This window comes from Delftia sp. S65 (assembly GCF_016516495.1).
GTDB lineage: Bacteria > Pseudomonadota > Gammaproteobacteria > Burkholderiales > Burkholderiaceae_C > Comamonas > Comamonas acidovorans.
In genome coordinates, this window is the sequence record NZ_JACVUR010000020.1 from 1 (window position 1) to 100,661 (window position 100,661).

At 65.9% G+C, this 100,661-nt stretch carries 83 protein-coding genes, 2 pseudogenes and 1 riboswitch; of the genes and pseudogenes, 41 read left to right on the top strand and 44 right to left on the bottom strand.

The features are described 5' to 3' along the window. The 4 genes from IAE24_RS16770 to IAE24_RS16785 all read right to left on the bottom strand — a co-directional run. Positions 1 to 432: FHA domain-containing protein (locus tag IAE24_RS16770; protein WP_200016377.1), on the bottom strand; the 432-nt coding region annotated here is incomplete at its 3' end. Positions 433 to 474: 42 nt separating this feature from the next. Next, the gene (locus IAE24_RS16775) at positions 475 to 969 is read right to left on the bottom strand and encodes a TssQ family T6SS-associated lipoprotein (protein WP_012205665.1); all 495 of its coding nucleotides are present in this window, start codon (positions 967 to 969) and stop codon (positions 475 to 477) included. A gap of 2 nt (positions 970 to 971) precedes the next feature. Then, positions 972 to 1,760 (bottom strand): PEGA domain-containing protein, encoded by a 789-nt coding sequence (locus tag IAE24_RS16780; RefSeq protein WP_063326055.1) that lies wholly within the window; start codon positions 1,758 to 1,760, stop codon positions 972 to 974. Between the two features lie 9 nt (positions 1,761 to 1,769). Beyond that, complete coding sequence (locus IAE24_RS16785; RefSeq protein WP_199960661.1) at positions 1,770 to 3,860, bottom strand: serine/threonine protein kinase; 2,091 nt, start codon at positions 3,858 to 3,860, stop codon at positions 1,770 to 1,772. Between the two features lie 615 nt (positions 3,861 to 4,475). Here IAE24_RS16785 and IAE24_RS16790 point away from each other — a divergent pair. The 4 genes from IAE24_RS16790 (at position 4,476) to IAE24_RS16805 (ending at position 9,384) form a co-directional block, all read left to right on the top strand. Further along, a complete protein-coding gene (locus tag IAE24_RS16790) occupies positions 4,476 to 4,958 on the top strand; it encodes an Hcp family type VI secretion system effector (RefSeq protein WP_013802370.1) in 483 nt (160 codons plus the stop codon). An 814-nt stretch (positions 4,959 to 5,772) separates the two neighbouring features. Continuing rightward, positions 5,773 to 6,510 (top strand): GntR family transcriptional regulator, encoded by a 738-nt coding sequence (locus IAE24_RS16795; protein WP_013802371.1) that lies wholly within the window; start codon positions 5,773 to 5,775, stop codon positions 6,508 to 6,510. Positions 6,511 to 6,733: 223 nt separating this feature from the next. Continuing rightward, on the top strand, positions 6,734 to 7,561 hold the full coding sequence (gene fliD, locus IAE24_RS16800) for a flagellar filament capping protein FliD (RefSeq protein ID WP_099733585.1): 828 nt from the start codon (positions 6,734 to 6,736) through the stop codon (positions 7,559 to 7,561). Between the two features lie 41 nt (positions 7,562 to 7,602). After that, positions 7,603 to 9,384, top strand: coding sequence for a methyl-accepting chemotaxis protein (locus IAE24_RS16805; RefSeq protein WP_199960660.1), 1,782 nt, complete (start codon positions 7,603 to 7,605; stop codon positions 9,382 to 9,384). Between the two features lie 46 nt (positions 9,385 to 9,430). Here the strand turns inward: IAE24_RS16805 and IAE24_RS16810 are convergent, their stop codons facing one another. Continuing rightward, the gene (locus IAE24_RS16810) at positions 9,431 to 9,838 is read right to left on the bottom strand and encodes a hypothetical protein (protein WP_199960659.1); all 408 of its coding nucleotides are present in this window, start codon (positions 9,836 to 9,838) and stop codon (positions 9,431 to 9,433) included. Between the two features lie 106 nt (positions 9,839 to 9,944). Continuing rightward, the gene (locus IAE24_RS16815) at positions 9,945 to 10,334 is read right to left on the bottom strand and encodes a hypothetical protein (RefSeq protein ID WP_013802375.1); all 390 of its coding nucleotides are present in this window, start codon (positions 10,332 to 10,334) and stop codon (positions 9,945 to 9,947) included. Positions 10,335 to 10,551: 217 nt separating this feature from the next. Here IAE24_RS16815 and IAE24_RS16820 point away from each other — a divergent pair, with 217 nt between their 5' ends. The 4 genes from IAE24_RS16820 (at position 10,552) to IAE24_RS16835 (ending at position 16,820) form a co-directional block, all read left to right on the top strand. Further along, the gene (locus IAE24_RS16820) at positions 10,552 to 14,088 is read left to right on the top strand and encodes a response regulator (RefSeq protein WP_199960658.1); all 3,537 of its coding nucleotides are present in this window, start codon (positions 10,552 to 10,554) and stop codon (positions 14,086 to 14,088) included. Positions 14,089 to 14,196: 108 nt separating this feature from the next. Continuing rightward, positions 14,197 to 15,027, top strand: a complete 831-nt coding sequence (locus IAE24_RS16825; protein WP_096916350.1) for a CheR family methyltransferase — start codon at positions 14,197 to 14,199, stop codon at positions 15,025 to 15,027. Next, positions 15,027 to 15,641, top strand: coding sequence for a chemotaxis protein CheB (locus IAE24_RS16830; RefSeq protein ID WP_013802377.1), 615 nt, complete (start codon positions 15,027 to 15,029; stop codon positions 15,639 to 15,641). Before IAE24_RS16825 ends, IAE24_RS16830 begins: the two co-directional genes overlap by 1 nt. Positions 15,642 to 15,689: 48 nt before the next feature. After that, positions 15,690 to 16,820: a hybrid sensor histidine kinase/response regulator gene (locus tag IAE24_RS16835; RefSeq protein ID WP_034393830.1), complete on the top strand. Its 1,131-nt coding sequence runs from the start codon at positions 15,690 to 15,692 to the stop codon at positions 16,818 to 16,820. A gap of 44 nt (positions 16,821 to 16,864) precedes the next feature. On the opposite strand, the gene IAE24_RS16840 is transcribed toward IAE24_RS16835, so the two are convergent. The 4 genes from IAE24_RS16840 to IAE24_RS16855 form a co-directional block, all read right to left on the bottom strand. Beyond that, entirely contained in the window at positions 16,865 to 17,233 is a 369-nt protein-coding gene (locus IAE24_RS16840; protein ID WP_199960657.1) for a response regulator, read from the bottom strand. Between the two features lie 184 nt (positions 17,234 to 17,417). Beyond that, positions 17,418 to 18,233: a metallophosphoesterase family protein gene (locus IAE24_RS16845; RefSeq protein ID WP_200016378.1), complete on the bottom strand. Its 816-nt coding sequence runs from the start codon at positions 18,231 to 18,233 to the stop codon at positions 17,418 to 17,420. Positions 18,234 to 18,256: 23 nt separating this feature from the next. Beyond that, positions 18,257 to 19,264, bottom strand: coding sequence for a diacylglycerol/lipid kinase family protein (locus IAE24_RS16850; protein ID WP_099733591.1), 1,008 nt, complete (start codon positions 19,262 to 19,264; stop codon positions 18,257 to 18,259). 146 nt (positions 19,265 to 19,410) lie between these two features. Beyond that, positions 19,411 to 22,044, bottom strand: a complete 2,634-nt coding sequence (locus IAE24_RS16855; protein WP_199960655.1) for a bifunctional diguanylate cyclase/phosphodiesterase — start codon at positions 22,042 to 22,044, stop codon at positions 19,411 to 19,413. Positions 22,045 to 22,484: 440 nt separating this feature from the next. Between IAE24_RS16855 and IAE24_RS16860 the strand changes: the two genes are divergently transcribed. The 5 genes from IAE24_RS16860 to IAE24_RS16880 all read left to right on the top strand — a co-directional run bounded on the left by IAE24_RS16860 (position 22,485) and on the right by IAE24_RS16880 (position 32,364). Beyond that, positions 22,485 to 22,973, top strand: coding sequence for a YjfI family protein (locus IAE24_RS16860; protein WP_233626200.1), 489 nt, complete (start codon positions 22,485 to 22,487; stop codon positions 22,971 to 22,973). Between the two features lie 38 nt (positions 22,974 to 23,011). Beyond that, complete coding sequence (locus IAE24_RS16865; protein WP_012205647.1) at positions 23,012 to 23,722, top strand: PspA/IM30 family protein; 711 nt, start codon at positions 23,012 to 23,014, stop codon at positions 23,720 to 23,722. A gap of 74 nt (positions 23,723 to 23,796) precedes the next feature. Continuing rightward, positions 23,797 to 24,465 carry a hypothetical protein gene (locus IAE24_RS16870; protein WP_043822459.1) on the top strand — a complete coding sequence of 223 codons (669 nt, stop codon included), beginning with the start codon at positions 23,797 to 23,799 and terminating at the stop codon, positions 24,463 to 24,465. 98 nt (positions 24,466 to 24,563) lie between these two features. Beyond that, entirely contained in the window at positions 24,564 to 26,639 is a 2,076-nt protein-coding gene (locus IAE24_RS16875) for a hypothetical protein (RefSeq protein ID WP_012205645.1), read from the top strand. A 136-nt stretch (positions 26,640 to 26,775) separates the two neighbouring features. Further along, positions 26,776 to 32,364, top strand: a complete 5,589-nt coding sequence (locus IAE24_RS16880) for a DNA repair ATPase (protein ID WP_233626199.1) — start codon at positions 26,776 to 26,778, stop codon at positions 32,362 to 32,364. A 1-nt stretch (position 32,365) separates the two neighbouring features. Here IAE24_RS16880 and IAE24_RS16885 read toward each other — a convergent pair whose 3' ends face one another. The 3 genes from IAE24_RS16885 to IAE24_RS16895 all read right to left on the bottom strand — a co-directional run bounded on the left by IAE24_RS16885 (position 32,366) and on the right by IAE24_RS16895 (position 36,522). Further along, positions 32,366 to 34,888, bottom strand: coding sequence for a TonB-dependent siderophore receptor (locus IAE24_RS16885; RefSeq protein WP_233626198.1), 2,523 nt, complete (start codon positions 34,886 to 34,888; stop codon positions 32,366 to 32,368). A 114-nt stretch (positions 34,889 to 35,002) separates the two neighbouring features. After that, positions 35,003 to 36,004: a FecR domain-containing protein gene (locus tag IAE24_RS16890; protein WP_071955960.1), complete on the bottom strand. Its 1,002-nt coding sequence runs from the start codon at positions 36,002 to 36,004 to the stop codon at positions 35,003 to 35,005. Then, complete coding sequence (locus IAE24_RS16895; RefSeq protein WP_199960652.1) at positions 36,004 to 36,522, bottom strand: sigma-70 family RNA polymerase sigma factor; 519 nt, start codon at positions 36,520 to 36,522, stop codon at positions 36,004 to 36,006. The genes IAE24_RS16890 and IAE24_RS16895 overlap by 1 nt, the downstream gene beginning before the upstream one ends. A 271-nt stretch (positions 36,523 to 36,793) precedes the next feature. Between IAE24_RS16895 and paoA the strand changes: the two genes are divergently transcribed. The 7 genes from paoA to IAE24_RS16930 all read left to right on the top strand — a co-directional run bounded on the left by paoA (position 36,794) and on the right by IAE24_RS16930 (position 44,331). Further along, complete coding sequence (gene paoA, locus IAE24_RS16900; protein ID WP_013802387.1) at positions 36,794 to 37,438, top strand: aldehyde dehydrogenase iron-sulfur subunit PaoA; 645 nt, start codon at positions 36,794 to 36,796, stop codon at positions 37,436 to 37,438. Beyond that, on the top strand, positions 37,435 to 38,385 hold the full coding sequence (locus tag IAE24_RS16905) for an FAD binding domain-containing protein (protein ID WP_199960651.1): 951 nt from the start codon (positions 37,435 to 37,437) through the stop codon (positions 38,383 to 38,385). The genes paoA and IAE24_RS16905 overlap by 4 nt, the downstream gene beginning before the upstream one ends. Positions 38,386 to 38,389: 4 nt before the next feature. Next, positions 38,390 to 40,642: an aldehyde oxidoreductase molybdenum-binding subunit PaoC gene (gene paoC / locus IAE24_RS16910; protein ID WP_199960650.1), complete on the top strand. Its 2,253-nt coding sequence runs from the start codon at positions 38,390 to 38,392 to the stop codon at positions 40,640 to 40,642. A 292-nt stretch (positions 40,643 to 40,934) separates the two neighbouring features. Further along, entirely contained in the window at positions 40,935 to 42,275 is a 1,341-nt protein-coding gene (locus IAE24_RS16915; protein WP_199960649.1) for an MFS transporter, read from the top strand. A 60-nt stretch (positions 42,276 to 42,335) separates the two neighbouring features. Then, positions 42,336 to 42,743, top strand: coding sequence for a protocatechuate 4,5-dioxygenase subunit alpha (ligA, locus tag IAE24_RS16920; RefSeq protein WP_199960648.1), 408 nt, complete (start codon positions 42,336 to 42,338; stop codon positions 42,741 to 42,743). Then, positions 42,743 to 43,615, top strand: coding sequence for a class III extradiol dioxygenase subunit beta (locus tag IAE24_RS16925; protein ID WP_096916341.1), 873 nt, complete (start codon positions 42,743 to 42,745; stop codon positions 43,613 to 43,615). Before ligA ends, IAE24_RS16925 begins: the two co-directional genes overlap by 1 nt. Next, the gene (locus IAE24_RS16930; protein ID WP_199960647.1) at positions 43,612 to 44,331 is read left to right on the top strand and encodes an alpha/beta fold hydrolase; all 720 of its coding nucleotides are present in this window, start codon (positions 43,612 to 43,614) and stop codon (positions 44,329 to 44,331) included. Before IAE24_RS16925 ends, IAE24_RS16930 begins: the two co-directional genes overlap by 4 nt. An 18-nt stretch (positions 44,332 to 44,349) precedes the next feature. On the opposite strand, the gene IAE24_RS16935 is transcribed toward IAE24_RS16930, so the two are convergent. Further along, positions 44,350 to 45,630, bottom strand: a complete 1,281-nt coding sequence (locus IAE24_RS16935; protein WP_199960646.1) for a LysR family transcriptional regulator — start codon at positions 45,628 to 45,630, stop codon at positions 44,350 to 44,352. A 168-nt stretch (positions 45,631 to 45,798) separates the two neighbouring features. On the opposite strand from IAE24_RS16935, the gene IAE24_RS16940 reads away from it, so the two are divergent. Next, on the top strand, positions 45,799 to 46,251 hold the full coding sequence (locus IAE24_RS16940; RefSeq protein ID WP_199960645.1) for a nuclear transport factor 2 family protein: 453 nt from the start codon (positions 45,799 to 45,801) through the stop codon (positions 46,249 to 46,251). Between the two features lie 116 nt (positions 46,252 to 46,367). After that, positions 46,368 to 47,546 (top strand): porin, encoded by a 1,179-nt coding sequence (locus tag IAE24_RS16945; RefSeq protein ID WP_199960644.1) that lies wholly within the window; start codon positions 46,368 to 46,370, stop codon positions 47,544 to 47,546. 100 nt (positions 47,547 to 47,646) lie between these two features. On the opposite strand, the gene IAE24_RS16950 is transcribed toward IAE24_RS16945, so the two are convergent. From IAE24_RS16950 to IAE24_RS16965, 4 genes and pseudogenes are all read right to left on the bottom strand, one after another. After that, positions 47,647 to 48,393: an anti-sigma factor gene (locus IAE24_RS16950; RefSeq protein WP_192366869.1), complete on the bottom strand. Its 747-nt coding sequence runs from the start codon at positions 48,391 to 48,393 to the stop codon at positions 47,647 to 47,649. Continuing rightward, the gene (locus tag IAE24_RS16955; protein ID WP_088164730.1) at positions 48,390 to 48,968 is read right to left on the bottom strand and encodes a sigma-70 family RNA polymerase sigma factor; all 579 of its coding nucleotides are present in this window, start codon (positions 48,966 to 48,968) and stop codon (positions 48,390 to 48,392) included. Before IAE24_RS16955 ends, IAE24_RS16950 begins: the two co-directional genes overlap by 4 nt. Before the next feature lie 65 nt (positions 48,969 to 49,033). Then, entirely contained in the window at positions 49,034 to 49,606 is a 573-nt protein-coding gene (locus tag IAE24_RS16960; RefSeq protein WP_199960643.1) for a DUF3455 domain-containing protein, read from the bottom strand. A 403-nt stretch (positions 49,607 to 50,009) separates the two neighbouring features. Further along, positions 50,010 to 50,135: pseudogene (locus IAE24_RS16965) on the bottom strand (IS3-like element ISAav4 family transposase); the annotation flags it as partial. Positions 50,136 to 50,300: 165 nt separating this feature from the next. Here IAE24_RS16965 and IAE24_RS16970 point away from each other — a divergent pair. From IAE24_RS16970 to IAE24_RS16980, 3 genes are all read left to right on the top strand, one after another. Continuing rightward, on the top strand, positions 50,301 to 51,158 hold the full coding sequence (locus tag IAE24_RS16970; RefSeq protein WP_325100543.1) for an MFS transporter: 858 nt from the start codon (positions 50,301 to 50,303) through the stop codon (positions 51,156 to 51,158). 438 nt (positions 51,159 to 51,596) lie between these two features. Further along, a complete protein-coding gene (argJ, locus tag IAE24_RS16975) occupies positions 51,597 to 52,880 on the top strand; it encodes a bifunctional glutamate N-acetyltransferase/amino-acid acetyltransferase ArgJ (protein ID WP_199960642.1) in 1,284 nt (427 codons plus the stop codon). 1,277 nt (positions 52,881 to 54,157) lie between these two features. After that, on the top strand, positions 54,158 to 54,514 hold the full coding sequence (locus IAE24_RS16980; protein WP_199960641.1) for a hypothetical protein: 357 nt from the start codon (positions 54,158 to 54,160) through the stop codon (positions 54,512 to 54,514). A gap of 1 nt (position 54,515) precedes the next feature. On the opposite strand, the gene IAE24_RS16985 is transcribed toward IAE24_RS16980, so the two are convergent. From IAE24_RS16985 to IAE24_RS17020, 9 genes and pseudogenes are all read right to left on the bottom strand, one after another. Beyond that, complete coding sequence (locus IAE24_RS16985) at positions 54,516 to 54,926, bottom strand: hypothetical protein (protein ID WP_199960640.1); 411 nt, start codon at positions 54,924 to 54,926, stop codon at positions 54,516 to 54,518. Between the two features lie 1,079 nt (positions 54,927 to 56,005). Continuing rightward, on the bottom strand, positions 56,006 to 56,890 hold the full coding sequence (locus IAE24_RS16990) for a zonular occludens toxin domain-containing protein (protein ID WP_199960639.1): 885 nt from the start codon (positions 56,888 to 56,890) through the stop codon (positions 56,006 to 56,008). Positions 56,891 to 56,927: 37 nt separating this feature from the next. Beyond that, positions 56,928 to 57,224: pseudogene (locus IAE24_RS30720) on the bottom strand (DUF5455 family protein); the annotation flags it as partial. Between the two features lies 1 nt (position 57,225). Beyond that, complete coding sequence (locus IAE24_RS16995; RefSeq protein WP_199960688.1) at positions 57,226 to 58,617, bottom strand: hypothetical protein; 1,392 nt, start codon at positions 58,615 to 58,617, stop codon at positions 57,226 to 57,228. Between the two features lie 2 nt (positions 58,618 to 58,619). Beyond that, positions 58,620 to 58,847, bottom strand: coding sequence for a hypothetical protein (locus IAE24_RS17000; RefSeq protein ID WP_199960638.1), 228 nt, complete (start codon positions 58,845 to 58,847; stop codon positions 58,620 to 58,622). Positions 58,848 to 59,248: 401 nt separating this feature from the next. Further along, positions 59,249 to 59,419, bottom strand: a complete 171-nt coding sequence (locus IAE24_RS17005) for a hypothetical protein (protein ID WP_199960637.1) — start codon at positions 59,417 to 59,419, stop codon at positions 59,249 to 59,251. A 5-nt stretch (positions 59,420 to 59,424) separates the two neighbouring features. Next, the gene (locus IAE24_RS17010; protein ID WP_199960636.1) at positions 59,425 to 59,754 is read right to left on the bottom strand and encodes a single-stranded DNA-binding protein; all 330 of its coding nucleotides are present in this window, start codon (positions 59,752 to 59,754) and stop codon (positions 59,425 to 59,427) included. Further along, entirely contained in the window at positions 59,751 to 60,824 is a 1,074-nt protein-coding gene (locus tag IAE24_RS17015; RefSeq protein ID WP_199960635.1) for a replication initiation factor domain-containing protein, read from the bottom strand. The genes IAE24_RS17010 and IAE24_RS17015 overlap by 4 nt, the downstream gene beginning before the upstream one ends. Then, the gene (locus tag IAE24_RS17020) at positions 60,821 to 61,123 is read right to left on the bottom strand and encodes a hypothetical protein (protein ID WP_199960634.1); all 303 of its coding nucleotides are present in this window, start codon (positions 61,121 to 61,123) and stop codon (positions 60,821 to 60,823) included. The genes IAE24_RS17015 and IAE24_RS17020 overlap by 4 nt, the downstream gene beginning before the upstream one ends. Positions 61,124 to 61,158: 35 nt before the next feature. Between IAE24_RS17020 and IAE24_RS17025 the strand changes: the two genes are divergently transcribed. Together IAE24_RS17025 and IAE24_RS17030 are read left to right on the top strand one after the other, a co-directional pair. After that, positions 61,159 to 61,473: a hypothetical protein gene (locus tag IAE24_RS17025; protein ID WP_199960633.1), complete on the top strand. Its 315-nt coding sequence runs from the start codon at positions 61,159 to 61,161 to the stop codon at positions 61,471 to 61,473. Between the two features lie 223 nt (positions 61,474 to 61,696). Next, positions 61,697 to 62,011 carry a hypothetical protein gene (locus IAE24_RS17030; protein ID WP_199960632.1) on the top strand — a complete coding sequence of 105 codons (315 nt, stop codon included), beginning with the start codon at positions 61,697 to 61,699 and terminating at the stop codon, positions 62,009 to 62,011. Between the two features lie 69 nt (positions 62,012 to 62,080). Here the strand turns inward: IAE24_RS17030 and IAE24_RS17035 are convergent, their stop codons facing one another. The 3 genes from IAE24_RS17035 to IAE24_RS17045 form a co-directional block, all read right to left on the bottom strand. Then, a complete protein-coding gene (locus IAE24_RS17035; RefSeq protein ID WP_199960631.1) occupies positions 62,081 to 64,279 on the bottom strand; it encodes an AAA family ATPase in 2,199 nt (732 codons plus the stop codon). Continuing rightward, positions 64,276 to 65,493, bottom strand: coding sequence for a hypothetical protein (locus IAE24_RS17040; protein ID WP_230355429.1), 1,218 nt, complete (start codon positions 65,491 to 65,493; stop codon positions 64,276 to 64,278). Before IAE24_RS17040 ends, IAE24_RS17035 begins: the two co-directional genes overlap by 4 nt. 180 nt (positions 65,494 to 65,673) lie before the next feature. Then, positions 65,674 to 66,495: a hypothetical protein gene (locus IAE24_RS17045; RefSeq protein WP_199960630.1), complete on the bottom strand. Its 822-nt coding sequence runs from the start codon at positions 66,493 to 66,495 to the stop codon at positions 65,674 to 65,676. 205 nt (positions 66,496 to 66,700) lie between these two features. Here IAE24_RS17045 and IAE24_RS17050 point away from each other — a divergent pair, with 205 nt between their 5' ends. The 8 genes from IAE24_RS17050 to IAE24_RS17085 all read left to right on the top strand — a co-directional run bounded on the left by IAE24_RS17050 (position 66,701) and on the right by IAE24_RS17085 (position 75,075). Then, positions 66,701 to 67,432 (top strand): 2OG-Fe(II) oxygenase, encoded by a 732-nt coding sequence (locus IAE24_RS17050; protein WP_199960629.1) that lies wholly within the window; start codon positions 66,701 to 66,703, stop codon positions 67,430 to 67,432. A 12-nt stretch (positions 67,433 to 67,444) separates the two neighbouring features. Beyond that, positions 67,445 to 68,095, top strand: a complete 651-nt coding sequence (alkB, locus tag IAE24_RS17055) for a DNA oxidative demethylase AlkB (protein WP_097202355.1) — start codon at positions 67,445 to 67,447, stop codon at positions 68,093 to 68,095. A gap of 18 nt (positions 68,096 to 68,113) precedes the next feature. Further along, positions 68,114 to 68,797 (top strand): 2OG-Fe(II) oxygenase, encoded by a 684-nt coding sequence (locus IAE24_RS17060; RefSeq protein WP_199960628.1) that lies wholly within the window; start codon positions 68,114 to 68,116, stop codon positions 68,795 to 68,797. A gap of 12 nt (positions 68,798 to 68,809) precedes the next feature. After that, a riboswitch (cobalamin riboswitch) is annotated at positions 68,810 to 69,128 on the top strand. 121 nt (positions 69,129 to 69,249) lie between these two features. Continuing rightward, positions 69,250 to 71,406 (top strand): TonB-dependent receptor, encoded by a 2,157-nt coding sequence (locus IAE24_RS17065; protein WP_199960627.1) that lies wholly within the window; start codon positions 69,250 to 69,252, stop codon positions 71,404 to 71,406. After that, positions 71,406 to 72,449, top strand: a complete 1,044-nt coding sequence (locus IAE24_RS17070) for an ABC transporter substrate-binding protein (RefSeq protein WP_199960626.1) — start codon at positions 71,406 to 71,408, stop codon at positions 72,447 to 72,449. Before IAE24_RS17065 ends, IAE24_RS17070 begins: the two co-directional genes overlap by 1 nt. Then, a complete protein-coding gene (locus tag IAE24_RS17075) occupies positions 72,436 to 73,521 on the top strand; it encodes a FecCD family ABC transporter permease (protein ID WP_199960625.1) in 1,086 nt (361 codons plus the stop codon). The genes IAE24_RS17070 and IAE24_RS17075 overlap by 14 nt, the downstream gene beginning before the upstream one ends. Then, a complete protein-coding gene (locus IAE24_RS17080; RefSeq protein WP_065345815.1) occupies positions 73,518 to 74,306 on the top strand; it encodes an ABC transporter ATP-binding protein in 789 nt (262 codons plus the stop codon). Before IAE24_RS17075 ends, IAE24_RS17080 begins: the two co-directional genes overlap by 4 nt. After that, positions 74,254 to 75,075: a (2Fe-2S) ferredoxin domain-containing protein gene (locus IAE24_RS17085; protein WP_199960624.1), complete on the top strand. Its 822-nt coding sequence runs from the start codon at positions 74,254 to 74,256 to the stop codon at positions 75,073 to 75,075. Before IAE24_RS17080 ends, IAE24_RS17085 begins: the two co-directional genes overlap by 53 nt. A gap of 4 nt (positions 75,076 to 75,079) precedes the next feature. On the opposite strand, the gene IAE24_RS17090 is transcribed toward IAE24_RS17085, so the two are convergent. Next, positions 75,080 to 76,006 carry a LysR family transcriptional regulator gene (locus tag IAE24_RS17090; RefSeq protein WP_199960623.1) on the bottom strand — a complete coding sequence of 309 codons (927 nt, stop codon included), beginning with the start codon at positions 76,004 to 76,006 and terminating at the stop codon, positions 75,080 to 75,082. Positions 76,007 to 76,172: 166 nt separating this feature from the next. Between IAE24_RS17090 and IAE24_RS17095 the strand changes: the two genes are divergently transcribed. Further along, the gene (locus IAE24_RS17095) at positions 76,173 to 77,498 is read left to right on the top strand and encodes a serine hydrolase domain-containing protein (RefSeq protein ID WP_199960622.1); all 1,326 of its coding nucleotides are present in this window, start codon (positions 76,173 to 76,175) and stop codon (positions 77,496 to 77,498) included. A gap of 126 nt (positions 77,499 to 77,624) precedes the next feature. Continuing rightward, on the top strand, positions 77,625 to 79,457 hold the full coding sequence (locus tag IAE24_RS17100; protein WP_199960621.1) for a methyl-accepting chemotaxis protein: 1,833 nt from the start codon (positions 77,625 to 77,627) through the stop codon (positions 79,455 to 79,457). Positions 79,458 to 79,512: 55 nt separating this feature from the next. Here IAE24_RS17100 and IAE24_RS17105 read toward each other — a convergent pair whose 3' ends face one another. After that, on the bottom strand, positions 79,513 to 80,505 hold the full coding sequence (locus IAE24_RS17105; RefSeq protein ID WP_199960620.1) for a Bug family tripartite tricarboxylate transporter substrate binding protein: 993 nt from the start codon (positions 80,503 to 80,505) through the stop codon (positions 79,513 to 79,515). 268 nt (positions 80,506 to 80,773) lie between these two features. On the opposite strand from IAE24_RS17105, the gene IAE24_RS17110 reads away from it, so the two are divergent. Further along, positions 80,774 to 81,442: a GntR family transcriptional regulator gene (locus tag IAE24_RS17110; RefSeq protein WP_012205610.1), complete on the top strand. Its 669-nt coding sequence runs from the start codon at positions 80,774 to 80,776 to the stop codon at positions 81,440 to 81,442. 73 nt (positions 81,443 to 81,515) lie between these two features. On the opposite strand, the gene IAE24_RS17115 is transcribed toward IAE24_RS17110, so the two are convergent. Next, the gene (locus IAE24_RS17115) at positions 81,516 to 83,117 is read right to left on the bottom strand and encodes a gamma-glutamyltransferase family protein (protein WP_199960619.1); all 1,602 of its coding nucleotides are present in this window, start codon (positions 83,115 to 83,117) and stop codon (positions 81,516 to 81,518) included. Between the two features lie 284 nt (positions 83,118 to 83,401). On the opposite strand from IAE24_RS17115, the gene IAE24_RS17120 reads away from it, so the two are divergent. Then, positions 83,402 to 84,103 carry a GntR family transcriptional regulator gene (locus IAE24_RS17120; protein ID WP_096916250.1) on the top strand — a complete coding sequence of 234 codons (702 nt, stop codon included), beginning with the start codon at positions 83,402 to 83,404 and terminating at the stop codon, positions 84,101 to 84,103. Positions 84,104 to 84,124: 21 nt separating this feature from the next. Here the strand turns inward: IAE24_RS17120 and IAE24_RS17125 are convergent, their stop codons facing one another. Beyond that, a complete protein-coding gene (locus IAE24_RS17125) occupies positions 84,125 to 85,108 on the bottom strand; it encodes a DNA-binding protein (RefSeq protein ID WP_199138244.1) in 984 nt (327 codons plus the stop codon). A 261-nt stretch (positions 85,109 to 85,369) separates the two neighbouring features. Between IAE24_RS17125 and IAE24_RS17130 the strand changes: the two genes are divergently transcribed. Then, positions 85,370 to 86,521 (top strand): site-specific integrase, encoded by a 1,152-nt coding sequence (locus tag IAE24_RS17130; protein WP_199960618.1) that lies wholly within the window; start codon positions 85,370 to 85,372, stop codon positions 86,519 to 86,521. A gap of 36 nt (positions 86,522 to 86,557) precedes the next feature. Here IAE24_RS17130 and bioB read toward each other — a convergent pair whose 3' ends face one another. After that, positions 86,558 to 87,619, bottom strand: coding sequence for a biotin synthase BioB (gene bioB / locus IAE24_RS17135; protein ID WP_199960617.1), 1,062 nt, complete (start codon positions 87,617 to 87,619; stop codon positions 86,558 to 86,560). A gap of 403 nt (positions 87,620 to 88,022) precedes the next feature. Here bioB and IAE24_RS17140 point away from each other — a divergent pair, with 403 nt between their 5' ends. Then, a complete protein-coding gene (locus tag IAE24_RS17140) occupies positions 88,023 to 90,002 on the top strand; it encodes a UvrD-helicase domain-containing protein (protein WP_199960616.1) in 1,980 nt (659 codons plus the stop codon). A gap of 7 nt (positions 90,003 to 90,009) precedes the next feature. Here the strand turns inward: IAE24_RS17140 and IAE24_RS17145 are convergent, their stop codons facing one another. The 9 genes from IAE24_RS17145 to IAE24_RS17185 form a co-directional block, all read right to left on the bottom strand. Further along, positions 90,010 to 90,480: a VOC family protein gene (locus tag IAE24_RS17145; protein ID WP_026062485.1), complete on the bottom strand. Its 471-nt coding sequence runs from the start codon at positions 90,478 to 90,480 to the stop codon at positions 90,010 to 90,012. A gap of 77 nt (positions 90,481 to 90,557) precedes the next feature. Continuing rightward, the gene (locus IAE24_RS17150; protein ID WP_199960615.1) at positions 90,558 to 91,400 is read right to left on the bottom strand and encodes a YdcF family protein; all 843 of its coding nucleotides are present in this window, start codon (positions 91,398 to 91,400) and stop codon (positions 90,558 to 90,560) included. A gap of 9 nt (positions 91,401 to 91,409) precedes the next feature. Then, positions 91,410 to 92,237: a lectin gene (locus IAE24_RS17155; RefSeq protein WP_199960614.1), complete on the bottom strand. Its 828-nt coding sequence runs from the start codon at positions 92,235 to 92,237 to the stop codon at positions 91,410 to 91,412. Between the two features lie 156 nt (positions 92,238 to 92,393). Then, the gene (locus IAE24_RS17160) at positions 92,394 to 93,158 is read right to left on the bottom strand and encodes an enoyl-CoA hydratase (RefSeq protein WP_199960613.1); all 765 of its coding nucleotides are present in this window, start codon (positions 93,156 to 93,158) and stop codon (positions 92,394 to 92,396) included. After that, on the bottom strand, positions 93,155 to 94,342 hold the full coding sequence (locus IAE24_RS17165; protein WP_043821980.1) for a CaiB/BaiF CoA transferase family protein: 1,188 nt from the start codon (positions 94,340 to 94,342) through the stop codon (positions 93,155 to 93,157). The genes IAE24_RS17160 and IAE24_RS17165 overlap by 4 nt, the downstream gene beginning before the upstream one ends. A 9-nt stretch (positions 94,343 to 94,351) precedes the next feature. After that, positions 94,352 to 95,335, bottom strand: coding sequence for a Bug family tripartite tricarboxylate transporter substrate binding protein (locus IAE24_RS17170; protein WP_043821978.1), 984 nt, complete (start codon positions 95,333 to 95,335; stop codon positions 94,352 to 94,354). A gap of 108 nt (positions 95,336 to 95,443) precedes the next feature. Further along, positions 95,444 to 96,343, bottom strand: coding sequence for a LysR family transcriptional regulator (locus IAE24_RS17175; protein WP_199960612.1), 900 nt, complete (start codon positions 96,341 to 96,343; stop codon positions 95,444 to 95,446). Positions 96,344 to 96,413: 70 nt separating this feature from the next. After that, entirely contained in the window at positions 96,414 to 98,711 is a 2,298-nt protein-coding gene (locus tag IAE24_RS17180; protein WP_199960611.1) for a bifunctional diguanylate cyclase/phosphodiesterase, read from the bottom strand. Positions 98,712 to 98,821: 110 nt separating this feature from the next. Next, positions 98,822 to 100,558 (bottom strand): methyl-accepting chemotaxis protein, encoded by a 1,737-nt coding sequence (locus IAE24_RS17185; RefSeq protein WP_233626194.1) that lies wholly within the window; start codon positions 100,556 to 100,558, stop codon positions 98,822 to 98,824. Between the last annotated feature and the right edge of the window lie 103 nt (positions 100,559 to 100,661).

A 100,661-nucleotide genomic window follows, 5' to 3' on the forward strand; every position in this document is an offset into this window, starting at 1 on the left:
CTGGGGTTGCGGGGCGGCTGTGACGGGTGGGGCCGCTGCCTGCGTTGCTTGCGCGGCTTGTGTGGCTTGCGCGTTTTGCATTGCAGCCGAAGACGGTGCCTCGAAAGGTGTGCCCGGCGCCACGGCGGCCAGGGTGTAGGCGCCGATACGGATGCGCGCGCCCAGGGGCAGGCCCACTTCCTGACCCGAACGCACGGGCTGCTCTGCCACCCAGATGGGATCACGCTCGCTCAGGTTCGCAACAAAGGCTCCCTCGGAATCCAGCCTGACCATGGCGTGCACGCGCGCGACGGAAGCGTCCGGGTCCGAGATGATGAGCTTGTTCTGGCCACTGCGTCCGATCGTGCCACCGGCCATGCCGAATACGGCATGCCAGTGGCGATCGACCGGAACGCCATCGTGGTCCACGACCCTGAGTTCGATTTTGTCCATGGAGTCTTAGGCTAGGCAGTTTTCAGGAAGCGTCGGGATGCCTCAGGAGGCTTTGCGCGCGGGCGCAGGGCGCTTGTTGCGCAGCGCGGCACGGGCGTTGTTGAACTCCCGGCCCCAGATGGGGTGGCCCTTTTCGGCCTCGGTCAGCTGGAAGGTGGGGTCCAGGGCCAGGGCCATGTCGAAGTGCTGGCGGCAGGGCTTGCGGCGGCCTTCCACGCAGTGGCTAAAGGCGATGTACTTCAGCGCCTTGACCTGGCTGCTCATGGGCAGTTCCTGCGCGGTGGACAGGGGCGTCAGCGCCGTGATGGCGTCCTCATAGCGGCCGTCCACATAGAGCTGGATGGCTTCGACCAGCTCCTGCTCCTTGATCACCACGGGGTCCACGGGCTTGACGGGCTCCGGAGGCTGGACCACGGTCGGGGCCGGCTCGGGCTCCACGGGCTTTGGCGCGGTTTCACACGCGGCCAGGCCGAAGGCAACGGCCAGGGCAAGGGTCAGGCGCTGGATGGAGTGAGGAATATTCAGGGTCATGGACATGGTCAGCGGGCATCAAAGTCATGGGAAAGGGTCACCGACTGGCCGTCGGTGATGCGAATCACCTGCCGATAGCTCTCGAAGCCGGGATTGCGCAGCTCCACCGTGTGGGAGCCTGGCGCCAGCTTGAGCAGCACGACGGGAGGGGTGACGCCGGACGGCTTGCCGTTGATCAGCACATTCGCCCAGGGGCTGACCCTCAGGCGCAGGTTGTGATCTGTCCGTGGCGTCTCAGACCGTGCAGCCAGCGCGGCGGAGCGCGCTGGAGCAAGGCCGGGTGTCAGGGCGGTGATCGAGGTGATCACGCGGCTGTTCAGTGCAAAGCCACCGGCCGTGGGTGCCGCAGGCGCCGTGCGCAGCCGCTGCGCGGAAGGGCAGCGCTGGATCCAGCGGTCCTGGGCGCGGCTGTAGGCGTCCCGCCACGGTGTGCCCGTGGTTTCGTAGGCTTGCAGTGCAAAGCCCGGGTGTGCGGAGAACGCGGAGTCGAAGGCCGCCTCGCAGCGCGCCCATTCCTTGTGCGTGCAATAGGTGTAGGCCAGGTACTTGTGGGCGGAGGCCCGCTCCATGGGATCGGCCAGCCCGCCAAACAGCGCAGCCTGCAGCGCACGCTCGGCCTGGGCCAGGTCGCGCGCCTCGAACAGCGCAATGCCCTGCGCCAGCTGCGGGCGTCCTGCCGAGCCGGTTTGGGCCGGCGCTGCCTCTTCGCATGCCGCCTGGGAATGCGCCAGGCAGGGCAGGCCGAGCACTGCAGTGCACAGCATCCATCGCCAGCGGTGGTTCATCAGTCGAGCCATGGGCCGCGCTCATTCGAAAAGATGGTTCACGGTCACCGACTCGCCCTTGGTGACCGTGATGGTCTTGGTCACCGTGGAGGCCGCACCCGGGTTGCTGATGTCGATGCGGTACTCGCCCTCTGGAAGCTCCATCTGGGTCAGCGGCGGGCTGGTCCGTGCCGGGGCGCGGTTCACGGAGACATAGCCCCAGGGCACGACCCGGAACACCACCTTGCCCGTGGCCGCTGCGGGCTTGACGGGGCGGGCTTCGGTCTTGGGCGGCTCGGTGGGCAACGGCTCGGACCCGGTGGCCACCGTGACGGGGACGACGGGCGGGCTCTGCTCGGGCTGCGAGGGGGCAATCTCGGGCAACGCGGCCTGCTGCTCGGGCGCGGTCATCGGCTGCACCTGCTCCGTGGAGGCCAGCGAGGCCTCGTTGAGCAATTGCTTGAGCAGCGCCTGGGCCTCGGTGCGGTGCTGTCCTTCGGGGAAGCTGTCCAGGTAGTCCTGCAGGCGGGCCAGGCTGGACTGGCTTTGCGCCTGCTGCCAGGCCAGGCTGTCGCGTGCTGCCAGGGTCTTGGCGCGTGCCTGGTCCTGGGAATGGTCGTACCACAGCACGCCGCCGCCTGCGATGGCAGCCAGCACCAGGGCGCCGATGGCCAACGGTACCGCCATGCTGCTGCGCCTGGCCTTGGGCGCAGCCTGGGCCCCCGCAGCTGGAGGCCGGGCAGCCGGAGGCTTGCCTTGGACGGCCGGCGCTGCGGCGGGCTGCTCGGGAACCGGTGCCGGAGCTGAAGCCGGAGCCTGAACCGTAGCCTGAGGCGCCGGCATGCCTGGCAGTGCCTGGTCGATGTCGATGAACGGCCCGTTGCCCAGGCCCATCGGGTCGGCTGCAGAAGCCTGGGGCGCAGATGGGGGAGCCATCTGAGGCGTTGCCATGGCAGCAGGAGCGGGGACCGGCGATGCCGGGGCCGCGGGTGGAACCGTTGCAACAGGCGGCACGGGCAGCACAGGTGTCACAGGTGCCACAGGTGCAAACGGCATGACCGTCGCCACGGGCGCAACCTGTGGGGTGGGTGCGGGAACGTAGGTTTCCGTGATCGGCAGGAAACGGGGTGCCTGCGCGGATGCCGACTCATTGGCCATGGCGGCCTGAACGGCCGCAGGCGTCGTGATCGGGATGTAGATGGGGCTGGGGCTGGGCTCCACAGGCGCAGGCGCCGCCCGGTTTTCGGCAGACAAGCCCAGCAGGCTGCGCAGTTCGGCAATCGACTGGGGCCGGTCCTGCGGGCGCACGGCCAGGGCTTTTTGCATGCCCTGCAGGAAGGCGTCGGAGTAGCCGGGAACCTGCTCGGAAGTCAGCGGCTGCATGGGGTCCGTGACCATGCGCGCCACCGAGGTGGCAGGAGTGCGGCCCGTGGCGGCCTGGTGAATGAGGGCGCCGACCTGGTAGATGTCCGTCCACGCGCCCTGGGGCATGGCGCCGTCGTCCACGTATTGCTCGATGGGCGCAAAACCGGGCTTGAGCACCATGGTCAGCGCCTGGGTCATGTCACCGATGATGCGGCGCGCGGCACCGAAATCCAGCAGCACGGGGCTGCCATCGCGCTGCACGAAGATGTTGTCCGGCGCGATATCGCGGTGGAAGCAGTCCTGTGCATGCAGGACCTCGAGCACATCGAGCAGCGGGGCCAGCAGGGTGCTGAGCTGGGCCTGGTCGATGCGGCCCGACGATGCCTGCAGCACGCGGCCCAGCGTCTGGCCCTCGTAGTGGCGCATCACCATGTAGGCCGTGCCGCCGGCTTCGAAGAATCGGTAGACATGCACCAGGGTGGGGTGCGAGAAGCGTGCCAGCAGGCGGGCCTCGTTGATGAAGCTGCGCAGCCCGGCGTCGAACGCGCCACGGTGCTGCGAGCGCACATGCACCTGATGGGAGCTTTGCCGCCCGGCCAGGGCCGAAGGCATGTACTCCTTGATCGCGACCTCGCGGTCCAGCGAGAGGTCACGGGCCTTGTAGACGATGCCGAAACCGCCTTCGCCGATGACATCGAGCACGCGGTATTCGCCAATCTGGACACCTGCCGGAAGGCAGTTGGTCGAACATGCTGCTTCGCTATCCATGCAATCCCACCCAAGATGTTGTTTCACACCCTGGCGGGCGATGTCTGTCGCGCAGCCAGGGTGCCGAACCTGTTCGAGGCCATTGGACAAGGAGAAAGCCGGCATCACACCGGTAATCTGTCTCTGTAAACCGTTGGTTTTCCTCAATCAGCCTATTGTCTGAAGCCAGGGGCCAAAGACGAGCGTCATGGATTCGTCATGAATACAAGATCGTATTTCAATCGGACTCCGAATGCGGCGTGAGTGTAGCTTGAGTTCCGCAAAAAGCCATGACACGAATCGAATGGATATGAGGTGGATACATTTTTTTTCAGATGTATCCGCCGTAACAATTCAGTCTGCTCAATTGTTTGTATTTTGCCGGCCTTATCCACTATCATCGCGGCTCCAACAAAGGAGGGCGGTTCACGACAGTGAGGATTGCAGGCGATTGTCAATACATTCCTTGACCATCCAGGGTATGCGCCGCACTGATCTGAATCACGTGTTAAGTGAATCGGTTTCGTGCGCTCTACCCGAGAGTGGTTTCCCCTTTGTTCGCGTGTGAACTATCCGATGCAATCAGGCTATTGGGTTGCATGCGAACGTTTAATCCATTAGTTCGAGAGGTGTGCAATGTCCGTTGATATGTTCATGAAGGTCGAGGGCGCCAGTGGCGAGTCCCAGGATTCCAACCACAAGGGCTGGACCGACATCGACTCCTTCACCTGGGGTGCTACCCAGCCCAACACCATGTCCAGCGGCGGTGGTGCCGGCGCCGGCAAGGTGAGCTTCCATGACCTGAACGTCATCGCCAAGGTGGACAAGTGCTACCCCGCCGTGCTCAAGCACTGCGCCACGGGCAAGCACCTGGGCCAGGTCGACATCTCGCTGTGCAAGGCCGGCGGCTCGCAGATCGAGTTCACCAAGATCACCCTGACCGACGTCATGGTGACGAACGTGACTGTCAGCGGCGCCAACTCCTCTGACACCGTGACCGTGAACTACTCGTTCCAGGCTGCCAAGGTCAAGACCCAGTACTGGGAACAGACCAACCAGGGCGGCAAGGGCGCCGAGAGCCAGATGGGCTTCAACATCAAGGAAAACCGCGAAGCCTGAGCTTCCTCCCGCAGCTGTGCTGCTGCGGCAACCCGCGTCGGACTCGTCTGGCGCGGGTGTTGCCGTGGACGTGCGGGAATATGGCCTCCATCTATCGATGGAGGCTTTTCAGTATGGAAAGCCGAAATCGGGCTGTTGGGGGAATATCAGAGATACGCGCCTTGAGGCCGCGTGGGTAACCGCGTGCCTGGCTGGTTTTTGTGTCATTTTTTTGACGTGGGCCAGCTTTCCATTCCTGTCAAAAGCTGAATGTCGTTAGGCTTGTCAATCTTTGACAAACACAAAAACCCATGGCTGCAGGCATGGGGAATCGACTTGCTCGCTGCACTATCAATGTGCAGAAAATTTCTGATAAAAATGGATTGCCGTGGATATGCGCAGGATTACCGCGCGTGGGTTCCTGTGTCTATTGATCAGGCACATTGAATGCCTGGTGCCGGGGCCTGCGAACCGTTGTGGTGCGTTTGGCCCGTACTGCGGCGAGTGGCGGAGCATACACGAACATCGGACGTTGTCGAGAATATTTTTGCCGGTCCAATTATTAAAACGCAATTCGTTTCTTTAATAAATTCCACTGCCAACTTGTGTACAAGAGAGAGTACTAAATGCGTGAATGGACCATTGCCCATTGCCGGCGTGCAAATCCGTCAGAGAGATTGCAGCAGCAATCGGCGTATACCCTGTCACCGGCTGCAAATCTGCACGGTGCCGAAGGCATGGCTTCGCACTTTTCCACCGCCTTGAGCCGGGTCCTGGCTGGCCTTGGCTGTCGCCAACGGCAGGGGCGGTGTTCTCCAACCGGCATGGCAGTCGCATGAGCATCGCGGTTGCCTCCCCGCCCGTGTGCGAGACGCGCCAGGGGCCTGCAAGCAGCGCGCACTCGCTGGCCGCGCAGATCTACGCTTGCCTGAAGAACGACATCTTCGACTTCCGCCTGCTGCCCGGCGACCGCTTCAGCGAGGGCGAAATCGCCACGCGCATGCAGGTCAGCCGCACGCCTGTGCGCCAGGCGCTGTTCTGGTTGCAGCGCGATGGCTATGTCGATGTGCATTTCAAGAGCGGGTGGCAGATCAAGGCCTTCGACTTCAAGTACTTCGAGGATCTCTATGAGGTGCGAACCCTGATGGAGACCAGCGCCGTGGCCAGCCTGGTGGGCGAATCGCTGAAGTCATTGCAGCCGTTGCGCGAGGTCTGGTGCGTGCCCGAGGAGCAGCGCGAGACCGACCCCGCCGTGGTGGCCTCGCTGGACGAGGCCTTCCATACCGGCCTGGTGGCCGCGACCGGCAACCAGGAGATGGCGCGCATCCACCTGGACATCACCGAGCGCATCCGCATCATCCGGCGCCTGGATGTCATCAAGCTGCCGCGGGTCTCGGCAACCTATGACGACCATGCCGCCATCCTCGCGGCCATCGAGGCTGGCGATGCGGCGCGGGCCCAGTCCTGCCTGAGGGAGCACATCGCCGACAGCCGGGCCGAGGTCAAGCGCATCACGTTCTACATGCTGCAAACGGCGCGCGAGCGCTATGGCGCCCTGACGCAGATGGCCTGAGGGCCGCAATGTGTTGCTGGAGGGCCTCTTCGGAGGCCCTTTTTCATGGCCGGGCCGCCGCGGCAAGGCGGCGGACATCCGTTCCGGCGCAGCAAAGCCTGCAAGTCGTGGGCAAGGGGCCTGCTTTTCCCCGCATCGCTGCGTCGGCGTCCCGGTAGTCTTCCTGCCAAACCGTGGACGGGCCTCGCGCCCGCGCCATCTGCCAACTCACAGGGAAGAGAACATGAGCATCAGAACCGACAACCTGAACGTGCAAAGCCTGCTGGCCCGCGCCCAATCCAAGCTCAACAGCACGACGCAGGCGGCTTCGGATTCGGCCGGCAAGAAGAGCGCTGCGGAGACCAGCGCCACCAAGACGGACAGCACCAAGACGGAGACCACCGAAGCGGAGAAGGTGCGCAAGCTGGCACCGTCGCTGACCAAGGCGCACGAGCGCATTGCGGCCCAGGCCCAGGCGGGATCGACCTCGCTGTCGGCGTTGGGGCAGTTCAAGTCATCCCTGGTGGACTTGGCCTCGGCGGGCAAGGATGTGGCCGCGCTCTCGGCCACCAGCACCACCCAGTCGGTGCAAGGCGCGCTGGAAAAGCTGGTGGCGCGCTATAACTCCAGCGTTGCCAAGGGCAGCGTGAGCGCGGCGGCCGGTTCTTCCACCGATGTGGGTGCCACCCGCGCCCTGCGCGAGTTGCGCTCGGCCATCATGAGTGTCACGGGCAGCGCGACCGCGCCCAGCCTGGGCAAGCTCGGCATCGTCCAGCGCCAGGACGGCACGCTGGCGGTGGATGCCAAGGCCCTGGAAAAGTCCATGGCCGCCGATGCCGCAGGCGTGACCTCGGCCCTGGCCGGCATTGGCAAGGCGGTGGAGAGCAGCGCCAACTCTGCGCTGTCCACGGGCAGCCGCCTCAGCTCGTCCATGGCCAGTCTGGGCGACCGGGTCAAGACGCTGCAGCAGCAGCAAAGTGCGGTGGTTGCCACGGCCGAGAAGCTGGGCGATTCCCTGGTCGGTTCGGCCAACTGGAACCGCATGGTGCTGGACGCCTACCTCAAGAACTGATTTCAGCACCATCCCCGCCCTGCATCCTGCTCCCGGAAAACATGAAAAACCTGCGCATCGGCCTCCGTCTCGGAGGCGGCTTCACCATTCTTTTGCTGATCATGCTGTTGATCAGTGTCACCAGCATCGTCAGCATGGGGCACATGGCCCGCTCGACCACGGAAATCACCGAGGTGGCCCTGGCCAAGGAGCGGATGATCAGCGACTGGTTCCGCAACATCCACTCGGGCTCGCGCCGGACCACGGCCATCGCCAAGAGCAGCGATCCTTCGCTGGCCACCTTCTTTGCCGAAGACGCGGCCGAGTCCTCGCGCCAGTCGGGCAAGCTGCAGGACCGCATCGAGCCGCTGCTGCAGACGCAGGAAGAAAAGGACATCTGGGTCGAGATCAAGAAGGCGCGCGCCGGCTACCTGGCGGGCCGCGACGTGGTGACCAAGGCCAAGGCGGAAGGCCGTGCAGAAGATGCCGAGCGCCTGTTCACCCAGGAGTACCAGCCCGCCACGCAGCGCTATATAGAGATCGTGCAGCGCCTGCTGGACATGCAGCGCGCCGCCATAGACAGCTCCGCCGGTGAAGTGCAGGTGCGCTTTTCTGCCAGCCGCGCCACCATCATCGCCGTGGTGTCCCTGGCCGTGGTGCTGGGCGCGCTGGCCGCATGGTGGATCACGCGCGGCATCACCGTGCCGCTGGCCGAAGCCCTGCGCGTGGCGCGCACCGTGGCCAACAACGACCTGACCAGCCGCATCACCGTTGATTCGCGCGACGAAACCGGCCAGTTGCTGCAGGCGCTGCGCCAGATGAACGACAACCTGGCCCAGGTCGTGGGGCAGGTGCGCTCGGGTGCCGACAGCATCGCCACGGCTTCGGGCGAGATCGATGCGGGCAACCAGGACCTGTCCTCGCGCACCGAGCAGCAGGCCAGCTCGCTGGAGCAGACGGCTGCCGCCATGGAGGAGCTGACCAGCACGGTCAAGCAGAACGCCGAGAACGCGCGCCAGGCCAATCAGCTGGCCGCTTCGGCATCGCAGACTGCGGTGCAGGGTGGCAAGGTGGTGGCCGGCGTGGTGGACACCATGGGCGGCATCAGCGAGTCCAGCCGCAAGATTGCCGACATCATCGGCGTCATCGACTCCATTGCCTTCCAGACCAACATCCTGGCGCTGAACGCCGCTGTGGAAGCGGCACGTGCCGGTGAGCAGGGCCGTGGCTTTGCCGTGGTGGCGGGCGAGGTGCGTGCGCTGGCCCAGCGCAGCGCCTCGGCGGCCAAGGACATCAAGGACCTGATTGCAGACTCCGTGTCCAAGGTGGACGCGGGCACGCGCCAGGTGGCCGAGGCCGGCCGCACCATGGACGGCATCGTGCAAAGCGTGCAGCAGGTCAGCGACCTGGTGGCCGAGATCACGGCCGCCAGCCAGGAGCAAAGCAGCGGCATCAACCAGGTGCACCAGGCGATTTCGCAGATGGACACGGTGACCCAGCAGAATGCCGCGCTGGTCGAGGAGGCAGCAGCTGCGACCGGCTCGCTCAAATCCCAGGTGAATCAGCTGGCGGCGGCCGTGAGCGTGTTCCGCATCGACGGCGTGGCGCCGGCCCGTGCAGGAGCAGCTTCGTCTTCAGTACCTGCCGCGCGCGCGCCCTCTGCGGCAGCGCCCATGCGTCCTGCGGCCAGACCGCTGGCCGCGTCCGCCCCAGCTGCCGGCACTGCACCCGCTGCTGCCCCACGCAGCGCATCTGCTGCCCCAGCTCCCGCCGCAAAGCTGCCTGCCGCCAGGCAGACCGTGGCGGCCAAGGGCAATGACGACGGGGACTGGACTTCGTTCTGAGTCCGCCCGGCTCCGGTTGAGTTCTGCCGGGTTTGGCCGAGTTCAGCTACTTGGGGGCGCCCAGTTGGTACTTGGAGCCCTCGCCCTGGCCATCGGTGATGGCGGCGGCCTGGCCAGCGGCAGGGTTCACGCCGCCGGCATCTTCCTTGTTCGTGGCTCCTGCGCCGCTTGCGGGCTCCGATGCCTTGGCGGGCAGGGGAGTGGCTGGCGGCAGGGGCTCGTGCGGATCCCCCTTGGCATGGGGCATGACCTGCTCGGCCATGATCACGGGCTGGCCCAGCAGGGGCTTGTCCGGCGGGGGCTGGTTGAAGCGCGGCACTTCGGCCATGGGGAATCCCGCGCGCGTTGACGAGGTCTCGCCCGAGCAGGCGGCCAGCGTCAGCAAAGAGGTTGCAGCGACGCCCAGGGCCAGCCGTCTGGCGAGTGTCGTGGCCTGCACAAATTCATGGGGCATGGTTGTTCTCCGATGTCGATCTTCCGGCCGACATGCTCCCATGTGTCCAGGACTGGTGGCGTAGGTCCATGCCGGATTCCCGGTGACAGGCCATCGCAATCCTTGCTCAGGGCTGGCTGCCGCTGGCCTTCCACGATCCATCGGACTGCTTGCAGAACCAGAAACGCCAGTTTTCCGAGGTCTTTTTCAGGCGCACGTCGGCCGACAGCAGGCGGCAGCTTCCGGCCGAGCCGGTCTGCACGGTCTGCTGCGGCTGCAAGGCCATCGTCACGCGCTGGTTGGTACGGTTCGGGCGGCTGGTCCATTCGGTCACGGAGCCGTCGGCGGCCTCGTTGAGCACCTTGGCCACGGCGGCCTTTGCGTCGGGCAGGTCCCTGGCGGGAATGCGTGCGGCGATGGTGTCGTTGAGGAAGATCAACGCTGCGGCATTGGCGCTGGTGGACACCAGCGAGGCGGCGGCGGCCAGCGATGCGACGGTGAGGGCAAAGGTTTTCATGCAATGGTTCCTGGAGTGTGGGCCGACGACCGCAGCGGGATGTCGGAAGGAAGGTATCGGGCCATGTTAACGGCTGCCGTGGTGGCGCCGTGCGTCGCGCACCGCTGAAACCAGCGCGGACTGCGGCCGAGTGTGGTCGAGTGCTGCCGAGGGCCGCGCAAAACCGTTACAGTCCCTGGCGGATTCCTTCGTCCATTTCCGCCAGAAATTCCACTGCATGCCACGATCTTCCAGCCACCAGACCACCCAGCGCTTTGCCATTCCATGGACGCTTGTTGCAGGCTTTGGTGCAGCGGCCCTGGCCACCCTGGTCATCGCCTTCGTCAATTTCCGGGCGTCCGAGGCGCGGGGCCAGGCCGTGAATGCCATGGACCGCACGACGCTGGCCATGCGCCAGCTCAGCCAGCTCAACGCCTCGCTCAAGGATGCCGAAACCGGGCAGCGGGGCTTTCTGCTGACGGGTGACCAGGCCTATCTGCAGCCCTACCAGCAGGCGCGCGATGTGCTGCAAAAGCAGCTGGAGGCGCTCAAGGCGCGCACGTCCAGCGACTCCGTCCAGCACCGGCTGCTGGACCAGATCGAGGACATCTCGACCCAGAAGCTGCGCGAGCTGCAGGAAACCATAGACTTGCGCAAGGCCGGCGACCTGGACGCCGCCATGGCCCTGGTGCGCCTGGACGTGGGCAAGAACGCCATGGATCGGCTGCGCGAGCTGATCGATGATCTCTACACCCGCCAGACCCGTGAGCTGGAGCAGCGCCGCCAGCTGTGGGTGGAGGCCTCCACCACCTCGACGTACTACTCCTGGGGCGGCTCCCTCATCTTGCTGGGCCTGATCCTGGCATCGGCCGCGCTGACGGTGCGCGAGTACCGCGTCAAGGCGCGCCAGTCGTGGGTGACGTCCGGTCTGTCCGGCCTGGGCCAGCAGTTGCAGGGCGACCGCCGGCTGGAAGACCTGGGCCAGAAGGCACTGGAATACCTGGCCACCTACCTGCGCGCCGAGGTGGGCGCCGGCTATGTGGTGGACTGCGCCGACGGCGGTCTGCGCCTGTTCGGCGGCTATGCCTTGCCGCGCGAGCGCCTGCAGCACAAGCTGCTGCCCGGCGAGGGCCTGGCGGGCCAGGCGGTCACCTCGCGCAAGCTGCTGCATGTCAGGGACGTGCCCGCGCAGCACCTGCCGATTTCCTCGGGCACCGGCCAGTCCAGCCCGTTGCAGCTGATGGTGGCGCCCGCCATGGAGAACGGCGAAGTGTTCGCCGTCATCGAACTGGGCTTTCTGCGCGGGGTGAGCGAGGCAGAGCGCAGCCTGCTGGAGAGGGCGTCCGAAATGCTGGCCGTGGCCATCCGCTCGGGCCTGGACCGTTCACGCCTTGAGACCTTGCTGGAAGAAACGCGCCGCCAGTCGGAAGAGCTGCAGGCCCAGCAGGAAGAGCTGCGCGTGAGCAACGAGGAGCTGGAGCAGCAAAGCCGCATCCTGCAGGAGTCGCAGACGCAGATGGAGCACCAGCAAAGCGAGCTGGAGCAGACCAATGCCCATCTGGAGGAGCAGACCCAGCAGCTGGAGTACCAGCGCGAGCAACTGCTGCGCGCCCAGGGTGCGCTGACCGACAAGGCGCACGAGCTGGAGCTGGCCAGCCAGTACAAGAGCGAGTTCCTGGCCAACATGAGCCACGAGCTGCGCACGCCGCTGAACTCCACGCTGATCCTCGCCAAGCTGCTGGCCGACAACAAGCCCGGCAACCTGCAGGCCGATCAGGTCAAGTACGCACAGACCATTCATGCGGCGGGCAGCGACCTGCTGGCGCTGATCAACGATATCCTGGACCTGTCCAAGATCGAGGCTGGCCAGGTCAGCGTCCTGGTGGAGCCCATGACCATCGCCACCGCCTTGCAGGCGCTGATGGAGCCGCTGCGCCCCATCGCCCGCGAAAAAGGCCTGGAGCTGACATGGACGGTGGACCCCGGCGTGCCGGCCTCCATGCAGACCGACCCCATGCGGCTGGCCCAGGTGCTCAAGAACCTGCTGTCCAACGCGCTCAAGTTCACGGCCAAGGGCTCGGTCGAACTGCAGGTGTCCCGCGTGCCCGGGGGCATGCTGGCGTTTGCCGTGCGCGATACCGGCATCGGCATTGCCGAGCAGCAGCAGCAATTCATCTTCGATGCCTTCCGCCAGGCGGACGGCAGCACGCATCGCAAGTTCGGCGGAACGGGCCTGGGCCTGTCGATCTCACGTGACCTTGCCGGGCTGCTGGGCGGCACGCTGACCGTCTCCAGCACGCCGGGGCAGGGCAGCGTGTTCACGCTGACCGTGCCTGTGATCCTGGAGCTGGTGGAGCCTGGCCAGGCCTTGGCTGCCGCGCCGCTGCCCCGCCCGGCGCGGGAATCGCTGGCGAATGCGCAGACACAGACGCAGGTGCCGGTGTCATCGCCCGCGTCCGTGCCCGCCGTCGCCTCGGCCCATGTCGCGCCGGCTGCGCCCGCGTTCGCGCCGGCCATGTCGCCAGCCATGTCTGCGCCGATGTTGCCTACTTCGTCCGCGGCGAATGCCCTGCGAAAGAGCGGGCAGAGCGGGCGCCGCATCCTCGTCATCGAGGACGATCTGCGCTTTGCCGACATTCTTTCCGAGCTCGCGCGCGAGATGGATTTCGAATGCGATGTGGCCAACACCGCGTCCGACGGCCTGGCCATGGCGGCAAGCAACCAGCCCAACGCCATCGTGCTGGACATCAACCTGCCCGATTTCTCGGGCCTGGGCGTGCTGGATCAGCTCAAGCGCAACCCCGTCACGCGCCACATTCCCGTGCACGTGGTCTCGGTGGCCGACTATTCGCAGGAGGCCATGGGACGCGGCGCCGTGGGCTACGCGCTCAAGCCCGTCAAGCGCGAGGAACTGGTCCATGCCCTGAAGCGGCTGGAGGCCAAGTTCACCCAGGACCTGCGCCGCGTGCTGGTGGTGGAGGACGACGAGCGCCAGCGCGAGAGCGTGCGCCACCTGCTCAGCCGCAGCGATGTGGACATCGTCTGCGCGGGCACGGCGGCGGCGGCGCTGGAGCATCTGCGCGGCGCCACCTTCGACTGCATGGTGATGGACCTGAACCTGCCCGACATCAGCGGCTACGAGCTGCTGCAGCGCATGACGGACCAGGACGATGTTTCCTTCCCGCCTGTCATCGTCTATACGGGCCGCGCGCTCTCGCGCGATGAAGAGCAGCAGCTGCGGCGCTTTTCCAAGTCCATCATCATCAAGGACGCGCGCTCGCCCGAGCGCCTGCTCGACGAGGTCACGCTGTTCCTGCACCAGGTGGAGTCCGAGCTGTCGGCCGAGCACCGTCAGATGCTGCAGGTGGCGCGCAGCCGCGAGTCGGCGCTGGAAGGGCGCACGGTGCTGGTGGTGGAGGACGATGTGCGCAATGTGTTCGCGCTGTCCAGCATCCTGGAGCCCACGGGCATCCGCGTGGAGATCGCGCGCAACGGGCGCGAGGCGCTGGAAACCCTGGAAGCGCGGGGCACGGCGCAGGCCGGCATCGACCTGGTCCTGATGGACATCATGATGCCCGAGATGGACGGCTACACCGCCATGCGCGAGATCCGCAACCGCCCGCAATGGCGCCGCCTGCCCATCATCGCCCTGACCGCCAAGGCCATGAAGGACGATCAGGAGAAATGCCTGGCCGCCGGTGCCAACGACTACATCGCCAAGCCGCTGGACGTGGAGAAGCTGCTGTCGCTGGTGCGGGTGTGGATGCCCAAGTAGCAAGGAGGACGCGATGCCGCAGCTGAAAAATAGCCCCCACGCTCCCCTTGCTGCGCAAGGTCCGCTGCCCCCCAAGGGGGCCGCTTTTCATCTTGGGGCGGCCCGGCGATGAAAAAGGCCCGCACCGCCGACATCGAGCAGCGCCTGCTGATCGACGCCATCTACCACCGCTACCACTACGACTTCCGGGGCTACGCCCAGGCCTCGCTCAAGCGGCGCTTGCAGTCGGCCCTGGTGCAGTTCGACTGCAAGACGCTGTCGCAGCTGCAGGACCGTGTGCTGCACGATACAAGCGTGTTCCCGGCCCTGCTCGAGTACCTCACGGTCCAGGTCAGCGACATGTTCCGCGACCCGACCTACTTCCGCTCGCTGCGCACCGAGGTCGTGCCGCTGCTGCGCACCTATCCCTCGCTCAAGGTCTGGGTGGCCGGCTGCAGCGCGGGCGAAGAGGTGTATTCGCTGGCCATCCTGCTGCATGAAGAAGGCCTGCTGGACCGCACCCTGATCTACGCCACCGACATCAATCCCCATGCGCTGAAGGCGGCAGAGCAGGGCGTGTTCGACATGGCGCGCGTGGCGGCCTTCACCGACAACCATGCGCGCTCGGGCGGGCACAGCTCGCTGTCGCACTACTACACGGCGCGCTATGGCCGTGTGGTCTTCGACAAGGGGCTGCGCGAGCACATGGTGTTCTCCGACCACAGCCTGGCCACCGACAGCGTGTTCGCCGAGATGCACCTGGTGTCCTGCCGCAACGTGCTGATCTATTTCGAGCGCGAGCTGCAGGACCGGGCGCTGGGCCTGTTCCGCGATGCGCTGTGCCATCGCGGGTTCCTGGGGTTGGGCTCCAAGGAGTCGCTGCGGTTTTCAGGGCATTCGGAGGCCTTCGAGGACTTCGTGCTCGAAGACCGCATCTACCGCAAGAGGGCCGGGCTGTGATGCCCGCGACCACGAACACACCCGCCTCGGACGCCGCCACAGCCTACGAGGCCATCGTGATCGGCGGCTCGGCCGGCGCGCTTGATGCGCTGTCCGTGGTGCTGCCCACGCTGCCCGCCAGCCTGCGCGCTTCGGTGCTGGTGGTACTGCACCTGCCGCGCGACCGGCGCAGCCTGCTGGGCCAGCTTTTCGGGCCGCGCTGCGCCCTGCCGGTGCGCGAGGTGCAGGACCAGCAGTGGCTGGAGCCGGGCTGCCTGTACTTTGCGCCGGCCGACTACCACCTGCTGGTGGACAGCGGGCCCAGGCTGGCGCTGTCGCTGGATGCGCCCTGGCATTTTTCGCGGCCCTCGATCGATGTGCTGTTCGAGTCGGCTGCCGACTGCTATGGCGAGCGCCTGCTGGCCGTGCTGCTGTCCGGCGCCAACGAGGATGGCGCCCAGGGCATGGCCAGCGTGCACGCGGCCGGCGGCCTGGCGGTGGTGCAGTCGCCAGACAGTGCCGCAATGCAGACCATGCCGCGGGCGGCCCTGGCCCGCGTGCCACAGGCCCGGGTGCTGGCGCCGCAGGGCATTGCCGCGCTCATCGCATCGCTGCACGGCCAGGGGAGGCTTTGAATGTCCATTCAGCGCGCTCCCACCAGACAAAATACCGAGAGAGAATCCATGTCCCAAACAGATCGCGTCAAATGCCTGATCGTCGATGACATTGCCGAGAATCTGATCGCTATCGAAGCGCTGCTGCAGCGCGACGGCATCGAGTTCCTCAAGGCGCATTCCGGCCCCGAGGCGCTGGAGCTTTTGCTCGACCATGGCGATGTGGCGCTGGCCCTGCTGGACGTGCAGATGCCCGAGATGAACGGCTTCGAGCTGGCCGAGCTGATACGCGGCAGCGAGCGCACGCGCCACATCCCGCTCATCTTCATGACGGCCGGCTCGCGCGAGCACAACTGGCAATTCCGCGGCTATGAAAGCGGCGCCGTGGACTTTCTGTACAAGCCCATCGACCCGCACATGCTGACCACCAAGGCCAACGTGTTCTTCGAGCTGCACCAGCGCAAGCAGGCGCTGGCCCAGCAGCTGCAGGAGCGCACCGAGGCGCTGCGCATCAACGAGATGTTCATGGCCGTGCTCAGCCACGACCTGCGCACGCCGCTGCAGTCCATCAAGGCGGCGGCCACCGTGCTCACGCGCCAGCCCGATCCCGGCAAGGTGGCCAACATGGCCGAGCGCATGCTCAGCAGCAGCCAGCGCATGTCGCGCATGATCGAGGATCTGCTGGACGTGACCCGCATCCGCCAGGCAGAAGGCCTGCCGCTGTCGCCCCAGCCGGCCAGCCTGCAGACGCTGCTGCAGCGCACGCTGCAGGAGGTGGAGACGGGCTTCCCGGAGCGGCGCCTGGAAAGCGAGATGCTGGGCAATCTGGAAGGCATCTGGGATGGAGAACGCCTGTGCCAGGTGCTGACCAACCTGCTGGGCAATGCCATGCACCACGGAGATCCCGCGCAGCCGGTGCAGGTGACGGCCGATGGGCGCCAGGACGATCGCGTGTCCATCACGGTGCGCAACGGCGGCACCATTCCCGCGGAACTGCTGCCCACGCTGTTCAATCCGTTTCGCGGTGGTGAACGCCGGCCCGGCCAGCACCAGGGACTGGGTCTGGGGCTGTTCATTGCACACCAGATCGTGCGTTCGCACGGCGGGCGCATCGACGTGCGCTCCGCCGACGGAGTGACCAGCTTCAGGGTGGAGTTGCCGCGCGAGGCGGCAGTGGGAGGCTCCAAGGCCGTGCTGTGACGGCGGGAGCCGGGGGGCGCCGGGGGCGCGAAAGCGCGAACGCTTCAGTGGGTGGGGTTGCCGAGCGCTTCCTGGATGGAGTCCAGCAGCGTCTCCAGGTCCTCGATCTCGAAGGGCTTGAGCAGGGTCCGCACATGGGGACCCCAGGCCGTGGGGTAGGGGCCCAGGTCGTAGCCGGAGCACAGGATGATCCAGCGCTGGGCATCGGCCTCCAGCAGCTGCCGCGCCAGGTCGGTGCCTGACAGGCCGGGCAGGCTGACATCGGAAACCACCACGTCGAAAGGCTGGGCCGCATCCAGTTCCAGGGCCTGCTCGGCGGTGGCGCAACTGGTCACGAAGCGTGATTCGCTCTCCATCAGCAGGCCAATGGTTTCGCGCAGGTCGGCATTGTCTTCAACGTACAGGATTCGCATATCTCTTTGTTGCAGTGCATCATGCTGCTATCAAAAAGGCAGCATTGACGAGGGCTGATCATCCACACCCTCGGGCGGGCATCGCGTAGGACAGCATGCAAACTTTTCTGCCGCCGCCTGCGTGGAGCCGAGGTTGTGGATTGTGCAATACAACGAAGAACGCCAGAACACGGTTTGCGCGCGTTCAGCGGGTGGAGGCCTGCGGCGGGTCCAGAACATGCTTTTGCACGGGCAGGAATTCATCCGCCTGCCGTGAATAGTCCCAGCGCGTGAGCTCTCGGCGCCAGGCCGGGCCCTGTCCAGCCGAGTCCTCCTGCTGCTCCAGCGTGAACAGGCTGTTGGGCGCATGCGCGCGCAGCCGCAGCGATACCGCAGTGCCCGCCTGCGCCGCCCACAGTCCCGGCAGCGGCTGGACCAGGCCGGGGTCATGTCCATGGCCTGACAGCACCAACTGCGCTCCGGCGTCGCGCCAGGCCGCCAGGGCCGTTGCCGCGCGGTGCGGGCGGTGGCTGCGGTCCTGCGCATGTGCGGCTGCCAGCGGGTGGTGGCCGACCACAATGCGCCAGTCGCCAGGGCTGGCCTGCGCCAGCCTTTGGGCCACCTGCCGGATCTGGCTGGCCGACAGGCTGCCGCGCTGGTGGCGCCACCAGCGCGTGGTGTCCACGCCAATCACGCAAAAGCCCTGCTCTGCGCACCAGGGCTGCAGGTCGGCACTGATCCAGCGGGCGTAGCGATCATGGGCATGGCCACCCAGCCGCTCCCACCAGGCCAGCAACGGCAGATCGTGGTTGCCCGGCACGACCAGGCGGCGCGGTACGGGAAGCGCATCGAGAAACTCGCGCGCCTGGGCAAACTGTGCGGCCGTGGCACGCTGGGTCAAGTCGCCGGAGACCACCAGCAGTGCCACGGGCAGACGTGCGGCCAGTCTTGCCGCGGCGGCGCACACGGCCGGATCGTGGGCGCCGAAATGCAGGTCCGACATATGCATGAGCAAAGCCATGGGCGTTCCTTGTCCCTTGATGATCAGGAGGAGGGCCCGGCCTCGCCCGGCACGACCAGCCACAGCGGCTTCTCGCCCAGGCGAAAACGAATGGGCGGCGCCATCCATTCGCGCTCGCCATCAAAGGCCACCTTCAGGCGCCGCGGGCGCCGGCCTGCGGGCTCTGCCACCAGCTCGGTGCAGGCCAGGCTGGCCACCGCATCGTCCTGCGCCAGCCGCCCCAACACGGCATTCCAGACCACGCGCGCCGGGGCCTCGCTGGCCTGCGGCAGCAGCAGCACGGCGGCCAGGTGCTGGCCGTCGGCCACGGCGCGGGCTTCGGCAATGCCCACGCGCTCCAGCTGCATCGGGTTGTTGCCCACGAACAGTGTGCTGGCCAGGTGTTCCTGCTGCTGCAGCGGCGCCTGGCGGTCGGAGCGCAGGGCGATGCGCCAGCGGCGCGCGCTGCCACCGCGAAGAATGCTCCAGATGGAGGCCGCAATGGCCACCAGCCGCGTGCGGCCAAAGCGTGTGGACGCGCGCTCGCGTTCATCCAGCAGGCGCGGGTACAGGCCCAGGCTGGCGTTCACCAGGAACAGCCGTTCGTTGACCAGGCCCACGTTCACGGGCCGCATCTGGCCGGCCTGCAATGCCTGAAGAATGTCCTGCACGGCCTGGGCAGGCTCCAGCGACAGCGCCTGCTCGCGGGCGAAGTAGTTGAAGGTGCCCAGCGGAACCACGCCCATGGGCACGCCCCGCGCCCAGGCTGCGGCGGCCACCGCATTGATGGTGCCGTCACCGCCGGCGGCCACGACCAGGCCGCCATCCTGGCTGGCCCTGTCCACGGCGCGGGCGGCCAGGTGCACGATGTCGGCGCGTGCGCCAGGCACATGCCACTGAACGCTGCGCTGCTGCAGCGCGGGCACGCTGGTGAGGCGGGCGCGCAGCTGTTCCAGGTCGGCGCCTGGGCGCAGCGGCACGATCAGGTGGATGGGGCCGGCGGGGTCCAGACGGGGCGGGGGCGGCTGGCTCTCGGAATAGGTGGGCGTCATGGAAGGCGGGAGGCTGGAACAGGCGCCGATTGTTTCGTGGATTGCACCTGCATGTGCACCGGATCATGCAAGCGGCACACGTCAGCCAAAGCCGACAGGCAGGGCCCCACAAGGCAGCAGCGGCTCACCAGCGACTCCCTGGTGGCTCACTCGTGCCAGGGAGAGCGGTACTCCAGCATCTGCGCCAGCGGCACCGGCCGCTCGAACAGATAGCCCTGTGCATGCTCGCAGCCCAGGGCGTGCAGCAGCCTGGCCTGGGCCTGCTCCTCCACGCCTTCGGCCACGACCTTGACGCCAAAGCCCTGGGCGATGCGCAGCACGGCGGTCACGATGGACTTGTCGGATTCGGACTCCGGCAACTGGCCGACGAAGCTCTGGTCGATCTTGATGCAGTCAAAGCGCAGGCGGCTGAGATAGGCCAGGGAGGAGTAGCCGGTGCCGAAGTCGTCAATGGCGATCTTCACGCCCAGCGCGCGGATGGCGGCAATGCGCTGCAGCGTGGCGTCGCTGTCGTCCAGCAGCATGGACTCCGTCAGCTCCAGGGTCAGCAACCGGGCGGGCAGGCCGCTGGTGGCCAGTGCCTGCTCCAGCGTGGAGGCGAAGTCTGACTGGATGAGCTCGCGTGCCGACATGTTGACGTGCAGCTCGAAGTCGGCGGGCAGCCGGGGCAGGTGGGAGGCGATGTCGTGCGCCGCCGTGCGCAGCACCCATTCGCCCACGCTCAGGATCAGGTCCGACTCCTCGGCCACCGGAATGAAGACGCCGGGCGGCACCATGCCGCGCGTCGGGCTGCTCCAGCGCACCAGGGCCTCGGCGCCGACCATGCTGCCTGTGGCCAGGTCCACCACGGGCTGGTAGAACACGCGCAGCTCGTTGCGCTCCAGCGCCTGGCGCAGCTCCATGGCCAGCTGCGTGCGGCCCAGCATTTTCTGCGCCAGGCTGGGCTCGAACAGCAGGAAGGGGTGCGAGCCGCGCTGCGCCTCACCCAGCGCAATGCTGGCGTTGCGCAGCCACTCGGGCAGCGCGCCCGGCAGCAGCTCGCCGCTGACGGCGCCCGCGCAGGCGCGCAGCACGATGTCGTCCTTGCCCACGGAAAATGGCTGGTCGAAGATTTCCAGCAGATGGCGGCATTTGTCCTGCATCTGCTGCGGCGTGCAGTCATGCAGCCACAGCATGGCGAACTCGTTGCTGGCCGTGCGCGCCAGCAGGGCAGGAAACTGCAGATGGTAGTTGCGCAGCCGCTCGGCCACGGCCCGCAGCAACTGCTCGCCCGTGCCGTGGCCCACATCGTCGCGGACGCTGCGGAAATTCTGCAGCTCCAGCAGGCACAGCGCGGCAGGGCAGGGCGTGTTGGCGGCTGCCGCCGCATCGGCCTGCTCGATCAGGCCGGCGCGCGTGAGCAGCTGCGTCAGGCTGTCGTACTGCAGCAGGGTGCGCATGTGCTCGAACGATTCCTGCAGCCGCTGCGCCATGTTGTGGAAGGCCGAAACCAGGGACGATGTCTCGACCAGGGACGTATCCGGCAGCGCCCCTACCGCGCTCCAGTCGCCCTTGGCCAGGCGGTTGGCCGCATCGGCCGTCACCGCCAGGGGGCGCAGCGCCCGGCGCAGGCACCACACGCCCAGCCCCAGTCCCAGCAAGGCCAGGCCGAAAGCGAGGACCAGCGCATGGCGGCTGTCCGCCCGCATGCTGCTGACCAGATCGGATTCGGGCTGCAGCACCAGGATCCGCCAGTCGATGCCGCGTGCATCGTGGAATGCGGTGACCTGGCCGTGGTAGATCTGCCCCTGTTCCTTGAAGCTCAGGTTGATGGCGTTCTCGGGGGCCGCTGGCGCCGATGAATCCGCGCTCAGATGCGCAGGCAGCAGGGCGGCCAGGCTGCGCAGTGCAAGATCGGGGCTTTCGGACAGCCGCAGGCGCACGGGCGGGTCATAGGGGCCTTCGCGCCGTTTCAGCACCGACAGCTCGGACGAGTGAGCCACCATGTAGCCCTGTGCGTCGACCACGGCGATATGGCCGTTGCCACGCAAGGGCTCGTCGCGCAGAAAGCGGTTCATGCTGCTCAGCCGCACATCGGCGGCCACCACGCCGGCCAGCTGGCCGGACACCCGCACGGAAGTGGATGCGGAAATCGTGGCATCGCCCCGGTCGCCAGTCACCGTATAGATGGGCGACCAGTGCGGGCCGTCTTTGTGAATGGCAGGCTGGTACCAGGGGCGCACGCGGGGGTCGTAGCCGGCAAGGCTGGACATGGGTGGGCCGGGCTCCAGCCCCTCGAAGATCTGCAGGGCGCCCTGGGTGCTGCGGTCCTGAAGAATCAGGCGGTAGCGGCCATCGGGCTCCAGCCGCACGCCCGTGTATTCACCCTGTACGCCGCCAAAGCTCAACAGGCTGATCTGGTGGTGCTGGGCATACAGCTCGGTGAATGAGCGTGTCAGATAGCCATAGATGGGACGCAGGTCGCCGGGTGTGTAGAGCGCCTGCCGGGCCACGGTCTCGGCCAGGGCCTGCTGCACGCGCAGCGGGGTCTCCAGGTAATCGGCCAATTGGTGGCGCGTGGTGGTGGACAGGGAGTCGAGCAGCCGCAGGCTTTCGCGGTTGATGAGTTGGTCCACCTGGCGCTGCTGCCATGCCGCCAATAGCCCGGCCGTGACCACGAACACCGCTATGAAGGGGGCTGTGACTGCCGTGCGAAGTGAGAGCCTGAAGGCGGGCATGCAGAGGTTTCCGTAGCGTGCGCCGGGCAGCCAAGGGCCGGATCTGCCTGCGACAGCGGCCATTGTGCAGTGCCTTCGCAGCCCTGCGTCGCCGCCGCCGCAGTCCGCGCCTGGGCGCTCCTGTGGTTGATAGGAAAATTTGTTGATAAATGGTTTTCGGTAGAAAAAATGAATTCTTGATGGCGATTTGCCAGAACGCAAAGGCGGGCCGTGGCCTGCGCAAAGCCGGCCATTGCGCCACTCGGTTTACATATCCGTTTACAAATTGATCACCATTACATGTAGACATCACATGTAATGGCCGCTATGGTATCCGCATGGAACAAAAGACATCAGCCCATTACCAGCGCCTGCACCGGCAACGGCTGCGCGAACAGGGGCTGGTGAAAAAGGAGGTCTGGATTTTTCCAGAGTACGGCGCGGCATTGCAGCAATTGGAAAAGCAAATGCGCGTGCCGGGATTGCAACCGGAATCAATGGTTCTCATCCACAAGGAGGGCGGCATGGACAACAGCAGACAGGCATATCGGGATATTCACGCCTTGGCGGGCGATCTGCAGCAATCGGCACTGGTGCAGGGCGGCCGGCTCCATATCGAGGTGCTGGAAGGCGCAGACGCAAGTTTGCTGGTCAGCCTGCCCGAATTCGGCGATCTGCCCGTGCATGTGGCGCTTTCGGGCGACCAATTGGTGGTGGAGGCCTTTCTGTGGCCCGCCGACCAGGTGCACGACCGCGCCGGTCTCAACGAGCAAATGCTGCGCCTGCAAAAGCTGTTTCCCTTCACCACGATGGCGCTGGAACCCCAGGCCCACGGCGGCGAGGGCTATGTGATGTTCGCCGCCCTGCATGCCAGCAGCAGCGAGGGCGACATCATTGCCGAGATCCTGACCCTGGCCGACAGCGTCATCCAGGCCACCGAGGCACTGGCCCACTACCTGACGCCGGTGCCCGCAACCTCATCCGCATCCGCACCCGCATCCGCGCAGGCCTGACGCCCCGCTCGAAGACACTGAGCCCCTAGGAGATCATCATGACCATCTGGAACAAGCTGGTGACAGCGTTGCGCGGCGCCGCCCACGAGGCCGGCGAGGCGGTGACCGACAGCCAGGCCCTGCGCATCCTGGACCAGGAAATCCGCGATGCCGACAGCGACCTGAACAAGTCCAAGGAAGCGCTGGCCGACATCATGGCCAAGCAGAAGCTGGCGGCCGGCAAGCTCAAGCAGACCCAGGAACGCATTGCCGAGTACGAGGGCTATGCCGTCAAGGCGCTGGACACCAGCGACGAGGCGCTGGCGCTGGAAGTGGCCGGCAAGGTCTCCGTGCTGGAGACCCAGCGCGACGAGGAGCAATCCCAGCTGGACGCCTACACGCAAAGCGTGGAGCAGCTGCGCGTGGCCATACAGACGGCGCAAACGCATATCAAGCGCCTCAAGCAGCAGGCCGACACGGTCAAGGCCACGGAAAGCGTGCAGCGCGCCCAGGCCACGGTGGCCGGCCGCTACGCAGGCTCGCAGACGCGCGTGCAAAGCGCGCTGGATTCTCTGGAGCGCATCAAGCAAAAGCAGGCCGAGCGCGGTGCGCGCATGGAAAGCGCGGCCGAGCTGGCGCGCGACAGCAGCGAAGATGCGCTGGATGCCAAGCTGCGCGCTGCCGGCATCACGCCCCAGGCGGGCAATGCGCAGTCGGTGCTGGAACGCCTGAAGGCGCAGCGCGCCGCAACTGGCGGAAAAAACGCTTGATGCGCGGCCGTTGTCCAGGCAGGCACTGCCAGGCCTGCCGCCTCGGCTGCCGGATTTGAGGGGAGGGGAGAAACATGTCTGCGTTCCTGCAATACGCGTTTGGCTTTCCGACTTTCATCTTTGGCGCCTTGCTGCTGTTCATGCTGCTGTACTGGCTGATCGCCATGCTGGGCCTGCTGGAGGTGGACTCGCTGGACCACTGGGTGCTGTTCGACGGCAGCGACCATGCGCACGGCGTGGAGCATTCGGTCAGCGCGCTGGCCGGGCTGCTGCTCAAGGTGGGCCTGGGCGGCATTCCGCTCACGGTCATCCTCACCGCGCTGTTCCTGATGTCCTGGCTGGCCTCGTATGTGCTGTGCCATTTCGTGCCCATGCCCCAGGGCTGGACCCTGGTGAACCTGCTGACCGGCTCCCTGGTGGCTGCGGCAGCCATGGTGCTGGGCTTTGCCGCCACCGTGCTGCTGCTGCGCCCGCTGCGGGGCATCGTCAACAAGGTGGCGCCTGCAGAGGAGCCCAAGGTGCTGCTGGGCCGAGCCGGCCTGGTGCGCAGCGCCGTGGTGGACGGCACGCATGGCTACGGCAGTGTCGAGGACGGCGGCGCGGGCCTGAACGTGCAGATGCGCTCGCCCGAGCGCGCACTGGGCCGGGGCACCGAGATCGTGCTCATCGAGCACCTGCCCGAGCACAACGCCTGGCGCGTGGTCAGCAAGGCCGAGTTCGACGGTACCGAGCTGCCGCGCTAGTTCCGGGATTCCCACAAGGCCCGAGCGTCCGTTCGGCGGGCGCGGCCTTTCCGTTTTTTCAGCGTTTTCACAGATAGCAATTCACAGGGGAGATTCGCATGAACATGAGCAACATGGAGTGGTACATCGTCGCCGGGGTGGTGATCGGTTCCGTCTTCGTCGTCATCCTCGGGCTGTTCGCCCTGGTCAAGGCCTTCTACATCAAGGTTCCGCAGGGCACGGCGCTGATCATCAACGACACCACGTCGCAGCCCAAGGTCAAGTTCACGGGCGGCCTGGTGCTGCCGGTGATCCACAAGAAGGAGTTCATGCAGATCTCGCTGCTGACGCTGGAGATCGACCGGCGCGGCAAGGAAGGCCTGATCTGCCGCGACAACATGCGCGCCGACATCACCGTGGCCTTCTACCTGCGCGTCAATGAAACGGCAGAGGACGTGCTCAAGGTGGCCAAGGCCATCGGCGTGGACCGGGCCTCGGACAAGACGGCCGTCAACGAGCTGTTCAACGCCAAGTTCTCCGAGGCGCTCAAGACCGTGGGCAAGCAGATCGAGTTCGTCAAGCTGTTCGAGAACCGCCAGGATTTCCGCGACCAGATCATCCATGTCATCGGCAACGACCTCAACGGCTATGTGCTGGAGGACGTGGCCATCGACTACCTGGAGCAGACGCCCAAGTCCTCGCTGGACCCCAACAACATTCTGGATGCCGAGGGCATCCGCAAGATCACCGAGCTGACGGCCAACCAGAACATCGTCACCAACGAGCTCGAGCGCAACTCCGACCTGGCCATCACCAAGAAGAACGTGGAGACCAAGGAAGCCATGCTGGCGCTGGAGCGCCAGCAGGCCGATGCCGAGGCGCGCCAAAAGCGCGAGATCGCCACCATCCAGGCGCGCGAGCAGGCCGAAACCCAGAAGGTGCAGGAAGAAGAGCGCCTGAAGGCCGAGCAGGCGCGCATCCAGACCCAGGAGCAGCTCGACATCCGCGAGGAAAACCGCCAGCGCGAAGTGGCCGTGGCCCAGCAAAACCGTGAGCGTGCCGTGGTGATCGAGGTCGAGAAGGTCACGCGCGCCAAGGAGCTGGAGATCGTGGCCCGCCAGCGTGAGGTGGAGCTGCAGCGCATCGAGAAGGAAAAGGCCATCGAGGTCGAGAAGGCCAACATCGCCAACGTGGTGCGCGAGCGCGTGGTGGTGGAAAAGTCCGTGGCCCAGGAAGAGGAACGCATCAAGGAAGTGCGCGTGGTCTCCGAGGCCGAGCGCATGAAGCAGGTCACCGTGCTGACCGCCCAGGCCCAGGCCGAGGAAGACATGGTGCGCCAGGTCAAGAAGGCCGAGGCCGAAGAGGCTTCCTCGCGCCACAAGGCCGTGGAAGTCACGACCATGGCCCAGGCCGAGCTGGAAGCGGCCAGCAAGACCGCCGAAGCCAAGAAGAAGCTGGCCGAGGCCATCGAGGTCGAGCGCGCCGCGCCCGGCCTGGCCGATGCCAAGGTGCGCGAAGTCACCGCCGCCGCCCTGGAAAAGGAAGGCCTGGCCCAGGCCCGCGTGATTGCCGAGAAGCTGATGGCCGAAGCCAAGGGCCATCAGGAAAAGGGCCTGGCCGAGGCGCGCGTCATCGAGGCCACGGCCGATGCCAACGAAAAACAGGGCCTGGCCGATGCCAAGGTGCTGGAAGAGCGCCTGCTGGCCCAGGCGCGCGGCGAGGCCCAGGTGGGCGCCACCAAGGCCACGGTCACGCGCGACGTGGGCATGTCCGAGGCCGATGTGCTGCGCGACAAGCTCTTCGCCGAGGCCAAGGGCCTGACCGAGAAGTTCACCGCGCTGGCCTCGCTGTCCGACCAGGCGCGCTCGCATGAGGAGTTCCGCATGCAGCTGGAGAAGAACTTCGAGCAGGCGCTGGCCGCCATCGAAGCCAACAAGAGCGTGGCCAAGGACCAGTCCGAGGTGCTGTCGGCCGCGCTCAGCAAGGCCAACATCGACATCGTGGGCGGCGAGGGCGCCTTCTTCGACAACTTCGCCAAGGCGCTGTCCGTGGGCAAGGCCGTGGAAGGCGTGGCGGGCAAGAGCCCCATCGTGCAGGACCTGATCAGCAAGTTCCTCAGCGGCAAGGGCGGCGCATCGCTGCTGAACGCGCTGGGCGACGGCAAGGGCCTGCCGCCCACGCAGAGGGTCGACTGAACGGGGCGGCCGCCCGGCCGCTCCCTCCACCGGCTGCCCAGCCTCCCGCATCCGCCTTCCTCCGCCCGCCTGCCTGCCAGTCAGCTGGCCGGGGAGGGCGTGAATGGTCCCTGACACGCGAAAGCCCGTGACGCCCATGTCCCAACCGTCCCCATCGTCCCCACAGTCCCTGTCCCCCGACACCGCGGCCTCTGCCGTGGACCAGGCAGTCGCAAGCGGCGGCTCCTATGAAGTGCTGGCCAAGCGCCTTGACGGCCAGGGGCAGGCGCTGGAGACGCTGGCACGCCAGCTCAACGAGGAGCGGCTGGAGGAATTCGGCCGCAGCCAGATGGAAGTCATCGGGCGCATGCGCGTGCGCACCGAAAACAACTGCCTGGGCCGCGACATCGCCCAGGTCGGCGGCTACCTGCTGTTTGGCTACAACGTCTTCATGGGCCTGAAGCAGTCCACGCGCGTGGAAGACGTGTTCGTGCTGTACCGCCTGCACGAGGGAGAGCAGGGCTACGAGGTCACGCCGGTCGATCTCAAGGACAGCTTTCTGGGCATACAGAGCTTCGTGCAGGACTTCCAGGAGCTGTACGCCTACTACAAGAACACCCGGCTGATGCAGCTGGCCGTGCGCGACGGCAAGCTGCTGGCGAGCTTTCAGATTGGCGAGCGCCTGTCCGATGTGCGCGTATTCCGCTGGTCCGTGCCCGTCGATGGCCAGCCCATCCGCTACATAGACAACCGCGGCGAGCGCGACATCGAACTGCCTGCACCCCACGACTTCGAGTGGCAGCGCGCCGGGCGCGAGCAGCTGGTGCAGGGACGCCACCCGCACATCAACGTGCTGGACAAGGTCTTCGTCGAGACCCTGGGCGGCACGCTGACCATCAAGGTCGAGAACAACACCAACGACGGACTGGGCATCTACAGCGAGCCCGTGCAGGAGAAGAACCAGTCGCTGGACGACGCCGTGTTCGAGTACGCCGCCGTCGGCAGCCTGATCCTGCTGAAGATCCTGCCCTACCGCGAAGAGCAGTGGCGCTACCTGATCTTCAACACCCTGTCGCGCCAGGTTCTGCGCATGGACGCCATCGGCGCGGCCTGCATCCAGCTGCCGCAGGACCACGGCATCATCTTCCCCGGCGGCTACTACCTGCAAAGCGGCGAGAACCGCTCGTTCGAGCAGAACATGCAGGGCATGCGCTACCGGCGCAGCATCCGCTCGCCCAACGGCGAGGATGTGCTCTACGTGTTCTACGAGCCCGAGAGCGGGCGCATGGCGCTGTTCAAGTACAACCTGATCGAGCGCGCCCTGCAGCCGCCCATCATCGGCCACGGCTATGCGCGCATGGACGACGGGCGCGTCGTCATCTTCGCGGCCGAGAGCAACGAGGCCTCGCGCGTGCACCCCATGCAGGTCTGGCGCACGCCCTTTGCCTCGGACGACTATGCGGCACGCCAGCCGCAGCGCGACAGCTTCCTGGGCCGCATCGGCAATGCCGAGCTGGTCAGCGGCATCTCCGACCTGTACAGCGTGCGCAAGGAAATCGCGGCCACCGAGGTCTCGCTGCCGCGCTACGAGCGCCTGATCGACGCCGCGCGCCGCCTGTTCGAGCGCTACCACTGGCTGGGCGCGCCGCAGCTCAAGGGCGTGCACGAGACCCTGCTGGGCATTGTCGCCACGGGTGATGCGGTCATCGACGAGTACGAAAAGGTCGAGAGCATCCGCAACGCCTCGGCCAAGGCCATGGGCGAGGTTTCCAGCCGCCACGGCCAGCTGCTCAAGACACTGCGGCTGGCCGACTGGAAAAGCATTGGCGAGTACGTGGACGCGCTCACCCAACTGGGCCAGTTGCGCGGCCAGCTCATGGCCACGCGCGACCTGCGCTATGTGGACCAGGCCGCCATCGACACCATGGTGCAGGGCGTCAACGAGGCCCAGGCCGAAGTCTCCCAGCGCACGGCCGCCTTCATTGCCACCGACGAGGCCATGCAGCCCTATGCCGACCAGTTGCAGGCGCTGGACCAGGCCGCGCAGGCGGCAGCCACGGTGGCGCAGATCAACGAGCCGCTGGCGCGCATGGCCGACATGGCGGCCGCGCTGGACATGCTGTCCGAGCTCATGGGCAGCCTGTCCATCGACGACGCCACGCAGCGTACCCAGGTGGTGGATCGCATCTCGGCCGTCTATGCGCGCCTGAACCAGGTGCGTGCACGCGCCGAGCAGCGCCGGTCGGGCCTGGGCGGCGCCGAGAACGTGGCCCAGTTCGCCGCCCAGCTGGCGCTGTTCTCGCAAAGCATCGTCAGCGCCCTGGGCCTGGCGCAGACGCCCGAGAAATGCGACGAGCAGCTGGCGCGCCTACTGGTGCAACTGGAGGAAATCGAAAGCCGCTTCGGCGAGCACGAGCAGTTCCTCGGCGACATCATGGCCAAGCGCGAGGAGGTGCTGGAGAGCTTCGAGGCGCGCCGCCAGTCGCTGCAGGACGAGCGCCAGCGCAAGGCGCAAGGCGTGCTGGACGCGGCCCTGCGCATCGTGCAAAGCCTGCCCAAGCGCACCGAAAAACTCGCCAGCGCCGACGCCCTGCATGCCTTTTTTGCAGGCGATCCGCTGATCGGCAAGCTCAAGGAGCTGGCCCAGCGCCTGCGCGAGCAACTGCATGACCCGGTCAAGGCCGACGACATCGACGGCCGCGTCAAGAACCTGCGCGACCAGGCGTTTCGCGCGCTGCAGGACCGCACCGAGCTGTACGAAGGCGACGGCGCCATCATCCGCCTGGGCCGCCACCGCTTCAGCGTGGGCAACCAGGAGCTGGACCTGACCCTGCTGCCGCGCAACGGCGAACTGTTCCTGCACCTGGTCGGCACCGAGTATTTCGAGCCCATGGACAACCCGGAGCTGGCCGCCCTGCAGGCCTACTGGGATGCCTCCACGCCGGCCGAATCACCGCAGTTCTACCGGGGCGAATACCTGGCCCTGGAAGTGGTGCTGGCCGCGCGCCAGCGCCGTGACGGCTGGAGCGAGGCCCGGCTGGCCCAGTTGCTGCCCGACGAGGCGGCGCTGACCCAGGCCATCCGCGAGTTCTCCGCGCCGCGCTACCGCGAAGGCTATGAGCGCGGCATCCACGACCATGATGCGGCCCGCATCCTGCAGGTGCTGCTGCCCCTGCGCGATGCCGCCGGCGTGCTGCGCTTTGCGCCCGACGCCCGTGCGCTGGCCCTGCTGTTCTGGAGCGCACAGGCCCAGGTGCAGCAGCCGCAGCTGGCTGCCGCCATGGCGCAGTGGCCGCTGCGCGCCCAGCAGGCCCAGGCCATGCAGCAGATGTTCGGCAGCGAGGCCGAGCAGCTGAGCCTGCGCACCGACATCTCCGAGCGCCTGCGCGCCTATGCCGAAGAGCGGGGCCTGCTGCGCGACCTGCTGCCAGGACAGGCGGCGCCCGCAGACAGCGATATCGACAGCCTGATCCACGGCGCCGCCGACTACCTGCAGGCCGAGCTGGCGCAAAAGGCCGTGCGCTTTTCCTTCTCCAGCTACAGCCAGTCGGCCATTGCCGCGCTGCAGGCCGCCGTGCAGCAGCAGGCCCAGCCGCTGCAGCGCTGGGAAGAAATGCAGGCCTACTGGCAGGGCGAGGACCGGCGCGACAAGGCCGTGGCGCCGCTGGACCAGCGCTGGCGCAGCGCGCTGCACTGGCTGCAGACCGCCTGCCGCGCGCTGGACGACGGGCAAGGGCAGGCCTGGCTGGCCTATTGCGGCGAGGCCGCGGCATGGCTGTGCTGTGCCGGCCAGTTGCCCTGCAAGGTCAGCAGCGTGGACCTGCGCCACGAAGTGCCGGGCCTGCTGGGCCAGCATCCGCGCATTGCGGACGGCCGCATGTGGCTGCAGATCGACGACCTGGGCCAGCGCGCCGCGCGCCATTTCCGTACCTTTGTTCCCGAATTCGGCCGCTACCAGGCGCTGCGCCAGCAGCTGCTGCAGGAGTGGCGCTCGCGCGTGCGGGTGGAGGAATTCAAGGCCCGGCCGCTGTCGTCCTTTGTGCGCAACCGGCTCATCAACGAGATCTACCTGCCCGTGATCGGCGACAACCTGGCCAAGCAGATCGGCGTGGCCGGCGAGAACAAGCGCACCGACCAGATGGGCCTGCTGATGATGATCTCGCCACCCGGCTACGGCAAGACCACGCTGATGGAGTACGTGGCCAACCGGCTGGGCCTGATCTTCATGAAGATCAACGGCCCGGCGCTGGGCCACTCCGTGCGCTCGCTGGACCCGGCCCAGGCGCCGGACGCCACGGCGGCCAAGGAGCTGGAAAAGCTCAACCTGGCGCTGGAGATGGCCAACAACGTGATGCTGTACATCGACGACATACAGCACACGCACCCCGAGTTCCTGCAGAAATTCATCTCGCTGTCGGACGGCACGCGCCGCATCGAGGGCGTATGGAAGGGCCAGACCCGTACCCACGACATGCGCGGCAAGCGCTTTTGCGTGGTGATGTCGGGCAACCCGTACACCGAGTCGGGCGAGGTCTTCAAGATCCCCGACATGCTGGCCAACCGTGCCGACATCTACAACCTGGGCGACGTGCTGGGCGGAATGCAGGAGGTGTTCAAGCTCAGCTATATCGAAAACAGCATGACCTCGAACGCCGTGCTGGCGCCGATGGCCACGCGCAGCCTGCAGGACCTGTACCTGCTGCTGGACAAGGCGCAGGGCCGGGAGGTCTCGGGCAATGCGCTGTCGCACGACTATTCATCGGCCGAGCTGCGCGAGATCGAGGCCGTGCTGGCCCGCATGGTGCAGGTGCGCGAGCTGGTGTTCAAGGTCAACCAGCAGTACATCCAGAGCGCCGCGCAGGACGACGGCTACCGCACCGAGCCGGCCTTCCGGCTGCAGGGCAGCTACCGCAACATGAACAAGCTGGCCGAGAAGATCACGCCCGTGATGAACGACCAGGAAATGCAGCAGATGCTGGCCGACCACTACCAGGGCGAAGCGCAGATGCTGACCACGGGCGCCGAGGAGAACCTGCTCAAGCTCGCCGAGCTGCGCGGGCAGATGAGCGACGAGGACAGCGCCCGCTGGCAGCAGATACGCCAGCAGTTCCTGCGCCGCCAGGCCGCAGGCGGTGCCAATGCCGACGCTGCCACGCGCGTGACGGCGCAGTTGGTCGATCTGGTCGCCGCCACGCGCGAGGTGGCCCAGTCGGTGTCCCAGTCCCAGCAGCAGGCGGTGCAGGAAGACGCCGCCGGCCAGGCCCACGCATCGGCAGCGGCCGCGCAGGCCGCCGCCAGGGACGCTGACCAATCCCAGACGCTACAGGCGCTTCAGGCTCTGCTGGCGCGGCTGCTGCAAACCCAAAGCGCGGCAGGCGATTCGCTGCACGGCATACGCGAGCTGATGGCACAAAGGGCGGCCAGCGAGCCCGTCAGCACCCAGGCCAGCACCCCGTCGGAGGTACAGGCCGCCCGGGACCGTCAGGCCCTGGTCCACATGATGGGCCAACTGCTGACCCGCTCGCTGGCCCAGTCCCTGGAGCCCGTGGTCACGCACCTGGACCAGGCCCGCCGCCAGCAGCTGGGCCTGCACCGCGTGCTGATGCAGGTGGCCACGCGCATGCAGGAGCAGATCGACGCCCAGCGCGCGGGCCGTCCCGTGCCGGCTGCTGGCGCCATACGCTCCGAGGAAATCGACAAGGCCTTCGAGCGCATGCAGCGCGGCGACGTGCCGCCTGCGGCCTAGCTCAGAAACGCCCGCGCACCGTCAGCATCACATTGCGCGGCTCGCCGAAGTAGTTGGAACCGTAGGCGGCCCACACGCGCTGGTAGTACACCTTGTCGAACAGGTTGTTGATGGTGAGCGTGGCGTCCACATGGCGGTTGATGCGGTAGCCGAGCTGCAGCGTCGCCGTGGTGACCGGACCCTGCGAGAACTTCACATCGCCGTTGAGCCGGTACATGCGGCTGACGCTGCGCAGGCCGCCGCCCAGGCTGAAGCCCTCCAGCGCGCCGGTGCCGAACTGGTAGCGCGTCCACAGGTTGAAGCTGTGGCGCGGGGCGATGAAGGTGTACAGCTGGGCCTTCTGGTCGGGCGTGCCCTCCAGTGTCTTGGTCTGTGTGTAGGCGTAGCCGGCCGACACATTCCATCCGGGCGCAATGCGCCCGCCGATCTCGGCTTCCACGCCCTGGCTGCGCATCTTGCCGGATGCCACCGAGAACAGCGGATTGGCCGGATCGGTCATGGCGCGGTTGGTGTCCTCCATGCGGAAGATGGCGGTGCGCGCGTTGAGCTGGCCGTCCATCCACTCGCCCTTGAGTCCCGCCTCGTACTGCTGGCCCACGCGTGGGCGCAGGGTGTTGCCCGCGGCGTCGCTGGTGGTCTGCGGCGCAAAGATGCGCGTGTAGCTGGCATAGGCCGACACCTGGTCATTCAGGTCCAGCACCAGACCGGCATAGGGCGTGAACTTGCCGTTGATGCGGTTGTCGGTTTCCGAGAACTGGTTGAAGTAGGCATTGCGGTTGATGGCGTGGTTCTGCCACCAGGTCATGCGCCCGCCCACGCTGATGAGCAGGCGGTCCACGGGGCGCAGATTGGCGCGCCCATACAGGCCGAACTGCTCGGTGCGGTTGTCGTTGCCGTTGGAGAAGCTGTAATTGGTCGGCAACGGCACGTTGTTGTCGGGCTGGTAGATGTTGATGGGCGCGTTGTCGCCGCCGCCGTACTGGAAGTTCTTGCGGATCTTGCGGTAGTCGGCGCCCACGGCCAGCTCGTTGCGGGTGCTGCCGAAGGCGCTGAAGGGCAGGCTGGCGGAGGCGTCCAGGCCATGCGTCTTCCAGTGGCTGCGATAGGCCCAGCTGACCAGGCAGCTGTCGCCCGTGGCCGGGTCGGCGGCGCAGTCCGACCAGCCGAACATGCGCGAGGGCTCGTCCTGCTCGCGGTACATGGCGTTGAGCCTGATGCGCCCACCGTTGTCCAGTCGGTGTAGCAGCTCGGCAAAGTACTCCGTGTTCTTTTCCGTGATGTGGTTCCAGATGGGGTCCAGGTAGCTGGAGCGAGGAATGTCCAGCAACTGCCCATCGGGCAGGGCCGGCAGCCCGAAGGCCGGGCGGCCCTTGTACTGTTGGTAGCTGCCGCCGGCCGTGAGCGTGGTGGACGGGGCCAGGTCCACCTCGACCACGCCGTAGACCAGGGGCTTGCGCGAGTACACATGGTCCACGAAGGATTGCTGGTCCTGGTAGGCCGTGACCAGCCGGCCGCGTACGCGGCCGTCGCGGGACAGCGGGCCGGTCATGTCGGCCTCTGCGTAGTAGCGCTGCCACGAGCCTGCCGAGAACTGCGTGTTGAACTCGGCCTGCGCCTTGGGGCGCTTGCGCACCAGGTTGATGGAGCCGCCCGGATCGCCCGCGCCCTGGAACAGCCCGGCCGGGCCGCGCAGCAGCTCGATGCGGTCGTACATGGCCATGCCGAAGCCGGTGGACAGGTCATTGCCGGTGCTGGCCGGCATGTTCACGCCATCGGTCTGCACCGTATCCACGGCATAGCCGCGCAGATAGAAGTTGCCATGGTTGCCGCCCGTGCTGCCGGGCTCCACGGTGACGCCGGCCAGGGTGCGCATGGCATCGTCCAGGCTCTGGATGTTCTGGTCTTCCAGCATCTGGCGTGTGACCACGGACACGGATTGCGGAATCTCGCGCAGGCTTTGCACGCTCTTGCCCAGCGTTACCACCCTGGCCGTGTAGGCGCCGGTGTCCTCGGTGGCGGTGGAGTGCTCGGCCCAGGCGTTCACCCGCACCTCGCCCAGGGTGAAAGACGCCGCGGCGGCCGCAGGCGGCGTGACCACGGGATGGGCCGCGCTCTTGCGCAGCACGTAGACGCCCTGGCCGGCCTGCACCGCCTCCAGCCCCGTGCCGCGCAGCAGCTGCGCAAGCCCGCCCGTCAGCTCGAAGCGTCCCTTGAGGCCGGCGGACTGCAGGCCCTGCGTCAGGCGCGGGTCGGCCGACAGCGTCACGCCCGACTCGCCGGCCAGACGCGACAGTGCCTGGCTCAGCGAACCAGCGGGAATGTCGTACTCGCGTGCTGTCTGCGCGGCCGGGGCGCTTGGGATGGCCTGTGCGGCTGCCGCACCGGCGGCGCCCAGCATCAGCCCGAGCAGGGCAGCCTGAACGGGCCGGCGCACAAGTCGGTGCGAAAGGCGCTGGTGGACCGAGGCGGCAAGCGCCGAAAGAGGGAAGGGGGCCGTGGCGGCCAGGGAAATACGCTGCGCCATGAAGAACTGTCCTTTGGAAGACGAGGGAAGCGGTGCCCAGCCAGCCTGGGACGCGCCGTTGAAGCTGTCTTCCTGTATGACCGCCGATCCCGCAAAAGGGGACATGCCGCAGGCTCAGGGCGCGGCCAAGCCCGAAATCTGCACCCAGTAGCGCGTGCGCTGGTGGATGCGCACCGGCAGCGAAGCGGCCAGCGCCAGCAGGGCCTGGTCCGTGTCGCGCAGCTGGAAGGCGCCGCTCACGGGCAGACGGGCCACGGCCGGGTCGCAGCGCAGAATGCCGGGCCGGTAGCGCGACAGTTCGGCCACGAATTCGCCCAGCGGCGTTTTCTCGGCATAGAGCACGCCCTGCGTCCAGCCGTCCGAGGCCAGGCCAGCGGGCTGCACAGGCTCTGCCGCGCCGCTGCCCATGCGCGCCTGCTGGCCCGCCGACACGCGCACGGGCTCGCCGCCCCGTGCCGGGCGCAGCTGCACCGCACCTTCGCGCACGACGACCAGGGTGCTCTCATCGTCCAGAATGCGCGCCGCATAGCGTGTGCCCAGGGCCAGCGCCGTGCCCTGCGGCGTCTGCACAAGAAACGGGCGGCCGGCCGCATCGGCAGCGGTCTGTATCCACACGGCGCCCGCGCGCAGTACCAGGCGGCGCTCCATGGCGGTGAAGGCAATGTCCACGGCGCTGCCGGTATCCAGCTGCATGCGGCTGTCGTCTGGCAGCTGCAGTTCGCGGCGCTCGCCCGTGGCCGTGCGCACGTCGGCAGACCAGGCCGACCACGGTCCGGCGCGCCAGGCCAGATAGCCTGCAGGCCCGGCCACGATCAGCGCGGCCAGCAGCTGCGTGGTGGCGCGGCGCCGGGCGCTCCCTGCATCCCTCAGGGCCGCCGCCCCCAGCGGGCCCAGGGCCGCGCCGTTGCCGGATGGCGCTGTGGCCGTGCCCACGCGTCCCATCACCAGCTCGGCGCGTTGCCAGGCGGCTTCGTGCTGCGGATCGGCTGCGCGCCAGCGGGCCAGCGCCTGTGCCTGGCCCGCATCTTGCGGCTCGCATTGAACGCGCACCAGCCATTCGGCTGCTTCGCGCGCGGCGCGCGCATCGATGGCGCTGGAGGTGGACGAAGCGCCCATCAGCAGACCAGCACGATGCACTGCGCAAAGGCCTGGGCCATGAAGCGCTTGATGGTGCGTTCGGTCACCCCCAGGCGCTCCGCCGCCTGGGCGTAGGTCAGTCCGTCCAGTTGCGACAGCAGGAAGGCCTCGCGCACCTTGGGCGGCAGGCCGTCGAGCATGGCGTCGATCTGGTGCAGCGTCTGCAGGATCAGCAGCCGCTCCTCGGGCGAGGGCGCCATGGGCTCGGGCATTTGCGCCAGGGTGTCCAGCCAGGCTCGCTCCAGCGATTGGCGCTGCACGTGGTTGATCAGCAGGTTGCGCGCCACCGTGGTGAGGTAGGCGCGCGGCTCGCGCATCTGCAGATCGCCACGTGCTGTCTGGGTGGACAGCAGGCGAACGAAGGTGTCATGCGCCAGGTCGGACGCGTGGTCCGAGCCGCCCAGCTTGCGGCGCAGCCAGCCCAGAAGCCAGGGGTGATGCGCCCTGTAGATGGCTTCAACATCGCTGTGCGAGGTGGCGCAGTGTGGAGCAGGCACGGTCTGGAAACTCTGGAAGACAGCCCCGAAGGCCTGTGGAGATGAAGGTCGGAAATAAGAATCGGTCGCAATTATAGGGATGCGGTGGCCGGATTTTTCCTTGTCGATGGCTTGGCCGTTGCGGTCCTTGGCTGAGCCGACATCGCAAACCTCGATGTCCCGGACATGGGTCCCTCACCTACAGCCTGACCCAGCTCAGGCGCCGATGCTGAGGCAGCGTGTCCGCCACGGCGTGCACGTCCCACGAACAAGCCAACACGATGGACGCCCCATGGAACACAACACCCAGCTTTCCGTTTCGCGCAGGGACCTGCTGATCGCAGGTGCCTCCACGGCAGCGGCAACGGCCGTGCCTCGATCGGCCGGCGCGCAAGTGCAGCCTCCCTCCATCCCTGAAGGGGTCCAACTTCCGGTCACCCTGCAGGTGAACGGCAAGGAACACCGCCTGGACCTGGACACCCGCACCACGCTGCTCGACGCCCTGCGCGAGCATCTGCACCTGACCGGCACCAAGAAAGGCTGCGACCATGGCCAGTGCGGGGCCTGCACGGTGCTGGTGAATGGCCGGCGCGTGGTGTCCTGCCTGAGCCTGGCCGTGATGAACCAGGGAGCCGCCGTGACCACCATCGAAGGCCTGGGCACGCCGCAATCCCCGCACGCCATGCAGGCCGCCTTCGTGCGGCACGACGGTTTCCAGTGCGGCTACTGCACGCCGGGGCAGATCTGTTCTGCCGTGGGCGTGCTCGATGAAATCAAACGCGGCATGCCCAGCCATGCCAGCGAAGACATCGTGGCCCAGCCCCTGGTGTCGGCCCATGAACTGCGTGAACGCATGAGCGGCAATCTGTGCCGCTGCGGGGCGTATTCCAACATCGTCGATGCCATCACCGAAGTGGCGGGGGAGGGCAGGACATGATTGCCTTCACCTACGAACGCGCCCAATCCCCCGCGCAGGCTGCCGCCGCCGTGGCGGCCCGGCCGGGCGCCCGCTTCATCGCCGGGGGCACGAATCTGCTGGACCTGATGAAGCTGCAGATAGAAACCCCCGTGCATCTGGTCGATGTGAACGGCACCGGCATGGACACCGTGGAGCCCACTGCGCAGGGCGGCTTGCGCATAGGCGCGCTGGTGCGCAACAGCGACCTGGCCGCCCATGCGCGCGTGCGGCGCGACTACGGCGTGCTCACCCGCGCCCTGGTGGCCGGCGCCTCCGGCCAGTTGCGCAATATGGCGACCACAGGCGGCAATCTGCTGCAGCGCACCCGCTGCCCGTATTTCTACGACACCAATATGCCGTGCAACAAGCGCGTGCCGGGCAGCGGCTGTTCGGCCATTGCCGGCGTGAGCCGCCAGCATGCGGTGATCGGCGGCAGCGAGGCCTGCATTGCCACCCATCCCAGCGACATGGCCGTGGCATTGCGCGCGCTGGACGCCACGGTGGAAACCATCCAGGCCGACGGCAAGGCCCGCGTCATCCCCATTGCCGACTTCCACCGGCTGCCCGGCAGCACGCCGCATGTAGAGACGGCCTTGCAGGCCGGCGAACTGATCACATCCGTCACCCTGCCGCCCCCGCCGGGCGGCACGCACATCTATCACAAGGTGCGCGACCGGGCTTCCTATGCCTTTGCGCTGGTGTCGGTGGCCGCCATCGTGCAGCGCGACGGCAGCGGGCGCGTGGCCCTGGGCGGCGTGGCGCACAAGCCCTGGCGGCTGGAGGCGGCCGAAGCACAGATGCCGCAGGGAGCCAAGGCCGTCACCGACCGCCTGCTGGCAGGCGCCCGGCCCACGCAGGACAACGCCTTCAAACTCCCGCTGGCCGAGCGCACGCTTGCCGCCGTGCTGCATCAGGCAAGGAGCTGACCCCATGAAATTCGACACCCCCGCAACCCTCAACCCGATTGACCAGCTAAAGACTATCGGCCAGCCGATGAACCGCATCGACGGCCTGCTCAAGACCACCGGCACGGCGCCGTATGCCTATGAACGGCATGACGTGGTCCAGCACCCGGCCTATGGCTATGTGGTGGGCTCGGCCATCGCCAAGGGCCGCATACGCAGCATCGGGCTGGCGCAGGCAAGCCGCGCGCCCGGCGTGCTCACCATCGTCACCGCACAGACCGCTGGCAAGCTGGGCCAGGGCAAGATGAATACCGCGCCGTTGCTGGCCGGCCCCCAGGTGGCCCACTACCACCAGGCCGTGGCCCTGGTGGTGGCGGAGACCTTCGAGCAGGCGCGCGCTGCCGCGCAATTGGTCCGTGTGGACTACGAGCCCGTGGCTGGCGCCTATGACCTGGCAAAGGCCAAGGACTCCGCCGTGCCACCCGACAGCATCAATGGCGATGCGCCGGATACGGCCATTGGCGACTTCGACGGCGCGTTTGCCTCCGCCCCGGTGAAGGTGGACGCCACATACACCACGCCCGACCAGTCGCACGCCATGATGGAGCCGCATGCCACGCTGGCCGCATGGAAGGGCGACCAGCTCACGGTATGGACCTCGAACCAGATGATTGCCTGGGGCCAGGGCGAGCTGGCAAAGACGCTGGGCATTCCCAAGGACAAGGTGCGCTTGGTCTCGCCATTCATTGGCGGCGGTTTTGGCGGCAAGCTGTTCCTGCGGGCCGACGCACTGCTGGCCGCGCTGGGCGCCCGCGCGGCAGGCCGGCCCGTCAAGGTCGCACTGCAGCGCCCGCTGATGGCCAACAACACCACGCACCGCCCGGCCACCATCCAGCGTGTGCGCATCGCGGCAGGGCAGGACGGAAAAATCACCGCCATCGGCCACGAAAGCTGGTCGGGCGACCAGTCCGGAGGATCGGCGGACGGTGCCGTGGACCAGACCCGCCGCATGTATGCCGGCACCCATCGCATGACCGCCACGCGCCTGGCCGTGCTGGACCTGCCCGAGGCCAATGCCATGCGCGCCCCGGGCGAGGCCACGGGCCATATGGCACTGGAAGTTGCCATGGACGAGCTGGCGGAAAAGCTCGGCATCGATCCCGTGGAACTGCGCATCCGCAACGACACCCAGGTGGTGCCGGACAGCGGCAAGAAGCCGCAACCCAAGGCGAAGGAGGGCACCCCTGCCCAGGAGCACAAGCCGTTTTCCCGCCGTGAGTTCGTGCAGTGCCTGCGCACGGGCGCCGAGCGCTTCGGATGGAGCCAGCGCAATCCTCAGCCGGCCCAACGACGCGAAGGGCGCTGGCTGATCGGCCTGGGCATGGCCGGCGCCTACCGTGGCGCGCCTGTCATGAAGTCCGCCGCCCGCGTGCGCCTGGACAGGCAGGGCATGCTCACCGTGGAAACCGACATGACCGACATCGGCACGGGCAGCTACACCATCATTGCCCAGACGGCGGCCGAGATGCTGGGCCTGCCGCTGCAGCAGGTGCGCGTGCGGCTGGGCGATTCCGGCTTTCCCGTGTCGGCCGGTTCGGGCGGGCAATGGGGCGCGGCCAGTGCCACCTCCGGCGTCTATGCCGCCTGCGTGAAGCTGCGCGAGGCCGTGGCGCGCAAGCTGGGCATGGACCCGGCGACGGCCGAATTCTCGGATGGGCATGTGCAGGCGGGCGGCAAGCGCCGGGCCCTGGCCAGCGCTGCCGGCGACGCCGACCTGACGGCCGAGGATGCCATCGAATTCGGCGTGCTCGACAAGAAGATGCAGCAGTCCACCTTTGGCGCTCACTTCGTGGAGGTCGCCGTGGACGCCTTCACTGCCGAGGTCCGTGTGCGCCGCATGCTGGCCGTTTGCGCGGCCGGCCGCATCCTCAATCCCAAGACGGCCCGCAGCCAGGTCATCGGCGCCATGACCATGGGCGTGGGAGCGGCCCTGATGGAAGAGCTGGCCGTGGACACGCGACTGGGCTATTTCGTCAACCATGACCTGGCAGGCTACGAGGTGCCCGTGCATGCCGACATCCCGCACCAGGAAGTGATCTTTCTGGACGAGGTCGATCCCATGGCCTCGCCCATGAAAGCCAAGGGTGTGGGAGAGCTGGGTATCTGCGGCGTGAGCGCAGCCATTGCCAACGCCATCCACAACGCCACCGGCGTGCGGGTGCGCGACTACCCGATCACGCTGGACAAGCTGCTGGCAGGACTGGGGAGGCTGGCTTGAGAGGGGACTGCACCTGAGGCAGCCCGCTCAGGCCCTGGATTCTTGATGAACGAAGGCCGGTCACCTCTGGGTGGCCGGCCTTTTTGCACGCGGCCATCAATAGAACGCATAGCTTGCGCGTCCGTCGGCATTGGCCTGGAAAGGCTGGCGTGGAGATACTTTTTGCACTGGGGAATGTCGGCGCTGTGCGCTCCGAACGCAGGCTGTCCCCCAGTTTTCCCACAGAAGAACCTGGCCTGGGCGCAAAGCGCCTGCCAGGGCAAAGAGACAACCTGCTCCGACAAGGACTTGTATGAAAGATATCCGCAAGACGATGGACGAGGGCGCCATGGCGCCGTTCCAGTGGCTGGCCGTGGCCATCTGCACCCTGCTCATCATGCTGGACGGCTTCGATGTGCTGGTGATGGCCTTCACCGCCTCGGCCGTCGCTGCCGAATGGAAGCTCAACGGGGCGCAGCTGGGCGTGCTGTTCAGCGCCGGTCTGATCGGCATGGCCCTGGGCTCGCTGTTCCTGGCACCCGTGGCCGACCGCCGTGGCCGGCAACCTATCATCGTGCTGTGCCTGGTGCTGGTGTCCGTGGGCATGCTGCTGTCTGCGGCAGCGCGCAGCCATGTCGAGCTGGCAGCCCTGCGCGCCATGACGGGCGTGGGCATTGGCGGCATGCTGGCCAGCGTGGGGGTAATCACCTCTGAGTATTCATCGAACAAATGGCGCAGCACGGCGATTGCGCTGCAGGCCACGGGCTATCCGATTGGCGCCACGCTGGGCGGACTAATGGCCGCCTGGCTGCTGACACACCATGGTTGGCGCTCGGTCTTTGTGTTCGGCGGCCTGGCCACGGCGCTGATGGTGCCCATCGTGCTGTGGCGCCTGCCGGAGTCGGTGGATTTCCTGATGGGCCGTCGCCCGGCGCGTGCGCTGGAAAAGCTCAACCGCTTGATGGCACTCATGGGGCAACCCGCCATGCTGCAGCTGCCCGCGCAAGCCGGCAGTGACGTCCAGCAGGGCAATACCGTGGCCGCCTTGTTCAGGAACGGCCTGGCGCGCCCCACGCTCATGCTCTGGGCCGGCTTCTTCCTGCTGATGTTCAGCGTCTACTTTTCCCTGAGCTGGACGCCCAAGCTGCTGGTGCAGGCCGGCCTGTCGGCACAGCAGGGCGTGACGGGCGGCGTGCTGCTCAACCTGGGCGGCATTGCCGGCGGCAGCCTGTTCGGCCTGCTGGCGGTGAAGGCCAAGCTGCGGCATCTGGCCATGGGCAGCCTGCTGCTGAATGCCTTGTTCACCGCGCTGTTCGGCCTGGCCTCGGCCAGCCTGGGCTGGGCGTTCGCCGCAGCGGTGGGCGTGGGCGTGTTCCTGTTCGCCTCCATGGCCGGGCTGTATGGGTTGGTGCCGGCCACCTATCCGGCCCAGGTGCGCGCCACCGGCATGGGCTGGGCCATAGGCATTGGACGCATAGGCGCCATCGTGGCGCCCACCATGGCTGGCCTGCTGCTGGACGGCGGTTGGCAGCCTGCCTCGCTGTACTACGTCTTTGCCTTGCCGCTGATTGCCGCTGCGCTGGCCGTGTGGGCCACGGGCGCCGGCCGCGCCCTGGCGCCGGGGGGTGGCGCGCTGCGAGCGCCTGGTGCTTGATCCTTGAACCCCTATCCGTGAGCACGCGCCCAAGCGCTCAAGCGCAGGAGAAACACTTCCATGGCATTGGACAAACCCTATCTCGACGTACCGGGAACCACGGTCTTCGACGCCGAGCAATCCCGCAAGGGCTACTGGCTCAACCAGTTCTGCATGTCGCTGATGCAGGCCGAGAACCGCGAGCGCTTTCGGGCTGACGGGCGCGCCTATCTGGGCGAATGGGCCATGACGGCCGAGCAAAGACAGGCCGTGCTGGACCGCGACCTGAACCGCTGCATTGCGCTGGGCGGAAACATCTACTTCCTCGTGAAGATCGGCGCCACCGACGGCGTCAGCGTGCAGAACATGGTCTCGACCATGAGCGGCATGAACGAGGAGGACTACCGCCAGATGATGCTGGGCGGCGGACGCAGCATCAATGGAAACCGCTACCTGCATGAGCAGGCGCAGCAAGCAAAAGGCATCTGATGGCACGCATCACCGCATCCGTCTACACCTCGCATGTGCCCGCCATCGGCGCAGCCATGGACCTGGGCAAGGCGGGCGACCCCTATTGGCAGCCTTTGTTCAAGGGCTTCGAGCACTCGCGCCAATGGCTCAAGGACAACAAGCCCGACGTGATCTTCCTGGTCTACAACGACCACGCGACCGCGTTCAGCCTGGACTTCATCCCGACGTTTGCCATCGGCACAGCCGCTGAATACCAGCCCGCCGACGAAGGCTGGGGCCCGCGCCCCGTGCCCAAGGTCGTCGGCCATCCGGAGCTGGCCAGCCACATCGCGCAGTCGGTGATACAGCAGGACTTCGACCTCACCATCGTCAACAAAATGGACGTGGACCACGGCCTGACCGTGCCGCTGTCGCTGATGTGCGGCCAGCAGGACGCACGCACGGGCGCCTGGCCCTGCCCGGTGATTCCGTTTGCCGTCAACGTGGTGCAGTACCCTGTGCCGTCGGGCCAGCGCTGCTTCAACCTGGGCCGTGCCATCCGCCGCGCCGTGGAAAGCTTCGACGAAGACCTGAACGTGCAGATCTGGGGCACGGGCGGCATGAGCCACCAGCTGCAGGGCGCGCGTGCGGGCCTGATCAACAAGGAGTGGGACAACCGCTTCCTGGACCTGCTGATCGAGAACCCTGCCGGTTTGGCCAAGATGCCGCATATCGACTACGTGCGCGAGGCCGGCTCCGAAGGCATCGAGCTGGTGATGTGGCTGATCGCGCGCGGCGCCATGGCCGATGTGGATGGCCCCGCGCCGCTGCCCAAGGTCAACCACCGCTTCTACCATGTGCCCGCGTCGAACACGGCCGTCGGACACCTCATCCTGGAGAACGCAGCATGAGCCGGCCTTGCGTGGTACTTCTGCCGGGCCTGCTGTGCGACGAGACGGTCTGGCACGAGCAGCAGGCGGCCCTGTCCTTGGCCGGTGCTGCCGAGTGCATTGTTCCGTCCTATGGCGCGGCGGCCACCATCGAAGACATGGCGCGCCTTGTGCTGGACTGCGTGGCGGCCGAGCGGTTTTCGCTGGCGGGCCATTCCATGGGCGGGCGCGTGGCCCTGGCCATTGCCGGCATGGCTCCCCAGCGCGTGGAGCGGCTGGCCTTGCTGGACACCGGCATGGACCCCATCGCCCCGGGCGAGGCCGGCGAGAGCGAACGCGCCAAGCGCATGGCGCTCTTGCAGATCGCCCGGCACAGCGGCATGCGCGAGATGGGCCTGCAATGGGCGCGCGGCATGGTGCATCCCGACCGGCTTGATACGCCACTGTTTGGCGAGGTGCTCGACATGGTGGCGCGCTTCACGCCCGAGATGTTTGCTGCGCAGATCAATGCCTTGCTGAACCGCCCCGATGCGGGCGATGTGCTCCGGCAACTGCGCTGCCCGACCCTGCTGGCCTGCGGTCGCCAGGATGCCTGGAGCCCGCTGTCACGCCATGAGCGCATGCAGGCCCTTTGCCCGGGCGCCGAGCTGGTGGTGATCGAGGACAGCGGCCACATGAGCACCATGGAGCAGCCGCAGCAGGTGTCGCGGGCACTGCTCGAGTGGATGGGGCGCTGAGCAAGCGCTGCGCTCAGGCTAGGCCGGCAGATCGCCCACGGCCCGCCGGCAGGCCTGCATGAACAGCTCCAGGTCCTGCGATGCCGTGCTCAGCGCACGCGTGGCCAGCCCGATGCGCCTGCGTGTGGAAGGCAGGTCCACGGGCACGATGGACAACTGGCCGCCGTGGTCATCCTGCAGGGCCTGTCCGCGCGAGGCCAGGGCCAGCCGGCCCGTCTGCAGCACCAAGGCCAGCGTCATGGTCGGGCTGCTGGCGCGCAGGCTGGCGCGCGGCGGCTCCAGGCCCTGGCTGCGGAACAGCTGGACCATGGCGCGATCGGCCGGCGTGCCGGGCAGGGGCGACACCCAGGGCCATTGCCGCAAGTCCTCCAGAACCAGCTGGCAGCGGTCCAGGCAGGCATGGCCGGCCGGTGCCACCACGACCAGGTCATCGTCGAACAGGTGCAACTGGCGTACCTCATCGGAGGGCATGTCGGCGCGCAGGGCGCCGGCGATGGCGTCGATGTCGGCGCTCAGCAGGTGCTGCACCAGGCTCTCGTAGGTGCCGTCCACGATGCTGACCTCGATGTCCGGGTGGCTGGCGGCCAGGCTGTCGACCGCGCGCGGCAGGAAGATTCCCACCGACAGCGGCAGCACGCCGACCACCACGCGCCCCCGGATCTCGCCGCGCCAGGCGGAAATATCGCTGTCCATGCCGCGTACCTCGGCCAGGGCCAGCTTGACACGGCGCAGCAGCGCTTCGCCGGAAGGCGTCAGCCGCGTGCCGAAGGCCAGCTTGTAGAACAGCTGCATGCCCAGACTGGTTTCCAGCCCCTGCAGCGCCGCATGCACGGCGGGCTGCGTCAGGCCCAGCCACTGCGCGGCCAGGGATTCGCTGCCGCAGTCCGCAATGGCCATGAGGGCGCGCAGCTGGCCCGCAGGCACGGTCTCGGCAAAACGCTCGGGCAGGGGAGGGCGCCTGGCCGCCAGCGTGGCGGCGGCCTGGGCGTCGGCCGCGCCGCTGCCCAGATGTTGGAGCATGGCCTCGATGCGGCCGGCCAGCTGGCTGCCCAGCGGGGTCGGCATCATGCCGCGCGCCCCCCGCATGAACAGCGGCAGGCCACATGCCTCTTCCAGCTGCAGCACCGAGCGCGCCACGGCCGGCTGAGAAAGATGCATAGCCTGGGCGGCCCGCGTGGTGCTGCCGTGGCGCACCACGCCCAGCATGGCGCGCATGGCCCGCAAATGGCCTGCCAACTCGGGAAAACGCGAGGGATTGCTGGTGGCCGGGCCGGTCCAGGGGGCAAGGTAAAGGTTCATGGAAAGGCGCTGAACGGCACGTTGGAAAACCGTTTTTTGATTGTCCCATAAGAAAAACGCATTGATGGCCGGGGCTCCGGCATTGGCCGGATCGATGCCGGCGTGGAATGCTTGGGGCCTGATCAAGACAGCCCATCGCAGGCTGCGAATTCCGGGGAGACAAGAAACATGAACCATGAAATCGACCGGCTGCTGGCCCGCCAGGCCTGCCTGGACCTGGTGCTGCGCGCTGCTGCCTTTGCGGATGCTGGTGATGCCCAGGCCCTGGCGCAGCTGTTTGCCCAAGACGGCCAGCTGCAACGGCCCGGCGGCGAGGTACTGGGCGGGCGCACGGCCATCGCCGCCGCGTACTCCCGGCGTCCTGCGGGCCGCATGACCCGGCATCTAGTCACCAACACGCTGGTGGAACTGCAAGGCCCGGACCGCGCCAGCGCGCGCAGCCAGGTGCTGCTGTGGTCCTGCAACGAGGCCGATGCCATCACGCCGCACGGCCGACCGGCTCAGCCGCGCCAGCTCGTAGGCGAGTTCGATGACGCCTTTGGCCGCAGTCCCGAAGGCCATTGGCTGATCACGCGCCGCGTGGCGCGCTTCGTCATGTACCGGGACCTCCCGGTCACCTGAAGCGCAGGGCGCCCAGCCGCTTTTTCCCATTTCCCCGCGCCCACCACTCTCGCCTTTCCCAAGACGCAGCGTTGCGGCGTGCCGATTCCGCAACGACAACAACAGGAGACAAAAGCATGAAACGCACTCTCAAGAGCATTCCCCAACCCTCAGCCAAGCGCCCACTGCGGGCTTGTCTGGGCCGCCTCGCCCCGCTCGCCATGCTGGCAGCAGCAGGCGGCGCCCAGGCCCAGGCCGGCGCATCCGTGACGCTGTACGGCCATCTGGACACCGGGATCGAGCACCTGACGAATGTGCAAGGCGGCGGATCGCTGACGCGCATGCCCGGCCTCACGGGAACGGCACCGTCGCGCTGGGGGCTGCGCGGCAGCGAGGATCTGGGCGGCGGCCTGAGCGCCGTCTTTGCGCTGGAGTCAGGCTTCGGCCCGGATGCCGGCACCTTCAACCAGGGCGGGCGGGGTTTCGGGCGCCAGGCCTGGGTGGGACTGGCCGGCGGCTGGGGCAGCGTCTCGCTGGGGCGCAACTACACCATGCTGTACTGGGCGCTGTTCGACGCCGACCTGCTGGGTCCCAACGCCTTCGGTCTGAGCAGCCTGGACAGCTACATCCCCAACACGCGCACCGACAACTCCCTGGCCTACCGGGGGCGCTTCGGCGCCTGGAGCCTGGGTGCGGCCTACAGCCTGGGACGCGATGCCGTCAACGCCGGCCCCAGCCCGGCCGGCACCAACTGCGCCGGCGAATCGGCCACGGACAGGCAGGCCTGCCGCCAATGGTCCGCCATGCTGAAGTACGACACCGCGCCCTGGGGCTTTGCGCTGGCCGTGGACGACATGCGCGGCGGCGCCGGCGCATTTGCAGGGCTGACGCGCTCGGACCTGAAGGACCGCCGCATCATGCTCAACGGCTATGCCGCGCTGTCACCCACCATCAAGCTGGGCGCCGGTCTCATGCGCCGCGACAACGACGCGGCCCAGGTGGCCTCGGCCAGCAACGGCGCCACGCCGCGCAGCACCCTGGCATGGGGCGGCCTGTCCTGGTCCCCCAGCGCCGCCGTCGTGGTCGATGGTCAGCTGCAGCAACTGCGCTATGCCCAGGGCGGCGACCGCTCCACCCTGCTGGCCCTGCGCGCCACCTACAGGTTCTCCAAGCGCACGGCGGTCTATGCCCAGGCCGCGCGCATTGACAACGGACAGCGCCTGGCCATCTCGGTCAGCTCGGCCGCAGCCGGCGGCAGCCCGCTGGCGGGCGCATCGCAGACCGGCCTGATGCTGGGCCTGCGCCACTCGTTCTGAAACCGAAGGCCAGGCCGGCCGCGTCCAATGCGACGCCTGGAACGTGTGATCACCAGCGCGAAGAGCCAACGCGCGGGCACTTGAAAGTGCAAGCCACGCTCTAGATCTGTACAGCGCGGCCGATGAACTGAATGGGCCCTGTCGGGCGTCCGCTCGGGGAGCCGCCTTCTGGCTCCAGGGTGAGCTCGAAAAGCTGATTCGGCTGCAGAGGCGGCAACTGGTCTACCGGCACTTCGATGGCTTCGCCCGGTTTGACCAGGCCCAGTGACACCGGCGCTTTCCAGCCGTCGGCCTTGGTCCAGAACTGCAGGGATTTTTCCGCCGGAATGGCATCCTTGCCCAGTGGCAAAAGGCGCAGACGGCCTTCAGACTGGGCCTGGACCACCCACCCGGGGGCCTGATTCTGCGGCGCGGCCAGCACGACGAAGTAGCGCGGTGCAGCCGGCGGTGATGCCTCTCGCACCACCAGCACAGCCGCGAGCAGTGCTGCAGCTGCAAAGCCGCCACCCGCCAAGCCGCGCCAAAGGGCGAGGCTATCCCAGTGCCACCAGGCACCACGCTGTGCGCGGACCGCTGGCCTGGCCGGCTTGACGCTGGCCGCGATGCGCTGCCACAGCGTTGCGGAGGGCTCGATGGGGGGAGCCAGCTGAACCAGCGGCAGGAGCCGTTGCTCCCATGCCTGCACGGCCGTGCGCAACGCAGGCTCGTAGGGCAGACGGGATTCGATGGAGCGGCGCTGGGCTGCATTGAGGGTGCCCAACACGTACTCGCCAGCCTGCATCTGGAGATCGTCCGGGGAGCCGCCATCCGTCGACTCTGAGGGATTGGGGTGGGTGTCGCCGCTCATTGCATGCACTCTCTCAGGGCACGCAGTCCGCGTTGAACCCAGGCCTTGACCGTACCAAGCGGCGCCTGCACACGCGCCGCAATTTCGCTGTGGCTGCAGCCGTCCACGTAGGCGTGCAACAGGCAGGCGCGGCGCTCGGGCTCCAGCCGGTCGAGGCAATCGCCAAGACGACCCAGCGTCGCCTGCCGCTCCCATTCACTGCCGCCTTCCTTCCAGGCCGAAAGTGCGGCCTGGGCGTCATGCGCTTCATGGGCAGTTTCATCCAGCACGGTTTCGCGTGCGCCATCCCGTACACGGTTGAGGGCGGCGTGCCGCACCACGCTGTAGATCCACCCTCGACCACTTCCGCGATTGCCGTCGAAGGTGGATGAGCGGTTCCAGATGGAGACAAACGCATCGTGAAGCACGTCTTCCGCAGCGGCGCGATCGCGGACGATGCGCAGTGCCACGCCGAGGAGAAAGCGCGCCTCGGCCTCATAAATCCGCTGCAAAGCATCGCGTTCGCCGCGTGCACATGCATGCAATGCTGCGTCATGGTCGAAAGCTTCGTTGTTCTGGGAGACAGCGGGCGGCACGAAATGGAGCGAAGGGGGCGTTGCGGGAAATCCTTCGTCCAGTGTATCCGCGCCGCTGCCGGCTCTTACATGGGCTTCCAGAAGATGTAGTCGGCCTGGTACTTCACGGTGGTCTTCTGGCCCTTGTTGGCAGCCATGCAGGGCTTGTCAGCCGGCGCCACTCCGCCCTGGAGCGCCACGCGCTGGATGTAGCTCACACCCTCCAGCGCGCCGCTGCCCATGGCTGGGTTTGCCTTCACCAGCTGGTAAGGCAGATTGCCTGCGCCGGACGGCGCCACAGCCAGCTGGGTGGCGGTGAGTTTGGAGCCGTCGTTGGCCTCCCAGGTTGCAGGGGGACCGTAGTAGCGGCCCACTTGTGTGCCCATGCGGTCCTTCAGCACAGCATCGGGTCCCACAAAGACCCATTCCGTCTGGCCAGGCGCGTTGGCCTTGTCGCGGCACTCGTAGGTGATGTCACCGCTGCCGACGGTTTCCCACGCGACCTTGTTCCCTGCAGGAACCTGGATGGGTGCGGGCAGCGATGCCTGGGAGAAAGTGCTGGCCGGCTTGTGCATCGAGCCACAGGCAGCGAGCAGGGCCGCTGTGGCTACAGCGAAAGAAACGGCGGCGGTGCGGGATGCGGAACGAGAGGTCAACATTGCAATTCTCCAAACAGTTTTGTGAAGGGGACTGAAGCAGCGCCTTTTTTTGGGCTGCTGCTGGTACTACCCGCCATCGCATCGTTTGGATGCACCCCATGCAAAAAATATTTTCGAGAAATGCCAGCGCCAGACTCCATCAGACGTGCAGATTCATGCGGGCATAGACGCCGCGCCCATCGGCGGGCGAGTGGCTGGAGGAGCCGCTGTCATACCAGGCGTAGACGTGCTTGCTCAAGCTGTGGCCCGGACCTTGAACAACAGGCCGCATAAAACTCTGGGCTGGAAGACACCGGCTGAGATGCTGAATGACTACCTAAAATCCGTTCAACAACCCGGTGTTGCGACAACCGGTTGAATACGCCTTGGCTGCCCTGGTCACTATGGCGGCTTGACCGACCTAGTTGGTGATGGACTGCGCGGTGACGTTGAATTCGCGTGAGAGTTCGGCAGGCGTGCGTTCGGCACGTACCAACTCGACCATCTGCTGCCTGAACTGCACCGGATACGGCGGCCTGACTTTGGACATTTGCGGCGCCTTGAACACAACAAAGCCTGCAAACAATCAGTGCCTCCGCTCCCCACCGTGCGATGCTGGCTGTCCCTCTCGCACCGTTGAACATGAGTGCAAGAAACGGGAGGCGCGAGTCATCCATATTCGCGAAACTGCTCCCGTCAAGCAACGAGAGCACTTATGCAGCCACGATTCCCCCGCACATTTCCACCTTTGGCATGGTCCAATTTGGCTGCCCAATCGGCCGAACAATTGAGCCTCGCAGCAGCGCCGCTCGTGGCCGTGCTGGTCCTGGGGGCTGGTACAGCGGAGATCGGTCTACTGACCGCCGTGCAGACTTTGCCGTTTCTCTTGCTTGCGCTGCCGCTGGGTGTCCTGGCAGACCGAATGGTTTTAGGATTTCTCGGTGCAGTTGGCACAGTAGGGTTTGGTGTGGCGGTGCCCGGATTAGTCTCTTCGTTGGTTCCGCGAGCATCGCTGGCGAACACCAACGCCCGCCTGGAACTGGCTCGAAGCGCCGCCTTCGCTGCCGGCCCGGCGGTTGCCGGCGCGCTGGTTTCTTGGGCGGGCGCTTCGGCAGCATTTGTTCTGGCGGCCATGATGTCAGTGTTCGCCATCGGTTTACTGTCGCGCGTAACGCCCCCCCCTGCGGTAGCGCCGGTATCGCGCAGGCACCCGCTACGCGAGGTCGCCGAGGGCGCAGCCTTCGTCTGGCGCAACACGATACTGCGCCCGATCATAGTGACCGGGGTGATCTTCAATCTCTCGTGGTTCATCCTCCAAGCTGCGTATGTGCCCTATGCCATTCGCACGTTGGGGCTGAATGCTGTCGCCGTGGGAACCACAATGGCTCTGTACGGTGTGGGAATGATAGTGGGTGCGTTGACAACGATCCAGATTGTGAATCGGCTGCCGTTGGGACGAGCGATCCAGGTTGGGCCAGTCGCCGGCGTGCTGGCTGCCGCAAGCCTGGCTGCAACGCTAGTCGCGCCCAGCATTTTCCTGGCGGGCATGTGTTTCTTCCTGCTGGGGGCCTGACCGATCGTGTGGACGATCACTACGACCACGCTGCGCCAGAGCATGACGCCGGATGCCATGCTCGGGCGCGTGTCTGCTGTGTTCCTGACCGTCAATGCCGGAGCGCGCCCGGTGGGCGCCGCACTGGGCGGGTTGATCGGGGCACGTTGGAGTGAGGGGGCGTGCCTGCTGGCCGCCTTGGTAGGCTTCGCTTTGCAGGCGACAGTCGTACTTGGGTCCGCAGTTTCATCGTTACGACGACTGCCCGAGCTTAGTCCAATTGAAACGAAGCAAGCCGAGCGCCCCGTGCCATAACCACTCGACAGCATCACAACACGGAAATACAGGTCGTACTCGACTGGCTGTCACGCAACAGTCAAGACGAAACGCGCTTCAAAGGGACGGCGTCCAGACTGAAATCACATACCTGCCAAATCGAAATAATGAAAGGAATGGATCATGCAAATTTTTGAGCATGTAGTGGTAGAGCTGCCTGCAGACGGCGATCCTGATGCCACTATTTATCAGATCGCGTCGATCACAGAAGGAAAGTTGATAGCTGTTCAAAGTGACTTAGCGTGTCAACCAAGAGGCCTCCGAAGCGCGGCGGTCAAGGCTGGCATCAAATATCCCGATACCTACGATACCTGCTTGGTGGCGATGGACAAGCCGGGAGTCGGCGCAGGTATCTTCACTAAGAATCGCAGCGCGAGCCCTGCTGTACACATCGACCGCACACACTTGGCCGATGGACAGGCGCAGGCATTGATTGTGCTTAGTAAGAACGCCAACGCCTTCACGCCTACTGATCGGGCGGATGCAATGCGCATTTGTGACATCGTCGCAGGCGGTGTGGGCGCTACGACGCAAGATGTGCTCATCTCCTGCACCGGAGTGATCGGCGTTCAGCTACCCATGCCAGTTGTAGAAGCGGGAGTGGAAAAGGCCGTGGCCTCACTCCAACCTGGTTTGATACCGGAAACAGCGCAAGCTATCCTAACCACCGATAAACGGCCTAAGGTTTGCTCTCTATGCTTCAGTGGCGTGAATGTCGCAGCCATGGCGAAGGGTGCCGGCATGACTGAGCCGAATATGGCGACTATGCTGGTCTACTTTTTCACGGACCTTGCCATAGACGCGGACTTGCTGCGGGAGATGCTCGTGCGCGTGGGTGACCGCACCTTTAACAGCATCAGCGTAGATACAGACACCAGCACTAGCGACTCACTGATTGTGCTGTCTACAGCACTAGTGCCAGCGACGCCAGACCTGCTGCGCGACTTTGAAGCCGCCCTCGGCGCCATGATGCTCAAACTAAGTCGCGACATTGTCTATCAAGCCGAAGGCGCCACCAAAGTGATCGAGGCACAGGTGACGGGCGCATTGTCGGTCGAGAACGCTCGCCAAGTCGCCAAATTGATCGTCAACTCACCGCTGGTGAAGACCGCAGTGTTTGGGAGTGATCCGAACTGGGGACGCGTCGCCATGGCACTGGGAAAGCCTGGTCAGCAGCAAACCGGGCCCATAGATACCCGCTGCGTCGTGATTCGCATGAATGGGGCCACGCTGTTCTCGCGTGGTGAGGCTGTGCCACTGCGACTGCAGGAGTTGTCTGCAAACTTGCACGCAAGCAAGAAGATCGACATTGCTGTGGATCTCGGCGAAGGGAGCGAAAACTGGACGGCGTGGGGTTGCGATTTGAGTTACGACTACGTGAAGACCAACGCTGAATACACCAGCTAGAACCGCCTCTCCAGACAGCAAGGCCGCATTGCCAGGGTTGAGGCACGGATTCTTTGTGGGCTTTGTCAAGCTGCGCATACGCGTTGAAAGACGTCTGAAAGGAATATGGCGTCATCGACCTGAACCCGGCCACCGGGCAGGCAATCTGGCATGTGACAGTGCAGGGGGTGGGGTCCGAAGCTGCGGCAGATCGAGGAGGTTATGAGTACGATCTGACCATGCTGCGATTTCCGTTGGACAAGGTGTTTTCGCACGAGAGCAAGTATCCGGCACCCATGCAAGGCAGATTGGTCCTGCGGCAAAAACGCAAGGAGGAGGCCGGGGAGGGCGGGGCCTCACCGCAGGCCGTGCAGCTGCAGATTCCCGCGGCAGGTTCTGGTGGCAAGGAGGATGTGGCAGGCCATGCGCCCGAAGCTGCAGCAATATCAGCCAGTGCTCGCGCGCCTGCAGCCGCAGTTGCTCCCAAGGCGCCCAGCAAGCTGAAATTGAAGCTTGCGGCAGTCATGGGTGAAGCGGCATTCAGGGCACCACCTGCTGCGGCAAAGCGGCCTGCGGCGAAATCCGAACGCGGAACCGGCGATGCGACCAAAGAAAGCCCCACGGCCGCCGCAGCCGGCGCGGGCCAGGGAGGAGGGCGGTGCGATGCACGAGCAATCATCGGGAGCTGCCGCAGGCCTGGACGAGGCCTCGGCTTCGCCAGAGCCTCCAGCACCGCCTACCGCCCAGATCCTTTCATCCGAAACTGCCGCAATACACACTGAGGCGGCCATGACACGCACGCCTGTTTCCGCGGCAACGAAGCGCCATATGAGCGTAGCTGCGGAGTTTCGGAGCCTGAGCGACGAGCTCGACGACTTGCCCCCGGTCGTGGCGCATTCCAGGACGGAGCCGCAGGCTTCACTCGTGAGATCAAGTTCAACGAAACGGGGGCAGCCGTGCAACCAGACCAACATCGTCGTGTTCGTGATGTACTCGTGCGGCGATGTCAAAGGCCGTCTGTCGTGCGTGGTTCTGGTGGAGCCTGGTCTGGAGTGGTTAGCGCAATCCTCATCAGGTGTTCTGAAAGCGTAGCGCTGGAGTCAACGAAGAAACTTCTGAACATAACGTCCGCATAGTTGGTGAATGCTACCGATGTGAGTCTCTTTAAAGCTCACTTTTTTTAGCGATCAACTGATAGATACGATGTATATTATGTTTAATCGTATACACTCCTAGATCGAGAGCGCTTTTCCAAGGACCAGCAAACATCTAGCCGCATACCCTGCGGCTTTTTAACGATGTTCAGATCACCACGACCTGCTGGCCTGCCCCATCTGCATAGCCTGCTGGATAACATCCAGGCCAGCGAAAAAGAAATAGCCAAGCTCATCGACGTGTCTGTGCCGACGCTGCGCAGGTACAGAGCCCAGGGGCAAGCACCACGTTCAGTGATGCTTGCCCTTTTTTGGGAGTCAACATGGGGCCTGCGGACTGCTGACGTGACCGCCGCGAATCATGCCGCACAGTACTTTGCACTGGCGCAAAGCCTTAAGCGTGAAAATGATCGACTTGTCAAGCAATTGTTGAGAATGGGGCAGGAGCTTTCCAACTCGCAAACCGGTGCTGCCAACAGCCCCATTTTCAAAATCCGCTGAATCAGTCCCTGTACTGCAGCTCGAATCGCTTCTTTGCCGCCATGTATGCATTCACACATGGCATGGTTGCAGAGTCCACCTTGCAGGCCTCTGGAGGCTGGTAGAAGCGCTCCCAAGCAGCATTCTTGCGCTCTTGTCGAAGGCGCTCCTGCCTAGCCTGCTCAAGTGCTTGCCGCCTCTGCTCATCCTGCGCCTCTCGATCGCTCTGCCTTTGCTGCTCGGCAAGCTCCAGTGATCGCTTCATTTGTGCGGTCGCTCGCTGGGTCTGCGCCTGAACTTCTTTCAGGGCCTCATTCATGCGCCAGGCCAAGATTTGCTCGTATGCAAGGGCCGCCAATAGCCCGCCAATAAAAACGCCCAGCGCAATCTTGACCACATCAACGAAAAACGAGTTTTCATTGCTTTCGTTCATATACCTGGCCATACCGCCCTCCTCTTCTACCAACGAGTGTAGCCAGCAGCCCGTGGAACCTGAAAGGGCTCGCGTAACTCTGTGATTTACAGATGAATGCTTTGCATTCCTCCGCAAATCCCAGAGCAACGCTGCAAGCAGCAGGAGCGCTTCGCGCAACAGCCGTTGTCTTTTAGGGCGGCGGTTTGCGGCCCGCTGAGTCCAGGCGCTGCGCTTCGCGGACCTGAGCCGGCGCGACCGTGGAGGCAACGATGCGGCAGTGTTCGACCTGGTCGAAATCAGGAAGCTCGCGCAGGCGCGCTGGGGAGATCGTGAGCACATCGCCGGGTACGTCGCGCGGGACAAGGTGAACATCAGGGGCTTCGCCCCCGATACCCCCGTGCTATCCGTGCAGAGATAGTGCCCAGCTTCCGCGCTGCGGTTTCACAGTGAAGACTGTTCCAGTCTCCCCTGCGAAATCCTCTCGCTCCCGCAAAACCCTGTGATCCCGCCTCTCGGCAAAATATCCGTGCCCTGCTGCGCCCTGCGGTTTCAACGTGAAAAACTACGTTTTCCCCGTCGAAATCCTCGTTCAGCGACGGCCGACGATGGATCGAGCGACATCGAGCGCATAGCGCAATCCGTGCTGCGGCAGCGGCGCCGGGAACACAGGATCGGGTACGAGCTCGACCGGGCGCGGCTCGAAACGCGACAGATCTCCGCCCGCCAGTCGCTCAGCGCCGGTATCAGTGAGCTGGGCACACAGGCCGGGCGGTACAGCCACATGCTCACCCACTTGATCGAAGCAGCTACACAGCTTAGGCGAACTGATGCAGCCCACGGCCTGCGCGCCTGGCACCCGGAGCTCAGCAGCAGGGGCGCCCGGGACCACGGGCAGTGGGATTACCTCAGAGACGACTGGAGGCACAGCTACGGGAGGTGTCAACGACACCGGAGGCAGGCCCTGCGCGCGCACCAGACAGGCGCCGGACAGTAGGACGAAGCAGAGGGCATGTGCACGGATCATTGCCCGCTCCCATCGTCGTAGAGCTTGCCCGCGGCCCACAGGCACACAGCGACACACAGCAGCCAGAACCAGATCATGAGACCCCCTTGAGATAGCGGCGCGCGAGTGCCCATGCCTCATCCGGCGGCAGTTGAGAACAGAGGGCAATCGCAGGTAGTTGAGGCTTGCGCAAAGGCGCCGACTTGAGCTCAGGCGGGGACATGCGCAGCAGGCGCGCGAGCCAGGACCTGCGCTGGACTGGCTGATCGTGACGGCCCTTGACGTGCCAGGGGCTTAAGTAGCTGTAAGGGCCTGCATAGAGCTCAGCCGCAAAGCGGGCGTCTTTCGGATCGCGAGCCCAATCCCTGAACACCTGCAGCGTGTCGTAGCCGTCATGCAGGTCTTTGCCCTGAAACCACTCACGATCAATCGTGACGCCCGGAACGTCTGTCATGGACGTGTTTGCGATGTGGAACTTAGGCAGTCGGCCACGCTTGCCGAGAAAGGTCCCCACGATAGGGATTTTGATCTTGTCGGCGCGGATGCAGCGCACCTGATATTCGGCGAGACCCATGCGGACCTGCTTATCGATCATGTCCAAGTGTTGGACGATGAGGTAGACGTCCCAGCCGTGTTTTCGCGCGTGAATCAGCCAGTCCAACAGCTTGGCACGTTCAGGGTCCGCGAAGCTGCGCGCGTTGAGCCAGGAGCCGAGCTCGTCGAGCACAAGCACGCCGTTGAGCTCTTCATCGTGCCGGTGATCCGGGTTGCCGGGGCCGATATCGGCAAGGTCCTGAGCCGTAGGCTTGTCCGGCACGCGCGTGGCCGTGGTCCTGCTGCCAGCTGGCAGCAAATGCTCGAGGAAGAGATCGAAGTTTGTAGCAACACGACGCCCCTGTAGCATGGCCTCGCGCATTTTCAGCGCACAAAATTTCCCCTTCCCTGTGCCGAGCTTGCCCTGGACAACATAGACAGCCATGGCATCCCGCCTTTGCGAAGAGATGCAGCAAATCGCGCTGCCACGTGTAGACAGTGCACGCGGTCCAGATCGTGATGTACGTGGACAGGCAGCCCGGGGCAATGGGCGGGATGGCCATCTGCAGGCACATCATGAAGAGCTCAGGGGGACCCTCCCCCATTGCCGCCGTAAGCGACGACAGCGAAGCACGCATCGCAACAAAAAGCGCTGCTGTCAGGCCAGTCATCAGAGTGACCATCGCGATGCCAAAGGCAATCTTGCGAGAGACGTAAGTGACGAGCGCGGCGACAAGACCTGCGAACAAATTGACGAGCAGACCACCAAGCAATGGCATATCAATCCCCCTTTGTCGTCACGCGAAACACCATGCCCAGGACGGCGATGAATGTGCCCACGGCCCACAAAAAGTTAAGGACCAAATTTGTGTAGGGCACGATGTGGCAGATGTCGATGCGCATCTCCACACCAGTACCTATAGGCAGAGTGCCAAGGCTGATCGGGCGGCATTGCCCGTGCTGAAACCATGACCAGCTGGTGCCCCAGCTCGTGTCCTTATCACCCGTGCCGGTGATCTTGTCTGTGCCCGTTTTGCGCTGAGCATCGAGGCCGTCAAGCTTGCCGTTGAGCTCACCGTAAGCGGACTTGCCGTCGGGGGTGCCGGTCTCGTCGATGGCGCATTTGGGCTGCCCAGGCAGGCCGCAACCCTTTTTGTCTTTGTCGCCCTCGCCCTCGCCTTCTCCACCCGTGCCGCCACCACCGCCGACAGCACCTACAGGCCCGCCACCGTTGCCTCCATCGCCCGTCGACGGGGTGCGGCCAGAGCCGCCGTTGCCCGAGCCGTCGCCGCTGCCGGGTTTCTGACCGGCTTTGGGGTTGCCCTTTTCCTCGCCCTTGCCCGTCTTGTCTTTCACGCCGGGCTTTTCGGCGGGCGGGATGGGCTTGTCTGCGTTGCCCACACAGACCGTCTTGCCGTTGACCTCACCAACGTAGCCAGGACATTGCATGTTGGGCGTCTTGGGGTCAAACGGGGCATCTTCGGGGCCCGCCGTGCATGGGATGTTGCCCCCCACCATCGTGTAGTCGGACGAGATGCGGTAGAGGCCCTGCGTTGTCGGAGTCTGAGAGCGGTACGCATCGCCCGTCTGATTCTCCGCAAAGCTAGCGCGGCAGCCGTTGACGCAAGCCGCCTTCTGTGTGTCGGGGAATTTGAGGGCGCCGATGTAGTCGTCCTTATCGACCTCGGAGCCGCGCGCCCAGCCGAGCGTGTAATTGGCCGTAGTGAGCTTGCCGTCATTGGCCTCGCACTGGTCTGTGCTGCCACTGCCCGGATCCGTGCCTGCGTAGTTGCAAACATCTGCGCCCAGGGTCACAGCGCCAAATGCGATGGGCCCCGGAGTGCGATTCGGACGCTGACGATTGGGGATGTCTTCGCAGACGGAATTGACGCTTGCCGGAAAAGCCGAACCGATTTCAGTGAGGCAGACAGTCGTGTTGACAACGCGATCAGCAGTAACGCGCGGCTCGACGCCTGCGGGCCTGGTATAGCTGGGGTCGTACGCCAGGCACGCAGCTTGCGCAGTCGGGTACGGACTGCCATTGAAGTAGTAGGTAGCGGGCCGGCCAAAGTCGGCATGCGCAGAAAAAACAGGCACCGCAAGCAAGATGCCCGCGAGTGCCCGCAGCAGATGCGACCGCGCGACAAGCCACAGAGCGAGACGCGCGGCCATCATCAAGCCTTGCCGCCGATGCGCTTGATGAACTTGGCGCCGACAGTCCAGCCCACCGAGGCCAAAGCGACAGTGATGAAGCCCAGGCCAGCGACTGCGATGATCGCCAGGATTTTGTCCTGGGCGTCGCCGATAGCGGCTTCGGGAGTAGTGGACTGCGCGAACGCGGCAGGGGCCGACATGGCCAGGACAGCGAGGACTGCCAGGCGGTTTTTCAGAGCTTCTTTCATGCTCATTTCCTCTCTTCGAAAGCACCGGATAGCGCCGGTTCGCATCAGGCGGAATTGCCCAATTTGGTGATCCAGGAGACCAAGACGCCGAACTTGTATCCAGCGAAGTAGCAGGCACACAGGCCCGTGAGAAACAGCGCCATATCAGCCGCTCCTGCCCTGCCGGTAGCCCAGCACGAAGGCGAAAAACAGGCAGGCGGCAATCTGCAGATCGGGGTCCATGTCAGCCGCCACGGAGATCGCGTTGCATGGAATCTGCCCAGTCGGGCGCGGGCGCTTGATACATCGCCTCGGATGCAGTGCCTGCGGCCAGAAATACGAAAACAAGTGCGAAAAACATGTGTGTCCTCCTTGCGGCCGGGGCATCCGGCCCGCCCGCTGCGCAGGCAGACCGGAAGCCCCTACCGCTGCGGTTGATGATCTGCAGGAGCGTCGCGCCGTGCGAACCAGCGATCGCAGAGACTGCGGGCGAGTTCGTAGGCCATGGCGCCGACGACCCCACCGGCCAGGCCAAGCAGCAGCGAGACTTCGCTGAGCGCGCGCAGCAGGTCTTGCGCGTGTTGCTGGTCCATCAGGATCAGGCCTCGATCGCATCCAGCGTGAGGTCCACCGGCGTGACCATGACCGTCTCGCCAGTCTCTTGGTTCGTGCTGCGGAACGGCTTGCGCGTGAAGCCGCCCAGCTGGGCCACCACAGTGATTTCGTCACCCTGGGAACCCAGAGACTGCTTGCTGCGGATTTCGACCGTCTGAGGCCGGCTGTAGGGGTCTGGGGCGGGCGTCACGATCCGCGTGTAGCGGGTCTTGTCGTGCTTGCGCGATGCGTCGATGCGGCCGCGCACGACCACCTGCATGACGTTGAGTTTTCCCTGAGTTGGGGTTGCGGCTTGCGCTATCGGTGCATTCATGATTTCAATCGCTCCATCTGGGCCTGCAGCTCGGGCCATGCGAGTCCGGCAACAACGCCGGAAGGTTCAACCTTCTTGGGGATGCCCACCACGCGCACTTCCTCGACCAGCTCAGCGATGCTGCAACTGGTGGTTTCTATGGCCTGATGGATGTATTTGCCGTAGCAGCGCTGTAGGTGGTGCAGGCCATGGGCCAAGCTGCCCTTGACCTCTTCGCGCGCTGTCGGGATTTCCTCGGCCGCGGCTTCGAGCATGTGGGCCAGGGCTGGGTATGCGCCCGTGAAGTACTTGTCCGGGTTCGTGAGCACGTCCAGGGGGATCACGCGGTCGCGGTTGCCGAGGCGGACCTCGTAGCGGGTCCAGTCACTGTCCGGCATGTTGAGCTGCCGGCCCTTCTCGTAGACACACAGCGTCTTGCCGTTCTTGAGCTTGCCCACGTACATCGTGCGTCCCTTCGTGCCTGATTCGTGCCAAGCGCCCTGCGTGTCCAGCTCAGGGTTGCGCCCACGATTGATGAATGCGCCCTGATCCCAGAGCGTCAATGCGTCATCGACGGTGTATTCGCCGTCGAGGAAATCCACTGCCAGGTCAACGCGGCTGATCGTCGCGTTCAGGCCTTCGAGCAGCTCCTGCAGGCTGGCCCAATCCGTGACCAGGCCGCAGCCCTTGCCGTTGAGCTGCAGCAGCCAGCGGCCTTTTTGAGACTCGCCGCCCAAGGCGATGGAGCCAATCTCAACCTTGGCGCCATCGTCCAGGCGTGCGGTGACTCTGTGGCGTTCCGTGAAGCCGAACAATCCGCCGTCGAGCTCGGCGGTCAGTGGCCGGCCCATGAGCTGGCCGACGAAGCTGATTAGCCCGTGAACGCTGATAGCGGGCTGGTCGAACGTGGCGTTGAGCCAGTCGATCTTTGCGGCGCGCGAGCGCGAATCAGGGGATTCCGAAGTGGACGTGGTGGAAGAACTTTCCACCCGTGTTACAGCACGGGCGGAAGGCGCTACCGCGCCAACGGAGCGCAGACGCCAGCTTGCACCCCGTGCGGATGAGGGGGAGTCGATCAATGCGATGGTCATGCGCGAAGCTCCCCAGCTTGGGGAGAGGGACAGGCGTCGTCCTCAAGCTGAAACGAGGAGAGGAGGTCAAACTGGCGGCGCTGGAACGCCAGTTGCGACTCGTCCGCCTGACGCTGCAGCTTGTGGCTGTGGCAGATGCCGCCGCTGGTGACCTCCAGGCCATGCAGCGTGCATGCCGTGCGGGCGGCGATCACTGGCGAGTCATGGCGCGTGACTTCGAAGTGCGCGCAATTGCGGCAGCCAGGGCGCTGGCCCGGAGTCTGGTAGCCCACCTGAACGTGCTTGGCGACAAGCCTCATGCGACACTCCCCAAGATAGGGAAAGGAGAGTCGCAATGCTGCAAAGAACCGTGCTGGCCGTGCTCATATATGTCGGAGCCGGCGTATCCGCCCAAACTGTTTATCGATGCGGAAACGCGTACAGCGACGAGCCCTGTAAGGGCGGAGCAGTCGTTGATGTGCGGCCAACCGAGGGGGCCCATAGCATGAGTGGTCACAAACGCGTGGGCAATGAGGCCACGACGCGCCAAATGTGGCGCAACGTTGATAAGGCGTTGCAGCCGCTCACCGGCATCTCTGCTGAAGAGAGTGAGCGGCAGCGCGAAGAACGTCGCTACAAATCGATTCCCCGAATCAAGATTGATCCTTGACCTGGTGCCCACCCCCTGCCCGGCGGCTGGAGCCGGCAAGCAAGCAGCCGATGCCCTTTGTTCGGCAGGGGATGGACTTTCGATGTGCAAGGGGGGCATGCCGGCTCCTGTATGCGACTGCAACATGCAGTCATGAAGCTGGACTGTGCCTCTGACTGCACATTGCAGTCAATGGTCTTGGATAATGACTGCAATTTGTAGTCATCAAGCCACGGGAGAGCACATGCAAACGACGTTCGAATTGCTGGAAAAGGCCCTCAAGCAGCAACCCGCGCCCTACTGGACCCAGCGCCTCAAACTCGCACGAACCACGCTCGCCACGGCCAAAGTACGCGAGCACCTGAGCCCTGCGATAGCTGGGGCACTGGCCGAAGAGCTGGGGGAAGATGCTCAAAAATGGATGGTCATCGCGGCCCTGGAAGGAGAGCGCGAGAGTGCGTGCAAATCGCGCATGGTGCGCAGATTTCTGGTCGGCGGCGCCCTCACCCTTGGCGCCGTCGGGAGCGCTGCGGCCCGGGTGGTCTGTATATTATGTTAAATCACAAACGCAGATAACAGCCTGAAAACCAAGGCAAGGCACTCCTCCAGTGCCTTGCCTGCTTCGTTTTCAGCTGTTCAAGACGGTTTCCAGGCCTTCAAGCTCCTGCTTCAGCAAAAGCGCGGTTTCCTGTGGCTCGAACTGGCGCTGCAGCAGCGGAATGGTGAAGACGTAGCTTGCATCGTGCACGCCGTGGGTTTCATCGCGGCGCAGGACGTAGGCCAGTTGCAGGCGCGCCAGGGACCGGCGCAGGGCCTGGGCCTGGCCGGTGGCGCCGTGGGACTGGACCAGGGCGTCGAGTGCGGTCAGGCTGGTCTGTCCTTGCTGGGCTGTGTGATAGACGGCGATGCGGTCCAGGCGGCAGGCCTGTTCGTCGGTGCTCAAGCGGCCCCATCCCACCAGCGCGTCCTGCACGGGCTGGGATGCCATGGCCTGGCGCAGGTGGCGTTCTTCGATGACGCGTTCGTCGGGTCCCAGGGCTTCCAGGCATTCCTGGCAGAGGATGGCGACCAGGTTGGCGCGCCTGCCGCTGGCCTCTATCAGCCGCTCGGCCAGAGCGTCGTTGGCAAAGCCCAGGCGCAGCCTTCGCAGCGGTTCGGTGGCCAGGGCGTGGCATGCCGCTGGCTCCAATCCGCCAATGGCCAGGATTTCGCCGAAGTTGCGCAGCGGCGACTGGTAGTCGAGCAGCGCTGCCGCGTACAGATCCCAGAATCCCGCCAGCATGAACCAGCAACGGCCCTCCTCGCTCAGCGCACGCAAGGCGCTGAGCTGGGGGTAGCCATTGCGGGCTTCGTCGCGGAAGAACAGGTCGGCCTCGTCGATCAGCAGGTACAGCCGCCTGCCCTGCGACTGCTTTTGCAGGTGTTCAATGATGGCCTCCAGCGGTGTTTCCACGGGAAGGCCGAACTGCGTGGCCAGACGCGGCGTGAGGCGGTGGTCGCGCAGCGAGATGTAGTGGCAGGCGATGGCCGGATGCTCCTGCAGCCGCCGCTGCACGGCCTTGAGCAGGCTGCTTTTGCCGAGCTGGCGTCCTCCCACGACCAGGTAGTTGGCCGGTTCGCGGTTGAGCACGCGGGCCAGCAGGCGCTCGCGGCCAAAGAAAACGTCCTCGCGCGTCACGCCGCCGCGCGTCTGGTAGGGCGATATGCGCGTGACCTGCAACTGCGTGGCCAGCAGCCGCAGCAGCACCTGGTCTGGAGCGCCGCCCAGCAGCCATTCGGTCTGTCCCGGGCTGTCCAGCAGCACGTGCAGGTTGGCGCGGTCCTGGGCATGGCGCTGCAGCAGCGGCATGGGCGACTGGGGATGGTGCGGGCTCACGATGAGCACCACATCGCCGCCGGTTTGCAGCAGGCGCAGCTGGCGCACGAGCTCGCCCTCTTCCAGCTCCGCCGGGGGCGCATAGACCAGGCAGCGACCCAGGGCGATGGGCAGCTCGGGCGGCAGCGTCCACTCGAACATGTCGCCGGGCACGGGCCACTCGCCTTGCGCCGGTTTGCAGACGGCGGACAGGCGTTCGGCCAGGGCCCGCACGCGGGCGCCTGGGCTTGCGCCGGCAAGGCGCAGGGCCCGCTGCCAGTCCGGCGGGCGTATGCCTGCAGCGCGCAGGACGGCGGAACGGCGGCCGGTGAGCCGCAGCAGCCGGTCCAGCTGGGGCAGATGCTGGTAGGGCTTGCGGCGCAGGCGCTCGGGCTTGAGCTGTGCCGGGCCTATCAGCGGATGGCGCACCAGCCACAGCAGGGCCAGGCAGCCAAAGACCAGTGCGCTGGTCCAGATGACGCTGCGCAGCCATCCAAAGGGTTCATGCTCGGGCTGGCCCGGCGAGGGGCTGCAGTTCAGCGGCAGGTAGCGCGGCGGAGTCGGAGGCAGGCCGCCCTGGCAGCTCCAGTCCCAGCGTTGCCTGTCCAGTTGCAGCAGGACCTGGGTTCCGGCGAGCACGCCCATCTGGCTGTCGCGCGCCACGTCCGCCTGCAGCACGAATGGACTGGGCGAGCTCATGCGCACGCGCGGTTCGGCAATGTCCGGCGCCACGCTGGCCAGGTCCTGCGGCCAGCTTTCATGCTGGCGCACATAGTCCATCAGGGCCAGGCGCCACAGGATGATTTCGTTCCAGACCCGGCCCGAGCTTTCCGCGCCCTGCAGGCTGCTGCGGGTGACGGGGTTGTAGCGGGGCAGCAGGATGGCCGTGCCGATGAACAGCGTGACCAAGGCGAGCAGCGCGGCGCGCCACCAGGATCTGGGCAGTTGCACAAGCCGGCCCAGGCCGCTCATGCCTGCAGCACCGCCACGGCGGCTTCGCGGGCAATGTCGCAGCGCCAGTGCAGATGGGCGCCCTCACCTGCTCCGCGCACCTGCAGCAGATTGCCCCAGAACAGGCGCCGCAGCACGGCATCCTGCAGATAGGGGCGTGCACGGCCCAGCGATGCCGCATCCACCAGCCCGCGCAGTTGCTCGCGCGTGGCAGGTTCCTGCGCCAGGGGCAGCAAGGTCTGCCACAGGCGCGCGCTGGCCACCAGATGGGCGCGCAGCAGGGGCGAGTGCACGGAAGCGACGCCCACGCCCTGCTCCACCAGCCATTGCAGCGCTTCCTCGAAAAGCGCGGGATGACCGCCCGTCAGCGCCTGCAATGCCTCGATGACCTCGGCCGGCCAGGCCGTGCCGGGCCAGCGCTGGCGCGCCATCAGGGCCAGGTCTTCCAGCGTGGGATCGGGCCAGTGGGCCACCTGGCCGATGTTGAGCAGCGACAGGTCACCGCTGCGGTACTTGAGGTCGGCCAGGGCCTCGCTGCCGCACAGCAGCAGGTGCAGGCGGCCGCTGTGCATTTCGCTGAGGCTGCGCAGAATGCCGGCCAGTGTCTCGCGCAGCTGCGCCGTGCCCTGCTCGAAGCGGCTGACCAGGCAGAACAGCCGGCCGCCGGCCAGCAGGCGCTTTTCCAGCAGGGCCTCGAATTCGTAGTCCGAGCCCACTTCGCCCAGCCCGCATTGCCGACCCAGGGCCGCAAAGTAGTCGGCCGCAGCCGTGCTCACGCTGTAGGGCGGCTGGATGTGCAACACCGCCTCGGCGCCATACTGGGCGCGGGCGCGCAGCAGCAGTTCCTGGCGAAACGGGGGCTGCCCCCAGTGCGCGGGCGACAGCAGCATGGTGATGGCATAGGGCCGGGCCTGGGCCAACTGGGCGAAAAGCCGGTCCATGAAGCCTGCAAAAGGCTGGGCGCCGGCGGCGGCGGCCTGCAGCGGAAACTCCGTGGCAAAGCCAGCGGCGGAGAACAGGCGATTGGTCTCCGCCTCCGTCAGGCGCAGGTACTGGGCGCAGGCGGCCAGCCGGTCGCGCGAGCGCGGATTGGGCAGGGAAACCCCATTCCTCCAGTTGTTGACGGCTTCCCGGCTCAGCCCGATCTCGGTGGCCACGCCCGAGGCGCTGGCGCGGATGCGGCGCATGTACAGCCCCAGCAAATGGCCGAAATCCTCGTGAACGCCTGGTGCCACGGCAGCACCCTGTTCAATGGCGGTGGGCTGCATCAGCGACGGCTCCGCTCAGGAAAACAGCGCCTGCTGGCGCAGATCCACCCTGCCGGGGCCATGGTCCGTATCCTCATCCTGTTCACCCTCTCCTGGGATTCAGCTGGTGTTGTGCAATTTGTTTCATTTTGCCAAGCGCGGATTGTCTCAGGATGCGGCATCGCCGCCACCCTGCCCCGCAAACTCCCGTCGCGCGCCGGCCATGCGGTACAGAGGCAGCACCACCGCCAGCACCAATCCCAAAGCCAGCCAGAGCCACAGTCCCTTGCCTCTGAAGGCCAGGGCCGCAATCACGGTGAAGGCCACGGCCTCGCACAGCCCGCGAAAGCCGGCCCGCAGCATGAACAGCCCCACGATGCCCTGCACGGGCGACACGCCGCTCTTGCGCAGGCTGGCCATGGTGTCCAGCAGGGCCTGCACGGATTCCTGGGCCTGGCGGTCACGCTCCTGGTCCCGCTCGCGCAACCGGGTGATGGTCATGGGCTGGGCCGGATTGGTGAGGGCGGTGCCGTCGGCGCCCTCTTCCTGGCCGGGCTGCGGATAGACCTCGCCATCCGTATCGACCAGCACCTGGCGCTCCGGGTAACGGGACAGCCAGGCATGGTGGCTGACCCACTGGCCGGCATCGAAGTGGTAGCGCTCGCTCTCGCCCACCTGGTCGTAGAAGACATGCAGCACCGCCGCCTGCAGCCCGTGCTGGAACAGCGTCTCCAGCAATCGCCAGGGCATGCCGGCCGTGGTGCGGGTGTCAAAGCCCAGCTCCAGGTGCTGGGGATGGCCCAGGGCGCTGGCATTGGCCCAGTCGTCATCCCACAGCGCGGACCGGTCCAGGGCGGGGTCCAGCTCATGGATCCAGCGCTCGGCCTGCTCCCAGGACTGCCGGGCCAGGTACTGGTAGATCAGTTGCACGCGGCGCAGCTGCAGGGGCGTATCGAAGAAAAGATAGAGGTGATGGACGTTGCTGGACATGGCGGGCCTGAGGCGTTTGCAGGAATGCCGCGATTGTTCAATTGCAGCCGCCAGCCGGCCCTCCCAGGCCTGTCCAGCACGCGGCTGGCAGGCGCTTCCACCGGTTGACATTCTGTCCACTGCAAGAAGCGGGATGCAGGCGCTGCGGCGCCGCCCTAGACTGCGGCAATTGCCCGCAGCGCCCATACCGCCAACCCCGCCCGCCATGCACAACCTCGGTCTTTTCGACAACGAAGCTTGCGAATCCGCCCCGCCCTGCCACTGGACGCAGATGGAGCACCAGCTCGATGAGCAAGGCTGCGCGCGCCTGCCCGGCCTGCTGGATGCGCAGCAATGCCGCGACCTGGCCACTCTTTACGCAAGGGAAGACGGCTTTCGCTCCCGCATCGTCATGGCACGCCACGGTTTCGGGCGCGGCGAGTACCGATATTTCGACTACCCCTTGCCACCGCTGCTGCAGCGCCTGCGCGAGCAGCTGTATCTGCGCCTGGCGCCGGTGGCCAATCTCTGGAACCAGCGCATGGGGCTGGAGGTGCGCTATCCGGACCGGCTGCAGGACTTCCTGGCGCGCTGCCACGCGCAGGGCCAGTTGCGGCCCACGCCGCTCATCCTTCAATACGGTGCGGGCGACTACAACTGCCTGCACCAGGATGTCTATGGAGAGCATGTGTTTCCGCTGCAGGTGGTGCTGCTGCTGTCGCGGCCCGGGCGGGACTTCACGGGTGGCGAGTTCGTCATCACCCAGGCCGATGGCGACCGGCAGCGGGCCGATGTGATGGCACTGGACCAGGGCGATGCGCTGGTCCTGGCCGTGCGCCACCGGCCCGTGCCCGGGCGGCGCACCGGCTACCGCCGCGTGGCCATGCGCCATGGGGTCAGCCGCATCCACAGCGGCCATCGCCATACCGTGGGGCTGATCTTTCATGACGCACTTTGATGGATGGCCGGTATGAGCACGCTGGATCTTTTCGCCGATGAACAGCCTACCGGTGCCGAATCCATAGGCCCCCAATCCGTGGTGCTGCGCGGCCATGCCCTGCCCCATGCCGCGCAGTTGCTGGAGGCGGTCGAAGGCATTGCGGCGCGGGCGCCGCTGCGCCATCTGGTCACGCCGGGCGGCTTCACCATGTCGGTGGCCATGACCAACTGCGGCGCGCTGGGCTGGACCAGCGACAGGCGCGGCTACCGCTACAGCGCCATCGACCCACTCAGCGGCCAGCCCTGGCCGGCCATGCCGGCCGTGTTTGTACGGCTGGCGGGCGAGGCGGCCGCTGCGGCGGGGTTCGATGGCTTTGTGCCCGATGCCTGCCTCATCAACCAGTACCTGCCCGGCACCCGGCTTTCCCTGCACCAGGACCGCGACGAGCGCGACCTGGGCGCGCCCATTGTCTCGGTGTCCCTGGGCATGCCGGCCACTTTTCTGTTTGGAGGATTGGCGCGGGCGGACAGCACGGCCAGGGTGCCGCTGCAGCATGGCGACGTGGTGGTCTGGGGCGGCGTGGATCGGCTGCGCCACCACGGCGTGTTGCCGCTCAAGGACCAGCCTCACCCGCTGCTGGGCGGGCGGCGCATCAATCTCACTTTTCGCAAGGCGGGCTGAATGGTTGGACGGTCTGAAATGGATAGGCTCAACAGCCAGGATCGCTTCGCCCGCCTGGATTGGGCGCGGATTGCCGCTGAGCTCGATGCCGAAGGCCATGCACTGCTGCCGCAGCTGCTGACTGCGGATGAAAGCCGTGCCTTGGCCCGCGAGGCGGCCGCCGTGCCTGGCCTGCCGCACTCCATGCAGGCATGGCGCCCGGTGCTGTACGGGCATCTGCTGGCCCTGGCCAAACGCTGGCGCGAACACATGGGCATGCAGCCTGAGTTGCCAGGCTGCTTCGAGGATTTCATGCGTCAGGGCCGGCAAGCAGGCCAAACGCAGCCGCAGCCACATCTGCTGCGCGTGCCGCAAGCGGGCCATGCCCCGCTGCGTTCATACAGCGAAGGTGCGGCGGTGTTTCCGCTGCAGCTGGTGCTGCTGCTGTCCCGGCCGGGCCAGGATTTCGAGGGCGGCGAATTCGTGATGACCGAGCAGCGCCCGCGCATGCAATCGCGCCCCATGGTGCTGCCGCTGGGCCTGGGGGATGCGGCCATCATCGCCACGGGGCCGCGCCCGGTGCGCGGTGCGGCAGGCTTTTACCGTGTGCATCTGCGGCATGCCATCAGCCGCGTTCACCGTGGCGAGTGGCTGGGTCTGGAGTTGCTTTTGCACGACGTGCCCCAGGCGCCCAAGGCTCTGCAAACGGACCGCTGGCTATAATGCCGCGCCTGCAAAGGCATCCGTGCAACAGGTGTCCGCATGCCAGCCATGGGGATGAAACGGGAACAAGGTGACTGCCAGCAAATGCTTTTTGCGCTGCCGGCACAGGCCTTGGCTGCCCCCGCAACGGTAAACAAGTCAAGGCGCTCCATGCCTGTCCCGCCAGTCTCCGCAACCCTGCGGAGGGGCGATGACAGGCTGTCACTGGTTCATGGCGTGGTCTGCAACATGCAGCTTTTCGCGGGTGGATTGGGAAGACGGGGCGCTGGGCGCAAGGCATGTCCTTGCGCCGCTTGTGAGCCCGGAGACCGGCCTGCTGCGTTTCGCGCCTGCTGTGCAGGCGTTTTCTTGACTGTCTGCGGGGTGCGGATGGCAACGCCCTGCTCCCCTTCCTCCCACGCTGGCTGGAGAGGTGGCAGTGCCTTGCTTTCGCATCAGACGGTCGAAGACCGATGTTCGAAATGCATTCTTCCTTTTCCAGGGTTTCCAGCGCTCGCGCTGCCCAGTCCCTTTCCGTGCGGCTGAGCCCGCTGGCCCTGGCCTGCGCCTTCATCTGCGTGCCGGCGCAGGCTCAAACCCAAACCCCCACCCCAACGCCGCCATCAACCGCCCTGCCCGAGGTCCAGGTCACCGGCCAGGCCGAACGCATCGGCCAGCAACTGGCCCAGCCTGCGCGCTCTGCCAGCCATACCGGCGTCTCCAACCAGGAAGTGCCGGCCAGCGTGGATGGTGTTTCTGCCGAGCAGATGCAGGAGCGCGGCGACTACGCCCTGGTGGACGCCGTCACGCGCACCGTGGGCCTGACGGCCAGCAGCACGCCGGGCAATGGCGGCCTGTCCTTCAGCAGCCGCGGCTTTGCGGGCGTGAACTCCGTGGGCGTGGCCGAAGACGGCATGGTGCTGGGCGTGGCCGCCGGCACCACGGCCTATCCGGGTGACAGCTGGGGCTACGAGCGCATCGACGTGCTGCGCGGCCCGGCCTCGCTGATGTACGGCAGCGGCACCATGGGCGCCACGGTCAACGCCATCCGCAAGCAGCCCAGCCGCACCAGCTCGGCCGAGGTGCTGGTGGGCGCGGGCACGGACGACACGCTGCGCCTGGGCCTGGGCGTGACCGGCGCCCTGGGCGCCTATGCCAGCTACCGCATCGACAGCTACACCGCCCGCAGCGCGGGCGAGCGCGATCTGGACCAGTCGCGCAACGGCAAGTTCATGAGCACGCTGCGCTTGGAGCCCACGAGCGACCTGCAGATCGACCTGATCGCCGACCGCAGCGTGCAAAAGCCCAGCCGCTACTGGGGCACGCCGGGCCTGGACGGCAAGGTGGTGGAGTCGCTGCGCGACCGCAACTACAACGCCGAAGACAGCGTGCTGCGCTATGCCGACGAGCGCCTGCGCGCCAAGGTGCAATGGAAGGCCAATGACTGGCTGACGGTGCGCAACGAGCTGTACCACGTGCAGTCCGACCGCCACTGGCGCAACATCGAGGCCTACGCGCTCAACCCCGCCACCTGGACCGTGGGCCGCTCCGACTACCTGGAAATCCTGCACGACCTGGAGCAGACCGGCAACCGCCTGGGCCTGAACGTGGACCGGGGCTCGCACAAGATCGCCATGGGCTGGGAGGCCGCGCGCATCAACCTGCGGCTGTCCAACAACTCGCCCTATGGTGGCTCGTCTACGGTCTCGGCCTGGGACCCCGTGCATGGCAGCTGGGCCAGCCCCGATCTCACCGCCGCCAAGACAGAAACCGGCGTGACCCAGCATGCCCTGTACCTGGAAGATGCCTGGCGCATCAGCAACCGCTGGCTGGCCATGGCCGGCCTGCGCCGCGATGTCTACGACTTTGCCAGCCACTCGCTGGTGGGCGGCACGGATTTCAACAAGACGCTGGCCGCCACCTCCTGGCGCCTGGGCCTGACCTATGAGCTGGCCCGCAACACCCATGTCTATGGGCAGATCAGCTCGGGACACGATCCCGTCAACAGCCTGGTGTCGCTGAACCTGGCCAACACGGCTTACAAGCTGAGCAAGGGCCGCCAGGCCGAGATCGGCATCAAGCAGCAGGTGGCTGGCGGGCGCGGCGAATGGACGCTGGCCGTGTTCGACATCAAGAAGGACGACATCATCACGCGCGACCCCGACCGCCCGGCCATCTCCATCCAGGGCGGCAGCCAGTCCTCGCGCGGGGCGGAAGCCACCGCCACCTTCCAGGCCACGCCCGCCCTGCGCGTGGAGGGCAATCTGTCGTACGTGGACGCCCAGTTCGACAAGCTCATCGAGGCCGGCGGCAACCGCGCAGGCAACCGTCCGCAGAACGTGGCCAAGACCACGGCCAACCTTTGGGGCCACTACCGCGTGGGCGCCTGGCAGGCCTCGCTGGGCCTGCGCTACGTGGGTGACCGCTTTGGCAACAACGCCAATACCGTGAACCTGCCCGCCTACACCGTGGCCGACGCCGCGCTGAGCTGGCAGGTGGACCCGCGCACCACCCTGAGCCTGATCGGCCGCAACCTGGCCGACAGGGTCTATGTGGGATCGAGCTACGGCAGCCAGTTCCTGGTCGGGCAAGGCCGCCGCTTCGAGATCGCGGCCCATATCCGGTTCTGATGGCCATGGCGCGCTCCAAAAGCCTCCACGGCCTCTGCGCTGGCGCCCTGGCGGCCACCCTGCTGCTGGTCGGCTGCTCGCGCAGCGATTCCGGCACCACCAGTGAACTGCCGGCACCGGCTGCCGCACCGCAGGCGGCCGTGACCGTCAATGTCTGCGGCAGCCCCGTGACCTACGCCAACGCACCGCTGCGCGCCGTGACCCATGATGTGAACATCACCGAGATGTTTCTCTTCCTGGGCCTGGGCGACCGGCTGGTGGGCTACAGCGGTATCACGCAGGCCAAGCAGATCGACCCGGCCTTCCAGGCCCAGCTGGCCCGCGTGCCGCGGCTGGCCGAGCGCGAGATGAACCTGGAGGCCATCCTGGGCGCCTCGGCAGATTTCGTCTTCGGAGGCTGGAGCTACGGTTTTCGCCAGGGCCAGGTCACGCCCGAGGTGCTGCAGCGCCACGGCATTGCCTCATACGTGCTGTCCGAATCGTGCATCCGCGTGGGGCCGCGCAGCCAAGTGGCGCTGGAAGACGGCCTGACCGACCTGCGCAACCTGGGCCGCATCTTCCGCATCGACGCCCATGCCGAGCAACTGGCGCAGGGGCTGGAGCGCGACCTGAAGGACCTGCGCGAGCGCATGCAGGGCGTGCGGCAGCGGCCTTCGGTCTTCGTCTACGACAGCGGCCAGGACATCCCCGTGACCGTGGGCCGCTACGGCATGCCGCAGGCCATGATCGAGGAAGCGGGCGGGCGCAACATCTTCGACGATATTCCCAGCAACTGGCCTGCAGGCAACTGGGAGGACGTGGTGCAGCGCAATCCGCAGTGGATCGTCATCATCGACTACGGCCAGCCCCATGCCCAGGGCAAGATCGACTTCCTGCTGGCCAAGCCCGAGCTGGCCGGCGTCGATGCCATCCGCGAAAAGCGGTTCTTCGTCATGACCTATGCCGAGGCCACGCCCGGCCCGCGCAACATTGCGCGGACCCGCGCCCTGGCGCAGGCCCTGCACCCCGACCGCATGCCGGCGCCCAGCCATGCGGTCAACTGACTCCCGCTGGCCCTGGCGTCCTGGCGCCGCCCGCCTCTGGTGCCTGCTGCTGTTCGCGGCCCTGTTGCTGGTGATGACGCTGGCCATTACCTGGGGGCCCGTGGACATGCCCGCGGGCACGGTCTGGCGCATTGCCTGGAGCCGGCTGCTGCAGGTGCTGGGCATGCAATCGCCGCCGCTGGAGGGCATCACGCCGCAGCACCAGCAGATCGTCTGGCTGATCCGCATGCCGCGCGTGCTGCTGGCGGCCCTGGTGGGCGCGGGGCTTGCCGTGGTGGGCACCATCATGCAGGCCATGGTGCGCAATCCGCTGGCCGATCCCTATCTGCTGGGCGTGTCCTCGGGCGCGTCGGTGGGCGCGGTGGCCGTGCTGGCCTTCGGTGCGCTGGTCTCGGCCGGCATGTACGCCCTCACGGCCGGGGCCTTTGTGGGGGCGCTGGCGGCCACCGTCGCCGTCTACCTGCTGGCGCGCTCCCAGGGCCGCATCCATGCCACGCGGCTGATCCTGGGCGGCGTGGCCATCGGCTATGTGCTGGCAGGCGTGACCAGCCTGATCACCCTGTCCTCGGGCCAGCGCGACCTGGCCAATGCCCTGCTGACCTGGACGCTGGGCAGCCTGGCCGGCACGCAGTGGGAGGAACTGGGCATTCCCGCTGCCGTGCTGGCTGCGGGAATGCTCTGGCTGGGGCTGCAGACGCGCCCGCTCAACGCCCTGCTGGCCGGTGACGAGGCCGCCGCCACGCTGGGCGTGGACACGGCACGGCTGCGGCGCGCACTGTTCCTGGCGGTGTCGCTGCTGACGGGCACCATGGTGGCGGTCAGCGGCGCCATCGGCTTTGTGGGACTGATCGTGCCGCACGCCGCGCGCATGCTGGTGGGCACGGACCACCGGCGCGTGCTGCCCGTGGCCGCCCTGGCCGGCGCCCTGCTGCTGGTGCTGGTGGATCTTGTCGCGCGCACGGCCTTTGCGCCCATGGAACTGCCCGTGGGCGTGATCACCTCGCTGATCGGCGGACCCTTCTTCGTCTGGATGCTGGTGCGCCAGCCGGTGCAGGGAGGGCGCGGCCCATGAAGCTGCAAGCCCAGGACCTGTGCTGGAGTGCCGATGCCCGGCGTGCCGACGCCCGGCGCATCGTGGACCAGGCCAGCCTCGCCCTGCACAGCGGCGAATGCGTGGGGCTCATCGGCCCCAACGGCAGCGGCAAATCCACCCTGCTGCGCATGCTCTACCGAGTGTTGCGGCCCGACGCAGGCTGCGTGCTGCTGAACCAGCGCGACATCCGGGACATGACGGCGCGCGAGTTCGCGGCCCAGGTCTCGGTCCTGGCGCAGGAGGCGCCGCAGAGCTTTGACTTCACCGTGCGCGAAGCCGTGATGATGGGCCGCATCCCCCACCAGTCCCCCTGGGCGGGCGACAGCGCCGAGGACCTCGCCTGCATGCGGCAGGCGCTGGCCCAGGTGAATGCCTTGGCGCTGGAGGAGCGGCGTTTCTCCAGCCTGTCCGGCGGCGAGAAGCAGCGCGTGCTCGTGGCCCGCGCGCTGGCCCAGCAGCCTCGGCTGATGCTGCTGGACGAGCCCACCAACCACCTGGACATACGCCATCAGCTGGAGTTGATGTCATTGGTCCGGCGCCTGCAGATCAGCAGCATCGTCGCCCTGCACGACCTCAACATCGCCGCCCACTACTGCGACCGTCTCTATCTCATGGAACAAGGCCGCATCGTTGCCCATGGCACACCGGCCCAGGTACTGACCCCGGCCACCATCGGCCAGGTCTACGGCGTGGCTGCCGAGGTGGACATCCATGCCGCCACCGGCCGGCTGCGCATCAGCTTCATTCCCGATGAACTCCTCTGAAAAATCCATCCCGCCCGGGCCCGACGCCGTGATCGTGCTGGGCCGTGGCGGCACGGGCGCAGCCTCGCGTCAAAGCCTGATCGAACTGGCCGATGCCTTGCGCCAGACGCTGGAGCCGGCCTGCAAGGTCGTCACATCCTTCGTGGACAAGGCCGCACCCTCGCTGCCCGAGGCGCTGCAGCAATGCCTGCCGGCGCGCTCCATCGTCGTGCTGCCCCTGTTCGCGCCCGACGAGCCTGCCCTGCTGCGCTGGCTGCACAAGCTGGCCATGCGCTGGCGCTCGCAACTGCCGGACCAGACCGTGCAGGTGCGGTTTGCCGACCATCTGCTGGGCGCCCACGCCATGCCCGCGCTGCTGCTGCCGCAGATCAGGCAAGCCCTGCAGACCCCGGATGTGGCCGAATTCGCAGGCGACCAATGGCAGCACGATCCCCAGGCCTGGTCCCAGGTGCCGGACCACCAGCACCATGCCCTGGTCTGCACGGGGCCGCGCTGCACGGCACTGGGCGCCGTGGCCGTCTGGCTAAGCCTGGGCGAGGCCGTGCAGGCCAGCAGCGAACTGCGTGCCAGGCTGCGCCTGCTGCAGACCAGCTGCCAGTACCCCTGCAACCATGGCCCGCTGGCCATCGTCTATCCGGACGGCGTCTGGTACGGGCGGTTGACAGCCGGGAATGCGGCCCAGGTGGTGGAGGCCCATGTGCTCTCGCGGCAGGTTTGTGCGGAGCACCACGTGCACGGGCCAGTGGAGCTGGGGACGCAGGCTTCGTGATGTCTCAGGGCTGTGCCGCCTCCAGCTCGGCCAGCCTCACCGCCACAAAATCCCGCAACGCACGCACCAGCGGCGTGAACTGCCTGCGGCTGGGGGCGACCAGGAACAGCGGAACGCACTCGGTCGTCCAGTCGGTGCACAGCGCAAGAAGGCGGCCCCGGGCCAAGTCCTCGGCCACGTCGAAATACGACTTGTAGGCAATCCCCCGCCCGGCCACGGCCCAGCGCCGCACGGCATCTCCGTCATTGGCCACATTGCGGCCGCGCACCCGGACATGGACGGCCTCTGGTACGGCTGCCCCCTGCCCTGCCGGCCAGAAGCTCCAGCGGTCGTGCACTTCCTCGCCCAGCATGAAGCATAGGCAGTCATGACCGGCCAGGTCGTGGGGGGTGGCGGGTGCGCCACGCTGCTGCAGATAGGAAGGCGCGGCGCAGAGCACGCGGCGGTGCGTGTCCGACAGCGGCAAGGCCACCAGGCTGGAATCCTGCGGTCTGCCATAGCGAAAAGCAGCGTCCACAGGCTCGCTGTAGACATTGGCTGCGCGGTCGGACAGGTGCAGGCGCAGATCCACGCCTGCATGCTGGCTCTGGAATTCGTCCAGCCAGGGCATGAGCACGTTGCGGCCCAGGTCGGAGGGGGCGGCCAGTTGCAGCGTGCCGCGCAAAGCGGCCTGGCCGCCAGCCAACTGGTCGCGCACCTGGCGCAGGCCGGCCAGCGCGGGGCGGCAGTGCTCCAGAAACAGCTCGCCCTCCTGCGTGAGCCGCAGGCTGCGCGTGGAGCGCACGAACAGGGTCACGCCCAGCTCTGCCTCCAGCCGCTTGAGCGCTGCGCTGGCCGCAGCCGGGGTCAGGTCCAGGGCACGCGCCGTGGCCGACAGGCTGCCGCTGTCTGCTGTGCGCACGAAGATATCCAGGTCTTGCAGGCTTTTCATGGGCATTCGCCAGGCTTTGATTTTCAAAAACTATTTGAAGCTTAGTCCAACGAGAAGGCCATTTGTCGCGCTTGCGCCAACTGGGCGCACGGCCTGGGATGGAAGCCGGCTTCCATCCTTTGGCAGCGGATCTTGGCGCCGCGGCAACCGTAGTATGGTTGCCGCCATGCAGCTCAAACATTTCGCCGGTGCCCTGGCTGGCAGCCTTGTATTCGCCACAGCCACGGCAGGGGTCACCGCAGCCAAGACCCCCTCCTATCCCGATGCCGATGCCAGCGACCCCGCAAAGCTGGGCTGGATGGTGGGCTCGCCGCCGCCGCCGGACCGCATGCTGCGCTTCGAGGACGGCTCCTATTTCCAGTTTCCCGCCATGCGCTGGAGCGTCTCGCACTTTCGCCAGCTCATGCCCACGGTGAATGTGTCGCGCGGCCTGGCGCCTGCAGCGCCGCTGGCCCAGGCGCTGCGCGAAGACATTGACGAGTTGCGCTTCACGCCCCTGGGGGCAAGCCAGCCCATGACCTGGCGCGATTCGCTCAAGGCCAACTACACCGACGGCATCGTGGTGCTGCACAAGGGCCGCGTGGTCTATGAGCGCTACTTCGGCGTGCTCAAACCCGAAGGCCAGCACGGCGCCATGTCGGTGACCAAGTCCTTCGTCGGGACGCTGGCGGCCATGCTGGCTGCCGAGGGGCAGCTCGACCCCTCGCGCCGCGTGTCGGAGTACGTGCCCGAGCTGGCGGCCTCGGCCTTCGGCAACGCCACGGTGCGCCAACTCATGGACATGACCACGGGCATACGCTTCAGCGAAGACTATGCGGACCCCCAGGCCGAGGTCTGGGCGCATGCAGCGGCCGGCAACCCGCTGCCCAAGGCCAAGGACTACACCGGCCCGCGCAGCTACTACGAATTCCTGCAGACCGTGAAGCCCGAAGGCGTGCACGGCAAGGCCTTCGGCTACCGCACGGCCAACACCGATGCGCTGGGCTGGGTGCTGGCGCGCGTGAGCGGCCAATCGGTGGCCGATCTGCTGTCCGAGCGCATCTGGAGCCGCCTGGGCGCCGAGCAGGATGCCTACATGTCGGTGGACTCCACAGGCACGCCCTTTGCAGGCGGCGGCCTGAACCTGGGCCTGCGGGACCTGGCGCGCTTTGGCGAGATGCTGCGCAACCGGGGCCAGTTCAACGGCCAGCAGATCGTTCCCGCAGCGGCCGTGGACGATATCCGCCGGGGCGGCGATGCGGCGGCCTTTGCCAAGGCCGGCTACAAGCTGCTGCCGGGCTGGACCTACCGCAACATGTGGTGGGTCACGCACAACGCCCATGGCGCCTTCGCCGCACGCGGCGTGCATGGCCAGACCGTCTACATCGATCCCAAGGCACAGATGGTGATTGCGCGCTTCGCCTCCCACCCGGTGGCTGGCAATGCGGCCAATGATCCGACCTCGCTGCCGGCCTACGAGGCGCTGGGCAGGCTGCTGGCTGGGGAGCGCTGAAGCACTGAAGGGGCGGCAATTCCCCGCATAGGCTTCGGCGGCCAGGGGGCACCGCCTGCAAGGACGCGTATTGTCAAGAAAATTTGCTAACGTATGTAGCATCTTCTTGCAATAAGTAATTCTTCTATGTTCCAGTCCCTGCGTGCGCGACTCATCGCGCTCAGCGTGGCCATCGTCACCGTGGCCATGCTGGCCCTGGCCATTGCCAACTTTCTGACGGTGCAGCGCCATGTGCTGTCCACCCTCGACGACCAGAGCCGCCAGCTGGTAAACGCCCAGGCCCAGGTGCTGGGCGAATGGGTGGCGACCAAGCGCCTGCTGACCCATACCCTGGCGCAGGCGGTCGATACGCCGGACCCGCGTGCCGTGGTCCAGGCGCTGCGCGACGGCGGCGGCTTTTCGGATGCCTACTTCGGCTACACCGACAAGCGCATGTTCTTCCTCAACGAGATGGCTGCCGACTACGACGTGACGGCCCGCCCCTGGTTCAGGCAGGCGCTCAAGCAAGGCCGTCCCATCGTGACGGCGCCCTATCTGTTTGTCTCTCCACCCGAAGTGGGCGTGACCTTTGCCGAGCCCGTGGGCCCGGCCGGCAATCCCGTCGCCGTGGTCGGCACCGACGTGCTGCTGACCACGGTGGTACGCACCGTGGGCGCCATCCGGCCCACGCCGGGCAGCTTTGCCTTCTTGGTGGATGAGGCGGGCGCCATCGTCACCCACCCCGATCCGGCACTCACGCTCAAGCCCGTCTCCGCGCTCTCGCCCCAGTTGCGTGCCGACGCCATCCAGGCCCTGCCCAAGGCGGACTCCGGCATGCGCACGGCCGTCGGCGGCAAGGACTTCCTGCTCTACGGCCAGGGCGTGCCCGGCACGAACTGGCAACTGGTGGTGGCCGTGCAGCGCGACGAGGCGCTGTCCGCGCTGGGTTCGCTGCTCAAGGTGTCGGGCGCCATCGTTGCCATTTCGCTGATCCTGGCAATTGCGCTGTTGGGCGCCGTCATTGCCCGCGTCACGCGCCGGCTGGCCGTGGTGCGCGATGCGCTGGAAGACATCGCCTCGGGTGACGGCGATCTCACGCGCCGCCTGTCGGTGCAAGGCAATGACGAACTGACGCAGATCGCACGCGCGTTCAACCACTTCACCGACAAGATCGCCTCGGTGCTGGTGCGCATCCGGGAATCGTCCGAGACCGTGCGCCATGCCTCCACTGAAATCGCCAGCGGCAACCAGGACCTGTCGGCGCGCACCGAGCAGCAGGCCAGCTCGCTGGAGGAAACGGCTGCCGCCATGGAGCAGCTCACGGCCACCGTGCAGCACAACGCCGAGAATGCGCGCCAGGCGCGCCAACTGGCCAGCAGCGCCTCTGACATCGCCACGCATGGCGGCACCGTGGTGGACCAGGTGGTGCGCACCATGGGCGGCATCGAGCAGTCCTCGCACCGCATCGCCGACATCATCGGCGTGATCGACTCCATAGCCTTCCAGACCAACATCCTGGCGCTGAACGCCGCTGTGGAAGCGGCCCGCGCCGGTGAACAGGGCCGGGGCTTTGCCGTGGTGGCCTCCGAGGTGCGCACCCTGGCCCAGCGCAGCGCCACGGCTGCCAAGGAAATCAAGGCGCTGATCGATGACTCCGTGGGCCAGGTCGATGCCGGCAGCCGCCTGGTGCAGGACGCGGGCGCCACCATGGGCAAGGTGGTGGAAAGCGTGCAGCGCGTGACCGCCATCGTCACCGAGATCAGCAATGCCAGCCAGGAACAGAGCACGGGCATTGCCGAAATCGGCACGGCCGTCAGCCAGATGGACCAGTCCACCCAGCAGAACGCGGCCCTGGTCGAAGAGGCCACGGCCGCGGCGCAGTCGCTGCAGCAGCAGGCCGCGCAACTGGCGGACGTGGTGGCAGGCTTTCGGCTGGACAGCGAATCATCCCGGTCCAGGAGCATCGCCCTGCATAGATGAAATCGGCGCCGCACGGCAGGCAACCCACCGCCCTGCCCCGGCGGCGCCGGTCCGGTTACTGCAGCGCGATTGCGGCCTGCCGTACCAGCTTCTCCGTGCGGGGGACCTCGGTTTTGACGAAGGCCTCGAAGTCGGCAACGCTGCCGCCACGGGCTTCGGCGCCGGTGGCCACCAGGCGCTCGCGGAACTCAGGGGTGTTCAGCAGCTTGTTGATCTCGGTGTTGAGCCGGGAGACCACGGCCGGCGGCGTGCCGTGGCTGGCCACGATGCCGTACCACGGGGCGATGTCAAAGCCTGGATAGCCTTGTTCGGCAATCGTCGGGATGTCCGGGGCCATGGCGGCGCGGCTTGCAGTCGATACGCCCAGGGCGCGCAGCTTGCCGGCCTTCACCTGGGGCAAGGCGGTCATGATGGTGTCGAAGTACAGGGAGACCTGGCCCGATATCAAGGCCGGGATGGCCTCGGCCGCACCCTTGTAGGGCACATGCACTATGTCGATGCCGGCGGCCTGGCGCAGGAACTCGCCAGCCATGTGCGAGGTCGTGCCGGCCCCGAATGAGGCATAGGTCAGCTTGCCGGGGTTTGCCTTGGCATAGGCCACCATCTCAGCCAGCGTACTGAACGGCGGGGACGGGTTTGCCAGCAGCACATTGGGCGTGACCGCCACGATGGCCACCTTCTCGAAGGCGTCCGGGTTGTAGCTCAGCTTCTTGTACAGAAAACGATTGGTGACCATGGAGGCCGGCCCGCTCATCAGCAGGGTGTAGCCGTCGCCCGGGGCCCGGGCCGCGGTGTCGCTGCCGATCATGGCGGCGGCACCCGGCTTGTTTTCCACCAGCACGGGCTGCCCCAATGAAGTGCTCAGCCCGGCCCCCACTTGCCGGCTCAAAAGATCCGTGGCGGACCCGGCCTGAAAGGGGACGACGATGCGAATGGGCTTGCTGGGCCAGGCGCCGGCCCCCTGGGCAGAGGCTTGAGCGGATGCGACAAGGGCCAGGGCAGACAGCAGGGCCGTGGCCAGGGGAGTGCGGAGCGTTTGGAGAGGCATGGTCTTCATCAGGTTGGAGAGCAGGCATGGCGAAGGAACAGGTTCCGGCTGCCATGGGGAAAATGCATAGATATTTAGATATTTGTATCCAATCATGCAGAAGACTAGCAAGCAATAATCGAACCAGCTCTAGGGAAAACCGCCTCTTGCCATTACCTGCACAGGCATGGCTGCGTGGAAACCGGCACAAACGGGGTGCCGAGAGGCGCAGGCAGGTCCCCGTAGAATCGGCGGGCCCCTGCCCTGGGCGAAAGACACCGGATAAACCATGCTGACCGACCGACGCGCCTCGTTTGACACTGTCCATGCCACGGCACAGGAAGAGGCCTACCAACACATCAAGCGCGGCATACGCACGGGCGAACTGCGCCCGGGCATGCGGCTGGCACCGGATGACATCGCGGCCGAAATTGGAACCAGCCGCATGCCCGTGCGCGAGGCGCTGAACCGCCTTGCCACGGAAGGGCTGATCGTCAACCGCCCCAACCGTGGCTCGGTGGTCCGGGTGCTGACCGAAAAAGAGGTGCGCGAGGTGTTCGCCATGCGTTCGGTGCTGGAGGGCCTGGCGGCCACCCTGGCGGCCGAGAACGTGACCACCAATGACATCCACGATCTGGAGCAATTGCTGCAGCGCATGCACCGCAGCGGCCTGAATGCATCGGAATGGATCACGGCGCACCGCCAGTTCCACGAGCGCCTGTGCACCATTGCCGACGCCCCCCAGCTGATGCGGCAGATCGCGTCCCTGCACTCGGTCTCCGAGCCCCTGATGCGGGTGTGGCTGGAGGGCAAGCCATCGACGGACTACGTGCACGACAGGCACGAAGAACTCATAGGCGCATTGAAGGCCAGGGATGGCGCAAAGGTGGAAGCCCTGATGCGCGCCCACATCCTGCGCACGCTTCCAGGCATCCTCCAGGCGAACCAGGCCGACTGAAATCCGCACTGAAAGCCGCGCCGGCCCCTTCGCTGTCACGACAGCCTGGAGCCAGCGCGCAGGCTGCCGTCCGTCAGGAGCGGTTGGCGCCCATGGCGCAGCCGTCCTTGCGGTGGTCGGATGCGCCGTGCAGCACACCGTTGTCCCAATCCACCCGAATGGCCTGGGCGCCGCCGATGGCAGGATAGCCGGGCGCCACCAACCGGTAGCCCTGCTGCTCCAGCGCCTGCGCGACATGCTGCGGCAAGGTGCTTTCAACTTCGACCTTGTCGGTGCCGGGAATGGGGAACAGCCGTGGCAGATCGCTGGCGGCCTGGATATCGCAGCCGTAGTCGATCACCTTGGACAGAAAGTGCGCATGGCCCATGGCCTGGTAGTGGCCGCCCATCACGCCGAACACCAGCTCCACGCGGCCATCCTTCGTGGTCATGCCGGGGATGATGGTGTGCAGGGGCCGTTTGCCGGGTCCGATGCAATTGGGGTGGCCCTCAGCCAGTTCAAAGCTCTGGCCCCGGTTGTGCAGCAGCACGCCTGATTTGGGCGCCATCAGGCCGGAGCCGAAGGGGTGGAAGATCGAGTTGATGAAGCTGGCGCAGTTGCGATCCTTGTCCACCACCGAGATGTAGACCGTGTCCTTGTGCTCCGCTGCCGCATTGGTCGCCGGGGTCTTGAAATGCTCCGGGAACTCGCCGTTGCGCAGCTGGGCGGCCAGCTCCTGCGACAGCAGATAGTCGACCTCCACATCGGCAAAGCGTGGATCGGCCAGCAGCGCATCCCGCACCCGGTAGGCCATGCGCGTGGCATCGATCTCGGCTTTCAGCCGCTCGGGCGAGAGCGGGTCCGTGCCCGGCTCCAGGCCCTGCAGAATGTTCAGCAGCAGCAAGGCGATGATGCCTTGGCCCGGAGGCGGGCACTCGTGCACCACATGGTCTCGGAACCTGCTCTTGACCGGCTGCACGAACTCGCCACGATAGGTGGCGAAGTCCTCAAGCGTGTGCACGCCACCGAGGCTGCGCAGATAGGAGACGATGTCCTGCGCGGTCTCCCCCTCGTAGAAGCCGGCGCGGCCCTGCTCGGCGATTTTTCGCAAGGTGGCGCCCAACTGCGGCTGGCGGTGAACCGATCCGATGGCCGGGGCCTGGCCATCGACCAGCATAATGTCGCGCGCAGTGGTGGCGGCCAGCAGTTGCGTGTGCATGGCCCAGTCGGTGCCGGCGCGCGGCGCCACGGCATAGCCCTGCTCGGCGAAGCGGATGGCACCTTCCAGAAGGCGGCCCATGGGCAGCCGGCCGAACCGCTCCGTCAAGGCGACCCAGGCGTCCACGGCGCCAGGCACCGTGACCACGTAGGGCGACTGGCGGCGCAATTGCTTTTCCTCGCCCGAGGCAAGAACGGCCTTCAGGGAGGTGGCCTGGGGCGCCCAGCCGGCGCCGTTGTAGGCCGTAATCTGGTCGGAGCCCTTTTCGCTGTACAGCGCAAAGCAGTCTCCTCCAATGCCGGTGGAGCCAGGCTCCACCACGCACTGGACCGCACAGGCCGCGACGGCGGCATCCATGGCGGTGCCGCCGGCCTCCAGGATGCGAACAGCGGCCTGGGTGGCGGCCGGGTGCGAGGTTGCCGCCATGCCGTGCGTGGACATGACGACGGAACGGCCAGGATTCTGGAAATTACGCATAACGGTTCTTCTTCCTTGTGTTGCTGGGACTTGGATTTCGGGCAATGAATGGGGGGCCGGGGGGCTGCCAACGCTGCTTGCAGCGGACCGCCATCGACGCAGGGCGCGATGGCAGCCTCGAGATTACCGTATCCTGATATCTTTGTATCCAATTTTTCCAAAGATACCCAAGCAATCACCATGCCTGGATTGGCCGTACACAATGCACCATCAGAGTGCGCCCTGGACCCTGACAGCCAAACCTAGAATGACGACCGGGCTCCGCCCACCCCAGAACCATCACCATGCCGCCACTTGCCACCCCCTCGCCCGATGCGGCACAGACCAGCGCCCACGAAGAGGCCTATCAACACCTCTCTCATGGCATCCGCATGGGGCTGCTGAAGCCGGGCGACAGGCTGGTGGCCGATGACATCGCCAACTCCATCGGCATGAGCCGCATGCCGGTCCGCGAGGCCTTGCGCCGGCTGACTGCGGAAGGCCTGTTGGTCATGCCGCCGAACCGGGGCGCGATCGTGCGGGAGCTTTCCGAGAGCGAGGTCATCGAGGTTTTCGAGATGCGTGCCGTGCTCGAAGGCCTGGCCGCAGCCATGGCCGCCAGGCGCTGCACCCAGGCGGATGTGGACGATCTGCAGGACCTGCTCTCGAAAATGAAGCGTTGCGAGAGTGACCAGTCGGAATGGATCACGGTGCACCGGCGCTTTCACGAGCGCTTTTGCCGCATCAGCGCAGCCCCGCGCCTGTGCGAGCAGATCTCGGCCCTGCATTCGGTGGTCGAGCCGCTGATGCGGATCTGGCTGGAAAACAACGAGCCCTCGCCGAAGTTGCAGGAGCACCACCAGCAACTGGTGGCCAGCCTGCAGGCCGGTGACCCGGATCGCATGGAGCGCGAAGTGCGCGCGCATGTGCGTGGAACGGTAGACAGCATCACGCAGGCCATGCGCAGACATCGGCCGCCCCAAGGCAAATCGCGCGCCAAGGCCTGACCTTGGCCTGGGCGATACGCCCTAGCCTCTCCTGTCCTTGAGGCGCGTCATGGAGCGGCGCGCCGCGGACAGGCTTCCGCGCCGGCCCAGTGAAAGCCCCGTGCCGGCATCCGGCAAGGCACCGCCAGCGGCCAATCGCTGCTGCGCCTCCAGCAGGCTGCGCAGGTCCGCCGCACGCTCCTGCGCCAGGGCGGCCGCATTCTGGGCGGTCTGCAACTGGGAGTGCAGGCTCAACTGCTCCTCCTCACTCTTTTCATAGCGGCCTTGCAGCTCTGCAAGGCGGGTCGCTGCCTTGCGCTCCTGCTCGGTGGCTGTCTTGCGCGCAGCCGCCAGTTCCTGGCGTGCACGGTCCACTTCGTTGAGCATGTGGCGCTCATTGCCCGCGTATTGCTCGGCCATGCGCTGGCGTTCCAGCGCGGCGGACTGCATTTCCTCGCCATGCTTTTGCTGCAGCGCCTCGCGCTGGCGGGCCGCCTCGGCCAGCGCATCGCGCATTTCCTCCAGGCGCTCGTCTCGGTCCTGCAGCTGCTGCTGCATTTCATCCAGCCGGCGCGACAAGTCCTGCGACTGCGCCTGGGCCACTTGCAGGGCCTGGTCCATGGCCTCTTTCTGCGCCTGCATGGACGCCTCGCGCCGCGCCATTTGCTCTTGCTGCTCCTGCAGCTCGGCCTGCGTGGCCTGCGCCGCTTCCTCGCGCGATTGCAGCGCGGCGCGGGCGGCCTCCATGGCGGCTTCCTGGGCTGCATCCCAAAGCTGCTGGGCCAGGCGCTGAACGGGATCGGGCACGGACGAGGGCAGCAGCTCGCCCTGCCCTGCCGCCACGCCCAGGCGCTGGCCCAGGGTGGCAAACCAGGTCTCCAGCATCGGGCTGACGGTATTTGGCGAGCCTCGGCCGATTTGCTGGCGCACGCGCTCGATGGTCGGCCGCAGGCCCTGGGCGATCAAGGCGTCTGCCGCGGCCCAGACATCGGCTTCCTGCACGCCGCGGGTGGATGTTTTCTGCATATCGTGAACTATTTTCCAGATTACCAACGATAAGTGATTGTTATCGTGAGTTATTTTAATATTACGTAATACATCATATGTGCTATGTATTAAATATTACATATGAAATTTTCATACAGTATGGATACGCACATTACACGGCTTTGCCCAGGCAAAAGGCCGCTGCAGCCTCTGGAAAGCCTGGAAATTGAACTTTGCATGGCCTGCACGGCCACAGGCTCCGCGGCGGGCGGCCATGCTGTGCCGGGCGACAATCCACGGATGCGCAACGGCCACTTTTCGCTGATTCCCCAAGACCAGCCTCTGGAAGACACACAGCAAGGCAGCACCCTGCCCTCTGCGGGGCTGGAGCCTGCCGCCCAACAGGCCGTGCGCGAGTTGCTGCGCGAGGGCGAATCCACCAACACCAGAAACAGCTACCAGAGTGCGATGCGCTACTGGGCCGCCTGGCATGCGCTGCGTTTTGAGCAGCAGATGCAGCTGCCGCTGAATGTGCCCTGCGTGCTGCAATTCATCATCGACCACGCCCAGCGGCAGACCGGCGCGGGCCTGGCCAGTGAAATGCCGGCGCACATGGACCGCGCCCTGGTCGAGGCCGGATACAAGGCCCGCGAAGGCCCCCTGTCGCACAACACGCTGGTGCACCGCATGGCGGTGCTGTCCAAGGCCCATCAGGTGCACGGTTTGGCCAACCCCTGCCAGGACGGCGCGGTGCGCGAGCTGATGTCGCGCACGCGCAAGGCCTATGCGCGGCGCGGCGAGCAGCCCGCCAAAAAGGATGCGCTGACGCGCGACTTGCTGGAGCAATTGCTGCAGACCTGCGATGACAGCCTGCGCGGCCGCCGTGACCGCGCCCTGCTGCTGTTCGCCTGGTCCAGCGGCGGGCGCCGCCGCTCGGAGGTGGCCGGGGCCGACATGCGCCACCTGCGCGCCGTGGGGCCGCAGGAATTCATCTACACGCTAGCCCACTCCAAGACCAACCAGTCCGGGCGGGATGTGCCCGAGAACCACAAGCCCGTGACCGGGCGCGCGGCCCAGGCGCTGGCCGATTGGCTGCGTGCCGCCGCCATACAGGAAGGGCCGATCTTCCGGCGCATCCGCAAAGGCGGCCATGTGGGCGAGCCCCTGTCGCCAGCGGCCGTGCGCGACATCGTGAAGCAGCGCTGCGCGCTAGCGGGCGTGGAGGGGGATTTCTCGGCGCATTCCCTGCGCTCGGGCTTTGTGACCGAGGCCGGGCGCCAGAACGTGCCCCTGCCCGACACCATGGCGCTGACGGGGCACAGCAGCGTCAATACGGTGCTGGGCTATTTCCGTGCGGATTCCGCGTTGAGCAACCGTGCGGCCAGGCTGCTCGATGCCGGCGACGACGATGCGGCCGCCGCCGCGCAAGGCAGCGGCCGGCCGCAGTCCTGAGCCGCTGGCTCAAAAGAGCTCAAAAGCTCAAAAAGCTCACTCCTGTACCGAGGTCCGCGTGCCGCTCAGGCCCAGCTTGCGCAGCAGCGTGGTGTCGGCTTCCACATCGGGGTTGCCGGTGACCAGCAGCTTGTCGCCATAGAAGATGGAGTTGGCGCCGGCCATGAAGCACAGGGCCTGCACGGCGTCGCCCAGCTGCTGCCGGCCCGCCGACAGGCGCACGCGCGCCGTGGGCATGGTGATGCGCGCCACCGCAATCACGCGCACGAAGTCCAGCGGATCGACAGGCTCGCTGTCCGCCAGCGGCGTGCCTGGCACGCGCACCAGGCTGTTGATGGGCACGGATTCGGGATGGGGGTTGAGATTGGCCAGTTGGGCGATCAGGCCCGCGCGGTGCACAGGCGCCTCGCCCATGCCGATGATGCCGCCGCAGCACACGCTGATGCCCGCGCCGCGCACGGCCTTGAGCGTGTCCAGGCGATCCTGGTACTGGCGCGTGCTGACCACGTCCTGGTAGTACTCGGGCGCGGTGTCCAGGTTGTGGTTGTAGTAGTCCAGGCCCGCTTCGCGCAGCGACTGCGCCTGATGCGGCTGGAGCATGCCCAGCGTGGCGCAGGTCTGCATGCCCAGACCCTTCACGGCGCCGATCAGCTCGTTCATCTTCTCGATGTCGCGGTCCTTGGGCGCGCGCCAGGCTGCGCCCATGCAAAAGCGCGTGGCGCCCGCGTCCTTGGCGGCCTGGGCGGCCCGCGTGACTTCGTCCACGCTCATGAGCTTTTCCGCCTTGACGCCGGTATCGAACTCTGCCGCCTGCGGGCAGTAGCCGCAGTTCTCGGGGCATCCGCCCGTCTTGACCGACAGCAGCGTGGCCAGCTCGATGTCGCCCGCAGGCCAGTGCTCGCGGTGCACGCTCTGGGCCTGGAACATCAGTTCCATGAACGGCTTGTCCAGCAGTTCCTGGATGGCCTGCACGCTCCAGGCGCCTTCAAACGGCAGCGTGTCGCTTTTGGAGGGGCGTGCATGCCATTGCAATGGGCTGCCGGCCGCAGGTTGTGCGGGGCTGTCGGAATTCGTCGGGGTGGTGCTGCAGGCGGTCATCAAAAACTCCTCTGTGGGTCTGCTTTTTTCATTCTGATGAGCAAAAAAAGCATTGGGAATGAAAAAGCCGGCTCCTTGGCAAAAATAGTTGCCCCATTTTCATGGCCTGCAAAAAGAGCGAACTTCGCTTATTTTTGAGCGATGTTCGCTGCGTTTTGGCAGAAGGTTTTCTGCCTGCATGCTTCATGCTGCAAGCGCGCAGCCATTGGTGGCCAACATCGCTCAATTGTCCGATGCAGGCCGAAAAAGATGTGCAAGCGGGCGCGGGCCTTGATTCCCAATACCTGCCAGATGCCTCTCCAAAACGACCACAATGGGTGCCCGCCGTCGTCGCCACGGCGGTTTTCATTGCCACGGCCCGTGCTTCCACCCGCTTTCCACCACTTTCCCCCGATTCGCTCCGATGTCCCTGCGCTCCCTGGAATTTCCCACTGATCACGGCCAACCGCTGCTGCTGTCGCGCGAGCAGCAGGCCATCCTGGCGCATGAGGGACGTTCGGCCATCGTGGCGGCGCTGGCGGGCGTAGGCAAGACGACCACGCTGGCCTGCAAGGTGGTTCAGGCCTGCCGCAGCGGCCAGGCCCAGCGCATCCTGGTGCTGGCCTATTCGCGCTCCGGCGTGGCGGCCTTTCATCACCGGCTCAAGCAACTGGTGCGCGAAGTGCCGCCCCAGGTACAGATCACCACGGTGGAACGCTGGGCGGCCCAGCAGATCCGCCGCCGCGACCCTGCGGCCCGCTTTCTGGCCGACCGCGTGGCACTGCAGGCCCGCGTGCGCGAGGCACATGCCGCGCTGTGCGAGCGGCTGGCCTGGCAGCCCGACCCTTTGTTCGAGCAGCCCGGCGACCTGGATCTGGACGCCTTCTGGGACTTCAACCTCAGCGCCAAGAAGTCGTTGCTGCCCCAGCGCCTGGCCGAGGAGGGCATGGGACTGGCGAGTTTCTGCGAGGAGTATTTGCTCGACTACCGCATGGCCGGCCTGTTCTTCGAGTACGAGCGCCGCCGCATCGACCACTGCGGCGACCCGCTGTACTACGCCGAAGGCGACTGCAGCCATGCACTGGCCAGCGACGCCCTGCAGGGCCAGGCGCTGGACCTGCCGCGCTACGACCTGGTGGTGTTCGACGAGATGCATGACCTGGACCCGGCCTCGCTGCAACTGCTGCGCGCCCTGGTCGGAACCAGCGGCTGCGCCTTTCTGGGCGCAGGCGACTTCAACCAGCACATCGAGGCGCAGGCCTGGTCCGTGTTCCGCGACAAGCTCCACCAGCTCGATGACTTCCTGCCACAGGCCACGGCCACGCTGGCGCTGACCCAGTCGCGGCGCTTTGGCCCGCAGATCGCCAAGGCGGTCAATGCGCTGTTCAACGTTGGCCTGACTGCGGCGCCCACGCGCTTCAGCACCGTGCAGCAACTGCAGCACACCGATGACAGCCAGTGCATTGACCAGCTGCTGCAGATCCAGGCCGGTCTGGCGCGCGGCACGCCAACGGAGGCGCCGGGTGAGCCCCCGTCGCCCGGCGCGCGCAATCCCTCGCTGACCGTGATCCTGCGCCATGAGCAGGATGCCTGCGCGCTGGAATGGGCCATCCACCGCGCCGGCAAGTCCGCCAGCTTCTACGGCTTCAAGCGCTTTTACCTGCAGCGCGAGATTGCCCTGCTGCTGGGCCTTTGCTACGCACATGGCATGCAGGCGCTGTCATGGAAAGCCGAGGTCAGCGTGCTGGGCAGCGAGACCCTGGCGGCCTTTGTGGAAGGTGCGCTTTTCTACGGCAAGGGCAGCGTGGATGGTGCCGACATGGCCGATCCGTCAAGCCGCCACACGCTGGCCCAGCGCATGGCGGGCGAGATGCTGCACAACCCGCAGATCATCTGGCGATTCCTGGGCAACCAGTCCAGCCTGCAGGGCGGGCAACGCAACTTCCAGGCCTTTGGCAGCTTCTTGCAACTGCCCCTGGCGCTTCAGTCAGACGCGCGCAGCCTGCTGGAGCAGGCCGATGTCTGGGGCCTTTTTGCCGGCGTGGCCCTGTCGCAGGCCCAGACGGCGGCCTTGCGTCAGCGCGTGAAGGCCTTCATGGATTCGGTGGCGGGCATGGCCGTGCCCGACATGCTGGCCCAGGTGGCCGCCATGGCCACGCGCTTCGAACGAACCGTGCGGGCCGAGCGCGGCTTCGACTTTCATCTGAGCACCATCGAGGAAGCCAAGGGCAAGGAATACGAGCATGTCGCCCTGCCCTTCATGGAGCCCGGCCGCTTTCCGGCCTCGGCCCCGCACGCGCTGGCCTTTCTGGAGCGCAACCGCCTGTACGTGGCCATGACGCGCGCCCGAAAAAGGCTGTGGCTGCTGGAGCATGCCGAGCGGCGCGTCCAGCCTTTCGCCTGAAGACGTCTCAGCCCAGGGCGGCAATCACCTCGGCCGGCGCCTGTACCAGTTCGATCAGCACGCCCTCGCCAGCGATCGGAAACTCGTCATTGCTCTTGGGGTGCAGAAAGCAGATGTCGTAGCCGGCAGCGCCCTTGCGGATGCCGCCGGGCGCAAAGCGCACGCCCTGCTCCGTCAGCCACTGCACGGCCAGCGGCAGGTCGTCGATCCACAGGCCGATATGGTTCAGCGGCGTGGTGTGGACGGCGGGCTTCCTGTCGATGTCCAGCGGCTGCATGATGTCCACCTCGACCTTGTGCGCGCCCTGGCCCATGGCCAGGATGTCTTCGTCCACGTTCTCGCGCTCGCTCTGGAATGTGCCGGTCTGGGTCAGGCCCAGCATGTCCACCCACAGGCGCTTCATGCGCTGCTTGTCGGTGCCGCCGATGGCCACCTGCTGTATGCCCAGAACCCGGAAAGGACGCTGTTCGCTTGCCACTGTCTCACTCCTGTTGATTTATGAAGAATCACATTGTGGAGCCAATCCGCAAGGCCGCAGCCCATCGCACAGGCAGCTTAGAACTCCCCCAGCACCCATCCGCTGATCACCGCAAAGTACTCGCGCAGCCAGGCGTTGGCGCGGATCGTCAGGGGCGTGGGCGCACCCACGGTGAAGGCCTGGCCGTAGCCGCTGCGCTCGGCTATCCAGCCGGCGCGCAGAGTGTGGAAGTCGCTGGTGACGATGGCGATTGCCGCCTGCGGCTCCACCCCGCGCGCCTGCAGCAGGGGCAGGCTCCAGGCCAGGTTCAGCGCCGTGCTGGTGCTGCGCTCCTCCATCAGCAGGCGCTCGGGCGGCAGGCCGTGGCGCTGCTGCAGATAGCGCGCCATGATGGCGCCCTCGCTCTCGCTTTCCCCAAAGTCCACTCCGCCGCTGGTGAGCACCAGCGCCTTGGGCTGGCGGGCGGCCAGCTCGGCAGCGCGGTCCAGCCGCTGGGCCAGCGTGAGCGACGGCTGGCCGTCACGCGTGGCGCTGCCCAGCACCACGATGGCCTGCACCGGCTGTTCCGGTTGCAACCCGGACGAGGCGGACAGCAGGTGCGCCCAGAACACCAACAGGCTGACCAGCCACATCGCCAACGCCGCCCAGCCCAGCCTCCAGGCGCGCCGCAGCCATGCACTGGCGCGCAGCCTGCGCGCAATGGCCGGGCGCCAGAAGCTGCAGGCCATGAACAGCAGGCCCAGCACCGCTGGCAGCGTCACGCCCAGATTGAACATGCCGCGCGCCATCAGCACCACGGCATCGCCCAGCAGTACGGCGCCAGTGATCAGGCCCAGCCACTGCAAGGGCCCCAGCCGCTGGAAGCCCGCAACGGCGTTGCGTCCGGGCACTGGCCCGGGCGCGGGAGAGAGCTTGTGCAACAAGCGCCCTCAGTTCCAGCGCTGGTTGGGGCCGCCGGCGCAGGACCAGACAATCACGGGCTGGCCCGGCCGGGCATTGCCGCCTTCGATGTCCAGGCACTTGTTGGCAAAACGGCTGCGGATCTGGCCACGGCTCCAGTCCCATTTCTGGTTGGGCTGGTTGCGGCATTGCCAGGCAATCACCCGCGCACCATTGCGGGTGTTGCCATCGGCCACGTCCAGGCACAGGTCGCCCACGCGCATCTCGCCATCACGCGTCAACGTGAAACGCTGATTCTCACCGCCGCTGCAGTGGTAGACGATGAGCCCATTGCCTGGGCGAAGGCCTCCGGATATATCCAGGCACAGGCCGTTCTGGCCCCGCACCTCCCGCCCGCCCCACGAGGGATAGCCGGGCTGCTGGCCCGGATAGCGGTCATCGTTCCATTGCTCGTCGCGGTCACGTTCGCGGTCCTTGTCGCGCTTGTTCGCCAAAATGGCGGCGCCGGCAATGGCTGCCACGGCGGCACCGGCGATCCATGCGCCCGTGTTGTCGCTCCCGCCTTCCTGGCCCTGCGCGCCCTGGGGCAGGCCGCTCAGGATGCGGAAACGCCCGCCGCAGCCGCCCTTGACCCACATCTCCCGGCGGCCCAGGTCATAGCCCCAGTTCTGGTTGTAGCTGCAGTTGCCAGCCAAAGTCTCGACCAGTTGCACCTGCTGCGCGTCGTCGGGCAGGCTGTAGGTCTGGTAGCGGCCATTGGACATGAGTTGCACCGTCTCTTCGCCTGCAAGCGCAGGCACGGCCGGGGCAATGAAGCTGCTGGCCAGCAGGACGGAAATGCATTTCTTGATTTGCATGGGATTTCTCGGGCTGCGTTGATCTGAGGGGCGGCTACGCGCAGCAACCGGCCTTTTCTTTCAGGCCAAGAATGCAGCCACCGCCTCTTTCCAGGCTGTGGAGTTTAGCCAAGCAATTTGTAGGATTGCGCCAGATTCTGGCAAGGCTGGCTCAAATCATTGCCTGTTGAATCCCGCCACCCCCGCCCGAAACTCCCCACTCCCATACACCGCAGAAACCAGATCCTCATCATCCAGCCGCTGCTCCACGACGATGCGCCTCAGGCTTTCCTTGACTGCTGATTGGGTGGTTGCCGACAAGGCCATGAGCTGCTCGGCCAGCGCCTGTGCCTGGGCTTGCAATTGATCTGCCGGCACCACCGCATGCACGAACCCGCAGGCCTCGGCCTGCCCGGCTGACAGGTAGTCGGCCAGCAGCAGCATGCGCTTGACGCGTGGCACGCCCAGGCTGGCCACCAGGCGGGCGATGTTGCGTGACGACAGCGTGTTGGACAGCGTCTTGGCAATCGGCGCACCGAAGCGCGAGCCGGTGCTGCAGATGCGGAAATCGCATGCCGTGGCCAGGGCCAGGCCGCCGCCCACGGCCCAGCCGTCGATGACGGCGATGGTGGGCACGGCGATGCGCTCCAAGGCGTCGATCACGCGCTCCACGAAGGCTTCATAGGCAATGCCTTGCTGGCCGTCACGGAAGTCCTTGAAGTAGGCGATGTCGGTGCCCGAAATGAAGGATTTGCCGCCCGCGCCACGCAGCATCACGCAGCGGATGGCCGGGTCGGCCTGGCAGCGTTCCAAGGCCGTGAGCAATGCCTCGTACATGGGCATGCTCATGGCGTTGTGGCGTTCGGGGCGGTCGATGAGGATCTCGGCCGCGCCCCCGGCGTGAACGGTCAGTGCCACGGATTCATGCAGGGCCGGGCTCATGCGGCGGCCTTCAGTGCCTGGAGTTCGGCCATGATTTCTGCGTTGTGCTCGCCCAGCAGCGGCGGATGGCGGCGCACCTGCTGGGGCGTGCCGAGCATCTTGACGGGAAAGCCGATGTTCTTGACCTTGCCTTCGATGGGATGGTCGATCTCCATGCACATGCCGCGGTGCTGGCCGTGTTCCCCCTCGAAGGCCTGCGGATAGGTGAGCAGCGGGCCTGCGGGAATGCCTGCCTCCAGCATGCGGTCCACCCAGTCGGCGCTGTCGTGGTGGGCAAATTCCGCTTCCAGTGCCTCTATCAATGCCTCCCGGTGCTTGAGGCGCAGCGCCACGGTGGCGTAGTCCGGATGTTCGACCAGGTCCGCGCGCTCGATCAGCGCGCACAGCCTGGCCCAGAGCTTCTGGTTGGTGGCGCCCATGACGAAATAGCCGTCGCGCGCCTTCACGGCCTGGTAGGGGGCGCTCATCTTGTTGCTGGTGCCCAGCGGCGCGGGCGGCACGCCGGTGCCCCAGTATTCGGACATGTCCCAGATCGAGAAAGCCATGGCCGAGTCGAACAGCGAGGCGTCTATGTGCTGGCCCTGCCCTGTCTTCTGTGCGCCGATGTAGGCGGCCAGCAGTCCGTAGGTGGCGAACAGTGCGCAACCGATGTCGGCCACGGGCACGCCGGCCTTGACGGGTTTCTCTCCCTTGTAGCCGGTGACGCTCATCACGCCCGACATGGCCTGGGCCATGAGGTCGAACCCCGGCCGCTGGGCCCAGGGGCCGCTCTGGCCGAAGCCCGAGATGCTGACATAGACGATGCGCGGATTGATGCGGCGAATGCTTTCGTAGTCGATCTTCAGGCGCTGGACCACGCCTGGCCGGTAGTTCTCGACGATGACATCGGCTGTCGTGGCCAGCTGGTAGAAGGCCTCACGCCCCTCCTCGCTCTTGAGGTCCAGCGTCAGCGACCGCTTGTTGCGGTTCATGTTCAGAAAGCCCATGCTGTCCGGGCCCTTCATCTTGAAGCCCATGGCGCCCCGCGTCTGGTCGCCGGTGCCCGGAGGCTCGACCTTGATGACATCGGCGCCCAGGTCAGCCAGCAGCATGCAGGCAAATGGGCCGGCCATGACCTGGCTGACGTCGAGCACGCGGATGCCTTGCAGGGGCAGTTGCAGCGGGTTGGATTGGGGATTGCTCATGCCGGGTCCTCAGCTTTCTTCGGTCACTTTTGCGGCGCGAACGACGTCGCCCCACTTCTTGTATTCGGCAGCCATGAAGGCCGCGAACTTATCCACGGAGCCACCACCGTCCTCCACGCCGTATCCGTCGAAGCGGCTGACCACGTCGGGCATGGCCAGCACGCGGTTGATGTCGGCATTGATGCGCTGGGCCAACTCCCTGGACATGTCGCGCGGGCCGACGACGCCGTACCAGCTCGATGCGTCAAAGCCCTTGAAGCCTTGCTCGTCCATGGTGGGCATGGCCGGGAATCCCTTGGCACGGTTCACGCGGGTCTGGGCGATGCCCAGCATTTTTCCTGCGCGGACCTGGGCAGTGGCGGCCGTCATGGTGTCGAAGCTGAAGTCGATCTGACCGCCGATCAGGTCGGTCTGCATGGGGCCGGACCCTTTGTAGGGAACGTGGATGCTCTTGACACCTGCCGCCATGTTGAACATCTCGGCCGCAAGGTGCTGCACCGAACCTGTGCCCGAAGAGCCGAAGCTGACCTTGCCGGGACTTTTGCGGCACAGCTCCACCACTTCCTGCACCGAGGCATGGCCGTTCCTGCTGCTGGTCACCAGGATGTGGGGCGTTGCGCCGATCAGGGCGATGGGCGCGTAGTCCTTGAGCGGGTCATAGGTGATGGATTTGAAGATCTGCGGCGAGATGGCGTGCGTGTTCACATGGGCCATCAGCAGATTGATGCCTTCTGTGAAGCGGGCCTTGGCAAAGTATTCGGCCGCCAGCGAGCCCGTGGCGCCGGGCTTGTTCTCCACGATCACGGGCCGGCCCCAGACCTCGGACAGCTTCTGGCCAACGATGCGCGCGAACACGTCGGTGCCGCCGCCCGGCGCCCAGCCCACCAGGATCTTGGCGGGCCCCTTGGGCAGTTCGGAGGCCGGGGGCGCGGCCCCTGCCCAGGGTGCGGCCAGCGCGGTGGCGCCGGCCGCGATGAAGTCGCGGCGTTTCATGTCTGTCTCCTGCACATCGTTGTTGTGCAGTCACTGTCGCCGGGCGCCGATATCGCGGCAAGCCTGTGTGCCGCATGCCTGGTTTCGCAATCTGCGAAACCAGAAGGGTCAGATCGCGCGTTCGCCCTGCAGCAGGGCGGCGACGACGTTGCGCAGCGCCTGTTCCTGGGCCTGGCCTTCGATGAAGGACAGCACGTAGCTGCGCTCGTGCCAGTCGCCTTCCAGGGTGGCCCAACCCAGGTCGGGCTCAGGGTGGAAGCTGCGCAGCACACCGGGTGGCATCAGTCCCACACCCAATCCTTCGCGCACCAGGGCCAGCATGGTGTCGAAGCCGCTGACGGCGAAATCGTTGCGAAACACCCTGCCCCGGCTGCGGTGGGCGCGTCGCAAAGCGGCCAGGATGGCCGAGCCCCGGCCCAGGCTGACGATGGGGCAGTCCAGCAACTGGTCCAGTACCACTGGCTCGACGGCAAAGCTGAAATGCCTGCGGCTGTAGACCAGCACCAGGCTGTCCTTGCGGTAGTCGGAGCGTGGCAGATCCACGAAGCCGCTGGTCTTCTCGAAGATACCGATGTCGATGACCTTGTCGCGCAGCAGTTGCTGGACGATGCGGCTGTTCTCCTCCATCACCTGCAGCGTGATGTGGGGATAGCGCCGCTGGGTGATGGCGATGTCGGCGGCCAGGAACTGCAGGATGGCGGATTTGGGGGCGCCGATGATGATGCGGCCGTCGCGCCCGCGGCCCAGCGCCTGGGCGTCGGCCTCCAGACGCTCCACCAGGTTGCCTATCTGGCGGATATGGGCCAGCAGCTTGAGGCCAGGCTCGGTGGCGCGCACTCCATGGGGCTGCCGCTTGAACAGCTTGGCGCCCAGTTGCTGCTCCAGGTCACTGAGCCGCCGCGAGGCCGCCGCCACCGCCAGTTGCAGCCTGTCGGCCGCGCGCGAAATGCTGCCCTCCTCGGCAATCGCAAGCACAAGCTGCACGGTGGTGGAGTCGATCTTCATCATGGCGGCAAGGCCCTCTTGCGCAGGCGGCGTCTGCTGAGGGCGCGATTGTGCCCCAGTGCAGCAACCGTGCTCAGGCGTGCGCGGGACACTCCAGCACGTCGCTGAGCCTGAAGCTCTCCAGGAACGGCAGGACATGCTCCTCGTTCATCGGGCGGGCGATCAAGAACCCCTGGACGTACGTGCACCCGAGCTGCTGCAGGTGCAGAAACTGCTCCGTGGTTTCCACGCCTTCCGCGACGACTTCAAGGCCCAATCTGCGGCTCAGTGCCAGCGTGGCCTCGACAATCGCGGCAGCCCCGGCGTCCTTGTCCATGGCCTGTATGAAGCTGCGATCGATCTTGATCAGGTTGAAGGGAAAGCGGTGCAGGTAGGAAAGACTGGCATGGCCGGAGCCAAAGTCATCGATGGCGAGATTCACGCCCAGTGCCTTCACTTGCCGCATGACGGACAGCACCTGCTCATCATCTTGAAGCAGGGCCGATTCCGTCACCTCGATGTAGCAGCGCTCGGGGTTCAGGCCGGCGCGGTCCAGATGTTCCTTCAATTGCACCGCCATGCCTGGATCGAGAAATTCAAAGGCTGGGCAGTTGATGGACACCGAGATATCGGAAGGCCATCCGTTGGCAGCCAGCAGCGGGGAGCGCTCCACCATTTGGTCGATGGGAAGCAGCAGGCCGCGCCGCTCTGCCATCGGAATGAAGACGCCTGGCGGGACAGACCCTCTGGCCGGGCTGTTCCAGCGCATCAGCGACTCGAACCCGGAAATCTTTCCCGTGGCCACATGGCAGATCGGTTGGTACGCCATGAACAACTGGCTTGTTCCGATGGCGGATCGGAAATCCTGCTCCAGCAGCAGTTGCTCCTGCATGGGGCCATCGGCGGAAGGCTCGAATTTCACGAATCGCCCACCTCCCTGGGATCGCGCCCGCTCCATTGCCGCGCGGCCGTCGCGCAGCAGCTGATTCCAGTCCTCGGTGTTCTTGCGGACCGCCGTCCCTACGCAGACAGACAGCAAAATGCTGCGCTCACCCAACATGTAGCGCTTTTCACCCAGTCGGATGGAGAGCGTTTTCGCCATGGAATCGGGGTTCCCTTCATATTGGGCGACACAGAACTCCTCGATGGCAAGGCGGGCGGCGACGTCATTCTGGCCAATACAGGAGCGCAATTGTTTTGACAGTTGCGAGATCAGTGGGTTGTCCATTCCAGGAACCAGCGTATCTGCCAGCACTTGCAAATGCTCGATACCGATGACATGGATGGCAACAGGACGCCGCTGTGCTTGCGTTCTGCTCAGCAGTTGCTCAAATCCGGTTGAATTGAGCAATTCGGAAGCAGGGTCATGGAAAAGATGGTGCCTCAGCCGTGAATGCACCTGTACCAGATCCCTCGCCTCGAAATAGGATCTTCTGCGCTCGCGCATCCACAATTGCGCCAGTAATAAAAATGAAGCCAGGCTTATGGCCGCCCATGCCATGATGGTTTTGCCAAACCTCCACCATGGAGCCGCGAGTTTTGCCTTGGCTGCCAGCGTGGCATAGGCGAGATCCATGCCGCCTTGGCTGGAGTGGTGCATGGCGACGATCCAGCCGTGTCCAAAGCCATCGTCAGCGTCCAATATTCCCTCGCCTGCAGCCATCATTTTTGCAAGGCCGGAATCCATCCCGTCCAGAATGTGCGGATGCTCCGGGGGAATTCTGACCAGATCTTTGCCGTTTGGCAGGCTGACCATGACCTGATGGCCATCCAGCAGCAGTGAACCGAATGCCTGGCGAATGGAATCCACGGCAATGAAGGCCACCACAATGCCAGTCAGCGCCCCACTGGAGTCACGTAGCGGACGCCCCAGCACCAGGGACGGTATATCGAAGACCGGCGATTTGCTTGAATCCAGCAGGAAGAAGCCGCCAGGCTTTGTCTGCAGCGCTGCATTCCAGATGGGGCGCTCGGGGTTGTCGGGAGACAGCGGCAGCTTGCTGAAACGTGAGGAAATGGACCATTTCCCATGTCGATCAAGCACGCTCATGCTGATGACCCCGGGCAGCGCCGCCACCTCCTGGATCAAGGCATTGCGGATATCGGTGCTGGCATCAGGGTCTGCCGTGATTTCGCCTTGGCGGCCCGGTGCCAGCAAAAGTTGTTCTGTTCTCTCTACCGCCAAAGAGGTGGCAAGAATGATCTTGTTGGTTTCAGCGGCAGAGGCAGAGAGCGCATGCTGGAGATTCGATTTCTCTTCCTGGAGCGATGTCTCGTAGCTGGAGATCAGAGAAATGCCCGCAACGCCAATGATTACCAGGCATACGATGAAAATACAGGCATACCAGCGCCTGGGCTGCCAGCTTGGAGGTCTTCTCTCTGCATGCATCATTCAACGCTCATCTGGTCAAAATACGAGCGAACAGGCGCCGTTCTCCTGGCAGGCAAGCCTGCCAGGAGAAACGCTTCCCGTTGGCTGTGACGCACTGGTCTGAATTTCCGTCAGGACGCGGAAAGACTCAGCGGCCTCATGGGTGAGGGGATTTTCCTCAAGACAGGGGCCTCCTTTTCCGCGGGGTCCAGCTTGAAAATGGAAACTGCCGAAACCAGGGCCTGCGCCTGCTGGCTGAGACTTCCGGCCGCCGCTGCCGACTCTTCCACCAGAGCGGCATTTTGCTGGGTGACCTGGTCCAGCTGGATGATCGCATCATTGATCTGATCGATGCCCTGGCTTTGCTCCCTGGTGGCCCCACTGATCTCTTCGATCATGTTGGATACCTTCTGGACCTGGGTGACGATATCTTCAATGCTGCTGCCCGCAGCCTGGGCAAGCTGGTGGCCATTGCCGACCTTGGAAACACTGTCCTCGATGAGAGACTTGATCTCTTTTGCGGCCTCTGCACTTTTCACTGCAAGGCTGCGAACTTCGGCGGCAACCACCGCAAAACCACGGCCCTGCTCTCCGGCGCGGGCTGCTTCGACAGCAGCATTCAAAGCAAGAATATTGGTTTGAAAAGCGATTGAATCAATGACGTTGATGATGTCCTCGATTTTCTTGGAGGACGTGTTTATTTCATTCATCACGTCCACCATCTGCCGGGCCATGCCCCCGCCGTGCGCTGCGGCATCGCGCGCTGACTGGGCGAGCATGGTGGCGGTGATCGCCGCATCGGAATTGCTTTTCACCGTGCTGGCCAGTTCCTCCATGGAGGCGGCAGTCTCTTCAAGATTGCTGGCCTGCTCTTCCGTTCGGCTCGACAGGTTGGCATTGCCTGCATCAATCTGCGTGGCGCCTGTGGCAATGCTGTCGCTGCTGCTGCGCACGGTGCCCACGACGCGTTGCAGCGATACCTGCATTTCCTGCATGGCCGTGATCACACTGCCAGGGCGAGCCCTGGACAGGTCGATCCTGGAGGTCAGGTCCCCTCTTGAGATGTTTTCGGCAATGTGCGCCACATCTGCCGGCTCTCCGCCCAGCTGGCGTGTGATGGAAATTGTGATGATCACGCCAATGGCCACTCCCACAATCACGCCGGAGACGGTCAGGAGGGTGAGCATCAGCCGGATCTTTTCGTAGATCCTGTCGGTCTCGTCGTTGAGCCAGCTGGCATTCTTCTTCTTGATATTGACAACTTCCGTCATCAGGCTGTCGATCTTGTCGGACTCCACCCGGAATCTGTTGATCAGATCAATCGATTCCCTGGATTCCGAAAGATGCTCTGACTTGATTCTTTCAATCGTCTGCAGCAGACCCTTTTCATAGATGACGAGGGTTTCATCAATGGACTTGAGCTTTTCCTTGCCATCGCCCTCGGCAAAAAGCCTCTTGCTGTTGTTCAGTGCCTCTTTCAGCAGTTGCAGCCTTTGCAGCACGGCGTCCGTGTGCCGGTTTCTGCTTTCATCATCGTTTGCAAGCACGGCATTTCTGATGGCCCGGCCCGCTGCGATCAGCTGGACGTTGGCTTCGGATATTTGTGACAGGCCCAGCAGTTCCTTCTCGTACATCTGCGTTGCGAGATCATTGATTTGCCCTGCCTTCAGTATTCCATTGATACCGATGAATGCACCAATGCATGAGACCACAAGAAAGCCCATGGTCAGTTTGGTGATCACTTTTGATTTTTTGAAGCTCAACATCTTGATTGCCGAATGAATAATTTTCAACGATGAAATATTTGCCCTGACACCAGGATTATTCGGCCATAGAAAATCGGGAACTTGAAAAAAAACAATCCACATCTTCTGAAAAAGGCGTGGATTATTCTAGAAAATGATATATTGATGTTATAATTGCTCGATGCTCGATGCTCGATGCTCGATGCTCGATGCTCGATGCTCGATG

What these genes read in the sequence shown, in the direction of transcription:
- IAE24_RS16775 (WP_012205665.1), bottom strand. Translation starts at nt 969, where the DNA reads ATGTCCATGACCCTGAATATTCCTCACTCCATCCAGCGCCTGACCCTT.
- IAE24_RS16780 (WP_063326055.1), bottom strand. Translation starts at nt 1,760, where the DNA reads ATGGCTCGACTGATGAACCACCGCTGGCGATGGATGCTGTGCACTGCA.
- IAE24_RS16785 (WP_199960661.1), bottom strand. Translation starts at nt 3,860, where the DNA reads ATGGATAGCGAAGCAGCATGTTCGACCAACTGCCTTCCGGCAGGTGTC.
- IAE24_RS16790 (WP_013802370.1), top strand. Translation starts at nt 4,476, where the DNA reads ATGTCCGTTGATATGTTCATGAAGGTCGAGGGCGCCAGTGGCGAGTCC.
- IAE24_RS16795 (WP_013802371.1), top strand. Translation starts at nt 5,773, where the DNA reads ATGAGCATCGCGGTTGCCTCCCCGCCCGTGTGCGAGACGCGCCAGGGG.
- fliD (WP_099733585.1), top strand. Translation starts at nt 6,734, where the DNA reads ATGAGCATCAGAACCGACAACCTGAACGTGCAAAGCCTGCTGGCCCGC.
- IAE24_RS16805 (WP_199960660.1), top strand. Translation starts at nt 7,603, where the DNA reads ATGAAAAACCTGCGCATCGGCCTCCGTCTCGGAGGCGGCTTCACCATT.
- IAE24_RS16810 (WP_199960659.1), bottom strand. Translation starts at nt 9,838, where the DNA reads ATGCCCCATGAATTTGTGCAGGCCACGACACTCGCCAGACGGCTGGCC.
- IAE24_RS16815 (WP_013802375.1), bottom strand. Translation starts at nt 10,334, where the DNA reads ATGAAAACCTTTGCCCTCACCGTCGCATCGCTGGCCGCCGCCGCCTCG.
- IAE24_RS16820 (WP_199960658.1), top strand. Translation starts at nt 10,552, where the DNA reads ATGCCACGATCTTCCAGCCACCAGACCACCCAGCGCTTTGCCATTCCA.
- IAE24_RS16825 (WP_096916350.1), top strand. Translation starts at nt 14,197, where the DNA reads ATGAAAAAGGCCCGCACCGCCGACATCGAGCAGCGCCTGCTGATCGAC.
- IAE24_RS16830 (WP_013802377.1), top strand. Translation starts at nt 15,027, where the DNA reads ATGCCCGCGACCACGAACACACCCGCCTCGGACGCCGCCACAGCCTAC.
- IAE24_RS16835 (WP_034393830.1), top strand. Translation starts at nt 15,690, where the DNA reads ATGTCCCAAACAGATCGCGTCAAATGCCTGATCGTCGATGACATTGCC.
- IAE24_RS16840 (WP_199960657.1), bottom strand. Translation starts at nt 17,233, where the DNA reads ATGCGAATCCTGTACGTTGAAGACAATGCCGACCTGCGCGAAACCATT.
- IAE24_RS16845 (WP_200016378.1), bottom strand. Translation starts at nt 18,233, where the DNA reads ATGGCTTTGCTCATGCATATGTCGGACCTGCATTTCGGCGCCCACGAT.
- IAE24_RS16850 (WP_099733591.1), bottom strand. Translation starts at nt 19,264, where the DNA reads ATGACGCCCACCTATTCCGAGAGCCAGCCGCCCCCGCCCCGTCTGGAC.
- IAE24_RS16855 (WP_199960655.1), bottom strand. Translation starts at nt 22,044, where the DNA reads ATGGCCGCTGTCGCAGGCAGATCCGGCCCTTGGCTGCCCGGCGCACGC.
- IAE24_RS16860 (WP_233626200.1), top strand. Translation starts at nt 22,485, where the DNA reads ATGGACAACAGCAGACAGGCATATCGGGATATTCACGCCTTGGCGGGC.
- IAE24_RS16865 (WP_012205647.1), top strand. Translation starts at nt 23,012, where the DNA reads ATGACCATCTGGAACAAGCTGGTGACAGCGTTGCGCGGCGCCGCCCAC.
- IAE24_RS16870 (WP_043822459.1), top strand. Translation starts at nt 23,797, where the DNA reads ATGTCTGCGTTCCTGCAATACGCGTTTGGCTTTCCGACTTTCATCTTT.
- IAE24_RS16875 (WP_012205645.1), top strand. Translation starts at nt 24,564, where the DNA reads ATGAACATGAGCAACATGGAGTGGTACATCGTCGCCGGGGTGGTGATC.
- IAE24_RS16880 (WP_233626199.1), top strand. Translation starts at nt 26,776, where the DNA reads ATGTCCCAACCGTCCCCATCGTCCCCACAGTCCCTGTCCCCCGACACC.
- IAE24_RS16885 (WP_233626198.1), bottom strand. Translation starts at nt 34,888, where the DNA reads ATGGCGCAGCGTATTTCCCTGGCCGCCACGGCCCCCTTCCCTCTTTCG.
- IAE24_RS16890 (WP_071955960.1), bottom strand. Translation starts at nt 36,004, where the DNA reads ATGGGCGCTTCGTCCACCTCCAGCGCCATCGATGCGCGCGCCGCGCGC.
- paoA (WP_013802387.1), top strand. Translation starts at nt 36,794, where the DNA reads ATGGAACACAACACCCAGCTTTCCGTTTCGCGCAGGGACCTGCTGATC.
- IAE24_RS16905 (WP_199960651.1), top strand. Translation starts at nt 37,435, where the DNA reads ATGATTGCCTTCACCTACGAACGCGCCCAATCCCCCGCGCAGGCTGCC.
- paoC (WP_199960650.1), top strand. Translation starts at nt 38,390, where the DNA reads ATGAAATTCGACACCCCCGCAACCCTCAACCCGATTGACCAGCTAAAG.
- IAE24_RS16915 (WP_199960649.1), top strand. Translation starts at nt 40,935, where the DNA reads ATGAAAGATATCCGCAAGACGATGGACGAGGGCGCCATGGCGCCGTTC.
- ligA (WP_199960648.1), top strand. Translation starts at nt 42,336, where the DNA reads ATGGCATTGGACAAACCCTATCTCGACGTACCGGGAACCACGGTCTTC.
- IAE24_RS16925 (WP_096916341.1), top strand. Translation starts at nt 42,743, where the DNA reads ATGGCACGCATCACCGCATCCGTCTACACCTCGCATGTGCCCGCCATC.
- IAE24_RS16930 (WP_199960647.1), top strand. Translation starts at nt 43,612, where the DNA reads ATGAGCCGGCCTTGCGTGGTACTTCTGCCGGGCCTGCTGTGCGACGAG.
- IAE24_RS16935 (WP_199960646.1), bottom strand. Translation starts at nt 45,630, where the DNA reads ATGAACCTTTACCTTGCCCCCTGGACCGGCCCGGCCACCAGCAATCCC.
- IAE24_RS16940 (WP_199960645.1), top strand. Translation starts at nt 45,799, where the DNA reads ATGAACCATGAAATCGACCGGCTGCTGGCCCGCCAGGCCTGCCTGGAC.
- IAE24_RS16945 (WP_199960644.1), top strand. Translation starts at nt 46,368, where the DNA reads ATGAAACGCACTCTCAAGAGCATTCCCCAACCCTCAGCCAAGCGCCCA.
- IAE24_RS16950 (WP_192366869.1), bottom strand. Translation starts at nt 48,393, where the DNA reads ATGAGCGGCGACACCCACCCCAATCCCTCAGAGTCGACGGATGGCGGC.
- IAE24_RS16960 (WP_199960643.1), bottom strand. Translation starts at nt 49,606, where the DNA reads ATGTTGACCTCTCGTTCCGCATCCCGCACCGCCGCCGTTTCTTTCGCT.
- IAE24_RS16970 (WP_325100543.1), top strand. Translation starts at nt 50,301, where the DNA reads ATGCAGCCACGATTCCCCCGCACATTTCCACCTTTGGCATGGTCCAAT.
- argJ (WP_199960642.1), top strand. Translation starts at nt 51,597, where the DNA reads ATGCAAATTTTTGAGCATGTAGTGGTAGAGCTGCCTGCAGACGGCGAT.
- IAE24_RS16980 (WP_199960641.1), top strand. Translation starts at nt 54,158, where the DNA reads ATGTTCAGATCACCACGACCTGCTGGCCTGCCCCATCTGCATAGCCTG.
- IAE24_RS16985 (WP_199960640.1), bottom strand. Translation starts at nt 54,926, where the DNA reads ATGAACGAAAGCAATGAAAACTCGTTTTTCGTTGATGTGGTCAAGATT.
- IAE24_RS16990 (WP_199960639.1), bottom strand. Translation starts at nt 56,890, where the DNA reads ATGGCTGTCTATGTTGTCCAGGGCAAGCTCGGCACAGGGAAGGGGAAA.
- IAE24_RS16995 (WP_199960688.1), bottom strand. Translation starts at nt 58,617, where the DNA reads ATGGCCGCGCGTCTCGCTCTGTGGCTTGTCGCGCGGTCGCATCTGCTG.
- IAE24_RS17000 (WP_199960638.1), bottom strand. Translation starts at nt 58,847, where the DNA reads ATGAAAGAAGCTCTGAAAAACCGCCTGGCAGTCCTCGCTGTCCTGGCC.
- IAE24_RS17005 (WP_199960637.1), bottom strand. Translation starts at nt 59,419, where the DNA reads ATGGACCAGCAACACGCGCAAGACCTGCTGCGCGCGCTCAGCGAAGTC.
- IAE24_RS17010 (WP_199960636.1), bottom strand. Translation starts at nt 59,754, where the DNA reads ATGAATGCACCGATAGCGCAAGCCGCAACCCCAACTCAGGGAAAACTC.
- IAE24_RS17015 (WP_199960635.1), bottom strand. Translation starts at nt 60,824, where the DNA reads ATGACCATCGCATTGATCGACTCCCCCTCATCCGCACGGGGTGCAAGC.
- IAE24_RS17020 (WP_199960634.1), bottom strand. Translation starts at nt 61,123, where the DNA reads ATGAGGCTTGTCGCCAAGCACGTTCAGGTGGGCTACCAGACTCCGGGC.
- IAE24_RS17025 (WP_199960633.1), top strand. Translation starts at nt 61,159, where the DNA reads ATGCTGCAAAGAACCGTGCTGGCCGTGCTCATATATGTCGGAGCCGGC.
- IAE24_RS17030 (WP_199960632.1), top strand. Translation starts at nt 61,697, where the DNA reads ATGCAAACGACGTTCGAATTGCTGGAAAAGGCCCTCAAGCAGCAACCC.
- IAE24_RS17035 (WP_199960631.1), bottom strand. Translation starts at nt 64,279, where the DNA reads ATGAGCGGCCTGGGCCGGCTTGTGCAACTGCCCAGATCCTGGTGGCGC.
- IAE24_RS17045 (WP_199960630.1), bottom strand. Translation starts at nt 66,495, where the DNA reads ATGTCCAGCAACGTCCATCACCTCTATCTTTTCTTCGATACGCCCCTG.
- IAE24_RS17050 (WP_199960629.1), top strand. Translation starts at nt 66,701, where the DNA reads ATGCACAACCTCGGTCTTTTCGACAACGAAGCTTGCGAATCCGCCCCG.
- alkB (WP_097202355.1), top strand. Translation starts at nt 67,445, where the DNA reads ATGAGCACGCTGGATCTTTTCGCCGATGAACAGCCTACCGGTGCCGAA.
- IAE24_RS17060 (WP_199960628.1), top strand. Translation starts at nt 68,114, where the DNA reads ATGGATAGGCTCAACAGCCAGGATCGCTTCGCCCGCCTGGATTGGGCG.
- IAE24_RS17065 (WP_199960627.1), top strand. Translation starts at nt 69,250, where the DNA reads ATGTTCGAAATGCATTCTTCCTTTTCCAGGGTTTCCAGCGCTCGCGCT.
- IAE24_RS17070 (WP_199960626.1), top strand. Translation starts at nt 71,406, where the DNA reads ATGGCCATGGCGCGCTCCAAAAGCCTCCACGGCCTCTGCGCTGGCGCC.
- IAE24_RS17075 (WP_199960625.1), top strand. Translation starts at nt 72,436, where the DNA reads ATGCGGTCAACTGACTCCCGCTGGCCCTGGCGTCCTGGCGCCGCCCGC.
- IAE24_RS17080 (WP_065345815.1), top strand. Translation starts at nt 73,518, where the DNA reads ATGAAGCTGCAAGCCCAGGACCTGTGCTGGAGTGCCGATGCCCGGCGT.
- IAE24_RS17085 (WP_199960624.1), top strand. Translation starts at nt 74,254, where the DNA reads ATGCCGCCACCGGCCGGCTGCGCATCAGCTTCATTCCCGATGAACTCC.
- IAE24_RS17090 (WP_199960623.1), bottom strand. Translation starts at nt 76,006, where the DNA reads ATGAAAAGCCTGCAAGACCTGGATATCTTCGTGCGCACAGCAGACAGC.
- IAE24_RS17095 (WP_199960622.1), top strand. Translation starts at nt 76,173, where the DNA reads ATGCAGCTCAAACATTTCGCCGGTGCCCTGGCTGGCAGCCTTGTATTC.
- IAE24_RS17100 (WP_199960621.1), top strand. Translation starts at nt 77,625, where the DNA reads ATGTTCCAGTCCCTGCGTGCGCGACTCATCGCGCTCAGCGTGGCCATC.
- IAE24_RS17105 (WP_199960620.1), bottom strand. Translation starts at nt 80,505, where the DNA reads ATGCCTCTCCAAACGCTCCGCACTCCCCTGGCCACGGCCCTGCTGTCT.
- IAE24_RS17110 (WP_012205610.1), top strand. Translation starts at nt 80,774, where the DNA reads ATGCTGACCGACCGACGCGCCTCGTTTGACACTGTCCATGCCACGGCA.
- IAE24_RS17115 (WP_199960619.1), bottom strand. Translation starts at nt 83,117, where the DNA reads ATGCGTAATTTCCAGAATCCTGGCCGTTCCGTCGTCATGTCCACGCAC.
- IAE24_RS17120 (WP_096916250.1), top strand. Translation starts at nt 83,402, where the DNA reads ATGCCGCCACTTGCCACCCCCTCGCCCGATGCGGCACAGACCAGCGCC.
- IAE24_RS17125 (WP_199138244.1), bottom strand. Translation starts at nt 85,108, where the DNA reads ATGCAGAAAACATCCACCCGCGGCGTGCAGGAAGCCGATGTCTGGGCC.
- IAE24_RS17130 (WP_199960618.1), top strand. Translation starts at nt 85,370, where the DNA reads ATGCGCAACGGCCACTTTTCGCTGATTCCCCAAGACCAGCCTCTGGAA.
- bioB (WP_199960617.1), bottom strand. Translation starts at nt 87,619, where the DNA reads ATGACCGCCTGCAGCACCACCCCGACGAATTCCGACAGCCCCGCACAA.
- IAE24_RS17140 (WP_199960616.1), top strand. Translation starts at nt 88,023, where the DNA reads ATGTCCCTGCGCTCCCTGGAATTTCCCACTGATCACGGCCAACCGCTG.
- IAE24_RS17155 (WP_199960614.1), bottom strand. Translation starts at nt 92,237, where the DNA reads ATGCAAATCAAGAAATGCATTTCCGTCCTGCTGGCCAGCAGCTTCATT.
- IAE24_RS17160 (WP_199960613.1), bottom strand. Translation starts at nt 93,158, where the DNA reads ATGAGCCCGGCCCTGCATGAATCCGTGGCACTGACCGTTCACGCCGGG.
- IAE24_RS17165 (WP_043821980.1), bottom strand. Translation starts at nt 94,342, where the DNA reads ATGAGCAATCCCCAATCCAACCCGCTGCAACTGCCCCTGCAAGGCATC.
- IAE24_RS17170 (WP_043821978.1), bottom strand. Translation starts at nt 95,335, where the DNA reads ATGAAACGCCGCGACTTCATCGCGGCCGGCGCCACCGCGCTGGCCGCA.
- IAE24_RS17175 (WP_199960612.1), bottom strand. Translation starts at nt 96,343, where the DNA reads ATGATGAAGATCGACTCCACCACCGTGCAGCTTGTGCTTGCGATTGCC.
- IAE24_RS17180 (WP_199960611.1), bottom strand. Translation starts at nt 98,711, where the DNA reads ATGATGCATGCAGAGAGAAGACCTCCAAGCTGGCAGCCCAGGCGCTGG.
- IAE24_RS17185 (WP_233626194.1), bottom strand. Translation starts at nt 100,558, where the DNA reads ATGTGGATTGTTTTTTTTCAAGTTCCCGATTTTCTATGGCCGAATAAT.